118 protein-coding genes and 1 tRNA gene (2 of these 119 cut by a window edge) are annotated in these 110092 nt (G+C 61.5%); 69 read left to right on the forward strand and 50 right to left on the reverse strand.

Annotation, left to right across the window (positions count from 1 at the left end):
• The 4 genes from ACYVG8_RS08780 to ACYVG8_RS08795 form a co-directional block, all read left to right on the forward strand.
• Nucleotides 1-586 carry the end of an FG-GAP-like repeat-containing protein gene (locus tag ACYVG8_RS08780; protein ID WP_460745437.1) on the forward strand. 6140 nt of this gene lie to the left of the window's left edge, so 586 of the gene's 6726 nt are visible here — the last part of the coding sequence; the start codon falls outside the window, past its left edge; it ends in the stop codon at nucleotides 584-586.
• Nucleotides 587-642: 56 nt separating this feature from the next.
• Nucleotides 643-1086, forward strand: a complete 444-nt coding sequence (locus ACYVG8_RS08785; protein ID WP_107890191.1) for a tetratricopeptide repeat protein — start codon at nucleotides 643-645, stop codon at nucleotides 1084-1086.
• Between the two features lie 160 nt (nucleotides 1087-1246).
• Complete coding sequence (locus ACYVG8_RS08790; RefSeq protein WP_107890190.1) at nucleotides 1247-1681, forward strand: PH domain-containing protein; 435 nt, start codon at nucleotides 1247-1249, stop codon at nucleotides 1679-1681.
• Nucleotides 1678-3330, forward strand: coding sequence for an alpha/beta hydrolase family protein (locus ACYVG8_RS08795; protein WP_460745439.1), 1653 nt, complete (start codon nucleotides 1678-1680; stop codon nucleotides 3328-3330). Before ACYVG8_RS08790 ends, ACYVG8_RS08795 begins: the two co-directional genes overlap by 4 nt.
• On the opposite strand, the gene ACYVG8_RS08800 is transcribed toward ACYVG8_RS08795, so the two are convergent.
• The 8 genes from ACYVG8_RS08800 to ACYVG8_RS08835 form a co-directional block, all read right to left on the reverse strand.
• Nucleotides 3320-3583 carry a hypothetical protein gene (locus ACYVG8_RS08800; RefSeq protein ID WP_028499764.1) on the reverse strand — a complete coding sequence of 88 codons (264 nt, stop codon included), beginning with the start codon at nucleotides 3581-3583 and terminating at the stop codon, nucleotides 3320-3322. The two genes, ACYVG8_RS08795 and ACYVG8_RS08800, sit on opposite strands and share 11 nt — an antisense overlap.
• Before the next feature lie 12 nt (nucleotides 3584-3595).
• On the reverse strand, nucleotides 3596-4663 hold the full coding sequence (locus ACYVG8_RS08805) for a trypsin-like serine protease (protein ID WP_460745441.1): 1068 nt from the start codon (nucleotides 4661-4663) through the stop codon (nucleotides 3596-3598).
• Between the two features lie 12 nt (nucleotides 4664-4675).
• On the reverse strand, nucleotides 4676-6505 hold the full coding sequence (locus ACYVG8_RS08810) for a type 2 lanthipeptide synthetase LanM (protein WP_460745620.1): 1830 nt from the start codon (nucleotides 6503-6505) through the stop codon (nucleotides 4676-4678).
• Nucleotides 6506-6507: 2 nt separating this feature from the next.
• Nucleotides 6508-7662 (reverse strand): methyltransferase, encoded by a 1155-nt coding sequence (locus ACYVG8_RS08815; RefSeq protein WP_028499762.1) that lies wholly within the window; start codon nucleotides 7660-7662, stop codon nucleotides 6508-6510.
• Nucleotides 7659-9194, reverse strand: coding sequence for a radical SAM family RiPP maturation amino acid epimerase (locus tag ACYVG8_RS08820; RefSeq protein ID WP_051528946.1), 1536 nt, complete (start codon nucleotides 9192-9194; stop codon nucleotides 7659-7661). The genes ACYVG8_RS08815 and ACYVG8_RS08820 overlap by 4 nt, the downstream gene beginning before the upstream one ends.
• Nucleotides 9195-9291: 97 nt before the next feature.
• The gene (locus tag ACYVG8_RS08825) at nucleotides 9292-9732 is read right to left on the reverse strand and encodes an NHLP leader peptide family RiPP precursor (RefSeq protein ID WP_051528945.1); all 441 of its coding nucleotides are present in this window, start codon (nucleotides 9730-9732) and stop codon (nucleotides 9292-9294) included.
• A gap of 32 nt (nucleotides 9733-9764) precedes the next feature.
• Nucleotides 9765-11849, reverse strand: coding sequence for a RiPP maturation radical SAM C-methyltransferase (locus tag ACYVG8_RS08830; protein WP_460745444.1), 2085 nt, complete (start codon nucleotides 11847-11849; stop codon nucleotides 9765-9767).
• Nucleotides 11850-12211: 362 nt separating this feature from the next.
• A complete protein-coding gene (locus tag ACYVG8_RS08835; protein ID WP_460745446.1) occupies nucleotides 12212-12667 on the reverse strand; it encodes a hypothetical protein in 456 nt (151 codons plus the stop codon).
• Nucleotides 12668-12795: 128 nt separating this feature from the next.
• Between ACYVG8_RS08835 and ACYVG8_RS08840 the strand changes: the two genes are divergently transcribed.
• Entirely contained in the window at nucleotides 12796-13305 is a 510-nt protein-coding gene (locus tag ACYVG8_RS08840) for a MarR family winged helix-turn-helix transcriptional regulator (protein WP_199489800.1), read from the forward strand.
• Nucleotides 13306-13384: 79 nt separating this feature from the next.
• On the opposite strand, the gene ACYVG8_RS08845 is transcribed toward ACYVG8_RS08840, so the two are convergent.
• On the reverse strand, nucleotides 13385-13930 hold the full coding sequence (locus ACYVG8_RS08845) for a single-stranded DNA-binding protein (protein WP_107890180.1): 546 nt from the start codon (nucleotides 13928-13930) through the stop codon (nucleotides 13385-13387).
• Nucleotides 13931-15292: an MFS transporter gene (locus tag ACYVG8_RS08850; RefSeq protein WP_028499758.1), complete on the reverse strand. Its 1362-nt coding sequence runs from the start codon at nucleotides 15290-15292 to the stop codon at nucleotides 13931-13933.
• A 150-nt stretch (nucleotides 15293-15442) separates the two neighbouring features.
• Between ACYVG8_RS08850 and uvrA the strand changes: the two genes are divergently transcribed.
• The 6 genes from uvrA (at nucleotide 15443) to ACYVG8_RS08880 (ending at nucleotide 25024) form a co-directional block, all read left to right on the forward strand.
• Nucleotides 15443-18268 carry an excinuclease ABC subunit UvrA gene (gene uvrA / locus ACYVG8_RS08855; RefSeq protein ID WP_028499757.1) on the forward strand — a complete coding sequence of 942 codons (2826 nt, stop codon included), beginning with the start codon at nucleotides 15443-15445 and terminating at the stop codon, nucleotides 18266-18268.
• 5 nt (nucleotides 18269-18273) lie between these two features.
• Entirely contained in the window at nucleotides 18274-18699 is a 426-nt protein-coding gene (locus tag ACYVG8_RS08860; protein WP_028499756.1) for a VOC family protein, read from the forward strand.
• A 143-nt stretch (nucleotides 18700-18842) separates the two neighbouring features.
• Complete coding sequence (locus ACYVG8_RS08865) at nucleotides 18843-19541, forward strand: TetR/AcrR family transcriptional regulator (protein WP_281661737.1); 699 nt, start codon at nucleotides 18843-18845, stop codon at nucleotides 19539-19541.
• A gap of 291 nt (nucleotides 19542-19832) precedes the next feature.
• Nucleotides 19833-21251 carry an OmpP1/FadL family transporter gene (locus tag ACYVG8_RS08870; protein WP_028499754.1) on the forward strand — a complete coding sequence of 473 codons (1419 nt, stop codon included), beginning with the start codon at nucleotides 19833-19835 and terminating at the stop codon, nucleotides 21249-21251.
• Between the two features lie 124 nt (nucleotides 21252-21375).
• Nucleotides 21376-23751, forward strand: coding sequence for a 3-hydroxyacyl-CoA dehydrogenase/enoyl-CoA hydratase family protein (locus ACYVG8_RS08875; RefSeq protein ID WP_028499753.1), 2376 nt, complete (start codon nucleotides 21376-21378; stop codon nucleotides 23749-23751).
• A 70-nt stretch (nucleotides 23752-23821) separates the two neighbouring features.
• A complete protein-coding gene (locus tag ACYVG8_RS08880; protein WP_028499752.1) occupies nucleotides 23822-25024 on the forward strand; it encodes an acetyl-CoA C-acyltransferase in 1203 nt (400 codons plus the stop codon).
• A gap of 60 nt (nucleotides 25025-25084) precedes the next feature.
• Here the strand turns inward: ACYVG8_RS08880 and ACYVG8_RS08885 are convergent, their stop codons facing one another.
• Nucleotides 25085-25999, reverse strand: a complete 915-nt coding sequence (locus ACYVG8_RS08885) for a LysR substrate-binding domain-containing protein (RefSeq protein ID WP_028499751.1) — start codon at nucleotides 25997-25999, stop codon at nucleotides 25085-25087.
• 32 nt (nucleotides 26000-26031) lie between these two features.
• A complete protein-coding gene (gene rraA / locus ACYVG8_RS08890) occupies nucleotides 26032-26511 on the reverse strand; it encodes a ribonuclease E activity regulator RraA (protein WP_107890178.1) in 480 nt (159 codons plus the stop codon).
• Between the two features lie 104 nt (nucleotides 26512-26615).
• Here rraA and ACYVG8_RS08895 point away from each other — a divergent pair, with 104 nt between their 5' ends.
• Nucleotides 26616-27266: a YdcF family protein gene (locus tag ACYVG8_RS08895; RefSeq protein ID WP_244879580.1), complete on the forward strand. Its 651-nt coding sequence runs from the start codon at nucleotides 26616-26618 to the stop codon at nucleotides 27264-27266.
• A 6-nt stretch (nucleotides 27267-27272) separates the two neighbouring features.
• Here ACYVG8_RS08895 and ACYVG8_RS08900 read toward each other — a convergent pair whose 3' ends face one another.
• A complete protein-coding gene (locus ACYVG8_RS08900) occupies nucleotides 27273-30818 on the reverse strand; it encodes a DUF748 domain-containing protein (protein ID WP_460745451.1) in 3546 nt (1181 codons plus the stop codon).
• A gap of 125 nt (nucleotides 30819-30943) precedes the next feature.
• On the opposite strand from ACYVG8_RS08900, the gene ACYVG8_RS08905 reads away from it, so the two are divergent.
• Nucleotides 30944-31019: transfer RNA gene (locus ACYVG8_RS08905), tRNA-Thr, on the forward strand.
• 14 nt (nucleotides 31020-31033) lie between these two features.
• Here ACYVG8_RS08905 and ACYVG8_RS08910 read toward each other — a convergent pair.
• The 9 genes from ACYVG8_RS08910 to ACYVG8_RS08950 form a co-directional block, all read right to left on the reverse strand.
• The gene (locus ACYVG8_RS08910; RefSeq protein ID WP_373280398.1) at nucleotides 31034-32113 is read right to left on the reverse strand and encodes a tyrosine-type recombinase/integrase; all 1080 of its coding nucleotides are present in this window, start codon (nucleotides 32111-32113) and stop codon (nucleotides 31034-31036) included.
• A complete protein-coding gene (locus ACYVG8_RS08915; RefSeq protein ID WP_460745453.1) occupies nucleotides 31996-32541 on the reverse strand; it encodes a helix-turn-helix domain-containing protein in 546 nt (181 codons plus the stop codon). Before ACYVG8_RS08915 ends, ACYVG8_RS08910 begins: the two co-directional genes overlap by 118 nt.
• Complete coding sequence (locus ACYVG8_RS08920; RefSeq protein WP_460745455.1) at nucleotides 32511-32906, reverse strand: hypothetical protein; 396 nt, start codon at nucleotides 32904-32906, stop codon at nucleotides 32511-32513. Before ACYVG8_RS08920 ends, ACYVG8_RS08915 begins: the two co-directional genes overlap by 31 nt.
• The gene (locus tag ACYVG8_RS08925; RefSeq protein WP_460745457.1) at nucleotides 32903-33433 is read right to left on the reverse strand and encodes a hypothetical protein; all 531 of its coding nucleotides are present in this window, start codon (nucleotides 33431-33433) and stop codon (nucleotides 32903-32905) included. The genes ACYVG8_RS08920 and ACYVG8_RS08925 overlap by 4 nt, the downstream gene beginning before the upstream one ends.
• On the reverse strand, nucleotides 33433-33648 hold the full coding sequence (locus ACYVG8_RS08930) for a hypothetical protein (RefSeq protein ID WP_460745459.1): 216 nt from the start codon (nucleotides 33646-33648) through the stop codon (nucleotides 33433-33435). Before ACYVG8_RS08930 ends, ACYVG8_RS08925 begins: the two co-directional genes overlap by 1 nt.
• A complete protein-coding gene (locus tag ACYVG8_RS08935) occupies nucleotides 33645-34400 on the reverse strand; it encodes a hypothetical protein (RefSeq protein WP_460745461.1) in 756 nt (251 codons plus the stop codon). The genes ACYVG8_RS08930 and ACYVG8_RS08935 overlap by 4 nt, the downstream gene beginning before the upstream one ends.
• Nucleotides 34401-34462: 62 nt before the next feature.
• A complete protein-coding gene (locus ACYVG8_RS08940; protein ID WP_460745463.1) occupies nucleotides 34463-35590 on the reverse strand; it encodes a DNA cytosine methyltransferase in 1128 nt (375 codons plus the stop codon).
• A 36-nt stretch (nucleotides 35591-35626) separates the two neighbouring features.
• The gene (locus ACYVG8_RS08945; RefSeq protein ID WP_460745465.1) at nucleotides 35627-35806 is read right to left on the reverse strand and encodes a hypothetical protein; all 180 of its coding nucleotides are present in this window, start codon (nucleotides 35804-35806) and stop codon (nucleotides 35627-35629) included.
• Entirely contained in the window at nucleotides 35803-36018 is a 216-nt protein-coding gene (locus ACYVG8_RS08950; RefSeq protein ID WP_460745467.1) for a hypothetical protein, read from the reverse strand. The genes ACYVG8_RS08945 and ACYVG8_RS08950 overlap by 4 nt, the downstream gene beginning before the upstream one ends.
• Nucleotides 36019-36718: 700 nt before the next feature.
• On the opposite strand from ACYVG8_RS08950, the gene ACYVG8_RS08955 reads away from it, so the two are divergent.
• Nucleotides 36719-38569, forward strand: a complete 1851-nt coding sequence (locus ACYVG8_RS08955) for a methyl-accepting chemotaxis protein (RefSeq protein ID WP_460745469.1) — start codon at nucleotides 36719-36721, stop codon at nucleotides 38567-38569.
• Between the two features lie 645 nt (nucleotides 38570-39214).
• Here ACYVG8_RS08955 and ACYVG8_RS08960 read toward each other — a convergent pair.
• The 6 genes from ACYVG8_RS08960 to ACYVG8_RS08985 all read right to left on the reverse strand — a co-directional run bounded on the left by ACYVG8_RS08960 (nucleotide 39215) and on the right by ACYVG8_RS08985 (nucleotide 41915).
• Nucleotides 39215-39712: a siphovirus Gp157 family protein gene (locus ACYVG8_RS08960; protein ID WP_460745471.1), complete on the reverse strand. Its 498-nt coding sequence runs from the start codon at nucleotides 39710-39712 to the stop codon at nucleotides 39215-39217.
• Between the two features lie 56 nt (nucleotides 39713-39768).
• Nucleotides 39769-40425, reverse strand: a complete 657-nt coding sequence (locus tag ACYVG8_RS08965) for a hypothetical protein (protein ID WP_460745473.1) — start codon at nucleotides 40423-40425, stop codon at nucleotides 39769-39771.
• Between the two features lie 35 nt (nucleotides 40426-40460).
• Entirely contained in the window at nucleotides 40461-41114 is a 654-nt protein-coding gene (locus tag ACYVG8_RS08970) for an ATP-binding protein (RefSeq protein WP_460745475.1), read from the reverse strand.
• A gap of 263 nt (nucleotides 41115-41377) precedes the next feature.
• Nucleotides 41378-41602, reverse strand: coding sequence for a hypothetical protein (locus ACYVG8_RS08975; RefSeq protein WP_460745477.1), 225 nt, complete (start codon nucleotides 41600-41602; stop codon nucleotides 41378-41380).
• A complete protein-coding gene (locus ACYVG8_RS08980; protein WP_460745479.1) occupies nucleotides 41599-41778 on the reverse strand; it encodes a hypothetical protein in 180 nt (59 codons plus the stop codon). Before ACYVG8_RS08980 ends, ACYVG8_RS08975 begins: the two co-directional genes overlap by 4 nt.
• Nucleotides 41778-41915 (reverse strand): hypothetical protein, encoded by a 138-nt coding sequence (locus tag ACYVG8_RS08985; RefSeq protein WP_460745481.1) that lies wholly within the window; start codon nucleotides 41913-41915, stop codon nucleotides 41778-41780. Before ACYVG8_RS08985 ends, ACYVG8_RS08980 begins: the two co-directional genes overlap by 1 nt.
• Before the next feature lie 690 nt (nucleotides 41916-42605).
• Here ACYVG8_RS08985 and ACYVG8_RS08990 point away from each other — a divergent pair.
• Nucleotides 42606-42809 carry an ECs_2282 family putative zinc-binding protein gene (locus ACYVG8_RS08990; RefSeq protein ID WP_146745079.1) on the forward strand — a complete coding sequence of 68 codons (204 nt, stop codon included), beginning with the start codon at nucleotides 42606-42608 and terminating at the stop codon, nucleotides 42807-42809.
• Between the two features lie 92 nt (nucleotides 42810-42901).
• Here ACYVG8_RS08990 and ACYVG8_RS08995 read toward each other — a convergent pair whose 3' ends face one another.
• The 5 genes from ACYVG8_RS08995 to ACYVG8_RS09015 form a co-directional block, all read right to left on the reverse strand.
• Nucleotides 42902-43198, reverse strand: a complete 297-nt coding sequence (locus ACYVG8_RS08995) for a hypothetical protein (RefSeq protein WP_460745483.1) — start codon at nucleotides 43196-43198, stop codon at nucleotides 42902-42904.
• A gap of 1180 nt (nucleotides 43199-44378) precedes the next feature.
• Entirely contained in the window at nucleotides 44379-44870 is a 492-nt protein-coding gene (locus tag ACYVG8_RS09000; protein WP_460745485.1) for a hypothetical protein, read from the reverse strand.
• Nucleotides 44871-44885: 15 nt separating this feature from the next.
• A complete protein-coding gene (locus tag ACYVG8_RS09005) occupies nucleotides 44886-46004 on the reverse strand; it encodes a HigA family addiction module antitoxin (protein WP_460745486.1) in 1119 nt (372 codons plus the stop codon).
• 22 nt (nucleotides 46005-46026) lie between these two features.
• Complete coding sequence (locus tag ACYVG8_RS09010; RefSeq protein WP_460745488.1) at nucleotides 46027-46323, reverse strand: type II toxin-antitoxin system RelE/ParE family toxin; 297 nt, start codon at nucleotides 46321-46323, stop codon at nucleotides 46027-46029.
• A 227-nt stretch (nucleotides 46324-46550) separates the two neighbouring features.
• Nucleotides 46551-47219: a S24 family peptidase gene (locus ACYVG8_RS09015; protein ID WP_460745490.1), complete on the reverse strand. Its 669-nt coding sequence runs from the start codon at nucleotides 47217-47219 to the stop codon at nucleotides 46551-46553.
• A gap of 96 nt (nucleotides 47220-47315) precedes the next feature.
• Here ACYVG8_RS09015 and ACYVG8_RS09020 point away from each other — a divergent pair, with 96 nt between their 5' ends.
• The 12 genes from ACYVG8_RS09020 to ACYVG8_RS09075 are packed head-to-tail and all read left to right on the forward strand — an operon-like array spanning nucleotide 47316 to nucleotide 52268.
• Nucleotides 47316-47534: a Cro/CI family transcriptional regulator gene (locus ACYVG8_RS09020; RefSeq protein WP_460745492.1), complete on the forward strand. Its 219-nt coding sequence runs from the start codon at nucleotides 47316-47318 to the stop codon at nucleotides 47532-47534.
• A gap of 36 nt (nucleotides 47535-47570) precedes the next feature.
• Entirely contained in the window at nucleotides 47571-48050 is a 480-nt protein-coding gene (locus ACYVG8_RS09025; protein ID WP_460745494.1) for a phage regulatory CII family protein, read from the forward strand.
• 3 nt (nucleotides 48051-48053) lie between these two features.
• Nucleotides 48054-48917 carry a helix-turn-helix domain-containing protein gene (locus ACYVG8_RS09030; RefSeq protein WP_460745496.1) on the forward strand — a complete coding sequence of 288 codons (864 nt, stop codon included), beginning with the start codon at nucleotides 48054-48056 and terminating at the stop codon, nucleotides 48915-48917.
• Nucleotides 48904-49659 carry a hypothetical protein gene (locus ACYVG8_RS09035; protein WP_460745498.1) on the forward strand — a complete coding sequence of 252 codons (756 nt, stop codon included), beginning with the start codon at nucleotides 48904-48906 and terminating at the stop codon, nucleotides 49657-49659. Before ACYVG8_RS09030 ends, ACYVG8_RS09035 begins: the two co-directional genes overlap by 14 nt.
• The gene (locus tag ACYVG8_RS09040; RefSeq protein WP_460745500.1) at nucleotides 49656-49976 is read left to right on the forward strand and encodes a helix-turn-helix domain-containing protein; all 321 of its coding nucleotides are present in this window, start codon (nucleotides 49656-49658) and stop codon (nucleotides 49974-49976) included. The genes ACYVG8_RS09035 and ACYVG8_RS09040 overlap by 4 nt, the downstream gene beginning before the upstream one ends.
• The gene (locus ACYVG8_RS09045; RefSeq protein WP_460745502.1) at nucleotides 49973-50419 is read left to right on the forward strand and encodes a recombination protein NinB; all 447 of its coding nucleotides are present in this window, start codon (nucleotides 49973-49975) and stop codon (nucleotides 50417-50419) included. The genes ACYVG8_RS09040 and ACYVG8_RS09045 overlap by 4 nt, the downstream gene beginning before the upstream one ends.
• Nucleotides 50416-50763, forward strand: coding sequence for a hypothetical protein (locus ACYVG8_RS09050; protein ID WP_460745504.1), 348 nt, complete (start codon nucleotides 50416-50418; stop codon nucleotides 50761-50763). The genes ACYVG8_RS09045 and ACYVG8_RS09050 overlap by 4 nt, the downstream gene beginning before the upstream one ends.
• Nucleotides 50760-51038 carry a hypothetical protein gene (locus ACYVG8_RS09055; RefSeq protein ID WP_460745506.1) on the forward strand — a complete coding sequence of 93 codons (279 nt, stop codon included), beginning with the start codon at nucleotides 50760-50762 and terminating at the stop codon, nucleotides 51036-51038. Before ACYVG8_RS09050 ends, ACYVG8_RS09055 begins: the two co-directional genes overlap by 4 nt.
• Nucleotides 51035-51244 carry a hypothetical protein gene (locus tag ACYVG8_RS09060; RefSeq protein WP_460745508.1) on the forward strand — a complete coding sequence of 70 codons (210 nt, stop codon included), beginning with the start codon at nucleotides 51035-51037 and terminating at the stop codon, nucleotides 51242-51244. The genes ACYVG8_RS09055 and ACYVG8_RS09060 overlap by 4 nt, the downstream gene beginning before the upstream one ends.
• Entirely contained in the window at nucleotides 51241-51423 is a 183-nt protein-coding gene (locus ACYVG8_RS09065) for a hypothetical protein (protein WP_112692635.1), read from the forward strand. The genes ACYVG8_RS09060 and ACYVG8_RS09065 overlap by 4 nt, the downstream gene beginning before the upstream one ends.
• Before the next feature lie 8 nt (nucleotides 51424-51431).
• Nucleotides 51432-51797 carry a putative PDDEXK endonuclease gene (locus ACYVG8_RS09070; protein WP_112692634.1) on the forward strand — a complete coding sequence of 122 codons (366 nt, stop codon included), beginning with the start codon at nucleotides 51432-51434 and terminating at the stop codon, nucleotides 51795-51797.
• Between the two features lie 36 nt (nucleotides 51798-51833).
• A complete protein-coding gene (locus ACYVG8_RS09075) occupies nucleotides 51834-52268 on the forward strand; it encodes a hypothetical protein (protein ID WP_460745510.1) in 435 nt (144 codons plus the stop codon).
• Nucleotides 52269-52792: 524 nt separating this feature from the next.
• On the opposite strand, the gene ACYVG8_RS09080 is transcribed toward ACYVG8_RS09075, so the two are convergent.
• On the reverse strand, nucleotides 52793-53086 hold the full coding sequence (locus ACYVG8_RS09080; protein WP_460745512.1) for a hypothetical protein: 294 nt from the start codon (nucleotides 53084-53086) through the stop codon (nucleotides 52793-52795).
• A 410-nt stretch (nucleotides 53087-53496) separates the two neighbouring features.
• Here ACYVG8_RS09080 and ACYVG8_RS09085 point away from each other — a divergent pair, with 410 nt between their 5' ends.
• The 15 genes from ACYVG8_RS09085 to ACYVG8_RS09155 all read left to right on the forward strand — a co-directional run bounded on the left by ACYVG8_RS09085 (nucleotide 53497) and on the right by ACYVG8_RS09155 (nucleotide 67337).
• Nucleotides 53497-54081: an HGGxSTG domain-containing protein gene (locus tag ACYVG8_RS09085; RefSeq protein WP_199489826.1), complete on the forward strand. Its 585-nt coding sequence runs from the start codon at nucleotides 53497-53499 to the stop codon at nucleotides 54079-54081.
• The gene (locus ACYVG8_RS09090; RefSeq protein WP_460745514.1) at nucleotides 54074-55378 is read left to right on the forward strand and encodes a terminase large subunit domain-containing protein; all 1305 of its coding nucleotides are present in this window, start codon (nucleotides 54074-54076) and stop codon (nucleotides 55376-55378) included. The genes ACYVG8_RS09085 and ACYVG8_RS09090 overlap by 8 nt, the downstream gene beginning before the upstream one ends.
• A 9-nt stretch (nucleotides 55379-55387) precedes the next feature.
• Nucleotides 55388-57577, forward strand: coding sequence for a portal protein (locus ACYVG8_RS09095; protein ID WP_460745516.1), 2190 nt, complete (start codon nucleotides 55388-55390; stop codon nucleotides 57575-57577).
• Nucleotides 57577-57780 (forward strand): hypothetical protein, encoded by a 204-nt coding sequence (locus ACYVG8_RS09100; RefSeq protein WP_460745518.1) that lies wholly within the window; start codon nucleotides 57577-57579, stop codon nucleotides 57778-57780. The genes ACYVG8_RS09095 and ACYVG8_RS09100 overlap by 1 nt, the downstream gene beginning before the upstream one ends.
• Before the next feature lie 76 nt (nucleotides 57781-57856).
• Nucleotides 57857-58720, forward strand: coding sequence for a hypothetical protein (locus ACYVG8_RS09105; RefSeq protein ID WP_460745520.1), 864 nt, complete (start codon nucleotides 57857-57859; stop codon nucleotides 58718-58720).
• Between the two features lie 11 nt (nucleotides 58721-58731).
• Nucleotides 58732-59724, forward strand: coding sequence for a N4-gp56 family major capsid protein (locus ACYVG8_RS09110; protein ID WP_028498298.1), 993 nt, complete (start codon nucleotides 58732-58734; stop codon nucleotides 59722-59724).
• A gap of 52 nt (nucleotides 59725-59776) precedes the next feature.
• On the forward strand, nucleotides 59777-60061 hold the full coding sequence (locus ACYVG8_RS09115) for a hypothetical protein (RefSeq protein WP_460745522.1): 285 nt from the start codon (nucleotides 59777-59779) through the stop codon (nucleotides 60059-60061).
• A 1-nt stretch (nucleotide 60062) separates the two neighbouring features.
• Nucleotides 60063-60740 carry a phage adaptor protein gene (locus tag ACYVG8_RS09120; protein WP_460745524.1) on the forward strand — a complete coding sequence of 226 codons (678 nt, stop codon included), beginning with the start codon at nucleotides 60063-60065 and terminating at the stop codon, nucleotides 60738-60740.
• A 17-nt stretch (nucleotides 60741-60757) separates the two neighbouring features.
• Nucleotides 60758-62779, forward strand: a complete 2022-nt coding sequence (locus ACYVG8_RS09125) for a hypothetical protein (protein ID WP_460745526.1) — start codon at nucleotides 60758-60760, stop codon at nucleotides 62777-62779.
• 11 nt (nucleotides 62780-62790) lie between these two features.
• Entirely contained in the window at nucleotides 62791-64248 is a 1458-nt protein-coding gene (locus ACYVG8_RS09130; protein WP_028498301.1) for a DUF4214 domain-containing protein, read from the forward strand.
• A 47-nt stretch (nucleotides 64249-64295) separates the two neighbouring features.
• Nucleotides 64296-65108 (forward strand): hypothetical protein, encoded by an 813-nt coding sequence (locus tag ACYVG8_RS09135; RefSeq protein WP_460745529.1) that lies wholly within the window; start codon nucleotides 64296-64298, stop codon nucleotides 65106-65108.
• Nucleotides 65109-65120: 12 nt separating this feature from the next.
• Complete coding sequence (locus ACYVG8_RS09140) at nucleotides 65121-65672, forward strand: hypothetical protein (protein ID WP_460745531.1); 552 nt, start codon at nucleotides 65121-65123, stop codon at nucleotides 65670-65672.
• Nucleotides 65672-66151, forward strand: a complete 480-nt coding sequence (locus tag ACYVG8_RS09145; protein ID WP_028498304.1) for a hypothetical protein — start codon at nucleotides 65672-65674, stop codon at nucleotides 66149-66151. The genes ACYVG8_RS09140 and ACYVG8_RS09145 overlap by 1 nt, the downstream gene beginning before the upstream one ends.
• Nucleotides 66148-67014, forward strand: a complete 867-nt coding sequence (locus tag ACYVG8_RS09150; protein ID WP_460745533.1) for a hypothetical protein — start codon at nucleotides 66148-66150, stop codon at nucleotides 67012-67014. The genes ACYVG8_RS09145 and ACYVG8_RS09150 overlap by 4 nt, the downstream gene beginning before the upstream one ends.
• Before the next feature lie 197 nt (nucleotides 67015-67211).
• A complete protein-coding gene (locus tag ACYVG8_RS09155; RefSeq protein ID WP_460745535.1) occupies nucleotides 67212-67337 on the forward strand; it encodes a hypothetical protein in 126 nt (41 codons plus the stop codon).
• 69 nt (nucleotides 67338-67406) lie between these two features.
• Here ACYVG8_RS09155 and ACYVG8_RS09160 read toward each other — a convergent pair whose 3' ends face one another.
• On the reverse strand, nucleotides 67407-67625 hold the full coding sequence (locus ACYVG8_RS09160) for a hypothetical protein (RefSeq protein ID WP_112692618.1): 219 nt from the start codon (nucleotides 67623-67625) through the stop codon (nucleotides 67407-67409).
• 123 nt (nucleotides 67626-67748) lie between these two features.
• Here ACYVG8_RS09160 and ACYVG8_RS09165 point away from each other — a divergent pair, with 123 nt between their 5' ends.
• The 3 genes from ACYVG8_RS09165 to ACYVG8_RS09175 all read left to right on the forward strand — a co-directional run bounded on the left by ACYVG8_RS09165 (nucleotide 67749) and on the right by ACYVG8_RS09175 (nucleotide 75064).
• Nucleotides 67749-73748, forward strand: coding sequence for an LPD38 domain-containing protein (locus ACYVG8_RS09165; protein ID WP_460745537.1), 6000 nt, complete (start codon nucleotides 67749-67751; stop codon nucleotides 73746-73748).
• Between the two features lie 85 nt (nucleotides 73749-73833).
• Nucleotides 73834-74565, forward strand: a complete 732-nt coding sequence (locus ACYVG8_RS09170; RefSeq protein ID WP_460745539.1) for a hypothetical protein — start codon at nucleotides 73834-73836, stop codon at nucleotides 74563-74565.
• Between the two features lie 226 nt (nucleotides 74566-74791).
• On the forward strand, nucleotides 74792-75064 hold the full coding sequence (locus ACYVG8_RS09175) for a phage minor head protein (RefSeq protein WP_460745541.1): 273 nt from the start codon (nucleotides 74792-74794) through the stop codon (nucleotides 75062-75064).
• A gap of 79 nt (nucleotides 75065-75143) precedes the next feature.
• On the opposite strand, the gene ACYVG8_RS09180 is transcribed toward ACYVG8_RS09175, so the two are convergent.
• Nucleotides 75144-75422: a hypothetical protein gene (locus ACYVG8_RS09180; RefSeq protein WP_460745543.1), complete on the reverse strand. Its 279-nt coding sequence runs from the start codon at nucleotides 75420-75422 to the stop codon at nucleotides 75144-75146.
• 346 nt (nucleotides 75423-75768) lie between these two features.
• Here ACYVG8_RS09180 and ACYVG8_RS09185 point away from each other — a divergent pair, with 346 nt between their 5' ends.
• From ACYVG8_RS09185 to ACYVG8_RS09225, 9 genes are all read left to right on the forward strand, one after another.
• Nucleotides 75769-76593, forward strand: a complete 825-nt coding sequence (locus tag ACYVG8_RS09185) for a Rha family transcriptional regulator (RefSeq protein WP_460745545.1) — start codon at nucleotides 75769-75771, stop codon at nucleotides 76591-76593.
• Nucleotides 76594-76649: 56 nt separating this feature from the next.
• Entirely contained in the window at nucleotides 76650-77429 is a 780-nt protein-coding gene (locus ACYVG8_RS09190) for a hypothetical protein (RefSeq protein WP_460745547.1), read from the forward strand.
• Between the two features lie 9 nt (nucleotides 77430-77438).
• Complete coding sequence (locus ACYVG8_RS09195; protein ID WP_460745549.1) at nucleotides 77439-77855, forward strand: hypothetical protein; 417 nt, start codon at nucleotides 77439-77441, stop codon at nucleotides 77853-77855.
• Nucleotides 77856-77935: 80 nt separating this feature from the next.
• Nucleotides 77936-78574: a hypothetical protein gene (locus ACYVG8_RS09200; RefSeq protein ID WP_460745551.1), complete on the forward strand. Its 639-nt coding sequence runs from the start codon at nucleotides 77936-77938 to the stop codon at nucleotides 78572-78574.
• 15 nt (nucleotides 78575-78589) lie between these two features.
• Nucleotides 78590-79078, forward strand: coding sequence for a tail fiber assembly protein (locus tag ACYVG8_RS09205; protein ID WP_460745553.1), 489 nt, complete (start codon nucleotides 78590-78592; stop codon nucleotides 79076-79078).
• Between the two features lie 232 nt (nucleotides 79079-79310).
• Nucleotides 79311-79526 carry a hypothetical protein gene (locus ACYVG8_RS09210; RefSeq protein ID WP_460745555.1) on the forward strand — a complete coding sequence of 72 codons (216 nt, stop codon included), beginning with the start codon at nucleotides 79311-79313 and terminating at the stop codon, nucleotides 79524-79526.
• 113 nt (nucleotides 79527-79639) lie between these two features.
• Nucleotides 79640-79864 carry a holin gene (locus ACYVG8_RS09215; RefSeq protein ID WP_112692611.1) on the forward strand — a complete coding sequence of 75 codons (225 nt, stop codon included), beginning with the start codon at nucleotides 79640-79642 and terminating at the stop codon, nucleotides 79862-79864.
• A complete protein-coding gene (locus ACYVG8_RS09220; protein WP_112692610.1) occupies nucleotides 79861-80334 on the forward strand; it encodes a lysozyme in 474 nt (157 codons plus the stop codon). The genes ACYVG8_RS09215 and ACYVG8_RS09220 overlap by 4 nt, the downstream gene beginning before the upstream one ends.
• Nucleotides 80319-80732: a hypothetical protein gene (locus tag ACYVG8_RS09225; protein WP_460745557.1), complete on the forward strand. Its 414-nt coding sequence runs from the start codon at nucleotides 80319-80321 to the stop codon at nucleotides 80730-80732. Before ACYVG8_RS09220 ends, ACYVG8_RS09225 begins: the two co-directional genes overlap by 16 nt.
• A 173-nt stretch (nucleotides 80733-80905) precedes the next feature.
• Here the strand turns inward: ACYVG8_RS09225 and ACYVG8_RS09230 are convergent, their stop codons facing one another.
• The 3 genes from ACYVG8_RS09230 to ACYVG8_RS09240 all read right to left on the reverse strand — a co-directional run bounded on the left by ACYVG8_RS09230 (nucleotide 80906) and on the right by ACYVG8_RS09240 (nucleotide 81956).
• The gene (locus tag ACYVG8_RS09230; RefSeq protein ID WP_107890130.1) at nucleotides 80906-81169 is read right to left on the reverse strand and encodes a hypothetical protein; all 264 of its coding nucleotides are present in this window, start codon (nucleotides 81167-81169) and stop codon (nucleotides 80906-80908) included.
• A gap of 44 nt (nucleotides 81170-81213) precedes the next feature.
• On the reverse strand, nucleotides 81214-81606 hold the full coding sequence (locus ACYVG8_RS09235) for a hypothetical protein (RefSeq protein WP_146745071.1): 393 nt from the start codon (nucleotides 81604-81606) through the stop codon (nucleotides 81214-81216).
• A 137-nt stretch (nucleotides 81607-81743) separates the two neighbouring features.
• A complete protein-coding gene (locus ACYVG8_RS09240) occupies nucleotides 81744-81956 on the reverse strand; it encodes a hypothetical protein (protein ID WP_107890129.1) in 213 nt (70 codons plus the stop codon).
• A gap of 982 nt (nucleotides 81957-82938) precedes the next feature.
• Between ACYVG8_RS09240 and ACYVG8_RS09245 the strand changes: the two genes are divergently transcribed.
• From ACYVG8_RS09245 to mdcH, 10 genes are all read left to right on the forward strand, one after another.
• Nucleotides 82939-83586, forward strand: coding sequence for a response regulator (locus tag ACYVG8_RS09245; RefSeq protein WP_107890076.1), 648 nt, complete (start codon nucleotides 82939-82941; stop codon nucleotides 83584-83586).
• A 174-nt stretch (nucleotides 83587-83760) separates the two neighbouring features.
• Complete coding sequence (locus ACYVG8_RS09250; RefSeq protein WP_460745560.1) at nucleotides 83761-84693, forward strand: LysR family transcriptional regulator; 933 nt, start codon at nucleotides 83761-83763, stop codon at nucleotides 84691-84693.
• Between the two features lie 121 nt (nucleotides 84694-84814).
• Nucleotides 84815-86482 (forward strand): malonate decarboxylase subunit alpha, encoded by a 1668-nt coding sequence (gene mdcA, locus ACYVG8_RS09255; protein WP_028498958.1) that lies wholly within the window; start codon nucleotides 84815-84817, stop codon nucleotides 86480-86482.
• A complete protein-coding gene (locus tag ACYVG8_RS09260) occupies nucleotides 86482-87336 on the forward strand; it encodes a triphosphoribosyl-dephospho-CoA synthase (protein ID WP_199905501.1) in 855 nt (284 codons plus the stop codon). Before mdcA ends, ACYVG8_RS09260 begins: the two co-directional genes overlap by 1 nt.
• A 15-nt stretch (nucleotides 87337-87351) precedes the next feature.
• Complete coding sequence (locus ACYVG8_RS09265; protein ID WP_460745563.1) at nucleotides 87352-87663, forward strand: malonate decarboxylase subunit delta; 312 nt, start codon at nucleotides 87352-87354, stop codon at nucleotides 87661-87663.
• Between the two features lie 14 nt (nucleotides 87664-87677).
• Nucleotides 87678-88523: a biotin-independent malonate decarboxylase subunit beta gene (locus ACYVG8_RS09270; RefSeq protein WP_460745565.1), complete on the forward strand. Its 846-nt coding sequence runs from the start codon at nucleotides 87678-87680 to the stop codon at nucleotides 88521-88523.
• Complete coding sequence (mdcE, locus tag ACYVG8_RS09275) at nucleotides 88520-89344, forward strand: biotin-independent malonate decarboxylase subunit gamma (RefSeq protein WP_107890074.1); 825 nt, start codon at nucleotides 88520-88522, stop codon at nucleotides 89342-89344. The genes ACYVG8_RS09270 and mdcE overlap by 4 nt, the downstream gene beginning before the upstream one ends.
• A 119-nt stretch (nucleotides 89345-89463) precedes the next feature.
• Nucleotides 89464-90444, forward strand: coding sequence for an AEC family transporter (locus ACYVG8_RS09280; RefSeq protein ID WP_460745567.1), 981 nt, complete (start codon nucleotides 89464-89466; stop codon nucleotides 90442-90444).
• Between the two features lie 44 nt (nucleotides 90445-90488).
• Nucleotides 90489-91130, forward strand: coding sequence for a malonate decarboxylase holo-ACP synthase (locus ACYVG8_RS09285; protein WP_107890073.1), 642 nt, complete (start codon nucleotides 90489-90491; stop codon nucleotides 91128-91130).
• Nucleotides 91127-92053: a malonate decarboxylase subunit epsilon gene (gene mdcH / locus ACYVG8_RS09290; protein ID WP_460745569.1), complete on the forward strand. Its 927-nt coding sequence runs from the start codon at nucleotides 91127-91129 to the stop codon at nucleotides 92051-92053. Before ACYVG8_RS09285 ends, mdcH begins: the two co-directional genes overlap by 4 nt.
• Nucleotides 92054-92119: 66 nt before the next feature.
• Here mdcH and ACYVG8_RS09295 read toward each other — a convergent pair whose 3' ends face one another.
• Entirely contained in the window at nucleotides 92120-92779 is a 660-nt protein-coding gene (locus tag ACYVG8_RS09295; protein WP_107890071.1) for a TetR/AcrR family transcriptional regulator, read from the reverse strand.
• A 97-nt stretch (nucleotides 92780-92876) separates the two neighbouring features.
• Here ACYVG8_RS09295 and ACYVG8_RS09300 point away from each other — a divergent pair, with 97 nt between their 5' ends.
• Nucleotides 92877-93560, forward strand: coding sequence for a DAPG hydrolase family protein (locus tag ACYVG8_RS09300; protein ID WP_028498967.1), 684 nt, complete (start codon nucleotides 92877-92879; stop codon nucleotides 93558-93560).
• 234 nt (nucleotides 93561-93794) lie between these two features.
• Here the strand turns inward: ACYVG8_RS09300 and fghA (ACYVG8_RS09305) are convergent, their stop codons facing one another.
• The 8 genes from fghA (ACYVG8_RS09305) to ACYVG8_RS09340 all read right to left on the reverse strand — a co-directional run bounded on the left by fghA (ACYVG8_RS09305) (nucleotide 93795) and on the right by ACYVG8_RS09340 (nucleotide 103350).
• Nucleotides 93795-94625: an S-formylglutathione hydrolase gene (fghA, locus tag ACYVG8_RS09305; RefSeq protein ID WP_460745571.1), complete on the reverse strand. Its 831-nt coding sequence runs from the start codon at nucleotides 94623-94625 to the stop codon at nucleotides 93795-93797.
• Nucleotides 94626-94683: 58 nt separating this feature from the next.
• Nucleotides 94684-95256 carry an S-(hydroxymethyl)glutathione synthase gene (gfa, locus tag ACYVG8_RS09310; protein ID WP_460745573.1) on the reverse strand — a complete coding sequence of 191 codons (573 nt, stop codon included), beginning with the start codon at nucleotides 95254-95256 and terminating at the stop codon, nucleotides 94684-94686.
• Nucleotides 95257-95328: 72 nt separating this feature from the next.
• Nucleotides 95329-96453 carry an S-(hydroxymethyl)glutathione dehydrogenase/class III alcohol dehydrogenase gene (locus tag ACYVG8_RS09315; RefSeq protein ID WP_460745575.1) on the reverse strand — a complete coding sequence of 375 codons (1125 nt, stop codon included), beginning with the start codon at nucleotides 96451-96453 and terminating at the stop codon, nucleotides 95329-95331.
• A 211-nt stretch (nucleotides 96454-96664) separates the two neighbouring features.
• A complete protein-coding gene (gene yiaY, locus ACYVG8_RS09320; RefSeq protein WP_460745577.1) occupies nucleotides 96665-97798 on the reverse strand; it encodes an L-threonine dehydrogenase in 1134 nt (377 codons plus the stop codon).
• 104 nt (nucleotides 97799-97902) lie between these two features.
• Entirely contained in the window at nucleotides 97903-100527 is a 2625-nt protein-coding gene (locus tag ACYVG8_RS09325; protein ID WP_460745579.1) for an excinuclease ABC subunit UvrA, read from the reverse strand.
• 397 nt (nucleotides 100528-100924) lie between these two features.
• Nucleotides 100925-101758, reverse strand: coding sequence for an S-formylglutathione hydrolase (gene fghA / locus ACYVG8_RS09330; RefSeq protein ID WP_460745621.1), 834 nt, complete (start codon nucleotides 101756-101758; stop codon nucleotides 100925-100927).
• A gap of 58 nt (nucleotides 101759-101816) precedes the next feature.
• Nucleotides 101817-102956, reverse strand: a complete 1140-nt coding sequence (locus ACYVG8_RS09335; protein WP_460745581.1) for an S-(hydroxymethyl)glutathione dehydrogenase/class III alcohol dehydrogenase — start codon at nucleotides 102954-102956, stop codon at nucleotides 101817-101819.
• A complete protein-coding gene (locus ACYVG8_RS09340) occupies nucleotides 102922-103350 on the reverse strand; it encodes a VOC family protein (RefSeq protein WP_460745583.1) in 429 nt (142 codons plus the stop codon). Before ACYVG8_RS09340 ends, ACYVG8_RS09335 begins: the two co-directional genes overlap by 35 nt.
• Before the next feature lie 311 nt (nucleotides 103351-103661).
• Between ACYVG8_RS09340 and ACYVG8_RS09345 the strand changes: the two genes are divergently transcribed.
• The 3 genes from ACYVG8_RS09345 (at nucleotide 103662) to ACYVG8_RS09355 (ending at nucleotide 106634) form a co-directional block, all read left to right on the forward strand.
• Nucleotides 103662-103988, forward strand: a complete 327-nt coding sequence (locus ACYVG8_RS09345; protein WP_460745586.1) for a hypothetical protein — start codon at nucleotides 103662-103664, stop codon at nucleotides 103986-103988.
• A 224-nt stretch (nucleotides 103989-104212) separates the two neighbouring features.
• Complete coding sequence (locus tag ACYVG8_RS09350; protein WP_460745588.1) at nucleotides 104213-105106, forward strand: LysR family transcriptional regulator; 894 nt, start codon at nucleotides 104213-104215, stop codon at nucleotides 105104-105106.
• A 478-nt stretch (nucleotides 105107-105584) separates the two neighbouring features.
• A complete protein-coding gene (locus ACYVG8_RS09355) occupies nucleotides 105585-106634 on the forward strand; it encodes a hypothetical protein (RefSeq protein ID WP_460745590.1) in 1050 nt (349 codons plus the stop codon).
• 195 nt (nucleotides 106635-106829) lie between these two features.
• On the opposite strand, the gene ACYVG8_RS09360 is transcribed toward ACYVG8_RS09355, so the two are convergent.
• Complete coding sequence (locus ACYVG8_RS09360; protein WP_028498977.1) at nucleotides 106830-107462, reverse strand: TetR family transcriptional regulator; 633 nt, start codon at nucleotides 107460-107462, stop codon at nucleotides 106830-106832.
• Between the two features lie 233 nt (nucleotides 107463-107695).
• On the opposite strand from ACYVG8_RS09360, the gene ACYVG8_RS09365 reads away from it, so the two are divergent.
• Nucleotides 107696-108919: an arabinose transporter gene (locus ACYVG8_RS09365; RefSeq protein ID WP_051528788.1), complete on the forward strand. Its 1224-nt coding sequence runs from the start codon at nucleotides 107696-107698 to the stop codon at nucleotides 108917-108919.
• Nucleotides 108920-108981: 62 nt separating this feature from the next.
• Here the strand turns inward: ACYVG8_RS09365 and ACYVG8_RS09370 are convergent, their stop codons facing one another.
• Nucleotides 108982-110092, reverse strand: the 3' portion of a protein-coding gene (locus tag ACYVG8_RS09370; protein ID WP_028498979.1) for an isochorismate synthase. It continues 311 nt past the right edge of the window; only the last 1111 of its 1422 coding nucleotides appear in the window; its start codon lies off the right edge, out of view — the gene reads right to left on this strand; it ends in the stop codon at nucleotides 108982-108984.

Below are 110092 nucleotides of genomic sequence, written 5' to 3' on the forward strand. Positions count from 1 at the left end.
CTGGACCCGCGATCGCGGCTGGGTCAAGGCCCATCAGCTCCAGCCGGAAGATCACCTGCTCCAGCCGGATGGCAGCGAGCTTGAAGTCGAGGCGGTCCGGGCCAGCCCGCTTTCCGCCCGGGTCTACAATTTCGAAGTGGCCTCGGCCCACAACTACTTTGCCGGGGACGGCGAAGCCCAGGCGCTGGTGCACAACAGCAAGAGCTGCTCGGCGCGCAGCCGGGCCGTGGGCAGCACGCCGGGCAAGGGGAGCCGCACCGGCAGGGAAGTCATCGCGCGCATGGAACGCCAGGGCCTGGTCCGCATGAAAAACGGTGTCCGCGAAGTGGCGGTGGCCGTCACGCTCGGTGGGCCCCGGGTCTGGAAGAAGATGGACCGGCAGATCCACATGGGTCATATCACCGATGCCGTCGCCTGGTGGAACCGGGTCGGCTACAAGACCGGTGCCAAGTCGAAGACCGTGCGTACCTTCATGCTCGATTCGAGCAACTACGAGCTGGAATGGGGACCGCTGAACAGTTCCAATGGCGCCAGGCTCGGCATCCAGTACCGAAAGCCGAGGGGGCATGTCGGCAAATGGCCGTAGGGCGATGATAGACTCGACAGAACGCAATTTTTTGATCAGGACAGGGGCCGGACCGCATGGGCAAACCGAATGAAGAGCTCGACGACGCGCTGTATGCAAAGGTGCTTGCGCTCAGCGAAGAAGGCAATCGTCTGATCGAGGAGGACGACAATCTGCCGGCCGCCCTCGACGCCTATGGCGAGGCGCTGGCGCTGCTGCCGCCGCCGATCGAGCGCTGGGATGCCACCCTGTGGCTGCTGATTGCCCTCGGTGACAGCCATTTCCTGCTTGGGCAGTATGACCAGGCCTACGACTTTCTGGCCCGGGCGATGCGCTGTCCCGATGCGCTGGGCACGCCGTTCATCCATCTCCGGCTCGGGGAGATCCAGTTCGAACGCGGCAATCCGGACAAGGCCGCCGACGAACTGGCGCGGGCCTATATGGGAGACGGGCCGGAAATCTTCGACACCGAGGACCCGAAGTACCTGACCTTCCTGCGCACGCGGATGCGCGGGATCTGACGCCTGGTCCTGCGCCGGGAACCCGGGGCAGGTTCCCGGCAGGCAGTGTTTTATGACAATGACGTTGCGTATCACGCACCCGGGCACTAAGGTAAACGAGGAGCCTGCACTGGCGTCCGGCCCGGGCCTGACAAGGTGAGCGTTCCAGGGGAGAGACCGGATGCAGATCTACGAAATGGCACAGTACGAGTTTCGGGGAATCGTGTGGGTTCTGGTTTCCCTGCTGCTGGTGTTGGCCGTCCTGCTGGTGTGTGTCGTCCAGGCCCCGGCATTTGAAGCGTCGGGCGACGGGCTGCGCATTCGCGGCACCCTGTTCGGGCGCACGATTCCCGCCGCGGCGCTTCGCCTGAGCGAAGCCCGCGTTGTCGACCTGCGCACCACCCCGGCCCTGCAGCCGGCATGGCGTCTGTTCGGCGTCGGGCTGCCCGGCTACCGGGCCGGCTGGTTCCGGCTGGGAAACAAGGAAAAAGCACTGGTGTTTCTCGGCCGGAGTCATCAGGCGCTGTACATTCCGACCACCGCCGGGTACGCCCTGCTGATCGCGCCGAATGACCCCGATGGCTGTCTGGGCACCCTGAGGAGCGGGGCGGCATGACCCCGCCCTGGGTTGACCGCCTGTTTGGCCAGCAGTCCACGCTGTTTTATCAGGTGACGCTGGCCGGGCAGGTGTTCATCCAGCAATGGACTTGCCATGACGACGAGGACGGCGGTCTGCACCGGCTGACATTCCGGGCCGTGATTGACCAGCGGGTGGCGGGATGGGGAAGCGGCAGGATCTGCTCGGATGGCGAATTGCTGTGCACGGCTGCGCTCGATCCGGTTCGTTACTGCCTGCGCAACCAGGGCAATCTTGTCCAGCAGCTGGATTTCGGGGCCGAACAGGTGGCAATCCTGCTGCCGGACGGATCGACCCAGCAGGTGGACCGGGCCGGGGCCCGCTTCCTGGTCGACAGTACCTTCCCGGCGACAATGGCGCTGATCTATGCGTCGCTGGCCGGCGAAAACGCCGCTGCGGCTGACCTGAATCTGAAACTGAAAGTGTTTCTTGTGCCGTCGCTGGTGACGGTTCCCTACGAAACCTGGCCCTCCGGCGATGCGGAAACCGCTGCCGGTCGCTGGCATTGCACGTCACACCGCAGCGAGGTGCTGCTGGATGCCGCGGGCGTGATGCAGGTCGCGCGCGTTCCGGATGCCGGGGTCGAGGCCACGCTGTGCCGCGATGCCCCGCCGATGCCGGACTGGCAGGATTTCCCCCGGTCGGACCGGCCACCCCCGGTCTACCGGATGCCCTCCGGTGCCGGCTTTCGGCTGGAGGACGTGGAAATCGACGGGCCGGTGACGCCGATTGGCGGCAGCCTGTCCATTCCGGCCGGACCCGGTCCGTTCCCTGCCGTGCTGTTTATCGGCGGCTCCGGCACCCATGACCGGCATGGCATCGCCGGCGATATTGACATCGGCAGCCATGAAATCATGGACGATCTGGCCGAACATGGCTTTCTCGGCCTGCGGTTCGACACCCGCGGCGCCGGCAGCACCCGGCTCGGAGCCGATGCGCTGGACCGGGGCCTGGCCTCCGACATTGCCGATGCCCGGGCCTGCCTGGCCTGGCTGGTCGCCCGTCCGGAAGCGGCCGGTCAGCCGCTGTTCCTGATCGGGCACAGCCAGGGGGCGACAATCGCTCTGGCACTGGCAGGCGAACCCGCTGCCGGACCGGGAGTGCAGGGCGTGGTGCTGATGGCAGCAATGGGGCGTGATCTGGACCAGATACTGGCCGACCAGATTCTGGTCCAGGGCCGCAAACTCGGCCTGAGCCCGCAACAGATCGAAGCCCAGCAGGCGGATGCGCACACGCTGGCGCAACTGGTCCGCTCCGGCCAGGCCTGGGACGGGGAGCAGGTGCCGCATCATCTGCTGGCCGCCTTCCGGACCCCGACCTGGTACAAGGCCTTCCTCGACTATCCGGCCACCGGGCTGATTCGCCGGGTGAATTGTCCGATACTGCTGTGCCAGGGCGGCGCCGATTTCCAGATCTCCCCGACGCGCGATGCCGGGCCGCTGCTGGCGGCCGCACGCGATGCCGGGCGCGATTGCCGCTATCTGTTCTTTCCCGATCTGGATCACCTGTTCAAGCGCAGTGCCGGGCAATCCAGCCTTGAGGAGTATCAGCTGCCAAGGCCGGTGGACCCGGTGTTCCTGGCACGGCTGCGCGCGTGGCTGGCCAGCCGTGCCGGGCTCAAAGCTTGAAGTCACCGACTTCGATGACCCGGGTCGGGACCCGCACGACGACACCGTTGACCGTGCTTTCGACCGTTTCCGGCACGACCTGGCCAGCCTGCAGCACCTCGAGCGGGAGTTTGCGTCGCACATAAACGGCAATCGCCGCCTCGTGAGTCGACTCGTCGGCCAGCACGACCCCGATGCCGACCACGTTCGGCAATGCGGTCAGGCTGGCCTCAACCCCGGGCAGGAGCTGTCGTGCTTCATTCTCGCTGGCCATGTCGCCTCCCGTTCACTGGCTGGCCGATGGGGTTCCGGTTTTGCCCTGGGTGACGACTTCCAGCCCAAGGATATCCAGAACATTCTGGATCTTGCAGAAGAAGCCGACGACGTCCGAGCCGCCGACATGCAGTCCAACTACATTATTGTTCATGTCGAGCACGCCGGAGCCGCTGTCGCCGGGGGCCGAGTAGAAAGTGACCAGCACCTGGTCGCGCAAGGTGACCTGTTTCGGGCCGGTCGGCGTCGGATAGCTCGGATTGAGCACCAGGTCCACGTCGGTGATGCGGGCCACGCTCAGGCTGGTGGTCCGGCCGACCTTCTGCACGTACATGCCGCGACTCAGCTGGTTGTTCACGCCGGTCGGGATGCCGAGCAGCGCAATGGCCGCGCTGGCCGCGCCGGGGTCCAGCTGGGCAATGGCTGCATCGACCAGATTCTGGGTGCTGTTCGGGGTGAAATCCATCGGTACCCAGTCCGACAGAATGCCGATCCGGTCCGTTTCCGCCGACCCGTTGTCCGCCGTGCCGGGCTGGATGATGACGTCGCCCTTGCTGGCCTGACCGGCGGCGGCAATCGCGTGCCAGTTGCTCAGCAGATACTGCGGTGATGGCTGGCCCTGCTTGTTCACTACCAGGCCGAAGGTGCCGGTATTCGGCCCGTCGTTGGCGCGGCTGACCGAAAACCCCGGCAGGGCCGGGCGGATGCGCTGGGTATTTCCGTGCAAATGCACTTTGCCGATTTCCACCACGTCGGTGTACACCGTCATGCCGCCCACGGACACGGTTTTCGGTACCGGCTTGTCCAGTTTTGCGCTGGGCAGTTTCTTGTCGACATAGATTTTCAGCACGATGTCGGTACCGACGATGCCGCAGGTTTCCTTCTCGCCCAGCCCCAGCGCCTGAACGCCATGGCCGATCGCCCAGTCCGGCATGGCGCCGGGACTGGCGGGCGCTGCGGCCTGCAGGCGGCGGCCGGGCGACGGGGCCCGCGCGGCCCGTGCGGCCTGCAGGCTGGTCGAGTGGTCATAGTGCCCGGTAATCATGTGCAGCACATTGCGGACATTCTGTTCGGTCGTCATGGAGACTCTCTTTCAGGCTGGGTGAGGGTGGCGGGGAGAGACGGTCTGGGGTGTCAGTGCTTGCCGGAGTGCTGCCGCATGCCGGTCGAGATCAGGCAGCGAGGCACTCGCAACTCTGGCACGGGCCTGATCCAGTGGCGCCGGCCAGCAGGGCGCGGGCAGGTCGCAGCGGCAGGACAGGCGGGGGATGTCGAGCCGTTCCAGCGCCGCCAGTTCGGCGTCGAGCAGGGGCCAGCACGCAGGGCGTGCCGGGGCCGCCAGCGCCGCCTGGCGCAGGCGCTCGAAAAGCACGCCGCGGGCAGGGCCTTCGCGCAGCCATTCCGGCTGCAGGCCGGCATGCAGCAGCAGCCCGTAGGTATTGGTTGCGCGCACGACAAAGCGCCCGCTGCAACCGGCGAAGCCATCGAGCAGGGTCAGAAAGTCATGCCGGTGCTGCACGACCAGCCGGGACATCGCCGTGAACCCGTCGACGATCGCCCCGGCATGCGCCGCCGCCTGCCGGGGCTGGCCGTGCAGCACCGGCAGGTTGGGACGCGGTGCGACATGAAAGGTCTCGTGCGCCATGGTCATGGCATCGGAATTGATGGCCTGGCAGCTGGCGACCTGAAACGGCGTGGCCCCGTCCCCGGCCTGTCCCCAGGCCGACAGATCGAGCGCCTTGCCGGTAGCCAGGAAACCGCTCTCCAGCAGTGCCCGGGCAAAGTCATCCTCCGGGCTTGCGCCGTAACCGGCACCCGGACCCAACTGGTGAATCACGCCGGGAAAGGGGCGGGGATGCAGCAGGGTCTCGGCATCGACGATCACGGGATACTCCCCGCTGGCGATCAGGTTTTCGTGGTGGACGTCGGTTCCCTGCAGCAGCCACCACAGGCAGAACAGTCCGCCTGAGCGGGCATGGAAACGCCCGACGGCCGCCTCGTCGTCGCAGGGCGCCGCCTCGACGAACTCCATCCAGCCATAGCCCTCCCCGGGCAGCAACGCCACAGTGCGAAATGGCCACGGAAAGCCGGTGCGACCGGCCCAGTCGAGCAGTTGCGCCAGACCGATCTCCATCTCCAGCGACCTGGGCTTGTAGACCAGGCGCCGGCTATTCGACAGGTGCAGAACGCTCACGCTCTGCCCCCCGTCATGGGGGTCGGAGCAGCCGGCCGTGATCCCGTCCAGCTGACAGTCGGCGGCGGGGAAGCCGAACGTGGCGACGATCCGGTGCCAGTCCCTTTCCAGCCGCTGCAGGAGCCGGCCGTGGGCCAGCACCCATCCCCGGGCCACAGTCGCCAGCAGGCGCGCCAGTGCGGGATAGTCTGCCAGCAGCAGGCGCAGACCACCGGCCTGCAGCGAAGCGACAAAGGCTTCGTAGTTCTGGCGACCCCGGGGGGGCAGCCAGGGCAATGAGCCGGCCAGCGCGCGCTGCAAGGAAAACGCGGAACCGAGCACCGGAGTGGCAACGACGGAGAGCAGCGCGAACAGATGGCGTTCCAGCGCCGCCCGCGCCGCCGGGGAGCAGATGCCGAGTGCCGTACCCGCTTCGCGCTCCAGCCCGGCGCGTGCGGCGGCGACGAAGGGCAGCAGCGCTTCCTCGAACGGAATCGGCTCAATGGGGTCGAGACTGCCGGGCAGGGCGGCGGCGTCCGGTGCGGACAGCACCGCCGCCAGCATGTCTTCCCACGGCGGGGCATCGGCTGGACCGGGGCCCTCATAGCCCCAGTCCAGCCGCCTGGACAGCGTGTCGGTGCCCAGCAGCGCCGGCCAGCGGCGATACAGCGTATCGCTCATCCGCGCGCCGGTTTCCGCCGGTGCGGCGTGCAACAGTTCGTGCAGCAAGGGCGCCCGCGCACCGGCCATGGTCACGTCCCGGCCCCGGGGAGCGGGTCGCGTCGCAGCATGCGCAGTCCGGGGTTCTGCGCGGCCGTTTGCAGGCGGATCGTCGTCAGGTAGTAGTAGTCGGCGCGCAGCGTCTCGCGCTGGAACGCCTGCACGTCTGCCGCGATGTCGGTGTCCGCAGGCAGCCCGGCTGCGTGCCTCAGGAAGTCCGAGATCGGGCCGACCTGGGCCGAGGCCGGCAGGACATGGTCGATGAACGCCTCGATGCGCATGCCGTGCCCGGTGACCATACTCTCCAGCTCACCCAGGAAGTGCGGGCCGTGCGCATCGCCGCAGAGATCCGCCACGAGGTAGGCAGAACCGCCGGGATTGAGCACTTCCGGCAGGCGGCCGACGATGTCGCGCATGTAACCGAGTCCGTCGACGCCGGTGCCCTGCGAATAGAGCGTGCCGCTGTAGCCGGGAGGGAAGGCCACGAAAGGCGGGTTGCAGGTGAGCAGGTCGAAGCGTTCACGGCCATCCAGCGTGTCGTTCAGGTTCTCGCGCCGGATCTCCATCGTGCCGGCGTCGCGCCGGTTCAGGCGGCGGTTTATCTCGACCAGCGCCAGCGGCACATCGCCGATATCGGTCGCCAGGACATGATCGGTAAACAGCGACAGATACAGCGCGGCAATGCCGCTGCCGGTGCACAGGTCGACGGCGCGATGCGTGCGGGCAATACCGGAAGCATTGATGTAATACAGCATCCAGTAGCTGTCGGGACCGATATACACCTCGTGGACTTCGCCGCCGAAATGAATGCGGCGGTCGATCAGCAGATCCACGCCGAAGGCCGAAATCAGCTGCCGGTCCGCGCCGGACACTTCCCGCCCATCCGGACTGGCCCGCAGCAGGCCGGCCGTCACCAGCGCATCGGCCAGCGCCCGGTCCTTGTCCGGCAGCGCTGCATGCTCGGCCGGACGCCCGGTCATCAGGCACTGCAACAGGGCGAATTCCGCCCTGCCGCCCAGCCGGCTATCGAAGAAGTGGTGGACACTGGCGGCAGTGTTGCGCGTGATCAGCGCCGGTGTCACGGCGTAATGGTTGACCGCGACAATGTATTTGTAGATCTGCTGGAAGCCGACCCGGTCAAGGTAGTCGCGGAGCCGGTCAATGGTGGTGGCGAGTGGCGGGGTCATTGGGCTTCCACTGCTGATTGGCCGGTAATGCGGCCCCTGGCATCGACCAGGATCCCGAGGTTCAGCATCGCGCCGAGGGTGCTCAGGGTGTTCGTCTCCGGCACGCCATAGCAGAACAGCGAGGACACGGCGATTTCACCGGCCGTGCGCTTGCCTGATGTCACGTGCTCGCCCAGCGCACCGAGGTACTCGACCAGGTCAGGGGTGGGGCGGGAGAACTCGATGCAGCTCAGGTCGGAAAGCACGCGGAAACCGTTGGCTACCGGCTCCAGGCGGAAGCTCGGATTGAGCTGGATCGGGTCGTCCGGCGTGAGCTCCTGCGGCATGTGGGTCTCGATCATGGCTTCGATCTTGCGTTCCAGGTCGGCGGCGTCGGTGAACGTGCATTCCTCGAACACGATGTAACCGAGCGGCCATTGCTCGGAAGCACGGCAGGGACTGATCAGCTTGACCGAGCGCCGGACCATATTGAGCAGGAAGCCGGTAACGCAGGCGATGGTGCCCGGCTGCTGCATCGTCAGCGCGGGCTTGTCGCTGTCTTCCGTCCCGTTCTCGGACACGGCGATCGGAATCAGTTTTTTCTTTTCCCGCTCCACGACATTGGCGGTCTTCCTGGCCTTTACCCGGAATGAGCCGGCGTCGGCCTTCGGCACGGTAGCGTCACGCATCTGGGCGACAATCTCGACCTGGGTCAGCTCATCTGCCGTGTATGCATCGTGAATCCGGCGCAGCAGCGATTCGGTCAGGACCGAGAAACGGTTGACCTTGCAGCCGCGCGATTCGGACAGCCTGAGCAGCTTGAGCACCCGTTCCGGGTCCTTGTGGCCCTGGGCGGTGGTGGTCTGCGGGAACATGCCGGTGATATCGGCAAAATCGCTGGCGAAGTGCTCGTAGTCCGGATTGTCCAGCGGGTCGGTGGCCCAGTAGCAGAATCCCCATTTGCTGGCATCGCCGATCTTGTCGTGCAATACGCTCAGCACACCGCGCCACAACGTGGCGTTTTCCTCGGTGTAGTCCCAGGTCTCAACAAACCTGGTTGCCCCGACGCCGCAGAACCAGCAACCGACCGAGCAGCCATCGCTGAGCTCGATGGCCAGCGGCGAGTGGATAATGCTGTTGTCGTAAAGACCGTTTTCCATCGCATTGCGGGCGATCTGGCGGGTACGCCAGGTTTTCAGGCGGGGCTCGTCCGGGGCGCACTCCCTTTTGACCTCGTCGCGCCACTGCGTCTTGGTGTGGTAATAAGCCCGGTACTCGGCAACGATCGGGTGTTGCGGGCGATCCTTGTTGGCGGCGTCGAGGTGATAGCGGTCGTCCCACAGCGGACGGATCAGTTCGGGACTGAAGCCCAGTTTGTAGTCGCGGCCGGCGCGTTCCGGATCGGTCGCCACCAGTTCACGGAACACCGCAGACGAAGACCACCATTCCAGAACGCGCTTGGCCTGCCCGATCGTGATGGGCGGCCAGTCCGGCGTGGCGTCGGCGGCAGGGTGTTGCGGTTCGGCGTAGCTTGTCCCTTGTGGCGTGGGCATGTCGTTCCTTTCCGGATCGTGCGGGCGGTAATCGGGGCGGAGAGGGGCGCAGCCGACATCCTTGCCGCACCCCTCCGGGCACTACAGGGTGCTGTCGTCAGGCAACGGCGTTGGTGTTGGCCACGGCGTTGGCCGTGACCGTGCCATTGGCGGCGCCAACGACGTTCGCCGCCCCCAGGTAGGTGACCACGGCTGCCGCAGCCGCACCGACCACTGCGACCAGCACGACGGCGATGGTTTGCGGTGCCACGGCTTCAAGGTTGTCGCCTACCACCTCGGCGAGCGAGATCTCGCTCGGATTGCGCGGCAGCACAAGGTGAAACAGGTTGGCGTTCTCCTCGTGCACCTGGACCTGCAGCGAGTCGGGCAGGGAGAGGGACGGGTCAATGCTCTTGAGCGCATCCTGCAGCGCCGCCTTCGGGTCCTTGAGCAGCTGGGCCTTGTACTCGGGATCCTTCCAGGCCTTGGTGATGATGTGGGTTTCCAGATCGCGCCGGGTTTGCGGAACCTGGGTGCTGGCCGGTGTAGTCGTAGTCATACGGTGCTTTCCTTCGTCGGTGAATCGAACGGTTACGTGGAAGAGACAAACAACTCCCTCAAGGAAACATCCCATGGGGTTTCGGGCTTCGGCGGTGTCCGGTGTGTGGGGGTAAGGCTGAACATGCCGCCGGCAAACTCGGAGAACGACTTGTAGGGCACCGGGTTCTCGCTGGTGACCAGGCAAAGGAACTTGCCGTTGAATTCGGCAATGATTTTCAGATCGACCAGCCGTTGCAGCGCAGAGCCGATTTCCCTTTCCGGGACCGTGCTGCCGGCATGGCGCAGGGCCTGCACCAGACCCTGCAGATGCTGCGCACTGTCGAGGGCATGACAGACCTGTCCTTCCAGCTCGCTGAGTTCGTGCAGCGACCCGACGGCACAGGGCCGGGTATCGCGGACCGTCTGCCGGTAGCCGCTGGCGACCCAGGCCAGCACCGGGGCGTCATCACTCCGCCGGGGCAGCGTGGTTGCCCTGGTAGTCGGCGCGTAGAAGCGGGTGGCCCACTCGCTCAGCATTGCCGCCAGCCGGGTCGGCGTCGGGGCGGAGTGGCCGTCATTGCGGAAGAAGTAGGCCTGCTGTTCGAGCTGCTTTTCCGGCACGGGATAGACCTGGCCATAGCCCCAGCAGGGCTTGAGATCCAGGGCGAAGTCGGCCTGTTCATTGAAGTAGGGACTGAAACGGTCGAAGCGGATGCGGGTCATGGAGCCGCCCGATGGTGGCTGCAGGTGCGCAATCAGCGGCAGCCAGTCGGCAATGTGCTCATACCACTCGGGATCTTCGCCCGGCGCGCCGTGCAGGTGGTTCCACATCACCCACACGCCGTAGTCGTAGGCCCACTTCAGCAGCTGCACATTGATGACGGTCGAGCAGCCCTTGCGCAGCAGCTTCAGCAGGCCGTCATCCATCGCCTCGATACCCGGCTGAATCCAGCGCACCCCGGCCTGCGACAGCAAGCTGACCTGGGTGCGGGTGAGGTTGGCCTTGGTTTCGTAGAACCACAGCATGTCGCCGGCTTCGGCCAGAAAGGGCAGAACCTGGGAGAAGTATTTGTTGTCGAGAATATTGTCGACCGCCATGAACCGCTTGAGCCGGTAGCGCGCCGCCAGCTGACTGACTTCTTGCTGGACTCGCGCTTGCGACTTGGCGCGAAACGCCATGCCCGAACCGTTCAGGCCGCAGAACGTGCAGTGGTGCTTGGCGCCCCACCAGCAGCCGCGGGAGGTTTCGATCAGCAGGCCGGGAATCACGTAGCCGTGCAGCGGCGAGGCTTGCAGCTGCTCGAAATAGTCGTCGAAGTTCGGAATCGGCAATTCGTCGAGATCGGTAATCGAAGCCCGACCGACCGCCGGTGCTGCCGCGGCGCCCGCAACGACAAGGACGCGGCGCGAGGCCGGGCCGAGCACGCCCTCGGGCAGGTGATGGACCGGAATGCCCGCGCCCCGGGCCAGAATGCGTCTGCAGAGTTCGGGCAGCAATTTGTCGGCTTCTCCGGATACGACAAAGTCGACCCATGGATACTGCCTGTGGGTGGCCGCGCCCATTTCCCCTTCGCAGTTTGCGCCGCCCAGCATGGTTACCGTACCCGGGGACTGCGCCCGGATGCGCTGAAGCAGCCCCAGGGACGCGCACTGCTGCTGGAACATGGACGTGCAGCCGACAATGTGCGGCTGCAGGGCCAGGACACGCTGCGCCAGCTCGTCGAGATAGCGGGCGGCCTCGAGGCGCAGGCCCTGCAGCAGCTCCCGCAGGCCGGTCTCGGTGTAGCCACAGCTGACCAGGCCCTTGATAAAGGCGTCGATGTCGCCCTGCTGTCCGAATACCGCTTCGGAGAACGTCCATTCGCCGAGCTGGAGCGTGATTTCGGAGTTGTTGACGACTTCATAGGCCTGCCGGCCGACGCGGGCGGCAAATTCGAGATTGGCGTAGATCACCCGGCTGGACAGACCCTCGCGCTCAAGCACCGCAGTCAGCGTGCCGAGGGCCAGCGACGGACGTTCCACGGCGGCATACGGCATGCACACGAACACCATGTCGATGCCGCCGGAACAGGACTCGCCGGCGTGCAGGGCCGGGGAGTCATCAGGCGCTTCCGGCAATCCGTTGCTTTCCCACATCCCGCACTCTCCTGAACTGGTCGCCGCGCTCCGGGAGGATCCGGCGTGGGGCACCTGCTGGCGGCTCCCGGCCTGATCTGCCGCACCTATGGCATTAAATTGCATCTGTCATATGCATAGATCATTTGTAGTGATAAAACCCTACTGACGCAAGGTGTTTATTGTCTGACAGTTTTTTCGGAGTTAATGGCCCGGCGGCGGCGGGGTTTCCCCGCGGTGGCGGGGGCGGAAGAGGCCGGATTCAGTCAGGCAGACTGCCGTATTCACGACAGTTTCTGCCAGTCGGGCGTGTACTTCGGCATGGGAAAGGGGGCTCAGGGCCAGTGCAGCGACCAGCAGAGCCCGTGTTCAAGTCATCAGGATCAGGCCCGGGCAGGCGATGGGCGAAGCCGGCCGGCCATGCGCAGACCATCCCGTACATTCAGTCCCATCAACGCCAGGTTGATCGGCCCTGCGATCAACTCGATGGCCTGTACCAGATAGAAAGTGGAGTCGAAGCTGCCAGCGGCTGCCCAGCGATCGAGCATGACGGCACAGGGCACCAGGACGAGCAGCCCATTGGCGGCGATAAAGGGCATGCGTTTCTTCTTGGCATCAACCAGCCCGCCACGCCGCGACTTGCCCATGAACATGCCACTGCCTCCGGCCATGGCGATGGCCGGTACCAGAATCCACAGCCCCGGCGTGACGATAAGCGATTTCAATTGCGCCACGGCCGCATGCGGGCCAAACAGCTCGGTGAGGGCGGTGGAAGTCCAGAAAAGCACGATGCAGAGCGGCGCAACAAAGCCACCGATGCGATGAATGATCTTGGGCATGATGAAGGGGTCTTTCAGGTGTCGGGTCTGGCCGGGTTCCGGAGCGGGAGTCGCATTTCATTGCGATGCATGGTGTCAATCTGAAACCATGGAGCTTTATTGTGCGTAATTGACATTATGGTGTCAACATGGCAACGTTCACCCGCATGGACAAAGACACACTCACCCCGTCAGGCAAAGCCCTGACCGATCTCGCCCTTGAACTGTTTCGTCTGAACAATCGGCTGCTGGTCGCAGGAGACCGCCTGGTCGCCGGCATTGGCCTGACGAGCGCCCGCTGGAAAGTACTCGGCACGATCAGCGCGAGTGAGCGTCCGCAACCTGTCGCCTGGCTTGCGCGCGACATGGGCGCAAACCGCCAGAACGTCCAGCGGATCGTCAATGACCTTGCGCATGAGGGCCTGGTAGCACTTCAGCCGAACCCCCATCACCGGAGAGCGCCACTGGTGGTGCTGACTGACGCCGGCGCGCGCACTTTTGAGCAAGCGATGCGCCTTCAGACGCCATGGGCCAACGACCTTGCGGATGGCCTGTCGGTTGCCGACATGGAAACGACCCTTCGGGTGATGGCAGCGCTTGCCAGGAAGCTGGAGAGTGATGGGGAGTCAGCGCAAGCGTCGACCTTCCTGCCTGTCTGACCGCCCCGGGGAAGGGCCGAATAAGGAAAAAGCCGAATCAAATCAATGATTCGGCTTTCGCTATCGGGTCTGGTGACGGTCAGAACGGAATATCGTCGTCCAGATCGTCGAAGTTCTGCGCCGGCTTCGGCTCCGGGCGGCGCGGGGCTGCCGGCGGGGTGTCGTCGCGGAAATTGTCCTGCGGGGCGGCGTTGCCGCCGGCGCTGGCCCGGCTGCCACCACCGTAGTTGCCGCCGCCACTGCTGGCGCCACCACTGCCGCTGCCGTAGTTGCTGCCGCCGCCTTCGCCGCCGTCACGGCCGCCCAGCATCTGCATCTGGTCGGCGACGATCTCGAATGCGGTGCGTTCGACGCCGTCCTTGCCGTTGTATTTGCGCGACTGGATGCGGCCTTCGATATAGACCGGGCGGCCCTTCTTCAGGTATTCGCCGGCAATTTCAGCCAAACGGCGATACATGACGATGTTGTGCCATTCGGTGCGCTCCTGGCGCATGCCGTTCTTGTCTTTCCACTGGTCGGTGGTTGCGATGCTGAAATTGGCTACCGCTTCGCCATTCGGCATATAGCGGACTTCCGGATCACGGCCGAGGTTGCCGACCAGGATCACTTTGTTGACGGACGCCATCTAGTAAGTCTCCTCGATGAGTTTGTTGACGCTGGCACGGTCCCAGTCGTTCTGCATCACTTTAAGGTAGGCCACGCGCTCGCTGGCGATCACTACCGCCTCCTTGACGCCCTTCTGGCTGGACAGGCGGGAGGACAGCGCGGCGGCGTCGCCCTGCCAGTCTTCACCGATATGGAACATCTCGGTCCTGACTGCCATGGGGGCTGCCATGCTGATGGCGAGTGTAAGCCAAACGCCAATCAGGATGCTGGTGAAGCCGAACACGGCGCCGCTGCCGGCATAGCTGTACAGCCAGCCGCCGATCGCCGCGCCGAGGAACAGGCCGATGGATTGCGCGGTATTGTACACGCCGATGGCAGTGCCTTTGGCATCGGTCGGCGCGATCTTGGAAATCAGTGACGGCAGGCAGGCTTCAAGGATGTTGAAGGCGATGAAGTACAGGCCGAGCAGGACCACGATTTCCCAGAACGAGTCCAGCGCGAATGCCATGCCGAGCTGGGCGATGAACATCAGCGCGACTGCGCCGACGAACACCGGTTTCAGCTGCTGGCGCTTCTCGCCGTAAATGATGGCCGGCACCATCAGCAGGAAGCCGATCAGCGTCACCGGCAGGTAGACCTCCCAGTGATGCGTCTTGTCGAGACCGGCGGTCTGGATCAGCGCGAACGGCATGACCACGAACATGGCCATCTGCGAGGCGTGCAGCGCCAGGATGCCGAAGTTCAGCCGCAGCAGCTGCGGGTCGCGCAGCACCACCGGCAGGCGGGCGGTATTGGCCTCGGTATCGGAGTGGAAACGCGACACTGACGGGTCCGGGATGATGAACTTGACCCCGATCATCGCCAGCAGCGTCAGCACGCCGGTCAGGGCGAAGATGCCGTTGACGCCGATCCACTTGGTCAGCAGCGGGGCGAGCACCAGGCTGGCGGCAAAGGTGGTGCCGATGGTCATGCCGATCATGGCCATGGCCTTGGTGCGGTTTTCCTCGCGGGTCAGGTCGGCCAGCAGCGCGGTGACGGCGGCGGAAATGGCGCCGGCGCCCTGGATGGTGCGGCCGATCATCAGCCACCAGATGTCGGTGGCGCCGGCGGCGACGAAGCTGCCGGCGGCAAACAGCAGCAGGCCGGCATAGATGACCTTCTTGCGGCCGATGCGGTCGGACAGCATGCCGAACGGCAGTTGCAGCAGGGCCTGGGTCAGACCGTAACTGCCCAGCGCGATGCCGATCAGTGCGTGGTTGTCACCGCCCGGCAGGGCGGTCGCGTACAGTGCGAACACGGGCAGCACCAGAAACATGCCCAGCATTCGCAGGCCGTAAAGACCGGCGAGCCCCACGCTCGCACGCAGTTCCAATGAATTCATATTGATGTTCAGACGAGTTGCACAGGCGTCGGCCAGCGACGTATCGGAAGGGGATCGGACACCGTTGCCTGAGACCGATTGAGCGGCTTGCATGGCTGCGGCAGTGATTTCCGGTATATTAACAGGTTGCTTTGCCAGCTTGAGAGCTTCATGGATAGCATTCGCATTCGCGGCGCCCGTACGCACAATCTGAAGAACGTCAATCTCGACCTGCCCCGCCACAAGCTGATCGTGATTACCGGCCTGTCCGGTTCCGGCAAATCTTCGCTCGCCTTCGACACGCTGTACGCGGAGGGTCAGCGGCGCTATGTCGAGTCGCTTTCCGCCTACGCACGGCAGTTCCTGCAACTGATGGAGAAACCGGACGTCGATCTGATCGAGGGCCTGAGCCCGGCGATTTCGATCGAGCAGAAGGCCACCAGTCACAACCCGCGCTCCACCGTCGGCACCGTCACCGAGATCCACGACTACCTGCGCCTGCTGTTCGCCCGCGTCGGCACGCCGTACTGTCCCGATCACGACCGGCCGCTGGAGTCGCAAACCGTCAGCCAGATGGTCGACCACGCGCTGGCGCTGCCGGCCGAGACCCGGCTGATGATCCTGGCGCCGCTGGTGGTCGAGCGCAAGGGCGAGCAGCTCGACCTGTTCGACGAACTGCGCGCGCAGGGCTTTGTCCGGGTGCGGGTCGATGGCGAGGTCTGCGAGATCGACGCCGTGCCCAAACTGGACAAGAACAAGAAGCATACCGTCGAGGTCGTGGTCGACCGGCTGAAGGTCCGCGAGGACATGAAGCAGCGTCTGGCCGAGTCGTTCGAAACCGCGCTGCGCCATGCCGAAGGCCGGGCGATCGCGATGGAGATGGACAGCGGCAAGGAGTACTGGTTCTCGTCAAAGTTCGCCTGTCCGGTTTGCAGCTACAGCCTGCCGGAGCTGGAACCGCGCCTGTTCAGCTTCAACAATCCGATGGGGGCGTGCCCGCATTGCGACGGGCTGGGCCACATCACCTTCTTCGATCCGCGCCGTGTGGCCGCCCATCCGACATTGTCGCTGGCGGCCGGCGCGATCAAGGGCTGGGACAAGCGCAACCAGTTCTACTACCAGATGCTGCAGTCGCTGGCCATGCACTATGGCTTCGAGATCGACCTGCCGTTCGAGATGCTGCCGGAGAAGGTGCGCCACGTGGTGCTGCACGGTTCCGGCCGTGAAGCGATCCCGTTCATCTACGTGAACGAGCGCGGGGCCAAGGTCACGCGCGAGCATCCGTTCGAGGGCATCATCCCGAACCTCGAACGCCGCTACCGCGAGACCGATTCGCAGGCGGTGCGCGAGGAACTGGCCAAGTACCAGGCCAACCAGCCGTGCCCGCACTGCCATGGCACCCGCCTGCGCAAGGAAGCGCGCAATGTCCGCGTGGCCGATCGCACGCTGCATGAGCTGAACCAGTTGCCGCTGAAAGTCACGCTGTCGTGGTTCGACTCTCTGGCCTTTACCGGCCAGAAACAGGCGGTGGCGGAAAAGATCGTCAAGGAAATCCGCGATCGTCTCGGCTTCCTGAACAATGTCGGCCTCGACTACCTGTCGCTGGACCGCTCGGCCGACACCCTGTCCGGCGGCGAGGCGCAGCGTATCCGGCTGGCCAGCCAGATCGGTTCCGGGCTGACCGGGGTGATGTATGTGCTCGACGAGCCGTCCATCGGCCTGCACCAGCGCGACAACGACCGGCTGCTGGCCACGCTGATGCGCTTGCGCGACCTTGGCAACAGCGTGATCGTGGTCGAGCACGACGAAGATGCCATTCGTGCTGCCGACTATCTGGTCGACATGGGGCCGGGTGCCGGCGAGCATGGCGGCCACGTGCTGATGGCCGGCCTGCCGTCCGAAGTCGCGGCCTGCCCCGACTCGGTGACCGGCCAGTTCCTGTCCGGCCGCCGCACCATCGAGATGCCGGACGCGCGCCGTCCGCCCGATCCGGAGCGGCTGCTGCGCGTGCTCGGCGCGACCGGCAACAACCTGAAGCATGTCGACCTGGAAGTGCCGGTCGGCCTGCTGACCTGCGTGACCGGCGTGTCCGGCTCGGGCAAGTCGACGCTGATCAACGATACGCTGTACGCGGCCGCGGCGCGCGAGCTGAACGGTGCCAGTTCCGAACCGGCTGCGCATGACGACATCACCGGCATGGAGTTCTTCGACAAGGTCATCAATGTCGACCAGAGCCCGATCGGCCGTACGCCGCGTTCCAACCCGGCGACCTATACCGGCATGTTCACGCCGATCCGCGAGCTGTATGCCGGCGTACCGACCTCGCGCGAGCGCGGTTACGGCCCGGGCCGCTTCAGTTTCAACGTCAAGGGCGGCCGGTGCGAGGCCTGCCAGGGCGACGGGGTGCTGAAGGTCGAGATGCATTTCCTGCCGGATGTGTACGTGCCGTGCGATGTCTGCCACGGCAAGCGCTACAACCGCGAAACGCTGGAAGTGCACTACAAGGGCAAGAGCATCCACGAGGTGCTGGACATGACCGTCGAGCAGGCGCTTGCGTTCTTTGCCGCTGTGCCGTCAGTGGCGCGCAAGCTGTCGACGCTGATGGATGTCGGCCTCGGCTATATCCGGCTGGGACAGAGCGCGACCACGCTGTCCGGTGGCGAGGCGCAGCGGGTGAAGCTGGCGCTGGAACTGAGCAAGCGCGACACCGGCCGGACCCTGTATATTCTCGACGAGCCGACGACCGGGCTGCATTTCCATGACATTGATCTACTGTTGAAAGTGCTGCGTCGCCTGCGCGAGAACGGCAACACGGTGGTGGTGATCGAACATAACCTGGACGTGATCAAGACTGCCGACTGGGTGGTCGACCTCGGTCCTGAAGGCGGCGATGGCGGTGGGCGCATCCTGGTTGCCGGCACACCGGAAACGGTGGCCGAACATCCGGACAGCTTTACCGGTCATTACCTGAAAAAAGTCCTGACTCCACAACGATAACGACAATGCCCAAGCTTTCCGTCATTGACCACATCCACGTCTGGGTGAAAGACCGGGCGGCTTCGGCCGTCTGGTACCAGCGTACCCTCGGCCTGTCGCCGGACCCGCGCTTTGCCGCCTGGGCACAGGCGCCAAGCGGGCCGCTGACGCTGTTCAACTCCGGCAATACCGTGCATCTGGCCCTGTTCGAGAAGGTGGATGCCGCCCCGTCGCACTCGGTGATTGCGTTTTCGGTCGGCGGGGCGGATTTCCTGGCCTGGATCGACAAGCTGGCCGGGGAGCGGGTGCTGGCGACCGACGGGCGCTATCTGGCGCGTGACTGCATCGTCGATCACAAGCTGGCCTGGTCGTTCTATTTTGTCGACCCGGACGGCAACCCGTTCGAGATCACCAGCTATGATTACTCGTGGCTGGCTGCCAAGCTTCGCTAGTGTCCATGCGGTCTTTTGTCTGACAAACAAGTGTTTCATTGCGATAATCGGGCCGCCCCCTTCGGGTGGCCCGATTTTTTTGGCATGTGGCTTGACACTCGCAAAATTAAAACGTAAGTTTCAAACAACCGTTTGGATTGATAATGAATGAATCCCTAGTGGATACCGAATCGCTGGGCAGGGAAGAGCAGGACAGTGTGGAAGTCAACAGGCCCGATACCGCGACACGCATCCTCGATGTGGCTGAAAAGCTGTTTATCGAGCATGGATTCGATGCGACCTCGCTGCGTCTGATCACGCAGCAGGCGGAGGTCAATCTGGCCGCCGTCAACTATCACTTTGGTTCCAAGGATGCGCTGCTGCAACAGGCCGTCATTCGCCGCCTGGCACCGTGGAACCGCCAGTGCATCGAAGAGCTGGACCGGCTCGAGGCACAGGGCAAGCCACTGACGGTCGAAGCGCTGGTATCCGGCTTCATCCGTCCGTCGCTGGCGATGTCCAGGGACCCGACCCGGGGCGGCGCGCTGTTTGTGCGTCTGCTGTCGCGCACCTTCATCGAGAACCACAAGATGTTGCGCGAGGCGATTCCGGCCGACCACAGCGAGTTCGTCAAACGTTACAGCCGGGCGTTTTCCAAAGTGCTGCCGGAACTCGGCATCGAGGAGCTGGCCTGGCGGCTGCATTTCAGTTTCAGTCTGATGTTCAATGCCTTTGCCGGCAATGACGTGCTGAAAGTGTTTATCAAGAAGCAACAGATCGTGTCGGCACGCGACCCGGACATTGTCGCCCGTCACCTGCTGCCGTACGTGATTGCGGGGCTGACGGCGCCGATGCCGGAGTAGGAAAAACCGGGTGTTGTAAAAGTGATACGCCCACTGGCCTCCATGTTGGTGGATTACGCAAGGCTGTCAGACAATCCGGTTCGCTTGTGAACGTGTGAACGGGATGTCTGGCAGCAAATGCTCATGCATAAAGGATGAAACGAACGTTTGGAATAATTGCTCGAAAAACCGCTGTCATTACTGAACGACAGTGATAGTATCGACGACAGGACGATATCAAACGATTGTTTGATAGTACGCCTGAATATAAAACCAAGATTCGTTAGATCCGCTCTAGATGAGGAACGATGCATGAAGATCAAAAATCTTAGCCTGCTGGTGGCAATGATGGGCGGGGCACCGGCGATCGCGCTGGCCTCGGGTTACCACTTTGGCTCGCAAAGCGTGTCGGCACAGGGCACGGCGTTCGCCAGCGGCGCGGAAGCCGCTGACGCGTCCACCATTTTCTACAACCCGGCCGGCATGTCGCGGCTGCAGGGCACCCAGTTCTCCGGCGGCCTGACCTTCGTGCTGCCGAATTCGGACTACAGTGACAAGGGCTCGACCAACTACCTGAAGCGCCCGACCGGCGGCGGTGATGGCGGTTCGTTCGCGCCGGACATCGTGGTGGCGCCGTCGATGTACCTGACGCACCAGATCAATGACCAGATCACGGCCGGCATTGGCATGTTCGTGCCGTATGGCGCCTCGCTCGACTACGGCGGCGACTGGGTCGGCCGCTACGGTCTGACCAAGATCGACCTGATGACCATCAACATCAACCCGTCGATCTCGTTCAAGCTCAACGACCACCACAGCTTCGGCTTCGGCGTGTCGGCACAGTACATGAACGCGGAACTCGACAAGGCCTCCGATGCGGTGACCGGTCTGCGCATGGGCGCGGCAGCCGGTGCGTTTGGCCCGGCTTCGTCGGCGATCACCAACCTGATCAATGCCGGGGCGATCTCCGGCGCCGGTACCATCAAGATCAAGGGCAACGACTGGGGCTACGGCTTCAACCTCGGCTACATGTACACGCTGGACGAGAACACCCGCTTCGGCATTGCCTACCGCTCGGCCATCAGCCAGAAGCTGCGCGGCTCGGCAAACTGGGACTTCAGCGGCGTGAACATGACGAGTGCCGTCCCGGGGGCGCTTCAGGGTGCAATCAACAGCAGGCTGAACAGCAAGCATCCGGACAGCGACGCCACGGTGGACGTGAAGACGCCGGAAGCGGTGTCGATCAACGGCTTCCATCAGATCAACGACAAGTGGGCGGTCATGAGCGATGTGACCTGGACCCGCCACTCGCAGATGAAGAGCATCGACGTCAACTTCAACACCGCTGGCGAGGGTGACTTCGTCGTGCGCCAGAACTGGCGCAATACCTACAAGGTGTCGGTCGGCGCGAACTATCGTTACAACGACGCACTGCTGTTCCGCAGCGGTATCGCCTATGACCAGTCGCCGGTCAGCAATGACAACCTGCGTCACTCGGCCCTGCCGGACAGCAACCGCTGGCTGTTCTCGCTCGGTGGCAACTATCAGGTCACCAAGCTCGACTCGCTGGACTTTGCGTACACCTACGTGAACTTCGCCAACGCCAACGTGAACTACACCGACAGTTGCACGCCGGTTTCGACCAGCTGCACCGGCAACGGCGAAACCACCAAGGGTCAGTACAAGACCAGCATCCACATGGTGGGTATCCAGTACAACCGCGCCTTCTGATCCCGCATCAGGTTCAGGCGTGGCAGGACCGGGCCGGAGGGGCCGGCCCGGTCCGATTTTCCGCGACGAAAGCGCATGACGGCTTTCGTCACTGTTTGAGAGCAACACTGCAACCGAGGAAACCATGTCTCAATCCAAGTTCATCGTACGCAAGGTGGCCGTGCTCGGCGCCGGAGTGATGGGGGCGCAGATCGCCGCACATCTGGTCAACGCCAAGGTCCCGACCCTGCTTTTCGATCTGCCGGCGAAAGAAGGCGACAAGAGCGCCATCGCCCGCAAGGCCATCGACGGGCTGAAAAAGCTCAAGCCCGCGCCGCTGGCCGGCAAGGACCGCGCCGACTACATCACGCCGGCCAACTACGATGAACACCTGGCTCTGCTGAAGGATTGCGATCTGGTTATCGAGGCGATCGCCGAACGCATCGACTGGAAGTCCGATCTGTACCACAAGGTGGCGCCGCACCTTGGCGAACACACGATTTTCGCCACCAATACCTCCGGCCTGTCGATCAACAAGCTGGCCGATGCCTGCCCGGCTGACGTGCGCTCGCGCTTCTGCGGCGTGCACTTCTTCAATCCGCCGCGCTACATGCACCTGGTCGAGATCATTGCCGCATCGCAGTCCGATGCGCACATTCTCGACAACCTCGAACGTTTCCTGGTCACCACGCTCGGCAAGGGCGTCGTGCGCGCCAAGGACACGCCGAACTTTGTCGCCAACCGCGTCGGCGTGTTCTCGATGCTGGCGACCATTCACAACGCCGAAAAATACGGCATCCGTTTCGATGTCGTCGACGACCTGACCGGCCCGCGCCTCGGCCGCCCGAAGTCGGCGACCTTCCGTACCGCCGACGTGGTCGGCCTGGATACCTTCGCCCATGTGGTCAAGACCATGCAGGACACCCTGCCGGAAGACCCGTGGCACTCGCTGTTCAAGACCCCGGCCTGGCTGGCCGCGCTGATCGAAAAGGGCGCGCTGGGCCAGAAGACCCGCCAGGGCATCTACAAGAAGGACGGCAAGCAGATGTTCGTGCTCGACCCGGCAAAGGGCGAGTATGTCGAAGCCGGCCAGAAGGGCGACGACGCGGTCAAGGCCATCCTGAAGGAAGCCGATCCGGCCGTCCGTTTCAAGAAACTGCGCGAAAGCCAGAATCCGCAGGCGCAGTTCCTGTGGGCATGCTTCCGTGACGTGTTCCACTACATCGGCTATCACCTGGCCGATATCGCCGACAACGCCCGCGACCTGGACCTGGCCATTCGCTGGGGCTTCGGCTGGTCGGTCGGCCCGTTCGAGACCTGGCAATCCGCCGGCTGGCAGCAAGTGGCCAAGTGGATCGACGAAGACCGTGCCGCCGGCAACGCCCTGAGCAGCGCCGGTCTGCCGGCCTGGGCACTCGACGGCAACCGTGCCGGCGTGCACTTCCCGGAAGGCTCGTACAGCGCGACCAAGAACACCCTGGTGCCGCGTTCGTCGCTGGACGTGTACGCGCGTCAGCTGGCGCCGGCCCGCGTGCTCGGCGAAAACGCGCCGAAGCTCGGCGAGACCGTATTCGAGAACGACGGCGTGCGCGCCTTCACCAGCGGCGACGGCGTGCTGGTGGTGTCGTTCCTGAGCAAGGCCCATGCCATTGGCCCGGCCGTGCTCGAAGGTCTGAACAAGGCCATCGATCTGGCGGAAGACCAGTACCAGGCACTGGTGATCTGGCACGAGGACGCCCCGTTCTCGGTCGGCGCCGACCTGCAGTCGATGATGCCGGCCTTCATGATGGGCGACTGGGACGCGATCGACGCGACCGTCAACCAGTTCCAGGCCACGTCGATGCGCCTGCGCTACAGCCAGATCCCGGTGGTCGCGGCAACCCAGGGCTACGCATTCGGCGGCGGCTGCGAGTTCGTCATGCACGCCGACAAGGTGGTGGCAGGGCTGGAAACCTATATCGGTCTGGTCGAAGTGGGCGTCGGCCTGCTGCCGGGCGGCGGCGGTTGCAAGGAATTTGCGCTGCGCGCCGCGCAGCAGGCAAAGGGCGACGTGCTGGCCGCGCTGAAGGATTACTTCATGGCCATCGCTACCGCCAGGGTCGGCACCAGCGCGCTGGAAGGCCAGGAAATCGGCTACCTCCGCAAGACCGATACCGTGGTGTTCAACGCCTATGAACTGCTGCATGTCGCCAAGTCCGAGGCACTGGCGCTGGCCGAAGCCGGCTACCGTCCGCCGCTGAAGGTCAAGGCCTTCCCGGTTGCCGGTCGCAGTGGCGCCGCCTCGATCAAGGGCCAGCTGGTGAACATGCTGGAAGGGCGCTTCATCAGCCAGCACGACTTCACCATCGCCGGCCTGATTGCCGACGTGATGACCGGCGGCGATGTCGATGCCGGCACCCTGGTCGACGAACAGTGGATCCTCGACCTGGAGCGCAAGGCTTTCCTGTCGCTGCTGAAGAACCCGCTGACCCAGGCCCGCATCGCCAACATGCTGACCACCGGCAAGCCGCTGCGCAACTGAGCCCGGCAAGCCGCTTTGCGGCCGGCAGGCGATGCGCCGCCGGCCCGAACAGAATTCGGAGAGTGTTGAAATGAGCAAACAGATTCAAGAAGCCTATATCGTCGCGACGACCCGCACGCCGGTCGGCAAGGCGCCGCGCGGCATGATGCGCAATGTGCGTCCGGACGACATGCTGGCCCACGTGCTGAAGAGCGCGCTGGCCCAGGTGCCGGAACTGGACCCGAACCTGATCAATGACGTCGTGGTCGGCTGCGCGTTCCCGGAAGCCGAACAGGGTCTGAACATGGCGCGCATCGGCGTGCTGCTGGCCGGCCTGCCGGAAACCGTCGGCGGCCTGACCATCAACCGCTACTGCTCGTCGGGCATCAACGCGGTGCAGATCGCCGCCGACCGCATCCGTACCGGTGAGGCCGACGTGGTCATCGCCGCCGGCAGCGAATCGATGTCGATGGTGCCGATGATGGGCAACAAGGTGTCGCTGAACCCGGAAATCTTCGCCCGTGACGAGAACTATGCGATTGCCTACGGCATGGGTCTGACGGCGGAGAAGGTGGCCCAGCAGTGGAAGGTGTCGCGTGAAGACCAGGATGCGTTTGCACTGGAATCGCATCGCCGCGCCATCGCCGCGATCCAGGGCGGCAAGTTCAAGGCGGAAATCAGCCCGCTGGACGTGACCTACCGCGTGCCGAACCTGAAGACCGGCGAAGTCGAATACGTGAAGAAGACGCTGGACACCGATGAAGGCCCGCGTCCGGACACCACGCTGGAAGGCCTCGGCAAGCTGAAGACCGTGTTCGATGCCAGGGGCTCGGTTACGGCCGGCAACAGCTCGCAGATGTCTGATGGCGCTGGCGCCGTGATTCTGGTCAGCGAAAAGGTGCTCAAGCAGTTCAACCTGACGCCGCTGGGCCGCTATGTGTCCTTCGCCGTCAAGGGCGTGCCGCCGTCGATCATGGGCATCGGCCCGAAGGTGGCCATTCCGGCCGCGCTGGAAAACGCCGGCCTGAAGCAGGACGACCTGAAGTGGATCGAGCTGAACGAAGCCTTTGCCGCGCAGGCGCTGGCAGTGATTCGCGATCTGGAACTGGATACCAGCAAGATCAACCCGAATGGCGGCGCCATCGCCCTCGGTCACCCGCTGGGTGCAACCGGCGCCATCCGCACCGCGACACTGGTGCACGGGATGCGTGAAAGCGGCCAGAAGGGCTATGGCATGGTCACGATGTGCATCGGCACCGGCATGGGTGCGGCAGGCATTATCGAAATCCTGTAAGCGCAGACTGAAAAAAACACCGGCAACTTTCGTTGCCGGTGTTTTTGTTTTTTTGGCGGTTTACAGGATATTGGTTTCGCGCGTCGGCAGGCCGGCATCCAGATGGGCGCGGCACAGCTCCAGGAAATGGGCGATGCCGGCGGTGCGGAACTTGTTGCGGTGCAGGGCGATATGGAAGTGGCGGTGCAGGTTCAGCTGCGGGGTCGACAGCGGGACCAGACTGCCGCGCCGGAAGGCCTCGCGCAGCGCCAGCCCGGACACGCAGCCGATGCCGAGACCGGACTCGACCGCCCGCTTGATCGCCTCGGTGTGTTCCAGCTCCAGACGCACATTCGGCCGCAGGCCGTGCTTGCTGAAGGCGCGGTCGAATGCCGCGCGGGTGCCGGAGCCCTGTTCACGCACGATCCAGGTCGATGACGCCAGCGTGTCCAGTGCCGGCGTGCCTTCCAGCAGCGGGTGGTTGGGCGGGGCGAAGCAGACCAGATCGTCGGTGCCCCATGGCAGGGCATCGAGATCCGGGTGGTTGAAGTCGCCTTCGACCAGGCCGAGATCCAGCGCAAGATGGGCGACCTGCTCGACGATGTCGCGGGTATTGGCGACCTCCAGCCGCACGCGGGCCGACTCGTGCGCGCGCAGATAGTCGCTGACGATGATCGGTGCCAGATAGTTGCCGATGGTCAGGGTGGCGCCAATGGCCAGATTGCCGGCAATGTCGTTGTGACGCAGCAGCGCATCGAGTTCGTGGGCGCGGTCGAGCAGCTCGGTCGCGCGCGGCAGCAGGGCATGCCCAAGGTCATTGAGCCGCAGCCGCTTGCCGGCACGATCGAACAACTGCATGTCGTAGTGGCGCTCCAGCTCGGCCAGCGCACCACTTGCCGCCGATTGCGACAATGCCAGCTCGTCCGCCGCCCGCGATACGTTTTCATAGCGGGCGATCGCGGCGAAGACTTCCATCTGTTTGAGGGTAAAGCGCATTTTTCTGGGTCGGCAATCTGGCGTAAGGGGGTTCAGACCAGCGGCTCGGGACTGACGATCACGCCGTCCTCATCCGCGTACAGCCATTCGCCGGGGCGGAAGGCGACACCACCGAAGACGACCGGCAGTTCGCGCTCGCCGATGTCTTTCTTGACCGATTTCAGCGGATGGGTGTCGAGGGCGCGGATGCCGAGCGGCAGCTTGCCGAGTGCGACCGAATCGCGGATGCAGCCATAGACGATGATGCCGTTCCAGCCATTGCGGACGGCAAGGTCGCCCAGCTGATCGCCGACCAGCGCACAGCGCAGGGAACCGCCGCCATCGACCACCAGCACCCGACCGCGTCCCGGCTCGCCGAGTATCTCGCGCACTTTCGAGTTGTCCTCGAACAGTTTCAGCGTGGCGATCGGGCCGGCAAAGCGCGGCAGGCCGCCATAGGCGCGAAACCCCGGTGACAGAATCTGTACCCGGTCGCCAAATTCGTCGCAAAGGTCGGTGGTGAGGAAGTCCATGTGTTCTCCTTGTCTGCGTAAAAAGCCGGAAGGGCGGGCGGTATCGGGACCGCGCCTGTGATTATGTGCTGCTGCCAGCGACTATACAGGAGCGGAAGTTGGGTATGATCGACACCGGTCAAACTCTGGTAAGGGCGGAAATGGCAGTCGGTTGTCTGGGTACGGTGCGGCGGTTTTTCTACGGATTGCTGACGGCAGTGCTGTTGCTGCTTGCTTACGGCGGATATACCGCCTGGCAGATTTATGATTATGGGCGACAAAGCAGTACCCGTCCGGCCGATGCCGCGCTGGTGCTGGGCGCCGCAGCCTGGGGCGAGCGACCCTCGCCGGTGTTCCGCGAGCGGATCAACCATGCGGTCAAGCTGTACCGGGACGGGCGGGTCAGGGCACTGATCTTTACCGGCGGCACGCCAGTGGACGGCTACCCGACCGAGGCGGCCGTGGGCCGGCGCTATGCGATCCAGCATGGCGTGCCGGCCGAAGCCATTCTGACCGAAAACGATTCCCGCACTACCTATGGCAACCTGGTCAACGCCGCTGCGCTGGCCGAACATGCCGGGCTGACCTCGTTCCTGATCGTCAGCGACCCGCTGCACATGCACCGGGCAATGATGATGGCCAGGGACCTTGGCCTGGAGGCCTATCCGTCCCCGACCCCGTCATCGCGCTACCAGGGGCTGGAGATGCAGGCCCGCTTCCTGTGGAAAGAGACCTACAACGCGCTGGTGTACCGGGCATTCCGCTCGCTGTCCTGAGCCTGCTCATTTCAGGCTGAAATCCACCCCGTTCTTGTCGCCCTGTTGGCCGGCCAGCAGGAACAGGCGCGACGGGTCGACCTTTGCCTGCTCTTCCAGGTAGCGTTTGACTTCCTGCGCACGACGGCTGGCCACCTGCTGTACATCGCGTTCGCTGACTTTGGTATTGGCGATGATCAGCTGTTCCATTTCCGCCGGCGGCAGCGACTTGGCAAAGCCGATCAGGTTGCGCGGCTTCTTGAAGCTGCCATCGTCGTAGACCGCCTTCAGCAGCTTGTTGCGCTGGGCCGTACCCGGCTCGGCATCGTCATCCGCTGCGTCGTCATTCCGCCAGCGGCGCTTGATCTCCTGTTCGAGATGGGCACGGCGGGCGCCGTCGACATCGGCGACGCCACGGATTTCCAGGTTCAGGTCCGGCTTGTCGGCCAGCATGCCGGCCAGCGTGTCGAGCTGCTTGCGGTTGTCCGCCGTCAGCCCGGTCCCGACCATGTCCAGATGCGACAACTGGGCGACATCGCCGCCAAAGGCATGAGCCAGCAGATCGAACGGTGCGGTGACCGCTTTCTCCAGCAGATTCACGATCACCCGGAAAATCACGCCGCCAATACTGAAATCAGGATCGTCCAGCGTGCCGCTGACCGGCAGGTTCACATCGATCTCGCCCTTGCGGTTTTTCAGCAGCTTGACCGCCAGCAATACCGGCAGCGAGGTCGCGTCCGGGCTGTCCACCTTGTCGCCGAAGGTCAGCTGATCGAGGAACAGGCGGTTGTCGGCCTTGAGCTGGTTGTCGGTGATACGGTAGTGCAGGTCCAGCGACAGCTTGCCCTTCTCGATCGGGTAGCCGGCATATTTGCGCGAATACGGCGTCAGCGCCGGCAGATCCATGCTCTTGACGCTGGCGTTCAGGTCCAGCAGCAGCGGCTTGGCGAACGGATTGACCTTGCCGGACAGCGTCAGCGGCGCATCGCGGTTGACCCGGCCCTTGATATCGATGGCGCCGGCGGCATTGTCGCGGGTGGCGATGCGGCCGATGCTGCCGCTCAGCTGGGTCAGATCGGCGCGCATGTTCGGCTGGATCAGGTTGTCGGTCCAGTTGATCCAGCCCCGGTTCAGCACGATGCGGTTGACGCTGATGTCCATCGGCGGACCGCTGGGGACCGGCGGGACCGGACGCTGGCCTTCGACCGTGGTGGTCGAGGTGCCGGACAGGGTGGTGCGGGTATCGGCTTTCTCCGGTGCCTTGACCAGCGCGATGCCGGCCGGCTGCGTCGGGCCGGCAAAGTCGCCCTGGATCTCGCGGAAGTTCAGCCGGCCGTCCTGGCTGAGCACGGCGCGAACGAAGAAGTCGTTCGCATTGATCGTGCCGACATGCAGGCGCTGCACTTTCGGCCCGTAGGCAAAATCGATGCCGTCCAGCGCCAGTGTGCGCCAGCGCGCCAGTTCCAGCCCGCGATTGATTTCATCCAGTGCCAGAACATTGTTCAGCGCCAGCGTGCCACGGTAGCCGGCCTCCATGCCGGCCGGCGCATTGGCAAAGCGCAACTGGCCGCGTGCATTCAGATCGACGCGCTTGACGTTGACCCGGATGTCACGGGTCGGCAGCACGGTCAGCGGCGACAGGTCGATCGAGCGCGCATTGACATTCAGCGTGCCGCTCTGGCGTGCCACGTCGACGCTGCCCTTCAGTGCCAGCTTGCCGCGCTGGTTGACGACGGCATCGGCCTCGATAGGCAACTGCGCCAGCCGGCCGCTGTCGACATTGCGGGTGCGCACATTCAGCCGGGTCAGGTTGACGACCACATTGCGGCGCTGCTGGGTGCTTTTCAGCAGCAGCGACCCGTCTTCGACCGACACCTGACTGGTCAGCACCCGCCATGATTGCGAACTGCGTACCGCCGGCGCGGGTTTCTGCGCGACAAACCAGCGCTCGACATTGTCGCCACGGCGATCGCGCAGCAGATGAACAACCGGCGACTTGAGTACGGCCTGGCCGATTTCAACCCGCTTGCTGCTGCTGTCCAGCGCAATATCGCTGACCGCGAGCTGCTTGAACTCGATCGCCGGGTCACGCGCGCTTTCGCTCAGCTTCAGGTCGGCAAGGCCGACATTGCCATTGCGCAGCGAGTAACGCGGCGCGCCGTTTTCCAGCGCAAAGGTGAAGGCGCCGTCGGCATTGGCGTGCAGGCTGTCCAGCCGCAGCCGGGAATAGGGCTTCAGCACCAGGGCGACATAGTCGCGCAATGCACCGGCATCAAGGTTTTCCAGAGTGAAGGTCCCGTCGCTGCTCATCTGCTGCAGCGTCAGGCGGCCATCGATCGCCAGCTTCTCGTTACGGTCGGTGCTGACATGCAGCCGGACCGGTGCCGGTGTGGTCGAAGCACTGTTCAGCCGGGCCAGGTCGAATGACAGGTCATTGACCCGGGTGCGGTAGCCGCCGGCCGGCATGTCATCGCGATACAGCACCTCGCCGCGGCGGATGCGCGCATTGTCCAGCGACCAGCGCCACGGTGTGACCTTGCTGTCCGCTGCCGGTACAACCGGGGCCGGACCTGCCGGCGCCAGCGCCCGCAGCCAGTTAAACTGGCCATCCCGGGCGCGGGTGACCGCCAGCTTCGGCGCCGTGACCGAGACCTCCTTGATGGCGATGTCGTGCGCGAACGGCTTCAGATGACTGATATGGATCGATGCCCGCTCCAGTTCGCCGAGCGCAGCGCCCTGGCGGTCGCTGAGCGCCAGATCGCGCAGGCCGACCACGCCGCTCAGCGTCAGTTGCGGTGCGTTGTTTGCATCCTTGAAATCGACCTTGAGGTCGGTATCCAGCTTCAGCGAATTGACATGCACCGGCAACGCGACCGGCAGATACGGCAGCAGCGGCATCAGATCGACGCCGTCGAGCTTGACCGTCAGGCTGCTGTCGTGTGACGACTTGAACACCTTGCTGTCGCCAAGCAGCGAGACCGGCTTGCCGTTCAGACGGGCGGAGAAATCCGGCTTGGTGTCGACATCGAGGTCGGCAGGGAAATTGGACAGATACGGCAGCGACAGCGTCAGCCGGTCGACCGTCTGCGTCTTGGTCAGCGGCCGGTCTTCGAACACGATGCGACCGGAAGTGACGCGAAGATTGGCCAGTGCGAACAGGGTAGGGGAGTCGCTGGGTTTGCTGTACTTCTCTACCAGATCGCTGATGTTGTAGCGGTTGTCCGCGACCCGGATCAGATGAACGTCCGGCCCGGCCAGATCCAGCGCCTGAATGCGAACACCGCCTCCGAGCGAAGCAACGCCGAGATTGACCAGCAGATGATCGAACTTGGCGAACGGCGTACTGCCGTCTGCTTCACTGATGCGCACATTGTCGGCCTGAACCGTCAGCGTATACAGGTTCAGCGTCAGTTCACCGATATTGACCTTGCGCCCGAGCAGGGCTTCGCCGAGCTTTTCCTCGACCAGATCCTTGACGAACAGCGGACCGGACACATAAGTCACGGCCCCGAGGGCAGCCAGGACGGCAACGGTGATGGCGGCGGGCTTGACCGCGCGAGAGAGAGCAATCATGAGGGCAGGGCGTTTTCGGTCATTATTTGTTGTAGGCCGCGATTGGGCAGCATTGTGGACATTCTACCCGTCCGCCAGCGCCAGAGCTTGCCCGCAACGCACTCCGCAGGCATAATCCGCCCCGCGCCGACTTAGCTCAGTTGGTAGAGCAACTGCCTTGTAATCAGTAGGTCACCAGTTCGATTCCGGTAGTCGGCACCAGAAAAATCAAGGGGTTAGACGGTCTCAACGTCTGACCCCTTTTTCGTTTGTGCCGGATTTGTGCCAAACCCTCCCAAAATAGAATCCAGCCGTTTGGCATGCTCGCCCAGGTGAGCGGGCGCCAGGTGTGCGTAACGGCGGACCATTTCGATGCTCTCCCAGCCCCCCATTTCCTGTAGCGCCGACAATGGCACGCCGGCCTGAACCAGCCAGCTGGCCCAGGTATGCCGCAGGTCGTGGAACCGGAAATCCGTGATCCCAGCCCGGCGCAGGCTCGCGCGCCAGGCGGTGTTTGCATCCAGTCGCATCAACCGCCCCTCATAGGTGAACACGAACCGCCGGTGTCGGCCGAGCTGTTCGGAAATGACCGCGCAGGCCGAGTCGTTCAGCGCGACGCCAATCGCCCGGCCGGCCTTGGCCTGATCCGGGTGGATCCACGCGACCCGCCGCTGCAGGTCGACCTGTGACCACTCCAGATTGATGATGTTGGAGCGGCGCAGGCCGGTGGCCAGAGCGAACCGAATGATCGCAGCCAGGTGCGGCGGCGCGCATTCGATCAACCGGGCGGCCTCTTCCTTGGTCAACCAGCGAATCCGGCGATTCGGCGTCTTGGCCTTGGCCAGGGCGGGGGCCTTGTCCAGCCATCCCCATTCATCCTGCGCTCGGCGCATCAGCGATCGCATCCACGTCAGGTAGTGGTTCCGGGTCGAGTCGGTCACCGGCTGGCCAGTGATCCGCGACGCTCCTTTCCCTTTCCCGCGACGATGAATCAGTTCGCTCACGGCCGCCTTGATCTCGTCTGCTGTGATGCCGGCCAACGACCGGCCACCGAAATAGGTCAGGAAGTACCTGATCTTCGACTTGTCGTCGTCCAGGCTCTTTTTGCCAGACTTCTCTCTGAGCCAGCGCAGCGCCGCCTCATCAAACGTCTTGTCGGGCTTGTCGCCCAGCCGTTCCTGTCTCCATGCTCCCGCCTTCAGTTGGTCGTACAGTTCCTGGGCGGATTTTTTGTCGCTGGTTTCAAGAGATCGTCTAACTCTCTTGCCACTCGGCGTCGTGTAATCGGCCCACCATGTTGAGCCGCGCAATCGGATACCCATGTTCCATCCTTTCGCGCGCCCGGATTGTGCGCGCCTGCATTTTCGAGCGAGACGAGGTAGGCGACAAGCGCCGAGCGACGGAAGACCCGGGTCTTCCCGGGTTTCGACGACGGGATCTTGTTGCCGGCGACCAGGTAGCGGAGCTTTCGCTCGCTGACCTGCAGGAATCGAGCCGCTGCGTTGAGGGGGAGCGTTTCCTCCATCAGATCGAGCGTGGCCATTTGCTGCCTCCATAAAAACAGCCGCCCGTAGGCGGCGTGTGTGATGTTGTGCTGGTCAGCCGGCGGGCTGGGCCATGGCGTCGTCGAGGGCATCGTCGAATTCTTCGGCGCAGCACATGCACGACGAGAACGTCGCGTCGCCGCATTCCCCGTCGATGTGGAACCGCTCTTTATCGCGTATCCACCGGTACCGCTCTGCATCGATGCGCAGCGCGCTTGTCGGCCCGCATGCGGTCGGCAAGACCATGCAGGGGAACGTCATCGCCTGGCGACATGGAGCGGCACTCGTTGACGAATGCCTCGTACTCGCTGTTGTCGGCCTCCAGCTCCGCAATGCGCGCCCGCAGGCCGGCTATCTCGTCACGGTCCCCGTAGATACTCTCCTGCAGCTCGTCGGCCCGGCTGGTTTCGGTGAAATGCCAGCCTTCTACGGTCTCAACGCGCTGCTCCAGCTCGGCGATGCGGTCGAGCAGAGCCAGCACGGTGGCAGCGTCAATATATTTCACCGCCTCAGCCATCATCCTGAGCTGCTTGGCCGTGTAGCCGGCGTAGGTGTGGTCAGTCATGAGGCACTTCCTTTCCCTGCTTCCTTGATTCTTTCCCTGTGTGCGGCGAGCGCGGCCTTGTAGCTGGCCTTCGCGGCCTTCTTTGTCGGAGCCCAATCTCCGGTTACTCCGCCCCAATAGCCCCAGGTGTAGCGCTGATCAGGCCGGGCCATGCGGTACTCGATCCGACCGCGCTCGAATCGACGCTCATAGCTCGGGAGATTGATGCCGAGGAAGTCCGCGAAGTCGTCTCCGGTGTCGGCATCCAGATAGTCGCCGTATCGTGTCCGTTTCGGCGGAGGCGGCAGGCAGGCCAACGCAAGCTCGCGCCCCTTGTCCGTCACAGCGAAAACGACATCGTCCTGAGCGAGAAACGCGGGCGTTCGTGCGCGACGCATCAGACCGGACGCTTCCAGCGCCTCAAGGTCCGGCATTGCGTAGTGCCCCGGGCCAGCCACGTAATGATTGCGGTTCGATTCCCGCCAGCTCGGATCTACTCCGAGGGTGTGCCACAGGATTTCTGCCTGCTGGATGGTGACGGGCTCCATCACGCACTGCCTTTCTGTTCTTGTTCGCACTGGCACGGCTGGATCTGCGCAACCCATGTGCCGTCGAATTGAGGGGTGACCGTGCAGCCGTCGGCCAGCCAGAGGCCGAGCAGCCGGCCGGCCTCTTTGTTGTCGGTCCTGCGCGCATCGAGTGCGCCGACAGTCCGGCCGCACTGGCAGACTGCGATGAATCCGGTAGGGGTGCGCTTGCTCATGCGGCACCACCTTTCACGCTGGCGAGGGCCTGCTTGGCGGCCAGGCTGATCGATTCGAGATAACCGCCAGCAATTCCCGCCAGCTCCAGTAACTCGTCGCGGTCGCCGAGCCCCTCTTTAGTTGCGGCGGCGAGAGGTCCGCCGAACTCGTCGCCTGCATGCGACGTCTGGTCTCCGATGGCCTTGAGCGCCGCCATCAGTGCCGCGTTCTGCTCGCGCAGCTTGGTTGCCGTGCCGACCAGTTCGGTAATCTGCGCCTCAAGGTCGGTGACCACGGGGTCGGAGCTGACGTGCTCTGCCCACTCGCGAGCCTGCAGCATGCTCGCCATGTCTCGGATGGCACTGCGCAGCGTGGCGATTTCGGCTTCCAGTTCCTCCGCATACCCTCGCGTGGCATCAAACTTGATCCCAATACGGTTGAACGATTCCAGTGTTTCCGTGCTGATGTGATCCATGGCGGCCATGCATGCTGCAGCCCGACGATCCGGCTCGGCCGGCTGAGCAGCCACCGGTTCGGCGTAGAGCGGTTCGGCCCACTCATCCCCGTCAGCCAGTTCAACATCGGCTGCAAGATCATGCAGGGAATGAGTATGGCTATGCCTCCACGCCACCGGTTCCGGCCTCGGCACGCTGGCGATGATTGCGGGAAGGTCGACAGTGCAGATGGCTCCCATATCGCCGCCGTTTTCGTTGCATGCCTCAAAGCAGGTGGCGCGCACGGCCTCGGCCACGCGGGTCAGATAGTCATCCATTCCTGTCTCCTGAAATGCAGAACCGCCCGGGGTGGGGCGGTTCGTTGTGTGTTCATCGCGGGTCATGGCATGCGCTCCATCACAGTTTCAATCCAGAGGCGGGCCGCTTCCGCGTTGATGGCGTTGCCGTAGGCGCGCAGGCGTCCCACTCTGGCGGGAGCCCCATGAGCCAGCGGGAATGTGCCGGGTTCAACTGGCCGCCACTTCCCATCCCGGCAGAGGAGCCAGTCAGCATCTCGCCAGAAGCCGTTAACCGGGCCGGTATCGTGTTGATGAAGCCGATGTGCGCTTGCGATGCAAGACCCATGGTTACCTTGCGTCCGCTCGGATGCTGCCCAGTCATCGATGTGTCCGGGTGCGGTCGTTTCCCCCCGTTCCCGTCCGATGCTGCTGGCGTGTTCCATCCAGACAGTGCTGCCGCATGGTTCAGCGTTACGTTCGGCGTCTGAAAGTCCGGTGCTGGGTGACGAACCGAATCCGTTGATGTTGGAGTGGGCCATCCCGCCATTTGTACCTGGTCGTTCAGGTTCGCCATGCCATGCCCCTGAGCTTTCTTCGCCGCGATGTATTCCGGCGTGTGCGACGGGAAATGGTCTCGCGCGCACGGGGTCGGCCAGCCGGCCTGCTTCGCGATGTTCGGAAGCTCCCGTTTCCCGACTCCCGCGCTTCCTCTTGAATCGCTGGCTAGCGGCGTGGGCCACCCAATAGAGCCTGTCGCGGATGTGCGGAGCACCGACGCCCGCAGACGGGAACGGGACCGCCCCGACGGCGTAATCCACGCCTTCCATGTCATCTTGTAGAGCGTCGAGCCAAGGGTCTGCATCCTTGCTCGCAACCTGCTCTCCAATGACGATTGCAGGTCTGCACTCGCTGATGAGGTGGTGCCAGTGCGGCCAGAGGTGCCGCTTGTCAGCAAACCCAAGTCCTGCGCCTGCCGAGCTGAAAGGTTGGCACGGACAGGAACCGGACCAAACAGGTCGGTCATCAGACCATCCTGCGCGTCGGAGCGCATACGACCAGACGCCAATGCCGGCGAAAAAATGGCACTGCGTGAATTCGCGGATGTCGCTGGGATGAACATCTCTTATGTCCCTTTCATCGACCTCGCCGGGTGCAATGTGGCCAGCCGCAATCAGGTTGCGTAGCCAACTGGCGGCGTATGGGTCGATCTCGTTGTAATAGGCCGCCATAACCTATGCCCTGGCGAGCAGATCTATCGCTCTCATTTATTCGCCCCCGCCCTGGTCGCCGGTATCACCACCAGCCGGCGGTGCATCCTCGCCTGCCAGTGCGCCAGCGTGCGGATCAGTCGCCAGAGGCGTGCCGGGGTTGGCCTGTTTCCATTCATCGTGAGCGCTCCTGTCCACTATCTGGTGGTAGTGGCCGTAGTCGTGGCATTGGGTCATGCATCCCCCTGCGTGTCGTTGTGTCCCTGGCAGTAGCCGCCGGCGTCGCGGTTGTCGCAGCGAGCAGAGGGGATAACCTCCATGCCGCTGGCTTTCATTCTCGCCAGGCTCTCGCGCACCTCCGCAGCCGGCAAATTGAACATGTCCTGCAGCGCGCTATCGGCCATGCTCTCTGCCGATTTGATGGACATGAATATGTGGTACGTCGTCATGCAATGACCTCCATATGTTCAGCCGGCACCCAGCCGCACGCCGGGAGCGCGCCGGGTGTCAGCGGGGTGTCGAAAACGACGAACCCGCCGGAAGGGGCGGGTTCGGGGTGAGAACGGTGTAGTTCTCCATAAATGCCATGTAGCTAGATGATTTTTTGTTTTTATGCGATTGTCCGTAAAGCTGTATGTTATTTATTTGTTCCCCCCTGTCAATTCAATAGAAGCCAATAATGTCATCTTTATTGTCTGATTTACTGACAACTAAGTTTCTAGAGATTGCGTATCGAAAATGATTATTGATTTATTAATTTGTTGAATGAAAATTTTTTAACGCACGTTAGATAAACGTGATTTTCTTATTGCATATCCATTGCTTGGCATGCTGTGCTCTGTGTTTGTACGGGATAAGAAAAGCAAGACCTTTCGCATGAACTTCGTTGGTGGAGGGGGATGTGCAGTAAAAATGCGCGCTATGTAATCGATTGCATAGCGATGAAAAAAATTTTTCGCTGACGTGTATTTTTGTGAAATTTTTTTGATAAACTCAGAACGAATAGATGAATAACTGTTGGTTGCAATATCAATAGGTTAACAGCCTTTCACTACCTTTTCTCTTTGCCAGATATGTGAGAACAGGTAGTCAGAACAGGTACTACGCACAAGAAAAGAGGGAAATTCGATGAAATCTCTACGCAGCAAAATGGTAGCGTTTGTCATTCTAATCATCACGTTGCTGTCCATCCTCTTCTGCGTGGTTGTCTACAGCAAGATGAGCAGTGCGCTGCTGTCCAGCGTGTATGGCGAGATCGACCAAGCAGCCAGCAACAAGGTCAGCTTTGTCACCGAGTGGGTCAATTCCCGCCAGCAGGTGATGGCCGCGACTCTGTCACGCTTCGGCCAGGGCGATCTACGGCCGGTACTTGACCAGACACTTGAGGCTGGTCACTTTGATGACACCTATGTTGGCCAGCCCGACAAAACCATGACCCAATCCAGTAAGACGCCTCCGGTACCCGCCGGCTACGATCCGACCGGACGGCCGTGGTATGTGGCGGCTGCAGCGTCAGAGGGGCCGATTGCCTCACCACCATATATCGACGCGGCCACAAAGCGCCCGATCATCACCTTTGCCCAGGCTAAACGTGAAAACGGCAAGGTCGTCGCCGTTGCTGGTGCCGACGTGACTCTGCAACGCGTAGTGGACGAAGTGACCTCGACCAAACTACCCGGGGACGGTTATGCATTCCTGGTCACCCAGGACGGGCTGGTGATTGCCCATCCGCAGAAGGATTCCGGGCTGAAGAAAATCAGCGAAGTTGCCCCAGGCTATGACTTCGCCGCCGCCAGCAAGGACGGCTCGTATCAGGACATCGAACTGAACGATGAACATTTCCTGAGCAGCCTGCGCCCGGTCGGCAAGACCGGCTGGTACCTTGGAGTGATGGTTCCGGTGGCAGCTGCAACGGCCGAGGTGCATGCGACCGTTGGTCTGCTGCTCGGCTTAGTGTTTGGCGGCCTGCTGGTCGCGGCCCTGTTGGTCTCGATCGGCGTCTCGCGGATGCTTGGCGGTCTGACGATGCTGCGCAATACCATGCGCAGCGTGGCATCGGGTCATGGCGATTTGACAGTCAAGTTGCCGGTTGAAAGCAGAGACGAAGTAGGTCAGATCGCCGAGGCGTTCAACGAGTTCATGGCGACGCTGCACGACATGTTCGTGACCGTGCGCACCCATGCCGAAGACATGGCTACTGGTGTTCAGCACCTGAACAGTGCGGCTGACCGGATTGCCACAGATTCGCGCAATCAGACCGAAGAGATCTCGTCGACGGCGGCAACGATCGAGGAAATAACCGTCAGCATTAACCACATTGCTGACAGTGCGGAGGAAACCGATGCGCTAGTCATGCAGTCGAACCAGCACTCGGTTGAATCGCACGTGCTGATGAGCAGCGTGGCACAGGAAATCGGCATGGTGGTGGACACCGTCGGCAAGCTGCAGGATGAAATGCGCGGGCTGGCCAGCCAGTCCGAGGAGGTTCGCGGCATCGTCAACGTGATCCGCAGCATCGCCGACCAGACCAATCTGCTGGCGCTGAATGCGGCGATCGAGGCTGCACGGGCCGGCGAGCACGGTCGCGGCTTCGCCGTGGTGGCCGACGAAGTGCGCAAGCTGGCCGAGCACTCGGCCAATGCCACGGTCGAAATCTCGCGCATGATCGACAAGATGGCGGAGCAGACCCAGCAGGCGATCGACTTCGCACAGGCCACGCACACCCGGGTCGAGTCCAGCGTCGGTTCGTCGCAGGAAGCCGCCGGCAAGATCGAGCAGATCCGCCTCAGCACCGAGGCCGTCGTGGCGCGGGTCAAGGAAATTTCGGCATCGACCAAGGAGCAGAGCACGGCGACCAGCGATATGGCGCGCAGCGCCGAGCACATCAATGTCGCCGCCCAGCAGACCAGTTGCCAGGTGGAAACGGTAGTCGAAACCATCCGGGAACTGGCTGGGCACGGCAATCAGTTGAAGGAGTTGGTCGGGCAGTTCCGTCTGTAGCGCTTGGCAAATCATCCTGATGGCAAGCAGCGATCCATCGCCACTGTTGCGTCACTCACCCCGACCTCCGGTCGGGGTTTTTTCTGCTCTATGGACGGCATTGGCATCGAGGTTCACTTTGCTGCCGGCAGTTTGCATTCAGCGCAGTACTGGCGACTCTCCCCCTGCATCATGGTGTGCGGCAAATAGTGACCGAGGGCCTACCGGATAGCTCTCGACGAAAGACTATCCGGTAGGCCCGGCCGGGGCCGGGCATGGCCGGGTAGGCAGAAATGAATCGCCCCGCTCATAGCGGGGCTGGTTGACCGTCGATGTATTGGCGGGTGGATGTCTGTGCGGCGAGGCGGCGGACGACGGACTGGCGCCGGCCGCGTCGGATATTGGCAACCGCCTGGCTGCTGCGGGGCAAGCAGTGGAGGCCAGCCTCAACCAGCGCGATGGCGAGCTTCGCGCTTACTTCACGTCGCCAGCAGCCACACGATGTGGTGCGGCCTTTCAACAGGTAGTAGGTGGCGACTGGCGTCTCGGCCCCACAACTGCACCGGCAAATCCAGACCCCCTTGCGCTGCCGGCTGCCCGGCTTGTATCGCAGCGCAGTCAGCCGGCCAAACACCTTTCCAGTCAGGTCATGGGTTGCCGGCATGGTCAGCGAATCGCCGCGTTCTGGCGCTCAACCAGTCGCGCGCCCGGCACGGTGTAGCCGTCCTTGATCGCCGTCTTGATCAGCGTCTTGTCCGGTTCTCTGTACGCCGGGATCTCGCGCATGTAGTCGGCTGGGATCAGGGATTCGTCCTCGATCTCGACCGCCTCGCTCTTGCGGGTGCCAATCGTGATCTCGGCGTCCTTCGGCTTGATGCCGGTGCGTTGGATCTCGAACGCCAGATAGTCCTTGAGCGACTTGATACGGTTTTCCAGCGACTTGCGCCGCGCGGCCCGGCTGGTCTCGACTTCCTTCAGGGCACCGGCTTCGGCCTCGAACGTCTTGATGATCTTGGCGACGTTGAGCATCTTGACCTCGACCTCGCCGGCAATGCTCTCGATGGTGTCGGCGTAGGTCTGCTCGTCGATCTCGCCGGCCTCCAGTTGGTTGCCCAGAACCTCAAGCGCTTCGAGATAGCGCGCGTCGATTTCGTACAATTTCATGATCGTTGCTCCATGAAAAAGCCCGGCGCAGGGCCGGGCTAGGTGGTTGGTGACCGTCAGAACGGAATATCGTCGTCCAGATCGTCGAAGTTCTGCGCCGGCTTCGGGTCCGGCCGGCGCGGGGCGTCTGGAACCGCCCGGCTGCCGGACTTCACGCGGCTGTCCTTCTCCGGGTGATCTGCCAGCCAGGCCATCAGCTTGGGCAACTGCTCAGGATCAACAGCCCGGTCCAGAATCTCCGCCGCGGTTCGCTCCGTCTCTGCGCAGAACCACGTCACGATGTTGACACGTTCCTTTTCGTCGCCCTGGTTGCTGGTGTACAGCTCCTTCTGCAGGACCACGCCGATCGGCTTCCCCATCATGTCCGGGTAGCCTTCGATAGTGGCGGTGACCCGCTTACCCTGGTCGCGGTCGTATTTTTCGACCGAGACCTTGCCGAGCCTCGCACCGCGAAGCTTCAGGCAGGCGAGCAGCGCCATAATCGATTTGCGCCCGGACAGGGCGGTGCCGTCGGCCTTGTCTGTCCACACCGTCAGGTAGTCGGCGTTGGTGTTCTCGTCGACGGCGAACGAGAATTCGACGCCCTTGGTTCCGGTCTTGCTGGTGATGAATTCGGCGCGGGTCAGGGAGCCGACGTATTTGCCGGACTCGGTGATCCGACCGTTGCGCTGATCCGCCTGACGGGCGGCGGTGGGGTCGAGGGTGAAATCCATGTTCTCAGTTCCTTGGCTCATGAAAAAACCCGCGCTCAGGCGGGTTGGTTGATTCCGTAGTAGCTACACAGTGCGGCGTCGACCGCCGCCAGATCGTTGTCGATATAGGCCTCATCGAACAGGTCAACCGGGGTTTTGACGGTGTCCTGCCCATTGTTCCGGGTCGAGAACAAATAGCGCCCGTCGACCACCCGGGTTTTGAGCACGATGCTGACCAGGCCTTCCAGCGTGATCTTCTCGTCCAGCATCTTGCCGATGGTCTTGATCTTGGTATTGCCGTGGTCATCCATGGCCGTGTGGGACAGGATGTAGACGCGCCGGTTGTCATTCAGGTTGGTGGCCGCGGTGAACACGTCCCAGGCGTGCCGGGCGATCTCGGTAAACTTGTCGTAGCCCTTCTCGGCCGTGCGGCGCATGAATTCGTTGGCCAGCACGTACTGAAAATCGTCCAGAACGATGACCTTGCGTCGCGTCTTGCTCATCAGGGCGATGATCTTTTCGGAATCATCGCTGACGAACACGTTGCCGTTTTTCCCGGCCTCTTTGTCAAATGTTCTCCAGTCCGCCGACCGGAACGGCAGCGGTTTCCGGACAGCCTGTATCAGCAGGGTGTCGGCCGGACTCATGTTGCGCAGCGAGGTGCTTTTCCCGGTCCCGCTCTCGCCCAAAATCAGGGTGGCAATGCTCATTGTCGCTCTCCAGTTCTCGGTTCTCGATTTCGTACAGTTGCGCCATCACCTCGGCGTCGAATTGCTGCTGGCACATGGCTAGGTTCCCCGGCGAGGCCCGAACACGGCGCCGATCAGCTCGTCCAGGCTCTCGCGAAAACGCCGAGCATCAGCCCGGCGTCGGTCGTATTCGTTCCCGCGTGCTGGCCCGCCGGCATCGGACGCCCGTCGTTCCCGTGCCCGGTGGATGTAGTCCTGCAGTTGGCGCTGTGTGAACGATGCCCTCATTGCAGGCTGCTCATCAGGTCGTGCGCCGAGTCGATCAGCGCCTGCCGGCCCTCGGCCAGCCGCCCGCAACGCACCAGGGCGGCGGCGGCCTCAATGTCGGCCACTGCCATATCAGCGGCAGTGGTCAGATCGTCGGCCTCGTCCTGCCGGCGCGGGTCGGTACCCAACCGTGGGTCGTTCGAGTGCCAGGGGATACCCAGCGGGGCCTCGATCATTCTCATGGCAGCAGCCTCCACAGCAGGTCCAGCGGCACGGCGTCGTAGCAGATGGCAGCCAGAGTGGCAGCAGCAGCGGCGTAGAACAGGGTGCCCAGCGTGGTAAGCGCGACATCGCAGGCCACGGCCAGCGGCGTGTCGGCCGGGTCGCGGGTGAAAATACGGCGGCGGATCGGTCCCATCACGCCCTCCAGCGGTAGATGAAAAACAGGGCCACGCCGCAGCGGATGATGCATTTCGCGCGGCAACCCTCGGCACGGAGCCGCAGCACCGTGGCTTCGTCCAACTCGTCCAGCTCCGCCAATTCAGTCGTGACCATGTCGGTCTCCTAAATGAGAAAGCCCGGCACAGGGCCGGGCAATTTCTTGAATTGTTACTAAGTGTTTCCTACATTCATCGTAGCCCTGCCGGATGGTCCGGAGTGGGCAGAAAGCCCCTGTCTCGCATGCAACAGGGGCTTTCTTCTATATGTGCTTTATGCTAGCGTAATTTATTGTCTTGCTTCGCTTGGTCTACTGGCGAGACGTAGAGACCCCGGGTTGGGGCCTCTTTTTTCATTGAGAATGCCCAACCCTTGAATCATGCGACGGTGCTGCTATATTGAAATTGCCCCTGCGTTGAAAGCAAAGCTCATCCGTAGGGACCGGGAAGGCCTCAACTGCTACTCAGCAGTCGGGGCCTTTCCGTTTTTGTGCCCGCGTCTCAGCTCGGCCTCGATCTTCATCCAGGCTGAGTAGGGGATGACGACGTGGGCGCCGGCTCGGACCCGCGTCCACGGCTCTACCAGAAATTCCCACCGCCCCTTGTCCAGATCTGCAGCCAGGCTTTCGACCACCTGTGCCGATGCAACGGCATCATCGACAGTCGCGAATGGGACCGGGAATCGTTGTTCTGACATGCCTATCCTTTGAGAAAAAAATTTACCAGCGGCAGAAAATTCGGATAGAAATTTTCGTCATGACGCATAAAATGAGCAATGCCATCTAACTAATCATTGGGAGAAATGCTCATGACTACTCCTATCAACACCCCCATCACTTGCCCTGAATGCACTGGCGATAAGCTCAAGTACGCCGAGACAAGCGAAGGGCCGGACAGCTACGCCTGCGTTGGCTGCGGGCATGTCCTTCATCCTGAAGAGATCCACGAAATCACCAAGGCCTTGAGCGAGCGCCTTTTTGCCGGGTTCCTGTCAGGAGCCACGAAGGGCTGACTCCTCGCTCCCATGATCAAGCAGCCCGGCGTGCAGTGTCTGCAGATTCGCCGGGCTGACGTTGAACATGTGGAACGACAGGCCGTTCCGACTCACGTCCTCTGTGGCGGCTCGTTGGTCATTGCCAGATCAAGCACCGCGTCAAACCACGGCTCGCCATCATGCGAGCCGTCTTCTGTGGCGAATGGTCGGCCGTCCTCGCCGTAATTCCCGATGACTGCCGCGGTGCAGACGTTGAACAGCATGCGGATCGCCACACTCTCCAGCGTGCCGTGCGCCGTGATCCAGTCGCCGCCGAGGTTGTAGTTTGTGGTTTCGATCTCCATCCCGGCAGCCTGTGCTGCGGCAATGAACTCGGACGATGTGCGCCCGCGCTTGTAGGTCTTCACGGTTCCCCCTTCCGGTCATGCCGGTGTTCATTTACCAAAACCGCCTGTCTCGGCTTTGGTGATCGGCCTCTGGTGAGGCCGTTCATGCATCGTTGAGAGGGCTATATACGCATTCGATCCGCGTGTAGCATCGGCGAACCGTCCCCCTGCAAGGGGCCGGCCTGGCATAGCAGTGCCAGGCGGCGCGGCTGCTACTGCGCTGAAGGTGAAACCCGCCATGGTCGCCCTTGGGCCACCGCCGGCCGGTCAAGCCGAATGTCAGATTGCGTGCTAGCCGCAGTCAGGCATCCGCCAGCAAGGGCGGAATACAAGTGCTCAAGCGGGTTAAATGCCCGTGGCCACGGGCTTTCAATCAGGGACATCGAATGAAAGCCGTCGTGAAGGTGAGCATCAAGATAAACGTGGCCCAGTGCATTCTCGCGTTGACCACGCTTGTTCTGCTGATGCTGTGACCAAGGGGCCCGCTTCGGCGGGTCTCCGAACTTCTACAGCCCTCTCAACGATGCCGGCTCATTGAACCGGCCCTTTGCCCGTTACTCGCCACGGGCCGGCGTTCTGCGTTCCTTCTGTTGAACACCAAAACCGCCTGTCACGCGCCTTTGGTGATCGGCCTCGGGTGAGGCCGCTCCTTCCAGCACACCTGCCACGTCGTCATCTGCGTTGAGGCATTTCGCCATCGCGTCGGATTGGGCATCGCCGTCTGACGTCGCGCATGGGCGCAGCGTGTGTGCTGGTTTGTCCGTTCGGCCCGTGCCTGCGATGGGCGGTGCCGCCATTGGCGCGAGGTGGACTCTCGCGCTCTCCCGCTACCGTGTATTCGACCGGCTGTGCCGACGGCGGGTGGTGCTGGGTAGGTTGTGAGAGAGCGGCGGCGGTGTGTGCCGTGGTGTGAGGTGAATATACAAGTGTTTCTTGTATTTAAGCAAGTTAAACTTGTCGTTTGTTTAAAGAAATACTTTAAATTGGGTCGCTGAAATTGATAGCCGCAGGCAATGTCAGTGCAACGGCGTTGGTCCAGATGTAACAAAGCCCGCGCGTGGCGGGCTGGTTGTAGGGGAGTGGCAACGGCCCACCTAGGTGGGCGGGTGTGAGTGAAGAGAGAGAACCTCACTTCGTGCCAAGACGGTGGGCGCAGAAAAGCCCCACTAATGGCGGGGCTTGCCAGCACCTAATTTCTAAGCTAGGCAGCCTTCTGGATTTTTTGATTCACCGCAAACTGAAGCTCCTCAACGTCAGCAGTAAAGTCAAGAATTGCTTGGATTGGTTGATCAGGTTTTCTTGCGTCATTATAAACATCAACATCCGTTTTCAGCTGAAAGCAGTCCCCTACGATCTGCTGCCGCCGTTGCCCAAACGATTTAACAAAATGCTCGTGGGGCGCACTTGGGTCATCTAAATCAGCCCAAAGAGATAGGGTTTTGTTTCCTTGCTTTTTGGTAGCGGCATGCTTTGCTCTATACCGCCTGCCATATTGGTCTGTTCTGTATTCTTCCCGAAATACTTGAGCTATATCTGAAGCGATTGCATCTATCACAGTCTTAACATTTGGTTTATGTAGACCTTTGCTATATGCCCACGCAGCAAGCTCATGTGCATCAATTAAGCCTTGGTCTCCAACCTCTCTCTTATACTGCTCAATGTATCCCTTTATTTGATTGGAATACGCAGTCATATTAATCTCCTTTGTTTATATTGGGTATATATCACCCCATCCATCAGATGGAGTTGACTGGATTACTATCTGCCTAATTTTAACCAATTGATCTCTTAGGTATTTGTATTGAGAAAAATGCCGTTGAAGCTGTCCAACAACCAAGCCGGGATGGACACCAATTCGGCTAGAAAACCCCACGACTTTTGTTGTTGAAAAACAATATGGAGTCGTTCTTAAAATATAATTTTCTAATTCTTTTCTGCTCACACAAAAATCTGCTGCTGCAGCATTTGCTACACGCTCTTCATCAAGAATCGATTCATGTTCAACTGAAAAAATATCATCATCAATTTTAAAATGATTATTTTTCCCGTGCTCATGTAAAACATGTTCGATTTCATGCCGAAGAACAAACCAAAAATTATCAATTCTATCCATCCGAGTTGACATTGCAATCACAGGGCTATTCTTGTCAAGCCATATGCATGCACCATCAATTTTCGATCCTGGTAGAGCCTCTACGAGGACAAACCTTACACCTGCCTCATTTAATATTCTGCATACATGCCTTGCTTCCTCTGGTGCACTTAGAAGCTGTCTTAATTGCTCTATCGCAGAAATTAAATTCTCTTTTTTATACTTTTTTGACACCTGTGTGCTGGCAATTTCTTTTGCCCGAATAAGCCATGCCCATTGAGAAATAGAGACATCATTATATGTGGATTTTTTTGCCGCATGTGATAGTGATGGGGCTGAATCCAAAGATGGTATTTCAAAAAAGTCTAGGAACTGCTGTTCTAGCGTATCAATGCTATCCGCTGCTTGCACCCAGCCTCGCTTGATCATTTCTCTTACCGGAAATTTTTCATAAAGCTTAGCTTTCCTAGATATAACTTCACTGCCAGATACTTTTGCTTTTGAGAGCTGGTACTGCCCCTCAATTATCATCCATAGTTCTGGCCCAGTCCCTAGGGCGTTGCCAAGCTGAATTGCAGTCTCAGGAGTTATTGCTCTCTTTTCTGCGATAATTTCATTGATAAGCCTAGCTGGGCGACCAATTATTTCAGCCAGTTCAACTTGTGACCAACCTCTAGTTTCCAGCTCTTCGCGCAGAAACTCACCAGGCGAAAAAATCTCAGCTACGTGCTTCATACTACCCTCCATGCTGAGTACATTAATTGTAATTTTCAATTGCAACTACAACTAATATTTTTTCAGACTTAATTTCTTTAAACATCAGAATTAATCGCCATTGTGAATTCAACTTTACTGAATAATGCTCTGCACGATTACCTTCCACTTTTTCAAAACACAATGACTTCATCGCATACAGTGCTCGCTCATCGGGAGCCGCTCTCATAAACTGAGTGCGCATCCTAAAGCGACGCACGACCTCGTGCTCGAAACCAGCATCGTATGTGATGTCCGTTTCCAGACGTGCTAACGAGTCGTCGTCGTGTTTGACTTCCATGAGTTAAGTGTATTCCGGTAATTTTTGCATGTCAAATGCCACTATACCACTTGGTGTAATAGTGACCATCTAGGCGGATGGCCGGCTTGCGAAGGTCAATTACATTGTCCTTTTTTGACGTAAGCCATCCCGCCATTCTCCGTTGAATCCCCGCGGCGTAGTACGTCAGGCTACTCCGGTACATCCTGCCTACGACCGTACCTGCCTACCGTGGTCACTCTCACCCGCTACCCACCACGCCAGACCATGCGCCCCAAGCACTTGAACCGCTCAGCCTCGGCGTCAGGAACTGGTACTGGGTCATATTTTTCGTTCAAGCTGACCAGCTTGATCCCGTCCTCGTAGCGTGCAATCTGCTTCACGTACAGCTTCCCCTTGAACGCAACCGCGAACACCTCGCCCTCGACCAGCTCCGTGTCGCTGGTGTCGATAAGGATTGTGTCCCAGTCCATCAGCATTGGCATCATGCTGTCGCCACGGACATACATCGCCTTGCAGTGCTCGATGGGGAATCCCTTCTTGCTGAACCACGCCCGGCGAAAAACCAACGGGTCCAACTTCTCCGGGATCCATTCAACGGTCCCGTTTCCTGCTGACAACTTCACATTGAACCGCTCGATCTTCACGTAGCACAGGGGATCGAGGCCATCATTGTCGTCAATCACTCTGAAGTTTGCGGCCGGCGGCTTTGACTCCTCGTCGCCAAACGACAGCCACGCCTTCGACTTGCCAAGGTACGCCGCAAGAGCGTCCAGGCGCGCGCCCCTTGGGGCGGTCTTGCCGTCCTCCCATTGCTGAACGGCCTGAGGGGTGATTTTCAGGGTGTGAGCAATGTCCGTTTGCGAGAGGCCAAGTTTTTCCCTGGCCTGTCGAATGCGTGAGCCAATGGTATTCATATAGTAATTCTACAAGCGCAGCTTGTTGTACTCACTGCAAGAAATACTTGTTTAATGAAAGGCGATCTTGTAATCTGCTCCCGATAGGAGGGTCAGATGACCAACATCGCACAAGAGGCTGTCGACCGAGCCGGCGGAAGCCAGTCTGATCTGGCAAAAAAAATCGGGGTAAGCCCGCAGGCAGTACAGCAGTGGGTTGCAAAAGGGTTCGTCCCACCCAAGCGCTGTCGACGCGTCTCCGAGGCAACAAAACTGCCGCTCGCGCGCCTGCTTGCTGCCTACGAAGCCGCAGAAAAAAGCGTCACTGCATCGTAACCGCCCCCGGCGCTATGACAAAGGTTTAGCAAAATCATGGAAAAACCGAAATCTGAGCAGCACGTCAAAGTCGCGCACCGGCCGCTGTTCGTTGCTCTGCGCAAGGACATTCGGCGCCACCCGGGCGGGTATCAGGCGCTGGCTCAGGAAATGGGCCTGCCTGGCGCAAACGCTCATGTGGTGTTGTCCAGCCAGTTCAACCCCGATGACCTCACGCATGCGCCGAAGGCCAAGGGGTTGCTCGACATGCTGGAGACCTTGCGCGCTGGCTATGCGCAGAACGTTCTGTCCGGCTACGGCAGCGACCGTGTGGATTTCAGCGAGCAGGGGATGACCGAGACCGAGCGCGCCGCATTCTGCCTGGGAAAGATCGGCGAGCTGGCTGACGTGATCCGGGCCAAATCCGAGGCCGTGGCCGATGGCAAGGTGGACCGCCGCGAGCACCGGGAGATCGCCAACATGCTGCGCCCGCTGCTGCCCGAGCTGACAGCGTTCTGCGACGCGGTGGAGGAGTAGGGAGTGAGCATCCACCTGATGTCCCGGGCATGGTCAATGCCAATCCCGACCAGCCAGAAAATGGTACTGCTGGCGCTGGCCGACCGCGCCAACGACGACGGTGAGTGCTGGCCCGGCCAGACTGAGCTGGCGAGCAAGTGCAGCATGTCGAATCGCAATGTGATCCGGATGATCGACTGGCTGGAGGCTCGCGGCGCACTGCGTTCCGAGCGGCGCCAAACCGGCAACGCCCGCCGGTCGAATCGCTACACCCTGACCCTGGACCAGTTCAAACCGGAAAGTGACAACCTGTCACATGCCAATTTGGCACATGACAATTTGGCATGTGACACGGTGTCACCCCCGAATGTGACAACTGCGACGCTTGAAAGTGACACGGTGTCACATTCGTATAAGGAGGAACCGTCATTGAACCACCAGTCTGAACCATCACTAGGTTCCGACGTGGTTCCCACGACGCTCCCCGCCAAGTCGAAGCCCTCCGCCAAAGCCGAACCGAATCCGCTGAACGTGGAGACCTGGAAGGCCTACGCCGTTGCCTACCGGATGCGATACCAGGCTGATCCTGTTCGCAATGCCAAGGTCAACGGCCAGATCAAACAGCTGGTGACGCGCCTCGGCAATGCCGCGCCTGACGTGGCCCGGTTCTACGTCGACCACAACAGCGCCTACTACGTCGGCCGCTGCCATGTCGTCGACTGCCTGCTGTCGGATGCCGAGAAGCTGCACACCGAATGGCAGACCGGTCGCCGGGTGACGCAAACCGCCGCCATGCAGGCCGACCGCACGCAATCAAACCTCGAATCCCATCGCTCGGCACTCGACATGCTGAACGCCAAATACGGAGGCATGAATGCTGCCGCATGAGCAAATCCTGCAGGCGGTCACTGTGGCCGCTGAGCTGACAGGCACGCAACTGTCGGACGGAGCGCTGGCGACGATGGTCGACGACCTGATGACGTACCCGCTGGCCGCCGTCCTGACTGCGCTGGACCGCTGCCGTCGGGAGCTGACCGGGCGCCTGACCCTGGCTGCTGTCGTTGAGCGGCTGAATGGCGCCGACGGCCGACCAGGGGCCGACGAGGCGTGGGCGATTGCCATTCGCTCGCAACCCGAGGCGGAAACCGTGGTCTGGACCAACGAAATCGCCGAGGCGTTTGCGGTGTGCCGGCCGGTGCTGGACCTCGGCGACGAGATCGGTGCCCGCATGGCGTTCCGTGACGCCTACAACCGGATCATTGCTGCGGCCCGCGCCGGCGGCGAGGCCGCCCGGTGGTCCGCGTCTCTTGGCTGGGACAAGGATCTGCGCCAGGTGGCACTGGAGTCCGCCGCCAGAACTGGCCGGCTGGCCCAATCCACGGTAGCCGCGCTGATGCCGCCGCAGGACGCCGCGCCGGAGGTGGTCGCACTGATCGGCAAGGATGTCTCGCCATCCGGGCATGAGGGCGGGCTGCAGATGGCCCGGGCCGAGCTGCTGGCCGGCAAGCGCCGGCGAGCAGAGCGCGAGGTCGCTGCCGCTGAGCGCCGGCGGCAGGAACAGACCGCATTCGAGGCAGAACGCCAGCGGCAGCTGTCCATGGCCGCTGAAAAGCTCGGGAGGGCCGCATGACCACCACCACACGCAACAACGCCTACCGCAACCACCGCGCCAGCGGCCGGGCCGGCACACAGTGCGAGCAGATCCTCGCGCTGCTGCGCCGCAGCCGGGTGCCGCTGCTGCGGGCTGAGATTGCCGGAAACCTGGGCATGTTCCAGTCGAGCGTCTGCGCCCGGCTGGATGAGCTGCGCGCCGCAGGTGCTGTGATCGTCGCCGAGAAGCGGCTGAACCCCGCAACCGGCGTCGAATGCGACACCTACCGAGCCGCGCTGCTGTGGGACGAGACCGAGGCAGGGCAGGTTGATCTGTTTGCGGGGGTGGCTGCATGACCCAACTGCTGACCGAGCCGCTGGAACAGACCGTGACGCCGCGCGACGACGTGCGCGGGGCATTCGTCAGGTTCTGGGAGAAGGCGAAAGACCTCGTTGATTCAGGTACGCCGTTTGAGCTGTCGCTGAGGCCGAAGCGCAACACCCGCAGCCTGCAGGCCAATGCCTGCATGTGGGCACACCTGACCGACATCAGCCGGCAGGTGGACTGGTACGGGCACAGGCTGACGGCCGAAGAGTGGAAGGAGGTGCTGAGCGCCAGCCTCCGGGTTCAGCGCGTCGTCCCGGGCGTCGACGCCGGCAGTTTCGTGGTGCTGGGCGCTCGCACCAGCCGCATGAGCATTCAGGAGATGGGCGAAATGATCGAGCTGATCCAGGCATTTGGGGCGGAGCGTGGCGTGCGGTTCACCGCGCCAGCATGGCAACAGGAGTGGGCGCGATGATTTTCCAGAGCGTGACAACCCCAACAAACGACGTCGACAACGTCATCCAGTTCCAGCCGCGTACCCGGCCGGAGGATTCGCCGCCCATGCTCGACAGGGAGCGGCCGGCGATAGGGAAGTTGTGCCACCACCACCGCGTCATGGTTGATGAGGCAAAAGCAAACGTCACCTGCAGGGACTGCGGGGAAAAACTCAATCCGGTGTGGGTGCTGAGCCAGATGGCGAAGAAGGAATCGTGGCAGCGCAACCACATCATGGATATGCACCGTGCGGCCGAGAAAGCTGCGTCGAAACTGCGCTGCAAGTGCGAGCACTGCGGGCACATGACGAGGATTGCGCGATGACCTACCGATCCCGCAAATGGCTCGCCGCCGTCGGCCAGTTGGAGCAATGCGTGCTGTGTGGCGCATTCGGCGTGCAGGTGGCTCACCGGAACCAGGGCAAGGGCATGGGGCTCAAGAATTCGGACTGCCTGACGGCCGCACTGTGCCCGGCCTGCCACCACGAAATCGACAACGGCACCACGCTGACCCGAGACGAGCGCCGGGAACGCATGGACCGCGCCATTGTGCTGACGATCGAGCGTCTGGCCGAACGCGGACTGGTGGTGCCGGCATGAACAAATGCGTGCAGTGCAAGGAATTCAGCCTCAAGGACGCCGGCCCGATGGCCCGCCACGGGTTCGGCAAATGCAGCGGCGACCATCCGGGCCGGTACCGGTCTGTAGAGCTGGCGCTGGTCTGTGCGCGGTACATCGCATGCGACGCCGAGACGGTCGTGGCCCGGACGGCATGGGTGGCAAAACTGGATGGGGGCAGGGAATGACCACGAATGAACTGACGCACGCCCTGCTGCCGGCTGAGGCCATTGCCCGCCTGCAGCGCGCCGCCCGGGTCGAGCCGAGCGCAGCACACCCGGACAAGCGCATGCGGGCGATCGACACGGTAACCGAGGGGCTGCGGCGCGAGCTGCCCAGCCTGTTCAGGGAGGATGACGCCGCATGACCGGACGCATGAGCAGAGACAAGGGCGCCCGCGGTGAACGCGAGCTGGCATCCATGCTGGCCGAGCGCCTGGGCATCAGCATTCAGCGCCGGCTCGGCGCCGCACGGGATGGTGGCCACGACATCGATGTGCCGGGATGGGCGGTCGAGTCGAAACGAACCGAGGTGTTCGCCGAGGCCTACTGGAGGCAGGCCCTGCAGCAAGCCGAGGCGACCGGTAGCCGTCCGGTTCTGTTCTGGCGCGCCAGCCGCCGGCCGTGGGTGGCCTACGTGGACCTGCACGACGTGAGCCAGGCCGCATTTCCGGTGCGCGGCCGGCACCGCTGCGCGATGTCGCTGGATGATTGGTGCCAACTGGCACGCGAAGCCGCCTGAACAACCAAAACCAAAAACGAGACAGGAACAAGAGCAATGATTCGCGAACAGTTCATGGTCAAAGAGATGATCCCGGCCGAGATCAACGAAAAGCTGGAGGCGTGGGGACGCTGGAACAGGCAGCCATCCAGTCGCAGCAGAGGGAATGTGTCAGTCGAGTCCCGATTCCGCGACAACCGGTGCCCGCTCTGCTACGAGAAGCCAGACCCGTGCGATGCATGTAAGCGCGTCATCAGCATGGGCGAACAGCCGGCGACCACGGATGTCCTGAACATCGAGCGTATCGTCAGCAGGTACGTCCCTCGGCTGTCACGCGACCAACTGATCGCACACTACGTGTACCGGTTCCGGCCAGAGGCGACCAGCCGGAAGTTGGGCATCAGGAAGGCCGACTACGACATGCTGCTGCGCCGGAGCGTGACGATGGTGGCGAACAATCTGCAGAAAATTACGCAGGCACATTGCGCATGATCTGATTTTATGTGCTACTATGTAGCACATAATTTATCCAATCCGCTTATATGCGTGTACTCCTGCCTTGCGGCGGGAGTCGTTCGCCCGTCGATCACCCGGTGGGCGTTTTGCGTTTACCGCCCCCGTCCCATGCTGGTCTGGCACTCAACGATCATCCGCCAAGAAATGCTGTGCCCAGCGTGGCCTAGTGCATTAGATGGGAGTTCGTCTCCTGCATGGCAAACTACCTCAAAGCCACACACCTTGCATCGATAGATCCCGGTTCGAGGCGCGGGGCTGCCCGGCACTGATGCCAAGGTGCTTCTGGTGCTGACCGTGTGGATAAACCTGGTGTCGTGAACAATAGCCATGGGCGAACTGTCTGGTTGTGATGACGACCAATATATGAAATTTGAGTGACTTTTTCCTTATCCCGCTCGGACAGCTCTACGCGTTGGCGGCGGGAAGGCAGGTGATGCCACCAACCCGTTTGGCAAAAACAATTGCGCCGCCCCAGGGGGCAGCGCAACTGTTAGAAAATACTAATAAAACTCAAACCAGAGATCGTCGCTGACAATCGTGCATCCTGTTGCAGCTACACTCCACTCGAGAGGTTCCCCGTTCTCATAAGCTCTTACAAAAACTTCAACCTCTACCCCTTCCTCCATTCCGAATGCCTTCCAGGTCTCTTCGTAGAGAAGAAGCCCTGTATCTTTGTCGAGCGTGGCCACATCTCCCGCCACCCGTGAGAAGTCAGAGTATTTGAATGTTCTCTTACTCTTTTTTCCATCGGCTTCAAACTCGACGGTGGCACTGCCTGTAACGCGAAAGTTCATAAGTGCCTCCTTGGTGCTCGTTCTTGCTGAAAACGGCTGAGGCCCATCCTTGATGGCTGTGTCATAGTCAATTTCAAGTACTGGCCCCGTCATCCTTGGGGCTTTGTCATTTCCAGAGGGTATGCCATAAACTACAAGGAAATGGCCGGCATGGCATTTTGCCTAACGCTTCTGGCTGGCGTCGTTGTTTTCCCTATTGTATGCAACACACAGCAGAATTCCCTAGTGGTTGATGCCATCAAGGGTGGCGCCGATCCGATCTCGGCGCGATGCGCGCTGGATGGCATGAATGGCAAATCGCCCCTGTGCATAGCAAGGGCTGCGCGCCCCTGACAACACACCCGCTCCGGCGGGTTTTTGTTTGACGGCTGAAATTACAACAACCAACCCCATGAACGAGGTGCATGCACATGGCCCTCTGCGGAGCAAAAACCCGCAGCGGGGAGCCATGCAAGCGCCATGCGGCGGTTGGCTCGACCCGCTGCAAGCTACACGGTGGCCGGAGTACCGGCCCACGCAACCAGACCGGCAACCGCAACGCCGCCCGCCCTGGCAGCCTGTACAGCCGATTCCTGTCCGATGAGGAGCAGGGCATCGCGGCCAGCATCGAGCTGGGCAACGTCGACGAGGAACTGCGGCTGACGCGCATCCGTCTGATGCGGGCACTGCAGCGTGAGCAGGACAAGGGCGACACGCTGGAGGTCGAATCCGAGACGACCGAGCCGGTAGAGATCGACGGCGAGCCGACCGGCGGCGACCTGATCAAGAGAACGGCCAAGGTCCGGGACTACTCGGCGCTGATCGACAAGCTGACTGCGCGCGTCGAGTCGCTGGAAGCGCGCCGAGTCGCCCTGGTGGCTGCTGCGCTGGACGCCGAGATCAAGCAATTGGAGATCGAGAAACGGCGTGCCGAGCTGAAAGACCCCGACGACGACATACCGTCACCGGTCAAGGTGGTGGTCGAGGTAAGGGACGCAAGGAAACCACATGCCTAGCCTCAACATTCCGCAGGCCTCGTTCCTCGCGATGCCGCACAAATTCCGCGCCTACGTGGCCGGGTTTGGGTCCGGGAAAACGTGGGTCGGCTGTGGTGGGCTGATGCAACATTTCTGGGAGTACCCACGCATCAACGCTGGGTATTTCGCGCCGACTTATCCGCAAATCCGCGACATTTTCTACCCGACGGTCGAGGAGGTGGCCAGAGACTGGGGGCTGCGCTGCAACATTGTCGAGAGCAACAAGGAGGTCCATATCCATGAGGGGCGACGCTATCGCGGGACGGTAATCTGCCGGTCCATGGAGCGGCCGGAGACCATTGTCGGCTTCAAGATCGGCCGGGCGCTGTGTGACGAGCTGGACGTCATGAAGGCCGAGAAAGCGCGCCAAGCATGGCGGAAGATCATTTCACGGATGCGGTACCAGGCCAATGGCCTGAAAAATGGCGTCGATGTCACGACGACACCGGAGGGCTTCAAGTTCGTCTATGAGCAATTCGTCAAGGCGGTGCGCGATAAGCCCGGCCTGTCTGCGCTGTATGGCCTGATCCAGGCAAGTACCTACGACAACGAAGCGAACCTGCCTGATGACTACATCTCGTCGCTGTTCGACTCATACCCGCCCGAGCTCATCGATGCCTACCTGCGCGGGCTGTTCGTCAACCTGAAGTCGGGGTCTGTCTACCCGAATTTTGATCGAACGCTGTCTCACACTGATGCCGAAATGGATGAGGGGGAGCCGCTGCACATCGGCATGGACTTCAACGTGCTGCACATGGCCGCAGTGGTCTACGTGATCCGCAATGGCTGCCCGCTTGCAGTGGACGAACTGGTTGATGTGCGCGACACGCCGACGATGGCGCAGATGATCAGCGAACGCTGGCGAGACCGCGGGCACGCGGTGACGATCTATCCGGACGCATCCGGTCAAAACACCAGCAGCAAGCGGGCCAGCGAATCCGATCTGACCATTCTGCGCGCAGCGGGATTCTCCATCTACGTGACTGGCGCAAACCCGGCTGTCCGTGACCGCGTGTTGGCGACAAACGCCATGCTGCTGAATGCAAACGGTCAGCGCCGCATGCGCGTAAACACGCATCGCTGCCCGAAATTCACCGAGGGTCTGGAACAGCAGGCATACGACAAAAACGGCGAGCCGGACAAGTCCAGTGGCATTGATCACGTCAACGATGCGGGCACCTATCCCATCGTGCGGCTGTACCCGGTTGAGCGGCCGGTGACTGCCATCCGTGTTCCTTCACAATTCGCCGCGGTTGACAGAGCCGGCGGCTACTGAGGTATCCCCATGATTGATTCCCCTCTCGACGATGAGATTGCCGAGGCGAGCCGGCGCGCCCAAGCGGAGCGCATGCAGGTATTCGGCTCCCGCCTGCAGGGGCTGATTGACCGTGCAGTGGCTGACAAATCAGCACTGGAACAGCGGTGGCTCGACGACCTGCGCCAGTACGAGGGTCGGTATGATGCCGAGACGCTGTCTGCGCTGGAGCGGGCGGGACGCTCGACTGCGTTTGTCAGGCTGACGCGGGCCAAGTGCCTGGCTGCCGAGGCCAGGCTGGCGGAAATGCTGCTGCCAACCGATGACCGAAACTGGGACATCCAGCCGACACCGGAGCCCGACATGCCGAGCGGCCCGATGGCAACCCAGCGTCAGGCGTCTGCCGATGACGCAGCGGCGCGCATGCGACGCCGTATGGACGATGTGACGGCCGAATGTGACATGAACGGCGTTATGCGCGAGATGCTGCACGATGCGGTCACGCTCGGCACGGGCATCGTCAAGGGGCCCGCAATCGAGAGCCGTACCCGGCGCCGCTGGGCCCGGCGAGAGATTGCGCCGGGGGCATTTGTCAGTGCCATGGAAATGACGCGGGATCTGCGCCCGAGCGTGCAACGTGTGTCGCCGTGGGATTTTTTCGTCGACCCGACCGCGACCGCTCTTGCCGATGCTGAGTGGATGGCTGAGCGTCACCGCATGACGCGGCAAGCGCTGCGTAACCTTGCTCGCGTGCCGGGATTCGACGCCGACGCCATTCGTGAGCTGCTGGAGGGGGAACCCAAGCGGAGCGCTTCTGCGGGCCGGGTCGACGAGGTGGCAACCGACAACGACGGACGCGTGATCGATCGCGGCCGCTACGAGGTGTGGGAATACCACGGCGAAATTGACCGTGAGGATCTGGCTGCCGCTGGTGTCGAAATGCCTGATGACGCGCTACTGCTGGTATCCGGTGTGGTGTGGATCTGCGATGGACATGTGCTGAAGGCATCTCTCAACCCACTCGACAGCGGAGAACCGCCGTACAGCGTGTTCGCATGGGAGCCAGACAGTACACGGCCGTTCGGCCTCGGTATCCCGGCTCTGTGCCGCGACAGTCAGCGAGTGGCCAATGCCGCATGGCGCATGCTGCTCGACAACGCGGCCATGTCCGTGATGCCACAAATCGTGATCAACAGCCAGATCGTGACCCCGGTCGACGGGGAGTGGGTGCTGCGCCCCGGCAAGCTCTGGCAAGTGACCGAGCGCAACACGCCGGTCAATGCAGCATTCGGAGCGTTCCCGGTCGCAGCAAACCTGAACGAGCTGATGCAGACATTCCAGACGGCGGCGCAACTGATCGACGAGGAAACGAGCCTGCCGCAGATCGCTCAGGGTCAGCAGACTCAGGCCACACCCGAGGTCACCAAGACTGCCCAGGGCATGGCCATGCTGCTGTCCGGCGCGTCTACCGTGCTGCGCCGTATCGTCAAGCGATTCGACGACGACATGCTGCGACCCACGCTCAGCCGGCTGTACGACTGGTTCATGCAGTACGACCAGGATGAAACGATCAAGGGAGATATGGAGATCATCGCTCTCGGGTCCAGCTCCCTGCTGGTCCGTGAGCAGACGCAGCAGGGGCTGCTGAATCTGCTTCAGCTCGCGCAATCCTCGCCGGTGCTCGGGCCGATGACCGATATTCCGGCGCTGTACCGCAAGTTGATGCAGTCGATGAGCATTTCCGCCGACGGGCTGGTGCTGACCGATGAGCAAATGAAACAGAAACAGCCGGCTGGGCCGCAGACGCCGCCACCGGAGATGATCAAGGCACAGGTGGATATGAAGCGCCTGCAACTGGACGAGCAAAAGTTGCAGATGGAGGCGCAGCGGCTGCAGATGGATATGCAGGCCCAACAGGCTGAACTGGCCATGCGCCAGCAAACCGAAATGGCCCGCGCACAGGCTGCCGCTGAGGCGGCACGCGCCGAGCTGGCCAAGGCGCAGTTGGATGCCCAGTTGGATGCGCACGACATGCAGTTGCGTGAGGCAACCGCCGAGCAGGATTCCCAACTGGCTCTACTGCGGCTGCAGTCCGACCGTGAACTGTCCGCTGCGCAGATCCAGGCAGCGCGAGAGGAAACGGAATTGACACTCGACAGCAAGCACAAACTGTTCAATGCCGAGGCGGCACTACGGCTGCAGACGGGGGCAGGCATCTGATGGTCGATATTCATTCCGACACCTGGGGCGCTGTCAGCAAATTCGTGGAGCAGTCCCTGCAGGATGCCCGTCAGCAGCTTGAGTCACCGACGCTCGACCACGACCGGTCGCAATACCTGCGCGGACGGATTGCCGCGCTGTGCGACGTGCTGGCACTGACCCGGGACCCGACGCCGCTGGCACCCAAGACGACCGGTTACTGACCCGCCTCATGGCGGGTTTTTTTCACCCTGCCGCCGCAAGGCCGCACACCCACCACGCCGTGAAAGGAAACACCGCATGGACACCAATCAACCTGCGCAAACCGCCAATGCCGGTCAGCTGGCAGAACAGCACTTCGAAGACGCCTTTGCCGAGTTCTCGGCCGCACAGGGTGGCAGCGCCCCCCTCGCCACCGAGCCTGCCAGCAAGGGGGGCGATGGCGATCCCGATGCGGGCAACCCGAAAACCGCCACTCCCCCGGACACGGCCATGCCTGCTGCCGAGTCCGGAGACGCGGATCGGCTGAAGGCGGAGCGCGATGCGGCTCTGCAGGCGGCGCGCAGCGATGCCGGCCGGCAGGCAGCGCTGCAACGGCGCCTTGCAGAAGAGCGTGAACGGCGCGCTGCCGCCGAGCGTGCGCTGCAGCAAAAGCTGGAACCGGCCTCGTCGCAAGACGACGCCACCATGGCTCAACTGGAAGCAGACATGCCTGAATTGGCTGCAGTGCTGAAAGCTGAGCGAGAGCGACACCGCGCCGATCTGGCCGCCGTGTCGGCGGCAGCCAGACTCCCGGCGGAGTCGCTGACGCGCGAAAACCACTTGACCCAGCAGTTCGCCGCCCTTGGGGCCGCGCACCCTGACTGGATGCAGGTGGTGAATGATCCGGCATTTCATGGCTGGGTCAATCAGCAGCCACTCCGTGTCCGCGACATCCTTAACAGTGATGACGCCGATGAGAGTGTGTGGCTGCTGTCGCAATTCAAGCGGGAACAGACGCAGGTCCAGACGCAGGCCAAGGCCGCTACCGACAAGGTAGCCGCCGAACGCGACCGGCGCCTGCAATCTGCCGTCGGTGTCCCGGCCAGAGGGGGGCGACCGGAATCGTCCGGCGCGCCCGAAGATTTTGAATCCGCGTTCGAGTTTTACGCGCGGAAACGCTGAGGAATTTTTGAATGGGTACCACTACCTATGGCTCGATCAGCCAGCGCACGGCGGCGTGGGCTGCCAATGAAATGCTGGCGCACGCCGAGCCGATCCTGGTGCTGGGCAAATTCGCCCAGGCCAAGCCGATCCCGAAAAACACGGCCGAGGCGGTCAAGTTCCGCCGCCCGGTTCCGTTCCCGCCGGCTGTCACGCCGCTGTCCGAGGGGGTCACCCCGACGCCCCGGGCCATGAACTACGTTGACGTACCGGCCACGCTGCAGCAGTACGGTGATGTGGTCGAGATCACCGACAAGGTTGCCGATGTGGCAGAAGACCCGGTGCTGAAAGATGCGACCGCGCTGTGCGGCGAGCAGGCGGCCGAGACGATCGAGGTGCTGACCTATGGTGTCCTGCGCGGTGGCACCAACGTGTTCTACGGCAACGGTGCCGCCCGCAACGCGGTCAACTCGGCCATCGGTTTGAACAAGCTGCGTGCAGTGACCCGATTCCTCAAGGCTCAGCGGGCCAAGGAGGTGACCAAGATGCTGAGCGGCTCGACGAACTACAAGACCGAGCCGGTCAGTGCGGCATTCATCGCGTTCGGCCATACCGACATCGAGGCCGATCTGCGCACCCTGCCGGGGTTCGTGCCTGTCGAACTCTATGGACAGTCGATGAAGGCGTTGCCGCACGAAGTCGGCAAGGTCGAAGGCATCCGATTCATCCTGTCTCCTGCGTTGGCGCCGTTCGTGGATGCTGGTGGCGCCAAAGGCGCGATGAAGTCGACCGCCGGCACCAGTGCTGACGTGTATCCGATCGTGATCGTCGGTCAGGACGCCTATGGCACGGTCGCGCTCAAGGGCGCCACGGCCATCACACCGATGGTGCTGAATCCGGGGACTCCCCGTGGCGGCGATCCCCTCGGCCAGCGAGGGACGGTGGGCTGGAAAACCTATTTCACCGCCATCCGCCTGAACGAGGCCTGGATGGCGCGGCTTGAAGTGGCTGTCACTGACCTGTAAGTAACCCGAAGTGCCCGCCCAGTGCGGGCATTTCTCTTTCCAAGGAGCGAATATGGACGAGATCCAACAGACCGAATCCACCGAACCCAAGCAAGCTGCCAGGCAACCCAAGGGCAAAAACGACAGTGTCGTCATCCACATCAGCAAGGAGCGTGGCGAGGCTGGCGATGTGTTCGTCGGCGTCAATGGCGTGAGCTATCTGATCAAGCGGGGTGTCGACGTGACGGTGCCGCGTGCCGTGCTGTCCGTGCTGCAAAACGCGGTTCAGGTCGAGTACGACCCGGAAACGCTCGATCCGCGCGAGGTGCCGAGCTATCCGTACAGTGTGAAGGGCTGATATGACCTTCCTTGACCTGTGCCGGCGCCTGCGGATGGAGGCCGGCCTGTCTGGTGACGGCCCGACCGCAATCGCCGGCCAGGTCGGCATCAACGCCAAGTTGATCGCCTGGGTCCGGCAGGGCTATCAGGACATCCTCAATCTGCCGCGTGACTGGGACTTCATGTGGCGTCAGGTCAGTATTGATCTGCCGGCTCATGCCGTCCGCGTGGATCTGGCTGGCGACTATCAACTGACCGACGTAGGGCGCATCGTCACCGATACCATGCGTATTGGTGGCGCTCGATGCCGGTTCGAGCCTGATTTCAGCCTGCTGTCCGAGATGCTGCCCGGTGCGCGACTCGTCTGGTCCCGGCTCCCTGATCGGCGTATCGCACTGGCGCCCGCCACTGATACGCCGGTCAGTATGGCATTCGACTACTACCGGGACAGCCATGACCTGATTTCGGATGCTGACGTCCCGCTGATGCCGGTGCCGTATCGCATGGCGATTGTCTGGCGAGCGTTGATGCACTACGCCGGGCACGACAGCGCTCCGGATCTGTATGCCACCGGAGAGCGGAACTATCAGCAGTTGCTGGCACAGATGGATGCAACCCAGCGGCAGATGTTACGGCGTGGCGGGGTTTCGCTTGATCGCATCGAATCGTTGCCTGCCACCGCTTATCCACTGGCGTAGGGGGGCGAATGAGTCAGATGGATTACACCCCGCTGGCCGGCGGGCTGGACCTGGCTGCCAGCCCGATGCAGATTGCAGCCGGCAGATGCTTGACTGCGGAGAATATCGAGCAGGTCTATGGCCTGTCCGGGTATCGCCGCGTTGATGGGTACGAACGATTCGATGGCCGCCTGCTGGCATCCACGGCCCGGTACTACATTGCCACGGCCTGCAACATGACCGCACCGTTGTCGGTTGGCGATATTGCCACTACCCCCAGTGGCTCGGCCGAGATCATGGCAATCGAGGGTGATGTGCTGGTGCTGGTCAACGTCTCCGGCTCGTTGACCGCCGGTCAGACGCTGTCTGTACTGGCAGAAGCCCGGGCAACGCTGGCTACCGATGCAGCCGCAGGCACGTTTGATTCGCCGGATTACCGAGCTCGTCGCCGCGCTGCCGTCGCATATCTGCGCGCCAAGATCGGGAAGGTACCGGGCAGCGGCCCGGTGCGCGGCGTCGCGGTATTCAACGCCCAGGTGTTTGCGCTACGCGACAATGCCGAGGGGACGGCCGCGGCGCTCTATCGGTCGTCGCTGACCGGCTGGCAGTTGGTCTGTGACCTCTTTCGCCCCGGCGGCAGCCTGCAGGCGGTAGTAGCAAACTTCATTGGTGCCACTGCTGGCCGGGCCTGGTATGGCTGCGATGGTGTCAATCCGCCATTCAAATGCGACGGCAGCACAGTGACATTCATGGCGCCAATCATGGGCAGCGAGGCGACCGCGAGCAATGCGGTGACGCCGGCTGCAGGCGACCTGACGTTTACGGTCGTCGAGACGTCGCGCAGTTGGGCGGTAGGTGACGAGCTGGAGGCGTGGGCCCCGGCCGCGCCGGCCAGTTGGCTGAAGGGCAAAGTCAAAAGCTATTCCGGTACGACGCTGGTGCTGACCGTGGCCGAGTTTGCCGGTGCCGCGTCGAGCGCCTGGCGCATTGCCCGCGCAGACCGGTCTGACCGGCCTCGCCGTGTGGCTGAGTTCAAGAACCATCTGTTCCTGGCCTATCCGAACGGGCAACTGCAGCACAGTAACCTGGGAGACCCGATGCGCTACACCACGACTGCGGGGTTGCTCGGGGTCTCTGACGAGATCACTGGCATGGCATCGCTCAAAGGGGATGTGTTCGCGGTGTTTTGCCGGGGCCGGATCGTGTTTCTTACCGGAGCCAGCAAGGCCGACTGGCAGTTGGCCACGCACTCGCAGGACATCGGCGCACGAACCAACTCGGCCGTGGAGACTGCCGGTAACGCGCTGTTTCTCGACTCGCGGGGCCTGACCAGTCTGGCCGCTACGCAGTCGTTTGGCGGATTCAGCGCGGCACTGCTCAGCCACGCGGCGCAACCGCTGATTGACGCAGCGACGACCAGTGCGATTGCTGCACGGGCGGTGAAGCGCAAGAACCAGTACCGGATCTACCTGCCCGGCGGAATGGGGATCACTGCTGCCGTGTGGCGACCGGCGCCAGTGATCGAGCCGAACTCGGTGGCGTTCACGACGTTTCGCTATGAGCACCAGTTCAGCACATTCGCCAATGGCGATGATGCGGATGGCGATGAATTCAACGTGTTCGGCACTACCGATGGCTGGGTAATGCTGGAAGACAGCGGGACATCGTTTGACGGTGCGCCGATTGCCGCCCGGATCGCGCTTCCGTTCCACTACCTCAAGCGGCCGGCGCAGAAAAAGCGGTTCCACCGTATGGCGTTGGAACTCAATGCGGCAGAGCCGATCGAGCTGCTCGCCCGGCACACATTCGACTACGACGGGCTGCGTTATGACCCCTCGATCGTGTACCGCGTCGATGCGCAGCGGCATGGGGCGGCATGGGGCGCCGCCGAGTTCGGTAATGCCATCTGGACCGGGCCAGGGGAGGACAGCCCAGTTGTTCACCTCGATGGGGTCGGTACCAGTATTGGGGCGCTGATCTGGCATGAGTCGGACGACACGCCTGCCTTCACCCTCTCGGGCATCAGCCTGTATTACTCGCTGCGAGGCGAGCAGCGATAACGGAGAACACGATGGCTCTACTGGCCTCAGGCATCAACACCGGCGCCTCCAGTGCGCAGGACGCCTATGCGAAAAACCAGATCAACGATCTGTACAAGAACGTATTGGGTCGTGACGCCGATCAGGCGGGGCTCGACTACTGGACAAAGCAGATGGCGTCCGGCGGCATGTCCTATGCGGACGTGCAGAACAGCTTTCTCGGCTCGGCCGAAAACCGGGCCAAGAACGACACGTCCTCGATCATCCAGCAAACCTACAAAAACGTGCTGGGCCGGGATGCGGATCAGGCTGGTCTCGACTACTGGTCGAAGCAGGGAGACAGTTCCGGTCTGGGTGGCGTGTTTGATGGTATCCGGTCATCTGACGAGTACCGGGCAAAAAACTCCAGCACGAATGCCATTCAGCAAGATTATCGGAACCTGCTAGGGCGTGACGCCGATCAGGCCGGACTCGACTACTGGTCCGGGCAAAATCTGAGTGGCGCAGACCGCGGCATGGCTTTCCTCAATTCTGCCGAGTACACCGGTGGAAACGGGGCCGAGTGGGCCCGTGACAAGGCTGCCAGCACTGCGGGGACATGGGGTGCGGGATACAGCGGGGTCTACAACCCGAAAACCGGGCAGGTGCAGATCGGCAACCAGTCGTTCGATCCGAATGACTATGCCGGTATCTACGGCGCCGCCCATGCAGACGAAATTGCTGCCAGCGGTCTGTCCGCCGCCGATCACTGGAATCAGGTTGGCCAGTTCAAGGGCTACGACTGGGGGTTGAATGGCATGCAGCAGCAAATCGCCAACCGCACCCCTGCGGGACACTACGACGCGAACGTCAACAGTCAGGTCGACGCGGCGAGCGAGACCATCGAAGGCCGACTGAAAAACCTGCTCGACCCGAATAACGCTGTGGTTCGCCAGGCCGGTGACCAGGCGCGGATGTCATTCGCCTCGCGTGGGCTGCTCAACAGCAGCATGAGCGAACAGGCTGCCATGGAAGCAATGGTGTCCAAGGCAATCGACATCGCCGGTCCTGATGCGCAGCGGTATTTCCAGAACCGGATGAACAACGTCGACTGGCAGAACAAATTCGCGCAGGACCAGCAACAACAGAGCTATGCCCTGCAGAACATGGCGGTTCAGCATCAGTACAACCGCGACCTGTCCACGCTGAACAACTCGTTTGACACCGGGAAAATCGACCAGACACAGAACTACTCGCTGCGGCAGAACTACCTGTCGGCGATCAGCCAGGCCAACGCGATCTATCAGGATAACGTCGCCCGGCTGCAGGCGGCGCAGATGTCCACCAAGGACAAGCAGACTGCGCTCGATGCAGCCAAGACCCTGCGAGACAGCAACATCGCGCTGATGAACAGCGCATTTGCCGCGCAGCCGGGCTGGGCCAAAGAGTGGAGCGTTGAGGCTGACAACCCGGACGTCAAGGCTGTGCCGACACAGCCCGGGGGGCGCTGATGGCATGGACACAGGGGGGCTCGTTCCGTGGGTTGCTGTCAGCCGGCATGGACGCCGCTGATGCACTCGACGAGAACGGATGGGCGACTGCACCCGGGCAGGAGCGTGGCGGGAATGCAGAGCATGCGGCCGGGCCGGTCAGCGCAGATGCGGCGGCGCGCAGTGCTTCAATGGCAAGTAGCGTACAGGGGGCACTCAACTCGACGGCCGGCCGTTGGGCGCGAGCGGTACTGTCTATTGCGGCGCCGCAATTTGGCGTGATGGCCAACATGATGTCGGTCGACCAGAGCCGCCCGGATGCGAAAGAGGCGACTCTGTCGGCCATGGCCGCGCCGGCAATCGGCATGCTGGGATTCGCCAAACCGGCGCAGGCAATCAGCAGCGCCTATAGCGCAACCAAATCGGCACAACAAGGCGACTACGCCACGGCGGCAGTCACTGGGCTGCTTGGCATGGGGATGCTCAACGGTGTCACTACCGGCAACCCGTTCGGTGACATGGCAGTCTCGCGCGGGCTGCTGGGGATTGCCTCGTTTGCGGACAGCATGCGCGGTGATGATACCGGCGGATGGGGGGTGTCGAGCAGGAACACCAATGCGGCTGTCGGCTTCAACGACAGTCTGGGCGGGCCGGCCAGCAATGGCGCAGCGAGCAATGGTGCGGACAACGATGGCGGATGGGGCGCGAGCCACCAACGATCTGTCAATAGCGCTGTTGGATTCAACAACTCCATGGGCGCGCCGGCATCGAGCAACGACAGCAACAACAGCGACAACAGCAGCACCAGCAGCAGCACCAGCAGCAGTTCCAGCAGCAGTTCCAGCAGCAGCTCCAGTAGCAGCTCCAGTAGCAGTGAGTAGGAGATAGGAGAAATGATGGACTTTGACTTCGGATTCAGTGGTGCCGGCAATGACAGTATCGACTACCTGTCCGGCCCATCGGCGGAGGCCGCCGCCGGCACGGACATGGTGTCCGGTTCGCCGTTCGGTGACAGCAATGTGGCTGAGCAGATCGGTTTCGGCAGCGGGGTGCTCAGCGGCGGTGATGGCATGTTCGGCTCGCTCGACGGCTCGTTTATGCCGGCGCTGAGCAGCTTTATGGATGGCGCGAAAAACATTGCCAGCAAGGGCGTTGACCAACTGGAGCAACTGGCCGGGAACAAGACCGCCCGGCTGGCGGCTGGCACGATTCTGCCGGCCGTTGGTCAGGCCATGATGGCGAAAGAAGCGATCAAGCAGCGCAACAGACAGCTCGACCGTCAGGAGCGGAATGCCGCGTGGGCGACACCGCAGCGCGAGCAGTTCCGGCAGGTCTCGCGCCCGACAGGATTGCTGGCCGCTGGCCAGCAGGCCGCACAGCAGCAGGCTGTCGCAGCCGCCGTCGCCCAGGCCACGCAACAGGAAAAAATCAAGGGGGTTCGCTGATGGCTGGACTGATCAATAGCGGCATGGCTGAACAGCAGGGGCAAAGTAGCGGTGGGCAACGCATCTACACCAAGCTGGTACTGATGACCCTGCAGTACCTGATGCAGCGTGACGCGTTCATGCAACTGGTGGCGCAGGCCCAGCAGGGTGATGCCGGGCAGGCCATTGGCGGCGGCGTGGTTCGTGCGCTGCTGGGGCAGCGCCAGGCGGCGCAGCAGGCAGGTATGCAGATCGACACCGGCATGCTCTCGGCGGCCAGTGTGGAAATCGCGCAACGCCTGGCGGAAGCATTCGCGCTGCTGGGGGTGGTGCAGGATGCTGAATCGACGGCGCGTGATGCCATCGAGTACGGCAAAACGCTGACGCAGGGCGGGGGCGGGCAGGCAGCTCCTGCCGACCAAGAGCCCGCCGAGCCGGCGCCTGTTGGCGCGCCTGACGAGATGGAGCCCGGCATGTCTGCGAACGAGGTGATGCAATGAGCGGGCTGATCCAGGCGGGAATCTTGTCCGGGCTGGGCGATATGGCAAAGGCCGCATATGCGGCCGATGTCTCTGCCGAAACGGCGCAAGCCAAGGCGCGTGCCGATCTGCAGAAAACCCTGCTTGAACAGCAGCTCAAGAATCAGGGCGCCATGGGGGTGGAGGAAGCCAAAAAGCTGCCGCTCGACATGAGCAGCCCACGGGTGCAACAGGCCATTGCGCTGAATACCGGGATGAGTACGCCGGACGTTAAGGGCGTTGTTGACTCCTTGGGAAGTCCGGATCTGATTTCACCCAAGAACGCCAAGCTCATGGGGAATCTGTACAAAAAGGTTTCTGCCGCCTATGCGCAGCTCAACCCGGGGCAGGCCTCGGCCGCCAAGAGCCTGGAGGACGCTCGCGGTGCGCGGATGGGTAACGATCTGGATGTGCTGACGCTCAACGGCAGGGTGCCATTGGCTGCCCGTCAGCAGTTCGAGAGCGCCAAACGTGGCGCGGCGCCGTACAGTGTGGATGGCGGCGTGCTGCTCGACAGGAATACGGGGGCAGTGGGGCAGCTTCCGGACATGCCGGCCAGTGCGGACCGTTCGGAGAATGTTCGCACGGCAAACACTCTGGCAGGGATGATTCGCAGCAATGACATCAACATCCGTCAACTGCAGGGCATGAAGAACGATCCGTTGATGTCCGGCGATCCCGCCAAGGTCGCTGATCTGGAGAACCAGATCAGCGAGTTCCGTCGGGAGAATGCCGAACACAGGCAGCGCATTGATGCGTTGCTCGGGCAAGGGCAACAAGGGACTACCACGCCGCCATCAACCGGCCGGCAACGTGGCAACGTGACAGGGTTCCTCGGGCAGTAAACAGCACAGCACCCCGCCATGAGCGGGGATTCAATTTTCAGCCTCACGGTTTCCGTGGGGCTTTTTTATTGGCCAACGGCCCAATGTACACGCGAACGGACAAAGTGACTCGACTCTATGACCGGCACAAAGCCGAATTTTCTGCGTCGATGACCGCACTTCACCTGACCCCCAGTTTGGGGCAGGGCATACCTCCGGTGGCAAATCGGCTGTTCAGCCTGTGCGGCAAGGGCCTGAGCCGCTGGCGCTTCGTCAAACCGAGGCTGGTCGCGCGCCTGACCGCGCTTGAGTGGCAGTCGCAGTCATCGCTGCTGCTTGAATGATGGCATGCCGCGTTTTTGCAAAAGCCAATTCTGGCGTTTGCTGCAAAAACAACGTGTTGACGCACTGGCTCAGTAAATCACTTTCATCTCGGCATAGCCGCAGGCATGGCATTCATAGAGCCGGTGCTGTGCCTCATCCCCAAAATCTGGGGCGGGCATGACTCGGGAAACCCTGAACATGTGCTGTCGGCATCTTGGGCACAGCTCATCAATATGAGTCGGCTGCTTATACCTCGCCCCTTGAAGAAGGGTTACCAGCTTTTCGCTCAGATCAGAGAGTATCAGCATGTCAAATGCTCCTGTGCATCAGCCTTGCAGTATTGGTCATGACGTATAAATAGACCATCTGAGATCGTATCGCATCGTCCACCCAACCCGCTTCGGCGGGTTTTTGCATTTCTGGAGACCGGCATGGCCGACACTCAACCCCCGATCACTGGCACTGATGGCGTGGACCTCGATGTATCTGGCCTGCTGAACCTCGCCGACCAGCCCCCTGTGGGCATACGCGTGCCAGTCGGTGCGCCTAAGGGCGACTCTCGCGGCCGCGCCGTCACGGCTGCGGACCTGGTTGCTCCAGCTCAATATGCCCCGCTGATCACCGCCGCAGCTCAGCGGCATGGCATCGACGTCGACATCCTGACCGCGCAACTGTTTCAGGAGTCGAGGTTCGATCCGCGTGCGGTTTCTCCTGCTGGTGCCCGAGGCATTGCGCAGTTCATGCCGAAAACGGCGTCGTCCATGCGGGTCGATCCGTCTGATCCGGCCAGCGCCATTGATGGCGCCGCGCGGCTGATGGGCGAGAATCTGGACCGCTACCGCGGCGATTATGCGGCCGCACTGTCTGCTTACAATGCCGGCACCAATTCGACCCGGTGGGGTAACCCGGAGACGCTGGATTACGTCGCAAAAATCCGCGACTACGCACGCACCATCAAGGCAGGGAAAGCCCATCAGCAAGCTGCCCGGCAAGAGGCCACGGCTGCGCAGAATCATTCGCTCATGCGCGCCACTGAAAATCGCGATGCAGAACAGATCCGTAGCGCAAAACCGGCCCAGGCCCAGCAGACGGCCGGCGCCGCTGCCGCTGATCCTGCATTCCTTGGCAAGGGCATTCTGCCTGGTTTGGTCTCGGCCCTGCGCGACAGTTCCGGCGTTGCAGTTGGCCGTGCAATCGAGGGGGCCGGTGACCTGATTCATGCGATCACGCCGGATGGTTTGCTGCCGGAGGATGTCGGCGGGCGGATTGCTGCTGCCGGCCGCGATCTGGTTGCTCGTCATGAACGCCTGGCTGAAGCTAGCCAGCCCGACATCCAGAACAGGGACTTGCGTGCTGCCTATGGGGGCCTGCAATCGACCGTACGCGCTGTGCCGGCACTGGCGGCAGCCGTGGCCACGCGCAACCCGAATGTAGCGCTAGGCGTTATGGGGGCCGACAGCGGTGTGCAGGCGTACAGCGATGCGAAAAACGCAGGCCGTTCTACCGCACAGGCCGTGCTACACGGTGCAGCGTACGGGCTGACCGAGGCTGCCAGCGAAAAATTGGGCCTTGGCTTTCTGGCAGAAAAGTTGGGTAAAGCCGGGTTCGCGCGCCTGCTGTCTGGCTACCTGCTGCGCGATATGCCCAGCGAACAGGCTGCGACGATTGCGCAAAAAGCACTCGACTACGCGACACTGACTCCCGAGAAAACGCTGGGTGATTTCAGGTCCGAAATATTGGGGGACATGCGTGATACCGCGATTGCTACCGCAGTACAGGGTGGCATCATGGGTGGAGCAGGCCATGCCGGCGCCAAGCTGTTGAACCGTGGGGCGGATCGTGCCGCAGCGAGCGGCGCCCCGGATTTGGCTGGTGCACAAACACAAGCCGCCGCGCCGGATGGCGGAAATCTGGCCGGCAGCCTGTCGGAGACGGACTCCCTGGAAGAGACGCTGCGTGCGGCAGCCCGTGAATATCACGGCGATGTACCGACGCAGGAACCCAGCGACCTGCGTCAGCGCCTCGGCATGGCTCAGCCCGCCGGCACGCCGCCGGCAACCACGTCGATCCAGACGACCAGCGTGCAGCCGGTCGAGGTCCACGGGGGGGACATGACGCCGGCTGTGTTGCAGGAACAGGCAGCGCAACGCCAGGCGAAAGCGGATGCGACCACTGCACGACAGACGGAGTGGGAAGCGGCGCTGGCCGAGCTCGACGCGCGCAAACAGCAGGAGCTTGATGCGCTGGCGGCGGATGGTCATATCGGTCGCGCCGAGTACGACAATGCCGTGATGGATGCCATGTCGGCATCTGAGCCGGTGCCGACAGTAATGGCCCAAGCCTTTGCTGACGCGCAACAGCGTGATGCTGATCCGGCCGGGCGCAGATTCAGCCTGAATGACAAGGATGAGGCCCCTGACGCCGCGCAGAGCAATGGGTTCACTCCCGACGCCTTGCGTACCACGCTGCAGTCCGGCGACATGGGTGGACTGATCGACGGGCTGATCGACGGCGGTCGTGTTGTGCTGCATGCCGATGCCTCCACGCTGCCCGGCACGGCCCCGGCTGATACGGTCGTGCAGGGGATGACGGATGCAGATGGCACGGTCCACCTGGTGGCGGGCAACCTGAATGCCGACAATGCGACCGCTGTACTGCTGCATGAAGCGTTTCATGGTGGCGGCCAGTCTCTGCTGGGAGACAAGGCGTGGACCGGCCTGATGGCCCGAGTCAACCGCATTGAGCGTGCCATGCGTGGCGGAGCGTTCTGGCGCGCTGCTGCTGAGAGTGTCGGGCATGCCAACCCGGGGGCCTCGCTGCGAACGGAGGAATTTGCGGCCTACGCCATCGAGCACTATGCCCAGGCACCACAGTCTATTCGCAAATGGGTCAGTGACATCATGGGTACGGTGCAGGCATGGACGCAGCGTCGATTCGGCATCCAGATCGGCCGTGTAACTCCCGCGCAACTGCACGCTCTGGCCCGTGCGGCTCTGCAAGTGCCGGCCATGACGGACCGCGCACCCGCCGCTTCGGTTGCCGACCAGAAAGCACCGCCGTTTGGCCAGCGCCAAGGGCTGTTCCAGCTACCACCGATTGAGGCGGTGACGCTGACGGGGCTGGAACTGGGCAATGGGCTGAGCAAGAAGGGGCTGGCTCAGGCGGCTGACAAGCTGTTGCGGGAGATTCAGCATGCCGGTGTTCCACTGCGTAATCAGGACAGCGGGTGGAATCTGGTGATTGCGAAGGTGGACCGGCAGAAAATGGGTGACAACCCTGGGCTTTCGGCCGCCGACAGCAAGGCGGTTGCTGCAATCCGCGAGCTGGTTGACCGCGCTGTTGTGGCTGAATCGCACGCTGATGCCGAACACGGTAATCCTGATGTACAGGCCATTCACAGGCTATACGCGCCGGCGATCATTGAAGGGAGGCCGTACCGTGTGAAACTGACGGTGAAGGACTACTCGGGAAAATTGGGGAGAAGGAATCTGCATGCAATTGAATCGGCAGAAATAGAAAACGCCCCTATGGGAACCTTGCCGTCCTACTCCACTGCGGAAACCACAGTTCGGACAGCTCAACCAACCTCGGGGCGCACTTTTACTATAGCCGAACTGCTGTCTGGTGCAAAGCGGGATGGAGATGGGCAGTCATTCGCCGATGACGATGCGCGCTACAGCCTTCGCAATCCGCTGCGTGCGGGCCAGCCGGCCGGGAATGAAATTGCGCCCGAGACCTGGACGGAAAAACAGATCCGCATGCAGGCCAACAGGTTCAGCCGGGTTGAGCGTGTCGAGGCACAGTTGCGCCGCATGGGGATTGCCGTCCCGGCCTGGCTGTCGCCCACAAATGCCGAGATCAGCTATCACGGCCGTCGTGCCGAGAGAATGGCCGATCTGCGCGATAACGAGGTGCAGGCGCTGGCGGATGCCATGGCGCAGAACCGTGTCCGGCCTGACCGATTCGATGTGTATCTGCTGGCTCGTCACGCCCATGAGGCAAACCGACATGTAGCTGAACGTGGCGGTAGCAGCGATGGCGGTAGCGCCATGACCAACCAGCAGGCGGCTGACCTAATGGCAGGGCGTGATGTCATCATGAATGAGCATACGGCAAGCGCACATGGCCGGGTGGCGGCACGCCAAGTGACGGTGCGAGGCTTTTCGCCAGACGAACTGACGCGGCTGAGGGCGGTTGCCGTTCCGCTTGATGCGCTGGTGGAGAAATCCCGCCAGCTTAATGTTGAGTATGGGCTGGAATCCAAGGAAACCGTAGATGGCTGGCGGCAGATGTTCCAGCACTATGTGCCTTTGGCAGAGCAGGTCGGCGTTGCAGCAGCAGGCGGCGCGCCCGGAAAGCAGTCCGGGTTCAGCGTGAAGGGCGGTGCCCGGCATCGAACAGGGCGTAGTAGCGTGGCGCCAAATATCACGGAACAAGTGATCCGTCAGGCAGAGGATGCGATTGCTCGTGGTGAGAGCAACCGAGTGGCTGGCGTGTTTGTGGCGTTGGCCCATTCTCTCCGGGGGAACATGCCCGTTGCACCGATTGGCAAACCGCTGTTTGAGCTTGACCCGACTGATCTGCGGAAATATGTCCGAGACGGGAAAATCGTCCAGGGCGAATTTCCTGTGGATTTTGGCCACGACATCCTGATCGCGCGCATTGACGGCCGGGACGTGCCGGTCCGCATTAATGACCCGGCACTGGTCGAGTCTGCCCGCAACCTGGATGCCCCGCAAATGTCGGCGCTGCTTGAGCGGGCCGGGGCCCTGACGCGCTTGCTGTCGATGACCTACACCGCGGCCAGCCCGTCGTTCTGGCCGGTGGCGTTCCTGCGTGACCTGCAGTCGGTCGCGGTTCAAGGTGGGCGATTTGGCAAGGGTATCGTGGGTGGCATGCTGCGCCCGGGCGTGCTGTCCAGCAGTCTGGGGCAGGCATTCCGGCATGAATTCACTGGCCGAGAGTCACCTGAATTCAGCGCGTTTCGCCGTGATGGTGGTCGCACCGGGTTTGTTCAGGTCACGCGGGAGCTGGCTGAAAAGCGTGCAGACCTGCTTGGCGCCATCCGTGCTGCGGAGCCCGGCTTTAATGGCCCCAAGGCCAAGTCGGTGATTCGGCGGCTCTGGCGCTACTACCTGGCGACAGGGTCGGCGCTGGAGACTGGCGTGCGGTTTGCCGCATACCAATCGGCCCTGTCTCAGGGCCAGGACAGCGCCTCGGCCGCGCGAGTCGCCAAGGAGATCACGCTCAACTTCAACCGCAAGGGTGCGGGCGAGAACGCTATACGGATGGCAGCGTTGTACCCGTTCTACAACGCCAGTGTGCAGGGCATCCGCAACACCGCCATCACGATGCAGAACCGGCGAGTGCAGACGGCCATGGCCGCGTTCGGTGGCATTGCATTGCTGGCGCAGTTGGCACTGCTGGGCAGCATGGATGACGACGAGCGGGACGATCTGATGAACAACCCGGCGTACCGGGATGATCGCATCGGCAACATCCTGATCCCGACCGGGAATCCGGAGAGACCGTATGCGAAAATTCCGGTTCCGCCAGACTTCTCGTTCGTGACGGCTACGGCCAGCGCCATGACCGACATGCTGTATGGCGGGGAGGGTGCCGGCTGGCGTGCTGCTGGCAGCCTGCTGCAAGGCTCTGCAGTTGCGTTCTTGCCGCCGCCGTTTGGCGACGTCGCACGCGCTGTGACGAATGCACCTGACGGTGCCGGCAAGAAGGCCGCGTTTGTTGCGGCCACGCCAGCGATTGCCAAGCCTCTCGCGCAGATCGCGAACAACGTGAATTATCTCGGCCTTCCACTGGTGCCCGGCCGAGACGACTCGATCACGCCTGAGGCCTACCGTGCGTATCGGCGGAACCGGACCGGCTGGGCCGCAGGGCTGGCTGACTGGCTTAACCGCAGTACGGGTGGCAATACAGCGCAGTCTGGCCACATTGACATCAGCCCGGAAATGATCCTGAACCTGACCCGGTCGTATGGCGGCGGGATCGCCGGTTTTATTCTGCAGGGGAGTGATGCACTGACTAATCCGCAGAAAAGCTGGCTGGATCTTCCGGTCATTGGCCGGCTGTCGGCGAATCCTGACGCGCTGGATCGCGGGCGGGATTCCGTGGTCAGGGAGTCAATGGACGATGCGTCGCGCCTGTTAAAGCAGTACAAGGCATTGAGAATTGCCGGCGATGCAGAGGGGGCTGCGGCGATTGCGCAGCAGATGGCGAGCACTGGCGACATGCAAAGGGCTGGGGCAGCCAGCCGTGCACAGGCTGTCATGACGCGGATGAACCGGGCAGAAAACCTGCTGGGGACGCGCAGTGACGATGAGGCAATGCAGCAACGTGCCATCTATGAGCAGCAGCGCAAGTTGCTGGCTCAGCAGATGCGGAAAATTGACCGTGCTGCGTCAGTAAGGTGAAGTAGGGGCCGGCATGTGCTGGCCCCATCTTGCGCGAGGTGGCTATACTGGCGAGATTCATCCTTCCGTCATAGCTGGTATTGCCATGAAAATCACTGCATTACTATTGCTGGTCCCGTTGCTGGCTGGAGCCGCCGACCTTGGGCCTGAAACAAATGGACAACCCGTTTCGTCTGCTACATTCTTTGGGCATGAATTTACCTTGCCGGAGGGGAATTGGACACAGGTTGCATTTGAAAATAATTTTGACGCAAAAGGCGAAATCCCATTCAAAAACGCCATTCTGTTAGATACTAATAAAAAGGGAATTAAACAGGAGTGGAGAATCAGGATTGGTCATAGTGATCACATAAGGCGCCGCTGGCTTGATGAGCTGTGCAAGAGGAATAATTTATACTGGAAAGAATCCATTAATGATGGCGTATGGAAGCAGTACTGTGTAACAGTGAATCATGTCGCATGGCAGTTCAATTGGCAGAGTGGGTCTTATTACATGCAAAGAGCAAGATACTTGATGGATAAGGGGTTTGTTGGAGACAGGACAATTATTCAAGTCAGTGTGGTCGGTTATAAGAATAGTGATTATGTTTCGGTGGTTTATGAAATTGATCCAGCAATGTATGGCATAAAAACTCAGTACACAAACTGGGATTTAAGCGACTGGAATGTTAACAACATCACAAAATTTCCAGAAAAAAAAGCCTTTATGGATCGCGTGGTGGCATTTGCTGAGCGATTCCACCCACAGTATTACGCCTATCTGTATGGGAAATTGCCTGACGGCTCGCCTGAGCCTGGGATGATAAAGTTTGAGTAAGCCTAAGGTGTTCCCCGCGGGCGCGGGGATGAACCGCGCGAGTCGTACCTGGATTGTTTCAGTCTGGAGTGTTCCCCGCGGGTGCGGGGATGAACAGTGCGATCACCTGGTCGTGTCTGCTGCAGGAAAGACGATCGTCAGCATCCTGTTGATGCCAGTAAAATCATAATGGCGTCCTAACTGACGCCAGATACGATGACGAAACTCGCAAAACAATAGGTGCTTGATGGTGCAGAAAAATAACGACATTGATCTGACGGCTGACGAGAGAAGAGTCGCCGCCAAAAAGGAAAAAGCGAGGCAGATTGCATTGGGGATCACCCACTACCGGTGGTCGAGTAGTCACGACGAAAGCGTGTGCGAACGCTGCACGACCAACTACGGCAAGGTCTTCCGCTGGGATGAGCCCCCGCCGACAGGCCACCCTGGTGAAGGGAGGTTCTGCTCGCGGAAAGAAGGGTGCCGTTGCATAGCAATCCCGGTTTTCAACCAGAGTTAACTGAAGCCCACCAAGAGGTGGGCTTTTCGTTGACACGGAATCGTGTTCCATGGACGACAAGGAGTGATGGTGCTGCTCGTCAGTTCTTGCCGTTTGGATCGTATGTTTTGGTGCCGGGCTGACCGGTGTACGGGTTCACGTTCCCTTGAGTTGACCAGTTGTTGTTGAAATTTCCGTCAGCGCGAGAGCGTTCATGGGACTGTACATGCGTGCCATCCCGACGGGTGTAGCCGTCAACGTGAACGCTGTTTGTGCTGGATCCGGTTTCTCTGCTGCTGCCATAGTGGCTGCCATAGTGACTACCGGCAAATGCTTGGGCGCTGACCAAGACTGCTATTACTGCAATCAGCTTGTTCATGATGGTCCTGAATGACAGTTGAAAACTGTTTAGCATAGATCATAAAAAGACCGGTGTCATTTGTTGGCGGTTGACTGGTGTGTCCCGTTGACACGCCGCCTGCCCGTGGCGATACTGACGGTTCCTAAATCAAAGCGCTCTGAACCGGCGCGTTCGCTCCTTTGCGGGTGGAAAGCCGGTTTTTTATTGCCCCTATTCGGCATGCGTGCGTCTGCGCGCAGCCATCCCGGTCGATGGGGGCTGCGGGTACCCGTAAGGGCCCGGCGCTTTTCGCCTTTGGCGCTTTGAGCGTAGGACAGCCCCCACCCCTGATTGGGTGGAAAATCCTGAATCAAAGGAGGCCACCATGGCCGCTCAAACCCTCATCGCCCCCAACTTCTACAATCTAGAGCCGAATCATCTGATCTCCATGATCGGAGACGAGTTGCGCACCACCTCCCTGAAGGTGGCAGAAGCATTTGGCAAACTGCACAAAGATGTTCTGCGCAAGATCGGAAACCTCGATTGCTCGCCAGAATTTGCGTCGGCGCATTTTTACGCCAACGTGGAAAATCAGGCAGTTGGCACATCTCGTCGTGACATGAAGTACTACGAGATGACGAAGGACGGGTTCATGTTCCTAGTCATGGGGTTCACCGGCAAGAAGGCCGCACAGATCAAGGAGGCGTACATCAACGCCTTCAACTGGATGGCCGCGCAACTGTTCGGCAGGCCGGTCGCAGCCAAGACCACCACCGACGCCCGCACCCCGCTGCGCGCCGCCGTGAGCATGCTGGTCGGGAAACGGTCTCTGATGTACCCAGACGCCTACGCGCTGGTCCATCAGCGGTTCGGCGTCGAGCATATCGACCAGTTGGCGCCGGAGCAGATCGGTCAGGCTGTCGAGTACGTCCACCGGCTGGTGCTGGAAGGCGAGGTGCTGCCGGCAGAGAAGGTGGCGCCAGTGGGCGCTGGCATGCAAGACATCAGCGGCCTGTGCAACCACATGGCGTGGCTGTCTGCATGGTGGGACCAGTTCGGGCCCGCTATCAGGGAGTTGAGCCCACGGCTGGCAGGCCGTATTCACGACCACTTCAATGATGGAATGGCGTTCGCCAGCAATGTTTCGAGCCGTGCAGGGATAGACCTCCCTGACCGTGGCCGCCTGGAAAATCACTGCTGGCTCAAGTAGAGCCGCACGCAGCACTACACACAGCCCGCCTGTCCTAGCGACAGCGCGGGTTTTTTATGTCCACCGCCCGGCCCTGCGCCGGGCTTTTTCATGGAGGGGTCATGACAGCAAACAATGACTATTTCGATCACCCGAACCGTAATGACCGGCTGGTCGATGGTGATACTGCCCGGGCTCGGGATGTGAACAAGCTGTTCGATGCGGTCAGTTCGGCGTTCACCGCTGTCGAAACGGATCTGAGCAAAACGATCACGCTCCCGGACGGCGCGACGACTGCCAGCATTCCGCCAGCACCAGCAGACCGGGCGCATCAACTGCTGGCGTTTGATTCCAGCGGCAATGTAACTGTGCTGCCGGGCGGAGGCCCGAGCGTCCGGGCGGGAAAGATGCTGATTTATGACCAGAACGGCAACCCGGTGCTGCAGATGGCGATCGACATTGCCACCGTACAGTCGGTGTACAGCGCGGCGGCAGCCGCAGCGGCTTCGCAGGTTTCGGCGTCCGCCAGCCAGGGTGCCGCAGCGGCCAGTGCAAGTCTGGCGCAGGAATGGGCATCCAGCGCAGCCGGGTTTGCTGCAGCTGCAGATTCTGCGCGGCTGCAGGCGGCGGCAGTGGCCGAATCGGTCGCTGACGGGCCGGTGGTGTCGGTCAATGGGCATCACGGCGTCGTGACCCTGAGCGCCGCCGATGTCGGCCTGTCTCGTGTCGACAATACCGCCGATGTGGATAAGCCGATCAGTGACGCCCAGCGTACGGAGCTGGATGCACTGCGCCAGTACGTCGACCAGAACAAAACCACTCTCGCCACCATCCAGGCGGCAGCCCTGTCTTTCTGAGGATTCATCATGGCAAAAACTTTTACTGCCCCATTCGCGCAAACTCCGCGCACCGCTACCGCTGTCGTCACGGCGGCGGCCGGCGCGCTGACGACTGATTCTCCGACCGGCGTTGTCGAGCTGCTGACCGCCGGCGCTGACGGCGCGATCCTGACCAGGCTGACGGCCATGCCGCGTGCGACCGTCACGGCATCGTCGCTGCTGCTGCTTCTGTCGTCTGACGGTGGCGTGACAAAACGGCTGATTGATTCCGAGCTGGTGACTGCACAGACCGTGTCCACAACTTCGGCTATCGCGGAGACGACGTTCGCGAATTACAGCGAGGTCGCGCCGCTGCGGATCGGTGCCGGTGACAAGCTCTATGTTGGGAGCCAGGTCGCGCTGGCCGGTGGGATTGTGTTTAAGGCGGAGTGGACAGACTTCTGATGCCATATCCATACGGGATGAAAGGCAGCATAAGCGGGCTGCAGTATCGTCGAGGTCGCCGACGCGAGCTGATGCCGGCAATGACGACTAATATCACCGGCCCACGCCTCGGTCAGAGGTTGAAGCCAGGCGACAACTTCTTCTTGACTGATACAGGCCTCACAAAATGGGAGGTTCCCGCAGATGGTGTGTACGAGGTTGTGCTGGTCGGCGCTGGCGGATTGGGTGGAGGCCGGTTTTCTGCCGGCAATGGTGCTGGCGGTGGTAGCGGCTACATTTTCGGCATTGAAGTGCGCCTGTATGCAGGCCAGCGCATTGATATTGGCATTGGTGTGATGTCATTTACGTCGGACCCAGGCACTAAAACCATTTTCGGCCGATTTGAAGCTAACGCCGGCGAAAGAGGGGGCAATTCATTGGTTTCTGATGGCGGGCGCGGTGGCAATGGCGGACGCGGCGGCCAAGGTGGCGGCAATTTCTATGGCGGTGATGGGGCGCCGGGAGATGGCGGCCTATCTGACACCACCAACCCGTACTACAGCTATCTATCTGGTGCTGGAGCCACCGGCGGATCTGCCGCTAGAGGCAGCGGAGGGGCTGGTGGTGGCGGGTATCGCAAAGGGAATTTTGGTCGTGGTGGCAATGGAGGAACCGATATTAATTCTGGTGGAATCCCCGCTCTCGATGGCTGCATCGACATAACGTATTTGCGCCCATAAAGGACAAGACAAATCATGATCAAAATCCAATCCGGCATCGCCACGCGCGAGCCGGTCCCGGCATTCCTGATTGGCCTCGCGCCGGAATCGCTGCTCGACCTGTCGTGGACTGATCCGGCGTTGGGCGTGCGCGACTGTGCGTGGTGGCCGGCTGAATATGCCGACACTCCATACGACGACAGCACGCAACGCCTCGGCGCCGAGCAGCTGACTCCAGACCTGGGCCGGCATGTGGTGGTCGTATCCCGTGAGGTCGTGCCGCTGACCGGTGATGAGATTGCGGCAGAGATGGAGGCTCGAAGCACAGCAGAGGCAACGGCCGTCCGTATGCAGCGTGATGCACTAATCGCTACTACCGACTATCTGCTGATGCCGGATTACCCGATTGATGACAAGCGGTTGGCCGATGTGCGTGCCTACCGCCAAGCGCTGCGCGACGTGCCGCTGCAAACTGGGTTCCCGCAGGCCATCGACTGGCCGACGTCACCGATCATCACCGAGTAACGGGCCGCTTGTCAGTTCCACTTGAGCCACGCCGGGTTGCTATCTAAATTCACTGTGACCCCACCGCATGGGCCGGTGTGAGGTCAAGTGGCCCCGGTTTGTAATGCAGATCGGGGCCTCTTCATGTGCCCTCAGCGCGGGCTGACCAGCGGTTGTTGTTTTTAGCGCGCAGGGGCCGGAATGCCTGCCGGCTTATGCCAAGATTAGATCTCCAACCGAGAGGAGGCACGCTATGGGGTTGAAAGAAGGTGATCATGTGTTGCATGCCGAGTCAGGCGCCGAGTTGGTCTTTCTCCGCGAAGCGAAATTTGACGAATTCATCAAACCTGTGCTCTGCGCCTCTCTGGATGTGCGTGGCGCGCGCGTGGTGGTCGAGCAAACTGACCTTGTCGCTCGTCCTCCAAGAGCGTGGGCGAATGTGCCAAGCGTAATACCTATTTCGGAGTAATTATTTCTCAAGCACATAACCCGCCTTGAGCGGATTATTTCTTCAGGCCCGCACAAAGCGGGCCTTTTTGTTTGCCCGCCGCGTGCGGGCTTTTTCACGTCCGAGGGGACTGTATGAGAGACAACGCACTGGAGGTGACAACCTCGACGGTCGCCAGCAAGGTGACCTATGGCGGTGCTGGCGGAACGATGCTCGGCTGGCTGCTGAGCAGTGAGGGCGTGGCGCTTATTGGCCTGCTGGTTGCTGTTGGCGGCCTTGCCGTCAACTGGTACTACAAGATGCGGCAGGACCAGCGCGATCAGGCTGAGCATGCTGCGCGTATGCGGGAGCTGGAATGATGCCACCAGCCCTGAAAACCCGCATTGCGGCTGCCGTCGCCGGCGGCGCGCTGGCGATTGCCGTGCCGCTGACCGGCTATTTCGAGGGCCTGCGCCCCATGGCCTATCTCGATCCGGTCGGCATCCCGACGATCTGCTACGGCAGCACGGCCGGTGTGCGAATCGGTCAGCGCCGGTCGCAGGCCGAATGCGACCGGCTGCTGGCCGGCGAGCTGGGTCAGGCGCTGGCCGTGGTCGACCGCAGTGCGCGGGTACCGATGCCGGATACCCGCCGGGCGGCGCTGGCGTCGTTCGTCTACAACGTCGGGCCGGGCGCATACCAGCGTTCGACCCTGCTGCGCCGGCTGAACGGCGGTGACACTGTCGGCGGCTGCAACGAGCTGCTGCGCTGGAATCGTGCCGGCGGCCAGGTGCTGCCCGGCCTGACTGCACGCCGTGAGGCGGAGAGGGAACTATGTCTGATGCACTGATCCGATGGATTGCCGGCGCGCTGGCTGTCCTTGCGCTGCTGGCCGGCGTCTGGTGGCACGGCTGGCACACCCGCGACCTGCAGGCCGAGCGCGCCGTTCAGGACAGGGCGCTGGCCGACGCCCGTCAGGCCCTGGCCGACTTCCGCACCGAGTCCAACCGCCTGAACACCATCGCCGGCGACATCCAGCAACGCGTCGACCAGATCAACACCAACGCCACCCGGCACACCACGGAGTACCGTACCTATGCGATGCAGAATCCCTTGCCTGCCGATTGCCGTTTTGATGCTGAGCGCCTGCGCCGCAACCAGTCCGCCATCGATGATGCCAATACAGCCATCGCTGCCAGCCAATCTGGCGGCGCCAGCACCACAGATCGAACGCCCGACCAGCGATAACCCGGATGATCTGGTCGAGCGCTATCTGGTTCTGGTGCGACAGTATGTGGTCTGTGTCGTGGAGCGGGCAGGGCTGCAACAAGCCGTCACACCATAATGCTGATGCCCTCTCTATGCAGACCCGCCGGACCGTTCAGAAGGGGGGGCAGCACCCAGTTTCTGGCTTTGCGAGTTCACCAGATTGGGCTATCTTCGGGCGGCAGGGAGCGCTGATCCTGCAGCAACTTATTAATGCGATCATGCAAGCCTTGCCGGTACAAGGTTCCACCGATGTGCACCAGAGTAGCAAGGTCATTATCTGACAGGCGCTCCGCTGTTACATCAATCCAACTTGCCAGGACTGCAATGGCGTCCTCAATGGCAGATTCGTCCTCCGCCATATCCAGCAGCTCTGCCTGAGCCTCAAATTGCTCGATGATGGGATGCCGGTCATTCATGTTTGTTTCTCCAAGTCCATCGGGGGAGAAGCTGCGCGGCTCCTTCAGCTCTTACGACCGATAGCGGCCAAGGCCAATCGGATTCCCTCGCTGGCGTTGCCACCACCTAGCGCCACCGCATGCTGATGGCTGGGGACATCCAGATAGACGGATATGCGCTTCCCGCCCTCTAGCACCCTCGGGTGCCCCGTCTTAGGCCACTTGATTTCATCCAGACGGCCGCGCCAGTAGTGCTCTTGCCCCGGTCGATGATGAAAGCGGTGGTGAGCGAGCTGGGTTCGGTTGCAGTTCAAGACAGCAGAGAACGGTTTGCCATCGAAGTCAGTACGCTCTATGAGCGCCGCAAATGCTTGGGCTGCGGCAGATGCATCTTTTGTGATGGTGACTGAGCTCGGGACGACTTGTTGGTCCGGATTACGCAAAAAGACACGGTACATGGTGGCCGCTTCCCCTTTGTTGGCGCCATTGGTCCCGCCGGCCAGTGTTCTTGAGGCGGTGCCGCATAGAGAAAGATTAGCTACTGGGAGACGCTGACGCGAGCGACAAAAGGTGTTGTCTGCTGAGCGGTACGAGATCACGTGAGACGCCGACGTCGGCTTTCGCGATACAGCGTTCCACCGATGCAGATCAGGGCCGCAATGTCGTGCTGCTGCAGACGAGGTTCCGCCATCTCAATCCAGCCTGCGAGCATAGCAATGGCATCTTCGAGGTTGGATGAGTCTTCAGCAAAGTCCAGCATCTTGGCTTGAACTTCGAATTGGGAAAGTACAGGGGGGTAATTTTCCATGGAAACCTCTGATCAGGGCTATCAGAAGCACATTAGCCCGGGCGAGCGCTCATTGCGAGCGATGGGCGTAGAGGGTCGCGGCACACTGTGCCGGATTTGTGCCGCAGCGGGTGCAGGCGTAGTGCAGGTGGTTGCAGTCTCGTGCAGGAATGGCACAATCCGAGCGCGATTTTGCTATTGAAATCAGGCGGCTACGTGCGCCGCTTAGGACTTGTAATCAGTAGGTCACCAGTTCGATTCCGGTAGTCGGCACCAGAAATGTTAGTTGTATCAATGGGTTAAACGTTGACGCGTTTAACCCATTTTCATTTTGGGATCGACTGTAGGTGATTTTGTACCTTCGAGCCTCCCCACATACTCGGCCAGGTGGGCCCTTGACAGGTGCGCGTAGCGCCTCACCATGCCCGGAGAAACGGCTACCGGCATGCTGGCCGTAATTTGCCTTGATGTGATTGATCGCCCGGCGGGCCATGGCTTCGAGTGCTGACCTGCCCCGGCGCGGCGCGGTCGTAGTGAGTGGGAGGGCTTGATATGACCCGCCAAAGTTCAACTGAAGTTGGCGGTTACCCATGTAATGATCTCCATGTGTTTAGCCGGCGGCCAGCTGCATGCAGGGAGCGTGCCCGGTGTCAGCGGGGTGTCGAAAACGACGAGCCCGCCATCAGAGGCGGATTCGGGGTGGAATGCTGGGAATCTGTTGTGATAGAGTGACTATGCCAATGTCAATCAAGTGTCGGTGATGGCTGCTGTCGGCCAGAAAATGCCTGAGCACATCTTTGAAAAAACAAAGTAGCTTTTCTTTGTAGTGGAAAAAAGTTTCGAGCCAATTCCGCCAAGGGCATCCAAAACAGTAGAAATGCTTCATAAGTACAGTTTTGGATATGTTCACTACACCAAATAAATGCTTGACAATTCGTTTCAGTAAATTGTATGGGTTTTTCCGTTCGCTGACATCAAATGCTAGCTATCTCTCAGGTGCCCCATGGAATCATTTGCCAAATTAATTTCATCCCTAGCCTCGCTAGCTTGGCCCATATTTTTTTCGATATTGAGCTTTATATTTTATGAGCCGCTGAAGAAAATCATTGAATCCGCCAGAGGAAGAAGGTTCACCATTAAAGTTGCTGGACATGAACTGACGATGGAAGAGGTCTCGGAGCAGCAGCGCATTATATTGAGTGACCTACAACAAAAAGTTGCCGAAATTGAAAAAAAAATCGATGCCGCAGCCAAATTGACAGAGCCCTCAATAAAATTTTCATCGCCTACGGGGGGGAGAATATTGTGGGTTGATGATCAGCCCAGAAACAATAGCCTCTTAGTAGCAACACTTGAACAGCGAGGAGCCATGATTGACACCGCGCAGTCGACTTCGGAGGGTGTTGATAAATTTAAGTCAAAACAATACGATATTGTTATCTCCGACATGGGGCGCCCAGAGAGTGACAAAGCTGGAATTGACTTGGCTATGAAAATTAGAAATTTAAACCCCACTGTGCCATTCTTCATATATTGCGGCAGTTGGGCTGCTAGAAATCTGAAAAAAGAAGCGCTTGATGCAGGAGTAACTACAATTACTGCCTCAGGCACGACCTTATTAGGATCCCTTCCTCTTGCAAACGGCGGCTGACCTCCTCCCGAAAAACCGCCAGACAACCCATGGCCTGCAACAGCAGAAACATCAAGATGACGTCATCCTCACTTAACCTCCGTCACAAGCGGGCGGAGTAAACATTGACGTGGCATCGGCATGGCACCGAACATTCGGCCGTTCACTTTCACCCCAGCGCGAGGCGGTTTCCAGATGAAGGAACGGATTGACGAGAAAATTACCTTCCGCAAGCTGGAGGTGCTGCTGGCCTTCATGCAGACCGGTAATCTGGCCAGAATCGCGGAGCAGATGGAGACGACGGCTGTCAGCATCCATCGTGCGCTGCACTCGCTGGAAGAAGGGCTCGGGTGTCCGCTGTTTCGCAACGAAGGGCGCAATCTGGTGCCCACGCAGGCGGCCAGGGTGCTGGCGCAGGTGGCCGGCGAGGTCATCGAGCATATGGAGCGCGGGATGGAGATGACGCGGCAGGAAGCCGGACTGTCCTCCTCGCTGCTGCGTATCGGTTCCCTGTATTCGCTGACGTCCCAGGTGATGCCGCAGGTGCTGATGGATCTCAAATTACGCCGCCCGGCGCTGCAGGTGGAGCTGGTGCTCGGCTCCAACGATAGCCTGAGGGCCAAATTGCTGGCCGGCCAGATCGACGCTGCCATCATGGGCTTCGAGGAAGGTGACGGGAAATTCGAGTGCGTGCCGCTGTTCGATGATGAAGTGTTTTTCGCCGTGCCGGGCCATTCGGCGTTCGCCGATGCCGAAGCCATTGATCTGCAGGCTTTTTCCGACGTCGATTATGTTTCGCTGTCCGATGGCTTTGTCACTTACCGGCGGTTTCAGGACGCGTTCAATGTGGCCGGTTTTTCCCCGAAGGTGGTGGCGCGTGTCGGTGATATCTACTCGCTGATGAACCTGGTGGCGGGAGGGGTCGGCTATACCCTGTTGCCAGGGCGGGTGCGCGGGGTGTTTGGTGACCGGGTGAAACTGGTGCCGCTCGCACCGCGCTACCGCATGCGGCAAGAGATCGGTCTGGTCTACCTGCATGCGCGCGAGCGCGATGCCAATCTGCTGTCGCTGGCCGCCGCATGCCGGATGACGGCCAATCAGCTTTATCCGCAAGCCCATGCCGAGTGACAGGCGAGGTCGGGCCATCTGAGTCCATTACGCCAAGCTTAACGAAATCACGTTGAGCTTAATTGAAGCTCCAAATATGCGGGATTAATGTGCGTCCACATCAATCCCGCATGGAGCAGACATGGACACTACCCAGGCGTCTAGCCAGGCACCGGTATGGAATGGGCGGCGTAATGAGAAAAAACGCCGGCTCGAAGCCCTCGGCAAACTGGCAAATGGTCGGGTCATTCCGACCAACCGGATCGTTGAAGCGCTGGAAATCCTGATTGCGCCGGGGGACCGCGTGGTCCTGGAAGGCAACAATCAGAAGCAGGCCGATTTCCTGTCGCGTGCACTGGCCAGGGTCAACCCGGGCAAGCTGCATGATCTGCACATGATCATGCCGAGCGTCGGACGCCCGGAGCACCTCGACCTGTTCGAGCGCGGTATCGCCCGCAAGCTCGACTTCTCGTTCTCCGGCCCGCAAAGCCTGCGCATCAGCCAGCTGCTTGAGGACGATCTGCTCGAAATCGGTGCCATTCACACCTACATCGAACTGTATGCGCGCCTGTTCGTCGACCTGATCCCGAACGTGGCCCTGGTCGCCGCCTACAAGGCCGACCGTCACGGCAATCTGTATACCGGGCCCAGCACCGAAGACACGCCGCCCATTGTCGAAGCCGCCGCGTTCAAGGACGGTATCGTCATTGCCCAGGTCAATGAGCTGGTCGAGGACGAGAGCGAACTGCCGCGCGTCGACATCCCGGGTTCGTGGGTGGATTTTGTCGTGGTTGCCGACCAGCCGTTCTTTATCGAACCGCTGTTCACCCGTGATCCGCGGCTGATCAAGCCCGTGCACGTGCTGATGGCCATGATGGCGATCCGCGGCATTTACGAGCGTCACCAGGTGCAGTCACTGAACCATGGCCTGGGCTTCAATACCGCCGCCATCGAACTGCTGCTGCCGACCTACGGTGAAAAGCTCGGTCTGAAGGGCAAGATCTGCAAGCACTGGACCCTGAACCCGCACCCGACGCTGATCCCGGCGATCGAATCGGGCTGGGTCGAGAGCGTGCACTGCTTCGGCGGCGAACTCGGCATGGAAGAGTACATCCGCGCGCGTCCCGACGTGTTCTTCACCGGCGCGGACGGTTCGCTGCGCTCCAACCGCGCCTATTGCCAGATGGCCGGCCAGTACGCGGTGGACATGTTTATCGGCTCCACACTGCAGATGGATGCCGACGGGCATTCCTCGACCGTGACCCGTGGCCGGATCGCCGGTTTCGGGGGCGCGCCGAACATGGGGCATGACCCGCGTGGCCGCCGCCATGCGACCCCGGCCTGGCTCGACCTGCTGCAGACCGACAACCCGCTGGAACGCGGCAAGAAGCTGGTCGTGCAGATGGTGGAAACCTACCAGCCCGGCGACAAGCCTACCTTTGTCGAAAGCCTCGATGCCATCGATGTGGCCAAGGCGGCCAGCATGCCGCTGGCACCGGTCATGGTCTACGGCGACGACGTGACCCACGTGCTGACCGAAGAAGGTATTGCCTATCTGTACAAGGCCCGCTCGCTGGAAGAACGACGCGAAATGATCGCGGCAGTGGCCGGTGTCACGCCAATCGGCATGCGCCATGACCCGAAAAAGACCTCCGAGATGCGCCGTCAGGGCCTGATTGCCCTGCCGGAGGATCTTGGCGTCGACCGGGCCGAAGCCACGCGCTCGCAACTGGCGGCCAAGAGCATCGCCGAGCTGGTCGAATGGTCCGACGGACTTTACAACCCGCCGGCCCGTTTCCGGAGCTGGTAATGAACGGATTCGTCCTGAATCGCTCGGTGCCGCTGGCGCTGCGCATCGCTGACCTGGCTGTCCGTGCCCTGGTCGACGAGGCTGAACTGACGCCGAAGCCGGGTCTGGTGGACCGGCGCGGCAGCGGCGCTCACCGTGATCTGACGCTGGATCTGATGCGGCGCTCGGCCCATGCCCTGCATGACGGCTTTGCCCGGATGGGCGAGGCAGCGGCCCATGCCGAAGCCGATCTGGCGCTGCGCGAAGCGGTGGGCCGGATCGGTCGTGAGGCCGAGGCCGACATGATGCGCGTCACCGGCGGGGTGAACACCCACCGCGGTGCCATCTGGGCGCTGGGGCTGCTGAGCGCGGCTGCCGCCATGCAGCCGGCGGATCTGACGGCGGCGAATGTCGCCCGGCGGGCGGCCTCGCTGGCCTGCCTGGCGGACCGCTTCAGTCAGCCGCAGGCCAGCAACGGCGAGCGCATGCGCACGCGGTATGGCGTGCCGGGCGCGCGCGGCGAGGCGCAGCAGGCCTTTCCGCATGTGATCGACATCGGTCTGCCGGCATTGCGCGCCAGTCGCGCCGCCGGCCAGCCGGAAGACGTCGCCCGCCTCGATGCGCTGATTGCGATTCTTGCCCGCCTGCATGACACCTGCGTGCTGTCGCGCGGTGGCGAGGCGGCGCTGCGGGACGCTCAGTCGCTGGCGCGCGACATCCTGCGCGCTGGCGGTACAGGCAGCCTGCAAGGACGACATCTGTTGTACCGCCTTGAACTGAACATGCTGGCTCACAACGCATCGCCCGGCGGGGCGGCGGACCTTCTGGCCGCCACGCTGTTTCTCGATGCGCTGGAGCGGCAAGTCACTATGTAAACGAGGGAGTCCTGAATGGAAACCATCAGATTTGAATACCCGGCCCAACAGCCGGTGGCCGGTCGCGTGCAGGTCGGCGTGGTCGGGAGTGGCGATCTCGAGGTCCTGATCGAGCCGGGTCACGCCGGCCGGACCACGATTGTCGTCAACACCTCGGTGGATGGTGCCGCCAGCCGCTGGCAGGCCCTGTTCGACCGGATGTTCGCCGAGCGGTCCGGGGAGGCCGCCATGCAGGTCGAAATCAATGACTTCGGCGCCACGCCGGGCGTCGTGCGCATGCGCCTGGAGCAGGGCATGGAACTCGTCGCCCGTGCGGCCGGAAAGTGAGGATCACGATGGACATGAGCAAAAACCGGCTGTCGGACAGCTTTATTGAACTGAGCGCCCGCGAACGGGCGCGGGCGCTGCTGGATACGGGCAGCATGCGCGAGTTGCTGGACCCGTTCGATCGTGTGACCTCGCCGTGGCTGGCCTCGCAGGGCATCGTGACCCAGGCCGATGACGGCCTGGTGGTGGCGCGCGGGACAATCAATGGCCAGAGCGCCGTCGTGCTCGGCATCGAAGGCAGCTTCCAGGGCGGCAGCATGGGCGAAGTCTCCGGCGCGAAGATGGCCGGCGCACTCGAACTGGCTGCGGAAGACAATCGCAACGGTATCCCGACCCTGGCCGTGCTGCTGCTGGAAACCGGCGGCGTGCGGCTGCAGGAAGCCAATCTGGGGCTGGCGGCGATTGCCGAAATCCATGCCGCCATTGCCGATCTGCGTCGCTATCAGCCGGTGATCGGCGTGATTGCCGGTACCGTCGGCTGCTTTGGTGGCATGTCGGTGGCTGCCGCGCTGTGCAGCTATGTGGTGGTGACGCGCGAGGCGCGCTATGGGCTGAACGGTCCGCAGGTGATCGAGCAGGAAGCGGGCATTGCCGAATACGACTCGCGGGACAAGCCGTTCATCTGGAGCCTGTCCGGCGGCGAGCAGCGCCATGCCACCGGTCTGGCCGACCGTTACGTGGCGGACGATGTGGCACGCATGGCCGATACCGTGCGTGAACTGGCGGCGGCCGGTGTGCCGGCCCTGCCGCGTGACCAGCGTATCGACGAATTCCTGGCCCTGCTGGACCGTATCGATGTCGATACGCAGCCGGACAGCGCCCGGGTACGTGAAATCTTTGGCAAAGGAGTCAAGGCATGAGCGAACAGCATACGAACACCGCCGCGTCGCAACGCGGGCGGGTCTGGTTTGAGGCGCTCGTCGCCGGCGGTTCGCCGGTCGCCGGGCTGCCGGACTCGGTACAGGCCGCCGATATCGAACTGGCTGGCCGCGCCGCTCGCGTCATTGCCGTGCTGCCGGATCCGGCAAACCGTTTCCCGCGCGCCAGAAACGGCGAAGTGGGGCTGCTGGAAGGCTGGAACGTCGCCCGGGCCGTCAGCGAGGCGGTCAAGGCCGATGCCGACCGTGAGGACAAGCGGACGCTGATCGCGGTCGTCGACGTGCGCAGCCAGGCCTATGGCCGCCGCGAAGAGGCGTTCGGCATTCACCTGGCGCTGGCTGCTGCCGGCGCTGCGTATGCGAATGCCCGCCAGCAAGGCCACCCGGTAGTGGCGCTGATCGTGGGCAAGGCCATGTCGGGCGGTTTCCTCGCCCATGGCTATCAGGCCAACCGCCTGATCGCCCTCAACGACCCGAAGGTGCTGGTGCATGCCATGTACCAGGCCGCCGCCGCGCGCATCACGCTGCGTACGGTCGAGGAACTGGAAAAGCTGGCTGCCACGGTGGCGCCGATGGCCTACGACATCGGCAACTACGCGAAGCTCGGCCTGCTGTGGAAGCTGCTGGACGTGGAGCAGGCCGATGCACCGACTGCCGACGACCTGTCGCAGGTCCGGCAGACGCTGACCGCTGCCGTTGCCGACATCCTGAGCTCGCCGCGCGACCTGTCCTGCCGTCTTGGCGCCGAGACCCGGGCCGCTTCGGCCCGGGTGCGTCAGCTGTTGCGTGCGCAATGGGCCTGATGCCTCTTTAAACTTCCCTCCGCTTCCCGTACTGCCTGCAACGGCACGGCGCTTCACGCCGTGCTGCGGGGACCCGCATGCGTGCGGGAAGCCAATAACCCCTCTATCTGGAGACAGCCATGGGCTATTTCATTCTCAAGGCGCTTGCACCGATTTTCGTCATCCTTGCGCTCGGCTACTGGGCCGGCAAGGCCAAGCTGGTCGACAACGCCAATGTGGCGATCCTGAACATCTTCCTGATGGACTTCGCCCTGCCTGGCGGTCTGTTCCTGGCCACGGTGCAAACGCCGTGGGCCGGCATCGTCAAGCAGGTGCCGCTGGTCGCGGTACTGACGCTGTCGATGTGGGTGGTGTACGCCATTGTGTATTTCGTGTCTGCAAAAGTGTGCCGCAAGCCGCTTGGCGATACGGCGGTGCTGTCGCTGACCGTGGCCTTGCCGAACTATGCGGCCCTGGGCCTGCCCATTCTCAACGGTGTGCTGGGGGAAAGCGCGACGACGTCGCTGAATGTGGCCATCGCCATTGCCTGCGGCTCCGTGCTGATGACGCCGATCTGCCTGATGATGCTGGAAGCGGCCAAGGCCCAGGCCAGTGGTGCGCCGCGTCTGCCGATGACCAGCGCCCTGCCGCGCCTGATGTGGGCCTCGATGAAAAAGCCGCTGGTGTTCGGTCCGATCCTTGGCGTGATCGGTTCGGCACTGCTGGGTGCGGCTGACCTGAAGGCACCGGAGCTGCTGCTGGTGGCATTCAAGCCGCTTGGCGCCGCCTCGCTGGCCGCCGCGCTGTTCCTGACCGGGGTGATCCTGTCGGCCCGCAAGCTCAAGATCAATGGTGTGGTGGTTTTCAGCGCGGTGCTGAAGAACCTTGTGCAGCCGTTCATCGCCTGGGGGATCGCCCTCGCGTTCGGCCTGGATCCGGTCATCGTCGTGGCGGGTGTGCTGCTGGTCGCCCTGTCTGCCGGCTTCTTTGGTGTGGTGTTCGGCAACCGCTATGGCATCCAGTCGCCCGATGGAGAAGGGGCACTGCTGGTCAGTACCGCCGCATTCATTGTGACGATTCCGCTGTTCATCGTGCTGACGGCACCGCTGCTGCAGCCGTAATGCCTGAACAGGGCCGGGGGCTTTTTATCGGACAGGAGGTGCAGATGCCCGAAGCGTATCTGGTGCATGAACTGGTGTGGCTGCAGGCCGATATCGCCACGCGCCTGCCCGGGTGGTTTGCCGGCCTCCCGGCCTGGGCGCAGGGCAGGGTGCATGCGGCGCATCCGCTGGTGGTACGCCGTGCCGAGGTGGCACCGGGATGGGTGGCCGTCGGTTTGCGCGGGCACTCGCGTGCCGAACGCCACGGCACTGCCGTCCCGCAGGCCGCCATCGTCCGCCGCGTGCGGCCCACGGCACTGCGAATGCATGCATCGCGGGCCGGGCGCGGCACCCTGCCGGCGTTGCAGGCGTGGGATGCGCTGCGCGATCGCCTGTCGCTGTCCTTCAACTGGGGGCCGGCCGGCAGTGTGGCCTACGAACTGGCCACGGGCGCGGATACCGTCAGCGTCGGCAGCGATCTCGACATGGTGCTGTACGCGCCTGAACCCCTGACCCGCGAAGCCGCGTGGCAACTGCTGGCGGCATTCGAGCTGCCGGCCTGCCATTGCGATGTGCAGCTCATCCTGCCGGATGATCGTGGGCTGGCACTGCGCGAATGGGCGCGGGGTGACGCGCACGTACTGGTGAAAACGCGGCGTGGACCGCAATTGACCGATCAACCCTGGACGATGGAGACCCCGTCATGACAACCCTGCTGACTTTCCCGGGCCAGGGCGCCCAGCGCCCCGGCATGCTGCATGCCCTGCCTGCCCACCCCGAGGTGACCCGGACACTGGAAGAGGCCTGTGACGGTCTGGGACAGGGGCTGTCCGAACTGGATTCCGCCGATGCGCTGCGTTCGACACAGGCAGTGCAATTGTCACTGTTGATCGCCGGCGTGGCCTCGGCGCGCCTGCTGGCCGACGCGGGCTGCGAGCCCGACATGGTGCTGGGCCTGTCCATCGGCGCCTATCCGGCGGCCGTCGCGGCCGGTAGCCTGACCTTTGCCGATGCGCTGCAACTGGTGCGCCTGCGCGGCGCACTGATGCAGCAGGCGTATCCGTCCGGCTACGGAATGAGTGCCGTGATCGGTCTGTCGCTGGCCCAGGTGGAACGGCTGGTGGCCGGGCAGTTCCGTGAGGAGGAACCGGTCTACGTGGCCAATATCAATTCGGCCGAGCAGATTGTCGTGGCCGGGCATGAGAACGGGCTCGCCCGTCTTGCCGAAGCGGCCGTGCGCGACTTTCATGCGCGCAAGGTGCATCGTATTGCCATCAGCGTGCCCTCGCACTGCATGCTGTTGTCCGGGGCGGCCAGTCAGATGCGGGCGGCGTTCGATCGTGTCACCGTCTCGCCGCCGCGCTGCACGTATGTCAGCGCCAGCAGTGCGCGGGCGCTCTTCCAGGCCGACGCGATCCGGGACGACCTGGCATTCAACATGGCGCGTCAGGTGCACTGGCACGATGCTGCCACCCATGCCCGCGAACGCGGTGCCCGTCTGGCGATCGAAGCCCTGCCGGGCGCCACGCTGACCTCGCTGTGCCGGCCGGTATTTGCCGATGGCGGCGAGGCCGTCTCGCTGTGCCAGGCGCCGCTGGCCACTGTGCTGGCCCTGCATTCGCGGCTGTAGTTGTGCAGGCCGAACGATGAGCTTCGCCTCGATAACGGGTCTGCCGGAGAGGCGTTCGATGGCCGTTCATCCGGCCAGGGATGGACTGTCAGGCCGAACGATCAGAAGCGACAGCACGTCCATGCAGGCATCGAGATGCGCCGCGACTGATCCTTCCGGCAGGGGGTGCTTCATGCCAAGCGCCATTTGGCGCAACGGTTCGGCCACTGCCATTGCCAGAATGGCTTTGGCCAGCACGGCCGGTTCCGGGGCATGCAAAAGCCCCTTGCGGGACTGTTTTTCGAGCCAACCGGAAAGCAGCATCTGCCCACGTTCAATCCCATTGCGCTGGTAACTGTCCAGGAGTTCCTGCTTGCCGGGAAACTCAGTCGTCAGCAGGCGGAAGACGCGAACAGCGGTTTCGGACAGTACCTGCGTGCAGATGTTTTCCAGAATCGTTCGCAGTGCTTGCGCAACGTCACCCGTGTCCTGCGGATCCATCTGCATGGACGGCGCATAGCCATCCGTCCACTGGCGAACCGCCAGACCAATCAGTTCCTGTCGATTCTCGGCATGGCGATAGGCGGTTTTCTTGGCCACGCCAGCGCGCCTGGCTATCGCCTCCATCGTGGCGGCTTCATAACCGCTTTCCAGCAACACGTCCATGGCACTTTGCAGCAGCGCCCGTCTTACGTCTTCTTCTGGTCGTGGCGGCCGTCCGCGCAGTCCTTTTTCCGGTTGGGGCATGGGGGTTTCCTCGGCATTGGGCAATGGCGACCATGATATAGGAAACGTTGTTCGTTTCCTATATCATGGTCGCTCCGCCAATCGCGAAAGGAAGCTGATGATGTCCCAACTCGCCAAACCGTGGCTTGACCACAGTCCTCTCCTTGATCCCGCCCCCATGACGCTGGAGATGGGGGTGCAACGTCTTGAAAATCGCAGTCTGCTGGTGGCTGTGCGCACCGATCTCCATGGCTGCAAGGGAAGGATGCTCGACTGGTGGTTCACGTTTTTCGAAACTACCCAGCACATCAAGTGGTGGCATCCGGCAGATCACGTCGAACATTCGGGATGGGACGCAAACTGGGAGAAGGGCAAGCGCTACCATGGCGCCAGCATCTCCGCTGTCGAATCCCTGGGAGAAATTCCTCCGGTGACCGCCAGGCTCAAATTCCATGATCCTCGCGATGTGTTTGCGCCCTCAATGGTGGACGACGCCTTCGCCAGCCACCGGGTATCGGCCATTGTTGCGGCCCGGATCGGTTTTGGAGACGGGGTGAAGCTGGATGAGAATGGCGATCCCGTGAGCGGACAAATGCTGCACGTCGCCAGGGACACCCCTTTTGGCTGCGTGCTTCGCAGCCGCTTCGTCCTGGGACTGGATGACGAACATGCCCCGAGTGAAGCCATGGGGCTGGCGCTGATGCGGCATTGCTACACGGAGTTCACCTTTCTCTCCCGCTTTTTGCCATCGCTTTATTTTGGTGAAAAGGCCAATGGTGAAGAGGTCCCGCTTCCATGGTGAAGTTCGGTTTTCACACTGGACAGATCTCCCGGACGGCAGGGCACCGTATCGCACCTGGCTGACTGCCCCGGTACCATGGACACTTCCGGCCAATAATCCTGGCACAGGAGGCGGTCCATGGGCACCCGGCGTTTTATCCCGGGATTCAAGGAAGAAGCGGTCCGGCTACAGGCAAATTGCCCGCAGTCCGTGCATGAGCCGGATCGATGTCCTGATCAGCGCGGAGTCAGTTTTCTATCCAGGCAGCGCCCTAGCATGAAACTCCATGTGATCACCGATGAAGCTCGAGACAAAGTAGTAGCTGTGATCGTAGCCCTGCCGAAGCCGCAGTATCAGAGGATGGCCAGCTACCCTGCATGAATCTTCCAGAAGATGAGGTTTGAGCTGGGATTCCAGAAATTCATCTGAAGTACCTTGATCGACCAGGATTGGCAACTTCTCCGTCGCTGACCTGACTAGTTCACACGCGTCATATCGGCTCCATGCTTGACGGTCTTGCCCAAGATATGCCGTAAACGCTTTCTCGCCCCACGGCACCCGGGAGGGCGCGACGACAGGGGAGAACGCCGATACGCTACAATAGCGACCCGGATTTCTCAGTGCTGCTACAAGTGCGCCGTGTCCACCCATGGAATGCCCGCTAATCGATCTTCTGTCGGTAACAGGAAAGTTCGCTTCGATCAGGCGTGGCAGCTCAGTGACAACATAATCGTACATCCTGTAATGCGCTGCCCAAGGCGACTGTGTTGCATTCACATAAAAGCCGGCGCCTGTGCCGAGGTCGTAAGCCGGGTCATCAGCGATACCGTCACCGCGCGGACTGGTATCTGGCGCAACGATGGCCAAACCATACTCTGCCGCATACCGCTGTGCGCCAGCTTTTCCAGTGAAGTTCTGCTCGGTGCAGCCGAGTCCGGATAGCCAGTACAAGACCGGTACATCTGCTTTCAGCGCCTGCTCAGGCAGGTAGATGGAAAAATTCATGGTGCAGCCAAGTACCTCTGACTGGTGCCGGTACACGCCCTGCCAACCGCCGAAACAAGCATGGTGTTCGATCTGTTTCATTCCGATCCCCGGAGAAGAAAAGAGCGGCTGCGCACCGGCGAGCCGCCCTGGATGCCGGCTACAGCATGCCGTTGCGTTTGGCGATGTGGGTTGAGATCGCGTCCATCAACGGGGGGGCGAGAGAGTCGTACGGTGTGAGTCCGAGCTCGTTGAGCCGCGCGCGCACGTCGTCCATCTGCTCCGGTCTGGCCCCTCCGCCTTCGATAATCGAAGAGACAAATGCAGCAAAGCGGGGCTCTTCCCAGCCACTTTCCGGCGATAGCTCAACGTGAATGAAATCCAGGCCGTAGAATGGATGATCATGGTTTTCGATGCGGCCATACATGTGCGTGCCGCACTCCTTGCAGGCATGGCGCTGGATGGTGGCGCCCGGATCGACCACTTGCAACTTTCCGGCATTTTTCGTGACTTCAACTTTGTCACGCGGGACAACGCCGACCACCGAAAAAAGGGCTCCTGCAGGTTTCCAGCATTTGGTACAGCCGCATGCATGATTATGCGCAACGTTACTGCGCACCCGCACTTCCACCTGATCGTTCTGGCAGCGACAGCGGAGCGTACCGCCGCGGAAGTCCGGATCGCCCTTGCGGACTCCCGCATCGACAGACGGATGTATCGTCACAGTGCTCATTTTCAATCCCCCGATTATTTTCAGCAGGATGGGCGCGATGAGGGGGCGCCGGGTACGGCGCCCCCTGGCGTCCTAGTAGTTGATTACGGTACGAATGGACTTGCCCTCATGCATCAGATCAAACGCCTCGTTGATCTGGTCGAGTGGCAGCGTGTGCGTGACGAACGGGGCCAGCTCGATGTCCCCGCGCATGGCGTCTTCCACCATGCCGGGCAATTGTGAGCGGCCTTTGACGCCACCGAAGGCACAGCCTTTCCAGCTGCGACCGGTTACCAGCTGGAACGGGCGTGTAGAGATCTCCTGCCCGGCGCCAGCGACGCCAATGATGATCGACTGGCCCCAGCCGCGGTGAGCGCACTCCAGCGCGGCTCGCATGACATTAACGTTCCCGATGCATTCGAATGAATGGTCGACACCCCAGCCTGTCATGTCGATGATCACTTGCTGAATGGGCTTTTCGTGGTCCTTCGGGTTCACGCAATCGGTGGCGCCGAATGCTTTCGCCAGATCGAATTTTGCCGGGTTGGCATCAATCGCAATGATTCGTCCAGCCCTGGCCTGGCGTGCGCCCTGAATGACCGCTAGCCCAATACCGCCAAGGCCGAAAACAGCCACGCTATCGCCTGGCTGAACTTTCGCGGTGTTGTGCACCGCACCGATGCCGGTTGTAACCCCGCAGCCCAGAAGGCAGATCTGTTCAGGGTTCGCTGCAGGATTGACCTTGGCCAGCGAGACCTCGGCAACCACCGTGTATTCGCTGAACGTGGAACAACCCATGTAGTGGTAAATCGGCTGGCCGTTACAGGAGAAGCGCGACGTTCCGTCGGGCATGACGCCTTTGCCTTGCGTGGCACGCACGGCAATGCACAGATTCGACTTGCCGGATTTGCAGAAGAGGCACTCGCCGCATTCCGCTGTATACAGAGGAATGACATGATCACCAGGTTTGACAGAAGTGACGCCTTCGCCGACCTCCACTACGATGCCTGCGCCTTCATGGCCGAGAACGCAGGGAAAAAGACCTTCGGGGTCGTCGCCCGAGAGCGTAAATGCGTCGGTATGGCAGACCCCCGTATGCGTGATCCTGACCAGTACTTCGCCCGTCCTGGGTGGTGCAACGTCGATCTCGATTATTTCCAATGGCTTGCCAGGACCGAATGCAACAGCAGCACGTGATTTCATGATGATTCTTTCCATCGCGCGTCAGGGCAGGTAATGCGAACAACCGGATGGTTCGGGCTGCACAGCATTGCCGATACGCAGCACACTGGCGCGCGCGGTTGGCCTGGTGTGCCGTGCTGCGGAAATGTCGGCTTCGCGGATTTATTCGGTGCGAGGCCTGCCATTTTCAGTTTGAAAAAACCACGGCCAATGGGTCAGCGTGGTTCTGATCAAACACTGGCGGTACTTACAGCGCAGCGGTGAAAATGGCGCAGATTTCTTCGTGCGAGGCCTGGATCGGGTTGGTCAAACCACAAGCATCTTTAAGCGCATTGCGTGCCAGTTCGGGGATATCCTCAGCTTTGACACCCAGCACCTTCAGCCCGGTCGGGATGCCGATATCGGCCGACAGCCGGCGGATGGCGCGCAGGGCCGCTTCAGCCGAGGCTTCCTTTTCTCCCAGCGCCAGTGCGACGTCGGCCAGACGATTACCTGCCGCCTTGGCGTTGAATTCCTGCACATGCGGCAGCAGGATGGCATTGCAGATACCGTGCGACAGATCGTATAGCCCCCCCAACTGGTGCGCCATGGCATGCACATAGCCCAGTGACGCATTATTGAAGGCCATGCCGGCGAGGAACTGGGCATAGGCCATTTGCTCGCGTGCATCCATGTCTGTGCCATCCTTTACGGCAGGGCGCAGATGGTCGGCAATCAATGAAACTGCCTTGAGGGCACAAGCGTCGGTAATCGGTGTGGCGAGGGTGGAAACGTAGGCCTCTATCGCATGGGTCAGCGCATCCATTCCGGTGGCCGCAGTTAGCGAGGCTGGCATGCCGACCATGGTTTCCGGATCATTGACCGACAGGATGGGCGTGGTGTGCTTGTCCACGATTACCATCTTTATATGGCGGGATTCGTCGGTGATGATGGTGAAGCGCGTCATTTCCGACGCGGTGCCGGCGGTAGTGTTGATGGCTACCAGCGGCAATTGCGGCCTGGACGACTTGTCCAGTCCCTCGTAGTCCTGGATCTTGCCACCGTTCTCGGCCACCAATGCGATGCCTTTGGCACAGTCGTGAGAGGAACCACCTCCGAGCGAAACGACTACGTCGCACTGATTTTCTTTGAGCAGGGCCAGGCCGGCGTTGACATTGGTACTGGTGGGATTGGGCTGCACGCCGTCAAAAAGTACGGACTGGATTCCGGCCTGCTTTAGCAAGTCGACCACCCTGGCTGCCAGGCCGGCCTTGACCAGCCCTTTGTCCGTTACGACCAGTGCCTTGCGAAAACCATCTGCCTTCATGGTATCCATGGCCTGCGGCAGACAGCCTGCCCCCATCAGATTGAATGAGGGGATAAAAAAAGCTGTTATTGACATAACGACCTCCTGCAGCAAGGCTGTCAATATAGACCTCACTGCAGGGGAAAGAATATATCAACCGGCATGCAAAACATTGATTTAAATCAATGTTTTGCTATTAATCAAGTGGCATCGGAAAGCCCAAGAAAATCCTGCAGGTATTGTGCTGTTGCACTTGTCTTGCAGGCGGCCATTTCCGCGGGTTTGCCAGTAGCGACGATGTGCCCACCAGCATCGCCGGCGCCCGGCCCCATGTCGATGACCCAGTCGCTGGCCGCGACGACGCGCATGTCGTGTTCGACCAAAACAACCGTGTTGCCGGCATCAACCAGGGCTTGAAGCTGCATCAGCAGCCGGTCAATGTCGGCCGGATGCAGGCCGGTAGTCGGCTCATCCAGCACGTATAGCGTGTTACCGTGCTGCGCCCGTTGCAGCTCAGTAGCCAGCTTGATGCGTTGCGCCTCGCCTCCCGACAGCTCGGTAGCCGGCTGCCCCAATCGCAAGTAACCCAGGCCGATGTCCTGCATCAGCACAAGCGGGCGATGGAGAGCGGGTTCGTTGGCGAAAAACGTCGTCGCGTCATCGACCGTCATCGCCAGTACGTCGGCTATGGTCTTGTCGCGTAGCTGCACCTTCAAGGTATCGGCATTGTAGCGGCCACCATGGCAGGCAGGGCAGGGCGAATAGACACTGGGCATGAATAGCAGCTCCACACTGACGAAACCCTCGCCTTCGCAAGTGGCGCAGCGTCCCTTGCTGACGTTGAACGAGAAGCGACCTGCATCGTAATGCCTGGCCCGTGCAGCAGGCGTTGCAGCGAACAACTTGCGTACATGATCAAACAAGCCAGTGTATGTGGCCAGGTTCGAGCGAGGCGTGCGGCCGATAGGCTTCTGGTTCACCTGAACCAGGCGGCGGATACCTTGCAAGCCCCCTTCGATATGTCCTGCGGTCAAGCCTGGCATTTTCACTTCGAGCAGATCATTTTCTTCATGCAAAGCGGGTGTGGAAGCGCCGTTCAAACTGAGTGCGTCGGAAATCAGTTCCACCAGGGCCACGCTGATCAGGCTGGACTTGCCCGAACCGGATACGCCGGTTACCGTCGTCAACACGGCCAGTGGAATCCTGACATCCAGCCCGTGCAGGTTGTTGCAATGCAAACCGCTCAGGTGCAACCATGCACGGGGCTTGCGCTGCTTGCCGCGCGGCAGTACCGGGGCGAACAGATACCGTGCCGTCTGCGACGCCTTTACCGCCTGCAGTCCCGCTGGCGCTCCGCTATACAGCACTTGTCCACCAAAAGTGCCGGCGGCAGGGCCCACATCGACGATCCAGTCGGCGCGGCGCATTATCTCGATGTCGTGCTCGACAATGAATAGCGAATTGCCTGCTTCCTTCAGACGCTGCAATGCCGATACCAGTGCATCGCCATCAGAAGGGTGCAGGCCGGCAGTGGGCTCGTCCAGCACATAGACCACACCAAACAAATTGGAGCGGATCTGTGTGGCCAGGCGCAGCCTCTGCAGTTCGCCGGACGATAATGTCGGTGTGCTGCGCTCCAGCGTCAAATATCCCAGGCCCAGGCTTTGCAGTGTCAGCAACCGTGCCAGAATGTCGAGCGCGATACGCTGCGACGCGAGGCGCTTTTCTTCTGAAAGTCCGGGCTCGTGGCGCAAGCCAGATGCCCCGACCGGCGAGGTGGCCCCGGCACCGTCAGGCGGTGCATCCGGAATCGCGCCCTGGGGCATGTCGTCGGCGATCGGCTGCAGGACTTCTGCCAGCCGGACCAAGGGCAAGCGGCCCATCCCGGCGATATCCAGGCCCGAAAACGTAACAGCCAATGCCGCAGCCTTCAGGCGCTTGCCCTGGCAATCGGGACAATCCCGGCCCTCTATGTAACGGGCCACACGCTTCTTCATCAATGCGCTCTGTGTCGTGGCAAAGGTGTGCAGCACGTAGTTGCGCGCACTGGTAAAAGTGCCCTGATAGCTGGGTTCCAGCTTGCGTTGCAAGGCTGCGCGCGTCTGCTGGGGGGTCAGTCCTGCATACACCGGTACCACAGGTTGCTCGTCGGTGAACAGAATCCAATCCCGATCCTTTTTCGGCAGGTCGCGCCATGGCGTGTCAACATCAAAACCCAGCGACACCAGGATGTCCCTGAGGTTCTGGCCGTGCCATGCCGGGGGCCAGGCGGCAATGGCGCGTTCGCGGATCGTCAAGGTGTCATCGGGAACCATCGTCTGCTCGGTCGCGTCGTAGATGCGACCGAGGCCGTGGCAGAAAGGACAGGCGCCTTGCGGCGTATTCGGAGAAAAATCCTCTGCGTACAGCATCGGCTGGCCTGGCGGGTAGGTGCCTGCCCGTGAATACAGCATGCGCAGCAGGTTCGATATGGCCGTCACGCTGCCTACTGACGAACGCGTGCTGGTGACGCCACGCTGCTGCTGCAACGCTACTGCCGGTGGCAGACCCTCAATGCTGTCTACATCGGGTACCCCCACCTGATCTATTAACCGTCTGGCATATGGTGAAACCGATTCGAAGAAGCGACGCTGCGATTCTGCATACAGTGTGCCGAAGGCCAGCGATGACTTGCCGGAGCCAGAAACACCGCTGAATACCACGAACGAGTTGCGCGGAACATCCACATCCACGTTCTTCAGATTATGCACGCGCGCGCCTCGCACGCGGACAAAGCCCGGTTCAGTAACAGCTGCTGAACGATTATCCGGAAAAAGCTCATTCATGCTTTAAGCTTCCTTTTGAGCTTGTCATCTGCAATAGCCAAAGACTCAATGTCATGATACTTCGAGGCGTGATTCCCGCAAGCTGAAATCGTTTTAGCCAGATGTGGAAGCGCATGGTGGTGGCTGACCCGGGCCTGGGTGGGCGCGGCAAGATGTCGCCCACAAAAAGCTGTGAACCCGGCGCAAGAAAAAGGGCTGAAGAACTCCCTGATGGGGGAGCGCCAGCATTTGACATGCCATGGTGATGCTTGAACTGTCCATGTGTTTTTACACCACCCTCAAGTTGGCTGAGACCGGTTCGCCGGTTCCGGTGCTCAGCCGGAAGCGCTGCATGGGTAGCACTCGCTTCCGAAAATAGCGGCAAAAACATGGTGACAAAACCGGTTGAATTACTTGGCTAATAACTCAGGTGCTTCGCATGAAAGCGCAGGTGCTGCTCTATAAAGCTGGCAATAAAATAATAGCTGTGATCGTAGCCTTCCCGGAAATTCAACTCTAGCGGATACCCACTGGCCTTGGCGGCCGCTTGCAACATTTCCGGCTTGAGTTGCTCGGCCAGGAATTCGTCAGTTGTCCCCTGATCCACCAAAGCCGGTACGAATTTATTCGCCTGACGCATCAGCATACTTGCATCGTAGTCTGCCCAATTGCCAGTGTTTTCCCCCAGATAGGCAAACAATGCCTTTTGCCCCCAGGGAGAATTAACAGGGTTGCTGACTGGACTGAATGCCGATACGGACCGATACCGCTGCGGGTTACGCAACGCCAGGACCAATGCGCCATGTCCTCCCATGGAGTGACCAGCAACCGAGCGTTGCTCATTGATCGGGAACAGGGACTCAATCAGCTGAGGGAGCTCATTCAGAACATAGTCGTACATCCGGTAGTGCCGGCTCCATGGACTTTGGGTAGCGTTTATATAGAAACCGGCACCCTTGCCCAAGTCATAGCCCTCGGCGTCGGCCACATCGTCGCCGCGCGGGCTGGTATCCGGGGCAATGATGGCAATGCCCAGTTCAGCAGCGACACGCTGGGCACCTGCCTTGTGCATGAAATTTTCATCGGTGCAGGTCAGCCCTGATAGCCAGTACAGTGCCGGCACTTTTTTGCCACTGGAGGCCTGGGGGGGCAGGTAGATGGCAAAGCGCATCCTGCAATCCAGGGCGCTGGATTGATGGCTGTATTGCTTGTTCCAGCCATCGAAAACCTTGTTGCAGCTTAGCAGTTCAATGCTCATGACAGTCCCTCATGACAGCGGCCGCCAGCCCTCGGGCAGGCGGCCGCTGGTGTTACTTGTCGAAGTGGATAACGGTGCGAATGCTCTTGCCTTCGTGCATCAGATCGAAGGCCTCGTTGATTTCTTCCAGACCCATGGTGTGGGTAATGAAGTCGTGAAGCTTGAACTCGCCTTGCATATAGCGATCCACGATGCCCGGAAGCTCGGAGCGACCTTTGACCCCGCCGAAAGCCGAGCCTCTCCAGACCCGACCGGTGACCAGCTGGAACGGGCGGGTCGAGATCTCCTGCCCGGCACCGGCGACACCGATGATCACCGACTCACCCCAGCCCTTGTGACAACACTCCAGGGCGGAGCGCATCACGTTGACGTTGCCGATGCACTCGAAAGAGTAATCGACGCCACCATCGGTCAATTCGACGATGACATCCTGGATGGGTTTGTCATAATTTTTCGGATTGATGCAGTCGGTTGCGCCAAGTTTTCGGGCCAGCTCGAATTTGCTTTCGTTAATATCGATGGCGATAATCCGGCCTGCTTTGGCCATGGTTGCCCCGATAATGGCTGAAAGACCGATGCCGCCCATCCCGAAAATGGCGACGGTGGCACCTTCCTCCACCTTGGCGGTGTTCATCACTGCACCCATACCGGTGGTGACGCCACAGCCAAGCAGACACACTTCATTCAGTGGCGCTTCTTTGTTGACCTTGGCCAGGGAAATTTCCGGCAGCACAGTGTATTCGGAAAAAGTGGAACAGCCCATGTAGTGGAAAATGGGCTGGCCGTCTTTGAAGAAGCGCGTGGTGCCGTCAGGCATCAAACCCTTGCCCTGGGTCTCGCGAATTTTCTGGCACAGGTTGGTCTTGCCCGATTTGCAAAACTTGCATTCACCACACTCGGGGGTGTACAGCGGGATTACGTGGTCACCTACCTGAATGCTGGTAACCCCTTCGCCTATCGATTCCACGATACCGCCACCTTCATGGCCGAGGATCACTGGAAATATCCCTTCAGGATCATCACCAGACAAGGTAAAGGCATCGGTATGGCAGACGCCAGTGGCAACCATGCGTATCCGCACCTCACCGGCTTGTGGCGGCATGACGTCCACTACTTCGATGGATAATGGCTGATTAGGGCCCCAGGCAATAGCTGCTTTAGATTTGATCATCTGAGTCATTTGATACTCCATGCGTTAGTGCCTGGGCCGGCTTGAAGCAATACACGGCAAGCTTGTTACCGTCAGAATCGCGGGTATAGGCTGCGTAGGCATTGGCAGCCCAGTCACGCGGGCCCGGCGCTCCTTCATCCGTGGAACCGGCCGCCATGGCCGCTGCGTGGAAAGCATCAACGGCGGCGCGGCTAGGTGCTTCAAAGCTGACCGTTACGCCGTTACCTACACTGGCTGGTTTGCCATTGGCAGGCTTGAGCACGAAGAAGGACGGTGCATCTTCGCCCCAGATTGACCCGTTCTCTCCCAGGTCGGTGATGCGCTTGTATCCCAGCGGCGCAAGAATATTGTCATAAAAGATGCGCGCTTTGCCAAGGTCGTTGGTTCCGACAGTCACATGCGTAAAAATACTCATTTTCGGCTCTCCGAAAAATAGGAATCAAAGGGACATCGACGGATTGCTGTGCGGCCACAGCCTGATTCGATGGATGGATTTTATTCTCACCCAAAAAAATGATAATCCGGGCAAATGTAAAAATACTTTTTCTTCTTGGTAATAATATGAGGTTATGCTGCCAGGGTACCCGGACAAGGCAGATGACTTTTGCCAACGCCCAGTACGCAAGCAAGTGCAATAGCCACCAAAGAGTGGGGCCTGATTTAGCCCCCACCCCAGCGTGATGGATGTGTCCACAGGCGGCCAGGGGGGCGTACATCGGGTTCAGTGTGGCGGACATTCCGGACGAAACCATCATCTTGAGCGTAGCGGCGCCAATCAGGGGGATCACGGTCCAGGGCTATACCAGCGGCCGCCACGAGGTGCTGACGATGGCCAAGGGCCGCTGGCAAAAGCTTCCTGGTGTTGTTGCACAGCTGCAGCACTGCTTGTACTGTCTGCGGCTGGGCAGTGAGCAAGGTCGTGACGCCGGGTCTTGTTGGCGGCGCCAAGAAAAATGGAGAAATCCGATGCTCTTGTACTCCTGTAATATGAAATTGGGTCGTTACGAGGTGCTGATGAGAGATAAAATTATCAGGAATAAGCGGGCGATCTGATGGTCTTGGCCGATTCATCGCTTTCAATATCAGCAGAGGCTGAAGCCAGCCAGAAATACATGACTGCTTCAGGCCTTTCCTGGCGCGTTCAGTTCTGTATTTGCCTGTTGGCAGGTAACTAAAATCGATCTGAAAAATTATAACCAGATCTCAAATTGCTCTCCCATTAAAGCTTGGCATAAATGTGGCATTGCATTTTTGGGGCTTGATTACGAGGGCTGATCATGTTTTTGTGGGAGGGAGTGAGTGAATTTGTGGCAGTCGCCGAGACAGAAAGCTTTACGCTTGCGGCTAAAAAATTGGGAATATCTACCGCTCAGGTCAGTCGTCAGGTCAGTGCACTGGAAGCCAGGCTGTCAACCCGGTTACTTTATCGTACCACTCGCAAAGTCTCTGTCACCGAGACTGGGCAGATCTATTTCCTTCAATGCCGGCAAGTACTCGATGGTTTGGAGGAGGCTGAGCGCACTATTACCAACCTGCAGCTTGCGCCAAGAGGTAAATTAAAAATTACGGCTCCCATAGCTTATGGAGAGAAAACTATAGCGCCCCTCATCAATGATTTCGTGCTTCTTTATCCGGAACTTGAAGTAAATTTAATTCTGACCAACCAGACATTGGATTTGATTGCAGAGGGGTATGATTTGGCAGTGAGGCTTGGCAAGCTGGATGACTCCAGCATGATTGCGAGGCGACTGGCCTCAAGAACCCAGAATGTATGTGCTTCTCCATATTACCTGTCAAGAAAAGGAACCCCGTACTCGCTATCTGAGCTAGAACAGCATAACTGCTTGCAAGGTAATTTTGACTACTGGCGCTTCCAGGAAAACAATAAATCCAGAAGCATTAAAATTAAAGGCAACATTAAATGCAACAGCGGCTGGGCTCTGCTCGATGCGGCATTGAAGGGCGTGGGAATTATTCAACTTCCTGATTACTACGTTAAGCCTTATATAGATTCCGGACAGCTGATACCGTTATTGGAGCAATATCGGGAGTCAAATGAAGGCATATGGGCGGTTTATCCGCACAATCGGCATCTGTCGCCAAAGGTCCGCATGCTATTGGATTATTTTGGCGAATCAATCGGCAATGCGCCTCCAGGTGAACCTCAATGACGGCAAGGGAGTTTTGATAGGTGAACTCTATTGCATGCATGGTTTGATTTTCAGTTTTATATGGATATCCATCGGTACTGATTGCGCGAGTAATCAATAACGCAATCATGCGTATTCCTTGAAACTGGGTTTGCTCCATACGTCGTGAGCGTGCTCAGATCCTTTCCACGCTTAAGGCATTGCCTGCTGCCGGACTAAGGGTAACAGCGCCCGATACACCAAGATCCGGGATGGAGAAGGTGGCAGCATGCGCCTGGGTTACAAGACCGAGGACAAGCAATCCCTTGAGAAGCCGTAATCTCATGAAGTGGTATCTGCCTGCCGGTTACTCGGTGGTGGAGCAGGTTGCCGGCATGACTCCCGCCCTGGCAGGGCAATGCCTTTTTGTCTGCCCGATTTCGTGTATCGTGGCCACACATAACCGGTAAACCCGCGTATGACGAGTCTCAAACCGGAGCAATGCTTTATGGAAATCGGCGTGCAGTCAATTCTGCTTTCATGGTTTTGCCACCCCAGCCTTCGGCGCTGGCTGCTCCTGCTGGCCGGGGGATTGCTGTGCGGGCTGGCGACCGTTTCACAAGCCGCCCAGCCGGCTCCGCGCTGTGGTGTCTACAGCAACAGCCAGCTGGGCGAGATCCATGTGCTCAGCCCCGATCTGATGCAGCGACGGGTGAAAGACAGCACGCCTGAACTGCTGCATTACCAGCGTGTCGACGGTCAGCTCAAGGTGTTCAATCTGGACCTGGGAATCGGTGATGCCTACAAGCTGCTGGACGATGGCCGCGCCATCGACACCGGGATGGACTTTGTCTACACCCTGACCCGGCCCTTGTCCTGCCAGCCGCCGATGCCTGCCGCGACGAGCGTGGCCGGGCAGACCTGCTGGAAAGATCTTGATGGATGCGGCCAGAACAGCATTCAGGCCAGCGACAAGGATTTGCGGGACATGTGTGCAGACCGGCTGTGGTTTGCCTGCACCCGACTGTTCGCGGGCGAGCCGGCTGCCTGGCTGCAGTCTGCGCTTGCTGCCGGGTCGCTGCCCAAACCCCTGCCGGCCGACCGGCTGGAGGAGGCCGCGCAGATATGCCTGAAGGGCATGTCCGGCGCCGTATGCAAGGAAGCCGCGAACGTGAACTGGGATGCCGGCCGTTACCTTCAGGCCCGGGCGTTGCTGCGCCATGCCTGTGCCGCTCCGCTTGCCGACCCGACTGCCTGCCTGGCAGCCGAAGGCATGGCATCACTGACCGGGACCGCACTGGCTGCGCCTGCCCCGGCCGGGCTGCCCCGGGGCCGCTTCAGATCGGATACCGGACTTGCCAGGGACATCACGTTTGGTGACAGCGGGCAGGTGACCGGTTTTGCGGGCCTGGTGATGCAGGCCCGGCTGGAGCATGGACTCATCCACATGCGTCACAACCAGGGCGGGGATTTCATCCTGCGCCGGGTGGGCGAGGGCACGCTGATCGGTCTGGACATGTGGAACCGTCTGTCTGTTTACGAGGCACAGCCCGACAGCCCGGAGCGCTAGTGTGCCGCCTGGCTGCTGCCGGCAGCGCCACCGTCACGCGTGCTTCCGTACACTCGGCGCGAGCTGGCGCGGCGCCCGGCCCTGAGCTGCGCCAGCATGCCCGTCTGCGCTGACCCGCCAGCAAGAGCGTTCCGCGTTTCCTGGCCGCGAATATGACAGCGCTGGCGCGAGCCCCTTGTTTGGGTCCGGCTTGCCTCAATCCTGCTGAATCGATCGAACATAGGCACAGAACATATCGGCCAAGGCATCGGAGTAGGCAACCATTTCCGCTTTTGTCCGCCGGGTGCGGGAAAAACTGCTGCCGACGGTGCCAAGCGTGGTGGAGATCATGTCGCTGGCCAGCTCGCGAGAGGCGGGGGCCGCATCGGGTAGCAGCTGTTCCATGAATGCGCCGAACATCCGGTCGCTCTCCGCCCGTATGGCTTTTGCCTCCGGGCTGTCCCGGTAGAACGGTGCCGCGTCATTGAGCGCTCCGCGAACCTCTGCTTCCTCGCATTCGGAACGGATGAATGCGTGAACCAGCGTGCGCAGCCGCGTCAGCGGCGGTGTCGCCGTGTCATCGAGGATGCGGCGCAGCATGTCCAGCGTTTGCTGCCATTCGTCGCTTTGCAGCCTGAACAGGATTGCGGCCTTGTTGGGGAAGTACTGGTACAGGGAGCCAATGCTGATTCCGGCCTTCTCGGCCACGCGTGCGGTAGTGAACCGGGTGGCGCCTTCCCGGGCCAGAACCTGAGTTGCTGCCTGCAGCACTGCACTCACCAGCTCGTTCGAGCGGGCTTGTTGCGGCTGCTTTCGTGAGGAAACATCGGGGTTTTTGCTCTTCGGCATGGTGTGGTTCCAGCAAGTCGGCAAATGCGAATAGAGAATGCGACTGATTGATCGCATAATTTGAACGCGATGAATTATTCGCATTGTTCCACGGAACCTGAACGCCCTCAACAACGGCACACCCATGTCCGCCTTCTCCTGTTCTGGTCGACCTTGTTCCGTCGGGCCACTCACAACCTGACACCAGGCCGGCCGTTCTGAATGCTGGCCGGTCACTGCACGAAATATTCAACATGGAAAAAAACACTTCGCACCATGCGGCGGCGGCGCTGACCCCGCCGGCCCCCCGCGTTCTGATGAAACTGCTGCCGCTCACGATGACCGTGTTCATCGCTTTCCTCACCCTCGGCATGCAGCTCCCGGTGCTGCCGCTGTACCTTCATGATTCACTCGGGATGGGCACGCTGGTGGTCGGTCTGGTTATCGGTTCGGAATTTGCTGCAGCTTTGCTTACCCGTGCCTGGGCGGGCAATTTCGCCGATATGCGCGGTCCGAAGAAGGCGGTCGTGGCGGGAACCGTTGCGGCTGCCTCATCGGGGCTGGCCTACCTGGTGTCGCTGGCATTTGCTGATGCGCCAGAAGTGGCCGTCTGGATCCTGCTGGCCGGGCGCATCCTGCTGGCCTTCGGGCAAAGCCTGATCGTGACCGGTTCCATGGGCTGGGGTATCGGCCTGGTCGGGCCGCAGAACGCCGGCAAAGTCATGGCCTGGAATGGTATCGCCATCTATGCCGCGTATGCGTTCGGTGCGCCGCTGGGGGTGGCCGTGAGCGCGCAGTGGGGTTTTCACGGCATCGCCGTCTCCGCCGTATTCATCCCGCTGCTGGCGCTTGGCATTGTCGCCGGCGTCAAAGGCGTCGCGCCTGCCGCACAGCGCCGTACGCCGTTCTACAAGGTGCTCGGCGCGGTGTGGGTGCCGGGGACAGGGCTGGCCCTGTCGAGCGTTGGTTTTGGCCTCATCACCGCTTTTATCGCCTTGCTGTTCGCAGCCCGGGGCTGGGACAACGCATCGGCAGCCTTTACCGCTTTCGGGGTGGCTTTCATCGCCGCACGATTGCTGTTCGGGCATCTGCCCGACCGGGTCGGCGGGGCGAAGGTGGCGCTCGTCAGCGTGATCATCGAGGCCGTCGGTCAGTTGCTGATCTGGGGAAGCGATGCCGCCGCCGGCGCATGGCTCGGTGCCGCGCTGACCGGCTTCGGCTATTCGCTGGCTTTCCCGGGCTTTGGCGTGGAAGCACTGCGCCGCGCACCGCCGCAGACCCGCAGCCTGGCGATGGGGGCTTATGCGGCGTTCCTTGACCTGGCTCTTGGTCTCACCAGTCCGCTGGCCGGTGCGCTGGCCGGCGCCTGGGGCATCGGCTCGGTCTATCTTGCCGGGGCGGTGACCGTGGGGTTGTCGGTGTTCGTCGCCTGGCGGTTGCTGGTGACAGAACCGGCCAGGACAGCCGTGCATGCCTGATTTCCTGAAGCTCAGGCATTGACGCGCCGTTCCCCGCCGGCGGGTGGCGGGGAACGGCGCATTCAGGCAATAGCAGTGTCCTGGCTTGCCGTGGCAAGCAGGGCTTCCTGCATGGCGGCGAGTTTCAGGCAGGTTTCCCGGTATTCGAGCTGCGGGTCCGAGTCCCCCACCAGCCCGCAGCCGGCGAACAGGACGCCGCCTTGCCCGGGAGAGAGCAGGGCGGAGCGCAGCGCGACCAGAAAGTCGCCGTTGCCCTCGCCATCCACCCAGCCCAGAGGGGCGGCATACCAGCCGCGGTCCATGCCCTCGTGCCGGCGGATATAGTCCAGTGCCGCCGCGCGCGGGTAGCCGCCCACCGCCGGTGTCGGGTGCAGCGCCTGGACCAGTCGCAGGATGCCCGCGCCATGGGCCAGCCGGGCCCGGATGGGGGTGTTCAGGTGCTGCACACTGGCCAGTTGCTTCAGTACCGGCGTTCCGGGTATCTCCAGGGTTTCGCTGCAGGGTGCCAGCGCGGCGCGGATCGCGTCGACCACCAGCTGGTGCTCGTGGCGGTCCTTGGCACTGTCCAGCAATGCCTTGCCGAGGCGGGCGTCTTCCCTGGCGTTGGTGCTGCGGGCGGCGGTTCCGGCGAGCGCGTGGGTCTGCGCTTCCCCCCCGCGTACCTGCACCAGACGCTCCGGCGAGGCGCCAAGGAAGCAGCTGTCGCCGCGTCTGCAGGCGAACAGCTGGGTGTTGCCGTGCTGCCGGCGCAGGTATTCGATGACGTGCCAGGCTTCGATCCCGCCCAGCGGCTGGTTCTGCGAGCGCGCCAGAACAACCTTGCCAAGCTGCCCCTGACGGATGTTGCGGACGGCTTCGGCCACCTTGCTTTCCCAGTCCCTGCGTTCCTGTGCCGAAGCCCCGGTGTGCGGACTGCCCGCCGCGGGCTGTCCTCGCCTCCGGGCCGGCTGGCGCAGTCGCCGCAGTATCGAGTCGTGGCGGATGGCCAGGGTCAGGGCATCGTTCCCGGCCTCCGCCAGTTGCTGGCAGAGTACCCGGCAGGTGTCGCCCTCGCGCAGCACGGTCAGGCGGGCGAGATCCAGGCTGGCGTCGCCGAATGCCTGCCAGTGTTTCTGGCGGGGACCGGCCGGGTCGAAACGGAAGCCGCCGCACAGGCGTGGCGCCAGCGGGCCC

This window comes from Microvirgula curvata, assembly GCF_054781615.1.

Coding starts and splice junctions, on each gene's coding strand:
- ACYVG8_RS08785 (WP_107890191.1), top strand. CDS start 643: ATGGGCAAACCGAATGAAGAGCTCGACGACGCGCTGTATGCAAAGGTG.
- ACYVG8_RS08790 (WP_107890190.1), top strand. CDS start 1,247: ATGCAGATCTACGAAATGGCACAGTACGAGTTTCGGGGAATCGTGTGG.
- ACYVG8_RS08795 (WP_460745439.1), top strand. CDS start 1,678: ATGACCCCGCCCTGGGTTGACCGCCTGTTTGGCCAGCAGTCCACGCTG.
- ACYVG8_RS08800 (WP_028499764.1), bottom strand. CDS start 3,583: ATGGCCAGCGAGAATGAAGCACGACAGCTCCTGCCCGGGGTTGAGGCC.
- ACYVG8_RS08805 (WP_460745441.1), bottom strand. CDS start 4,663: ATGACGACCGAACAGAATGTCCGCAATGTGCTGCACATGATTACCGGG.
- ACYVG8_RS08810 (WP_460745620.1), bottom strand. CDS start 6,505: ATGGCCGGTGCGCGGGCGCCCTTGCTGCACGAACTGTTGCACGCCGCA.
- ACYVG8_RS08815 (WP_028499762.1), bottom strand. CDS start 7,662: ATGACCCCGCCACTCGCCACCACCATTGACCGGCTCCGCGACTACCTT.
- ACYVG8_RS08820 (WP_051528946.1), bottom strand. CDS start 9,194: ATGCCCACGCCACAAGGGACAAGCTACGCCGAACCGCAACACCCTGCC.
- ACYVG8_RS08825 (WP_051528945.1), bottom strand. CDS start 9,732: ATGACTACGACTACACCGGCCAGCACCCAGGTTCCGCAAACCCGGCGC.
- ACYVG8_RS08830 (WP_460745444.1), bottom strand. CDS start 11,849: ATGTGGGAAAGCAACGGATTGCCGGAAGCGCCTGATGACTCCCCGGCC.
- ACYVG8_RS08835 (WP_460745446.1), bottom strand. CDS start 12,667: ATGCCCAAGATCATTCATCGCATCGGTGGCTTTGTTGCGCCGCTCTGC.
- ACYVG8_RS08840 (WP_199489800.1), top strand. CDS start 12,796: ATGGCAACGTTCACCCGCATGGACAAAGACACACTCACCCCGTCAGGC.
- ACYVG8_RS08845 (WP_107890180.1), bottom strand. CDS start 13,930: ATGGCGTCCGTCAACAAAGTGATCCTGGTCGGCAACCTCGGCCGTGAT.
- ACYVG8_RS08850 (WP_028499758.1), bottom strand. CDS start 15,292: ATGAATTCATTGGAACTGCGTGCGAGCGTGGGGCTCGCCGGTCTTTAC.
- uvrA (WP_028499757.1), top strand. CDS start 15,443: ATGGATAGCATTCGCATTCGCGGCGCCCGTACGCACAATCTGAAGAAC.
- ACYVG8_RS08860 (WP_028499756.1), top strand. CDS start 18,274: ATGCCCAAGCTTTCCGTCATTGACCACATCCACGTCTGGGTGAAAGAC.
- ACYVG8_RS08865 (WP_281661737.1), top strand. CDS start 18,843: ATGAATGAATCCCTAGTGGATACCGAATCGCTGGGCAGGGAAGAGCAG.
- ACYVG8_RS08870 (WP_028499754.1), top strand. CDS start 19,833: ATGAAGATCAAAAATCTTAGCCTGCTGGTGGCAATGATGGGCGGGGCA.
- ACYVG8_RS08875 (WP_028499753.1), top strand. CDS start 21,376: ATGTCTCAATCCAAGTTCATCGTACGCAAGGTGGCCGTGCTCGGCGCC.
- ACYVG8_RS08880 (WP_028499752.1), top strand. CDS start 23,822: ATGAGCAAACAGATTCAAGAAGCCTATATCGTCGCGACGACCCGCACG.
- ACYVG8_RS08885 (WP_028499751.1), bottom strand. CDS start 25,999: ATGCGCTTTACCCTCAAACAGATGGAAGTCTTCGCCGCGATCGCCCGC.
- rraA (WP_107890178.1), bottom strand. CDS start 26,511: ATGGACTTCCTCACCACCGACCTTTGCGACGAATTTGGCGACCGGGTA.
- ACYVG8_RS08895 (WP_244879580.1), top strand. CDS start 26,616: ATGATCGACACCGGTCAAACTCTGGTAAGGGCGGAAATGGCAGTCGGT.
- ACYVG8_RS08900 (WP_460745451.1), bottom strand. CDS start 30,818: ATGATTGCTCTCTCTCGCGCGGTCAAGCCCGCCGCCATCACCGTTGCC.
- ACYVG8_RS08915 (WP_460745453.1), bottom strand. CDS start 32,541: ATGCAGAGCGGTACCGGTGGATACGCGATAAAGAGCGGTTCCACATCG.
- ACYVG8_RS08920 (WP_460745455.1), bottom strand. CDS start 32,906: ATGACTGACCACACCTACGCCGGCTACACGGCCAAGCAGCTCAGGATG.
- ACYVG8_RS08925 (WP_460745457.1), bottom strand. CDS start 33,433: ATGGAGCCCGTCACCATCCAGCAGGCAGAAATCCTGTGGCACACCCTC.
- ACYVG8_RS08930 (WP_460745459.1), bottom strand. CDS start 33,648: ATGAGCAAGCGCACCCCTACCGGATTCATCGCAGTCTGCCAGTGCGGC.
- ACYVG8_RS08935 (WP_460745461.1), bottom strand. CDS start 34,400: ATGGATGACTATCTGACCCGCGTGGCCGAGGCCGTGCGCGCCACCTGC.
- ACYVG8_RS08940 (WP_460745463.1), bottom strand. CDS start 35,590: ATGGCGGCCTATTACAACGAGATCGACCCATACGCCGCCAGTTGGCTA.
- ACYVG8_RS08945 (WP_460745465.1), bottom strand. CDS start 35,806: ATGACCCAATGCCACGACTACGGCCACTACCACCAGATAGTGGACAGG.
- ACYVG8_RS08950 (WP_460745467.1), bottom strand. CDS start 36,018: ATGACGACGTACCACATATTCATGTCCATCAAATCGGCAGAGAGCATG.
- ACYVG8_RS08955 (WP_460745469.1), top strand. CDS start 36,719: ATGGTAGCGTTTGTCATTCTAATCATCACGTTGCTGTCCATCCTCTTC.
- ACYVG8_RS08960 (WP_460745471.1), bottom strand. CDS start 39,712: ATGAAATTGTACGAAATCGACGCGCGCTATCTCGAAGCGCTTGAGGTT.
- ACYVG8_RS08965 (WP_460745473.1), bottom strand. CDS start 40,425: ATGGATTTCACCCTCGACCCCACCGCCGCCCGTCAGGCGGATCAGCGC.
- ACYVG8_RS08970 (WP_460745475.1), bottom strand. CDS start 41,114: ATGAGCATTGCCACCCTGATTTTGGGCGAGAGCGGGACCGGGAAAAGC.
- ACYVG8_RS08975 (WP_460745477.1), bottom strand. CDS start 41,602: ATGAGAATGATCGAGGCCCCGCTGGGTATCCCCTGGCACTCGAACGAC.
- ACYVG8_RS08980 (WP_460745479.1), bottom strand. CDS start 41,778: ATGGGACCGATCCGCCGCCGTATTTTCACCCGCGACCCGGCCGACACG.
- ACYVG8_RS08985 (WP_460745481.1), bottom strand. CDS start 41,915: ATGGTCACGACTGAATTGGCGGAGCTGGACGAGTTGGACGAAGCCACG.
- ACYVG8_RS08990 (WP_146745079.1), top strand. CDS start 42,606: ATGACTACTCCTATCAACACCCCCATCACTTGCCCTGAATGCACTGGC.
- ACYVG8_RS09000 (WP_460745485.1), bottom strand. CDS start 44,870: ATGACTGCGTATTCCAATCAAATAAAGGGATACATTGAGCAGTATAAG.
- ACYVG8_RS09005 (WP_460745486.1), bottom strand. CDS start 46,004: ATGAAGCACGTAGCTGAGATTTTTTCGCCTGGTGAGTTTCTGCGCGAA.
- ACYVG8_RS09010 (WP_460745488.1), bottom strand. CDS start 46,323: ATGGAAGTCAAACACGACGACGACTCGTTAGCACGTCTGGAAACGGAC.
- ACYVG8_RS09015 (WP_460745490.1), bottom strand. CDS start 47,219: ATGAATACCATTGGCTCACGCATTCGACAGGCCAGGGAAAAACTTGGC.
- ACYVG8_RS09020 (WP_460745492.1), top strand. CDS start 47,316: ATGACCAACATCGCACAAGAGGCTGTCGACCGAGCCGGCGGAAGCCAG.
- ACYVG8_RS09025 (WP_460745494.1), top strand. CDS start 47,571: ATGGAAAAACCGAAATCTGAGCAGCACGTCAAAGTCGCGCACCGGCCG.
- ACYVG8_RS09035 (WP_460745498.1), top strand. CDS start 48,904: ATGCTGCCGCATGAGCAAATCCTGCAGGCGGTCACTGTGGCCGCTGAG.
- ACYVG8_RS09040 (WP_460745500.1), top strand. CDS start 49,656: ATGACCACCACCACACGCAACAACGCCTACCGCAACCACCGCGCCAGC.
- ACYVG8_RS09045 (WP_460745502.1), top strand. CDS start 49,973: ATGACCCAACTGCTGACCGAGCCGCTGGAACAGACCGTGACGCCGCGC.
- ACYVG8_RS09050 (WP_460745504.1), top strand. CDS start 50,416: ATGATTTTCCAGAGCGTGACAACCCCAACAAACGACGTCGACAACGTC.
- ACYVG8_RS09055 (WP_460745506.1), top strand. CDS start 50,760: ATGACCTACCGATCCCGCAAATGGCTCGCCGCCGTCGGCCAGTTGGAG.
- ACYVG8_RS09060 (WP_460745508.1), top strand. CDS start 51,035: ATGAACAAATGCGTGCAGTGCAAGGAATTCAGCCTCAAGGACGCCGGC.
- ACYVG8_RS09065 (WP_112692635.1), top strand. CDS start 51,241: ATGACCACGAATGAACTGACGCACGCCCTGCTGCCGGCTGAGGCCATT.
- ACYVG8_RS09070 (WP_112692634.1), top strand. CDS start 51,432: ATGAGCAGAGACAAGGGCGCCCGCGGTGAACGCGAGCTGGCATCCATG.
- ACYVG8_RS09075 (WP_460745510.1), top strand. CDS start 51,834: ATGATTCGCGAACAGTTCATGGTCAAAGAGATGATCCCGGCCGAGATC.
- ACYVG8_RS09080 (WP_460745512.1), bottom strand. CDS start 53,086: ATGAACTTTCGCGTTACAGGCAGTGCCACCGTCGAGTTTGAAGCCGAT.
- ACYVG8_RS09085 (WP_199489826.1), top strand. CDS start 53,497: ATGGCCCTCTGCGGAGCAAAAACCCGCAGCGGGGAGCCATGCAAGCGC.
- ACYVG8_RS09090 (WP_460745514.1), top strand. CDS start 54,074: ATGCCTAGCCTCAACATTCCGCAGGCCTCGTTCCTCGCGATGCCGCAC.
- ACYVG8_RS09095 (WP_460745516.1), top strand. CDS start 55,388: ATGATTGATTCCCCTCTCGACGATGAGATTGCCGAGGCGAGCCGGCGC.
- ACYVG8_RS09100 (WP_460745518.1), top strand. CDS start 57,577: ATGGTCGATATTCATTCCGACACCTGGGGCGCTGTCAGCAAATTCGTG.
- ACYVG8_RS09105 (WP_460745520.1), top strand. CDS start 57,857: ATGGACACCAATCAACCTGCGCAAACCGCCAATGCCGGTCAGCTGGCA.
- ACYVG8_RS09110 (WP_028498298.1), top strand. CDS start 58,732: ATGGGTACCACTACCTATGGCTCGATCAGCCAGCGCACGGCGGCGTGG.
- ACYVG8_RS09115 (WP_460745522.1), top strand. CDS start 59,777: ATGGACGAGATCCAACAGACCGAATCCACCGAACCCAAGCAAGCTGCC.
- ACYVG8_RS09120 (WP_460745524.1), top strand. CDS start 60,063: ATGACCTTCCTTGACCTGTGCCGGCGCCTGCGGATGGAGGCCGGCCTG.
- ACYVG8_RS09125 (WP_460745526.1), top strand. CDS start 60,758: ATGGATTACACCCCGCTGGCCGGCGGGCTGGACCTGGCTGCCAGCCCG.
- ACYVG8_RS09130 (WP_028498301.1), top strand. CDS start 62,791: ATGGCTCTACTGGCCTCAGGCATCAACACCGGCGCCTCCAGTGCGCAG.
- ACYVG8_RS09135 (WP_460745529.1), top strand. CDS start 64,296: ATGGACGCCGCTGATGCACTCGACGAGAACGGATGGGCGACTGCACCC.
- ACYVG8_RS09140 (WP_460745531.1), top strand. CDS start 65,121: ATGATGGACTTTGACTTCGGATTCAGTGGTGCCGGCAATGACAGTATC.
- ACYVG8_RS09145 (WP_028498304.1), top strand. CDS start 65,672: ATGGCTGGACTGATCAATAGCGGCATGGCTGAACAGCAGGGGCAAAGT.
- ACYVG8_RS09150 (WP_460745533.1), top strand. CDS start 66,148: ATGAGCGGGCTGATCCAGGCGGGAATCTTGTCCGGGCTGGGCGATATG.
- ACYVG8_RS09160 (WP_112692618.1), bottom strand. CDS start 67,625: ATGCTGATACTCTCTGATCTGAGCGAAAAGCTGGTAACCCTTCTTCAA.
- ACYVG8_RS09165 (WP_460745537.1), top strand. CDS start 67,749: ATGGCCGACACTCAACCCCCGATCACTGGCACTGATGGCGTGGACCTC.
- ACYVG8_RS09170 (WP_460745539.1), top strand. CDS start 73,834: ATGAAAATCACTGCATTACTATTGCTGGTCCCGTTGCTGGCTGGAGCC.
- ACYVG8_RS09175 (WP_460745541.1), top strand. CDS start 74,792: ATGGTGCAGAAAAATAACGACATTGATCTGACGGCTGACGAGAGAAGA.
- ACYVG8_RS09180 (WP_460745543.1), bottom strand. CDS start 75,422: ATGAACAAGCTGATTGCAGTAATAGCAGTCTTGGTCAGCGCCCAAGCA.
- ACYVG8_RS09185 (WP_460745545.1), top strand. CDS start 75,769: ATGGCCGCTCAAACCCTCATCGCCCCCAACTTCTACAATCTAGAGCCG.
- ACYVG8_RS09190 (WP_460745547.1), top strand. CDS start 76,650: ATGTCCACCGCCCGGCCCTGCGCCGGGCTTTTTCATGGAGGGGTCATG.
- ACYVG8_RS09195 (WP_460745549.1), top strand. CDS start 77,439: ATGGCAAAAACTTTTACTGCCCCATTCGCGCAAACTCCGCGCACCGCT.
- ACYVG8_RS09200 (WP_460745551.1), top strand. CDS start 77,936: ATGACGACTAATATCACCGGCCCACGCCTCGGTCAGAGGTTGAAGCCA.
- ACYVG8_RS09205 (WP_460745553.1), top strand. CDS start 78,590: ATGATCAAAATCCAATCCGGCATCGCCACGCGCGAGCCGGTCCCGGCA.
- ACYVG8_RS09210 (WP_460745555.1), top strand. CDS start 79,311: ATGGGGTTGAAAGAAGGTGATCATGTGTTGCATGCCGAGTCAGGCGCC.
- ACYVG8_RS09215 (WP_112692611.1), top strand. CDS start 79,640: ATGAGAGACAACGCACTGGAGGTGACAACCTCGACGGTCGCCAGCAAG.
- ACYVG8_RS09220 (WP_112692610.1), top strand. CDS start 79,861: ATGATGCCACCAGCCCTGAAAACCCGCATTGCGGCTGCCGTCGCCGGC.
- ACYVG8_RS09225 (WP_460745557.1), top strand. CDS start 80,319: ATGTCTGATGCACTGATCCGATGGATTGCCGGCGCGCTGGCTGTCCTT.
- ACYVG8_RS09230 (WP_107890130.1), bottom strand. CDS start 81,169: ATGAATGACCGGCATCCCATCATCGAGCAATTTGAGGCTCAGGCAGAG.
- ACYVG8_RS09235 (WP_146745071.1), bottom strand. CDS start 81,606: ATGTACCGTGTCTTTTTGCGTAATCCGGACCAACAAGTCGTCCCGAGC.
- ACYVG8_RS09240 (WP_107890129.1), bottom strand. CDS start 81,956: ATGGAAAATTACCCCCCTGTACTTTCCCAATTCGAAGTTCAAGCCAAG.
- ACYVG8_RS09245 (WP_107890076.1), top strand. CDS start 82,939: ATGGAATCATTTGCCAAATTAATTTCATCCCTAGCCTCGCTAGCTTGG.
- ACYVG8_RS09250 (WP_460745560.1), top strand. CDS start 83,761: ATGAAGGAACGGATTGACGAGAAAATTACCTTCCGCAAGCTGGAGGTG.
- mdcA (WP_028498958.1), top strand. CDS start 84,815: ATGGACACTACCCAGGCGTCTAGCCAGGCACCGGTATGGAATGGGCGG.
- ACYVG8_RS09260 (WP_199905501.1), top strand. CDS start 86,482: ATGAACGGATTCGTCCTGAATCGCTCGGTGCCGCTGGCGCTGCGCATC.
- ACYVG8_RS09265 (WP_460745563.1), top strand. CDS start 87,352: ATGGAAACCATCAGATTTGAATACCCGGCCCAACAGCCGGTGGCCGGT.
- ACYVG8_RS09270 (WP_460745565.1), top strand. CDS start 87,678: ATGAGCAAAAACCGGCTGTCGGACAGCTTTATTGAACTGAGCGCCCGC.
- mdcE (WP_107890074.1), top strand. CDS start 88,520: ATGAGCGAACAGCATACGAACACCGCCGCGTCGCAACGCGGGCGGGTC.
- ACYVG8_RS09280 (WP_460745567.1), top strand. CDS start 89,464: ATGGGCTATTTCATTCTCAAGGCGCTTGCACCGATTTTCGTCATCCTT.
- ACYVG8_RS09285 (WP_107890073.1), top strand. CDS start 90,489: ATGCCCGAAGCGTATCTGGTGCATGAACTGGTGTGGCTGCAGGCCGAT.
- mdcH (WP_460745569.1), top strand. CDS start 91,127: ATGACAACCCTGCTGACTTTCCCGGGCCAGGGCGCCCAGCGCCCCGGC.
- ACYVG8_RS09295 (WP_107890071.1), bottom strand. CDS start 92,779: ATGCCCCAACCGGAAAAAGGACTGCGCGGACGGCCGCCACGACCAGAA.
- ACYVG8_RS09300 (WP_028498967.1), top strand. CDS start 92,877: ATGATGTCCCAACTCGCCAAACCGTGGCTTGACCACAGTCCTCTCCTT.
- fghA (WP_460745571.1), bottom strand. CDS start 94,625: ATGAAACAGATCGAACACCATGCTTGTTTCGGCGGTTGGCAGGGCGTG.
- gfa (WP_460745573.1), bottom strand. CDS start 95,256: ATGAGCACTGTGACGATACATCCGTCTGTCGATGCGGGAGTCCGCAAG.
- ACYVG8_RS09315 (WP_460745575.1), bottom strand. CDS start 96,453: ATGGAAAGAATCATCATGAAATCACGTGCTGCTGTTGCATTCGGTCCT.
- yiaY (WP_460745577.1), bottom strand. CDS start 97,798: ATGTCAATAACAGCTTTTTTTATCCCCTCATTCAATCTGATGGGGGCA.
- ACYVG8_RS09325 (WP_460745579.1), bottom strand. CDS start 100,527: ATGAATGAGCTTTTTCCGGATAATCGTTCAGCAGCTGTTACTGAACCG.
- ACYVG8_RS09335 (WP_460745581.1), bottom strand. CDS start 102,956: ATGGAGTATCAAATGACTCAGATGATCAAATCTAAAGCAGCTATTGCC.
- ACYVG8_RS09340 (WP_460745583.1), bottom strand. CDS start 103,350: ATGAGTATTTTTACGCATGTGACTGTCGGAACCAACGACCTTGGCAAA.
- ACYVG8_RS09350 (WP_460745588.1), top strand. CDS start 104,213: ATGTTTTTGTGGGAGGGAGTGAGTGAATTTGTGGCAGTCGCCGAGACA.
- ACYVG8_RS09360 (WP_028498977.1), bottom strand. CDS start 107,462: ATGCCGAAGAGCAAAAACCCCGATGTTTCCTCACGAAAGCAGCCGCAA.
- ACYVG8_RS09365 (WP_051528788.1), top strand. CDS start 107,696: ATGGAAAAAAACACTTCGCACCATGCGGCGGCGGCGCTGACCCCGCCG.